Here is a 110,640-nt window from a genome sequence, read left to right as displayed (position 1 = left end):
ACTCTATTAAGTACGCCCAAATAATATTTGGTCAAAATTTCAAAGAACTATGTTTTAATGCCAGAACTTAACAACCCTGCTATTGAGAGGGGAGATTTTGGAACTAAAAAGCCCCCTCTCAGCAGGAGAGGGGGTTGGGGGTGAGGTTGGTGCATAAGTCGTAGCAAAGTGTGCATAGCTAACAGTAAAGTGTGCATGAGCCGTATCAACTTGTGCATAGCTAACAGTAAAGTGTGCATGAGCCGTATCAACTTGTGCATAGCTAACAGTAAAGTGTGCATGAGCTGTATTAACTTGTGCATAGCTAAAAGTAAAGTGTGCATGAGCAGTAGCAAAGTGTGCATAGCTAACAATAAAATTTGCACGAGCAGTAGCAAAGTGTGCATGAGCAGTAGCAAAGTGTGCATAGATAGGAGCAAACAAAAATCCCCAAAGCTGAAATATTATTCAACTTTGGGGATTTTTGCCCTTGGTGGTGTTTTTACTGGGTCGCCAAGACCGCCAAACCTTGCGTCAGCAACTCGGCAACTAAAAATCTTCAAGATGATGAGTTGCTGACGCTCGACTCGTTGGTCTTGGCGACCCCAAGAAAAACTCCAACGATGGTGGAAATGACAAAAGTGAAATCAGCAAGACCCTTAATTTACAGAGCTTTAGATTCTTTATAACAGATTTTTAATGTAGGCGAAATACTCTTATACTTGGGAATATCCATTGGTTGGTTAATGAAAAAGCCGTCTGAATTTTGATTCAAACGGCTTGATTGATGAGGAGATTCTTCGTGAAATCTATTTTTCACTATTGAGTTTTTGCTGAATTTTTTTCACGAAATCTAAAGTAACGCCTGTGATTTTAGCAATCTTCTCAAGTGAAAAATCGCTTTCATGCAGTAAGTTAGTGACAAATTTAGTTTGCTCTAATTCCTTAGCAATCATAAAAGCAATATCTCTTTCTTCATCTATATATTTTGTGATACTGTCCATGATAATTTCTTTTAGTTTTTGTTCTAAATTACGCAATTGTGACAAGACAAGTATTACTTCGGATTAGTATAGTAATACCTAAAATATTTTTCATCAAACTCGGAATGACAGCCTCAATATTTTCCTTGAATATTTTATCGTATTGATTGGCTTGCTTTTTTGACTTCATTTGGTAGAAACGGATAAGTGTAGGTTAAAAATAGCAAGTTTTTGTAAAGTTTCAAATAAAAGCTAAAGTCAGTTTGATAAAAATGTGGTTTTGAATATTAGTACTAATAAAAAAACTGCCACAAAATCCCAATCAATGGAATCTTATGACAGTTTTTTATCTCAAAGCTCATCACTCAAAGCTGACAGCTAAAAGCTATTTTGCAGAGAATTTATAAACAGTAGTGGTTTGGTAAGTTTCGTTTGGTTTTAACACTGTGCTTGGAAACGCAGGCTTGTTTGGCGAGTCAGGGTAATGCTGAGTTTCTAAACATAAGCCCGAACGGTGTTTGTAAATAATCCCGTTTTTTCCTTTGATTGTTCCATTCAAGAAATTACCTGTATAGAATTGAATCGCTGGCTCAGTGGTAAATACTTCTAATACTCTTCCGCTTTTAGGTTCATACACCGTTGCCGCTGGCTTTAATGTTTTTGACGAATCTGTTAAAACCCAACAATGGTCATAACCGCCCCCAGCTTTGATTTGCGTATCAGTAGTATCGTTAATACCAGCACTGATTTTCTTCGATTTCAAAAAGTCGAAAACATTACCCGTTACAGGTTTTAATTCTCCTGTTGGAATCAAAGTTTTGTCAACTGGCAAGAATTTATCAGCATTTAGTGTTACTTCATGGTCAAGAATATCACTATCTAAATTACCATTCAAATTGAAGTAAGTATGGTTGGTTAGGTTGATAATCGTTGTTTTGTCGGTAGTAGCTTTGTAGTCAATTTTCAAAGCATTATTTTTTTGTAAAGTATAAACTACTTCAACAGATAAATTGCCGGGATAACCTTCTTCGCCATCTTTTGCGGTATAAGTCAATTTCAAAGCTGGCTCTTCGCCTTCAATTGGCGTAGCTGTCCAGAGTACTTTATCAAAACCTTTCAAGCCACCATGCAAAGCATTTACGCCATTGTTTTGAGCAAGAGTATATTCTTTACCTTCGAGTGTGAATTTTCCGTTAGCAATTCTGTTGCCATATCTACCGATTAATGCACCAAAATATGGAACGCCTTTGTTGTAACCAGCTACTGAATCACAGCCAAGAATTACATCTTCATATACTCCTTTATTGTTTGGAGCAGTCCAAGAAACAACTGTACCACCAAAATTTGAAATTTTCACTTCCATGCCAGCGGCATTTTTCAAAGTATAAAGTTCGGTCTCTTGTCCGTCGGTAGTTTTTCCAAAGCTTACTTTTTCAATCATGTTTTTTTCACTTTCTTTTTTAGAGGTATCGCAAGACATCATCGTTACACAAGCCAACAAGAACAAAGTTGCTGCTTTTTTTACCTGTTTTTTCATTGTTAAATATTGTTTTTGGGTTGATTTTAATTTACACGAATTCAAATCATTAGATTATGCTGAAAAATCATTCTGTTGGCAAAATAGAAAGAATCATTGAAATACATCATGCTTATTGTTTCATAATGTATTCAAAAAGCGTCATAAATGGTTGAAGATTAATGACGCTTTTGAAAAATGCTGAATTAGGAGTGAGGACAATATTTTTACTCCGTATTAGTATTCCGAAGCGTTTAATTATTATTGGAATGTATTTTGACTGTCCAAAATGTTTAATGACCGAATATTATTCTGTAAAAGACCTCACCCCCAACCCCCTCTCCTGTTGAGAGGGGGCTTTTTAGTTCCCAAAGCTCCCCTCTCAGCAGGAGAGGGGTCGGGGGTGAGGTCATTCAACATAGAATATTTGGCTGTTACTTTCCTTTTGAATAGCCACACTTGAAACGGCAAAGCAAGAGTTGCCGCTACATTATAATTAATATTGTGCTTTTTTATACTTTATCATACCGATAAAACAGGTAATGATAAACCTATGTATAATACTAACTCCTCATTCAAAACTCAGCCCTCCAAACTCTTACAGTCCCGCAGATTTTTTGTGGTCAGCCAAGAATTTTGCTAAACCGCTATCAGTTAATGGGTGATTCAACAGAGCCAAAATAGCTGAAAGTGGAGCAGTAATCACATCAGAACCAATTTCAGCACATTTCAAGATATGGATTGGATTACGCACCGATGCCGCTAAAATTTCAGTTTCAAAACCGTAATTATCAAAAATCAAACGGATTTGTTCGATTAATTTAAGTCCATCCATAGAAATATCATCTAAACGACCTACGAACGGAGAAACATAAGTAGCTCCAGCTTTGGCAGCCAATAAAGCTTGTCCTGCTGAGAAAATTAGCGTACAGTTAGTTTTAATACCAATGCTTGAAAAATACTTAATCGCTTTGATACCGTCTTTAATCATCGGAATTTTTACTACGATATTCGGGTGAAGTGCCGCTAAAGCAAGACCTTCTGCAACCATTCCTTCGTAGTCGGTAGCAATTACTTCGGCAGAAATATCACCATCAACAATTTCACAGATGGCTTTGTAATGGTTGATTACGTTTTCTTGTCCGCTAATATTTTCTTTTGCCATTAAAGATGGATTGGTAGTTACGCCATCTAAAACGCCTAAATCGTGTGCTTCTTTGATTTCTGCAAGGTTTGCAGTATCGATAAAAAATTTCATTTGTTTATTTATTGTTAAAGGTTGAAAATTAGTTTTGAGCAATAAGCTTTAAGCTTTGAGCTATGAGCCTTGAGCTATGAGTTTTAATACTTGAGCCTTTTTAGCTCAAAGCTCACGGCTCAAAGCTCAAAGCTGACTGCTCACAGCTAAAAAAAGATTCAAGCCCCTTAAAAAGAGGCCTAAATACAAAATCCAATTTTAAATTATCTTCTATAAAACATTGAGTTCCAACGCAATTCATTTTTGAATTGGTATAAATCTGTCTTTTCATTAATCAATAAGTACTCGATACCTGCAATTTCAGCGAAGTCTGCATAATACTCTTGGCTAAGTGCTTGAGAGTAAACGGTATGGTGAGCACCACCTGCTAAAATCCATAGTTGTGCGGCTGTTTTCAAGTCAGGCTTAGTTTTCCACAATACACGAGCAACTGGCAATTTTGGTAATTCAGCCGCAGGTTCGATAGCTTCTACTTCGTTTACGATTAAACGGAAACGTCCGCCCATATCAACCATTGAAGCATTTAACGCTGGCCCAGCAGGAGAGTTGAATACCAAACGAACAGGGTCGGCTTTGCCACCAATGCCTAATGGATGGATTTCGCAAGTTGGTTTTCCTGAAGCAATCGTCGGACAAATTTCCAACATGTGCGAACCCAATACTTGGTTGTTGTTTGGCGAGAAGTGATAAGTATAATCTTCCATAAATGAAGTTCCACCTGCCAAGCCTGCTGCCATTACTTTTGAAGTACGTACCAAAACAGAAGTTTTCCAGTCGCCTTCGCCACCGTAACCGTAGCCATCAGCCATTAAACGTTGCGTAGCAATGCCCGGTAACTGAACCATTCCGTGTAAATCTTCAAAAGTATTCGTATAACCTTTGAAATTTCCTTGCGTCAAGAAAGAACGCAAACCAGCTTCAATTCGGGCGATTTCTATTAAGCTACTTCTTTGGCTACCGTTTACTTTTAATGAATCCATTAAAGTATATTGAGCTTCGTATTCTTCAATCAAAGCATTGATAGCTGAATCGCTTACTGAATTAATAATACCTACTAAATCACCAACTGGATGCGTATTTACTGAGTAACCAAATTTGATTTCAGCTTCTACTTTATCGCCTTCTGTAACGGCAACAAAACGCATATTATCGCCAAAGCGAGCAAATTTTGCTCCTTGTAAATCGTTCCAAGCAGAAGCAACTCTTGTCCAAACGTTGATTCTTTCGTGAACTTCTTCGTCTTGCCAGTGACCAACCACAACTTTACGAGCGATACCCATTCTTGCACCAATGAAACCGAATTCACGGTCGCCATGTGCAGATTGGTTCAAGTTCATAAAGTCCATATCAATATCAGCGTAAGGAATTTCAGCGTTGAATTGCGTATGTAAATGACAAAGTGGTTTACGTAAGATTTTCAAGCCATTAATCCACATTTTAGAGGGTGAGAAAGTGTGCATCCAACAAATTAAACCAATACATTTTGCATCAGAATTTGCTTGAATTGCTAAATTGTAGATTTCCTCTGGCGTTTTTAAAACGGGTTTAAACACAACAGTTACAGGAATTTTTGAAGACTTGTTTAATGCGTCTGCAATAATTTTAGAATGCTCATCTACTTGTTTAAGCGTTTCTTCGCCATAAAGATGTTGGCTACCTGTAATAAACCAAACTTCGTTTTGTTTTAAGTCAATCATTTTAATAATTATAATTTGGTGAACACCAGAATGTTATATGATAAAGATTTATTTTAATTCCAATACTGCCACAGAGAAAGCAGGTAATTTCACTTTTAATTGATTTCCTGAGATTGTTGCTCCAGAAAATGCTTTTGGCTGAATCTTGTTTGGATTATCGAAAGTATTGTGGTCTCTTAATTTTTCAGCAGTTAAAATTCTTCCAGAAACTGACACATATTTAGCACCTTTCAAATCAATCGTGATTTCTTGAGGATTTTTAGGGTCAACGTTTGTTAAAGAAATGTGAGTTAAACCTTTAGCATCTTTTGAAGCCGAAACAGAAACAGCAGGTAATTTTTCTCCTTCAAACACAAAGTCATTACTTTTTACTTTGATTGGCAGTAAAGTAGCATCTTGGTGAACATTGTACATTTCCATTACGTGATAAGTAGGAGTGAGCAACATTTTTTCTTCTTTAGTAAGAATTACCGCTTGTAAAACATTCACTACTTGTGCCAAATTCGCCATTCTAACACGGTCAGCATGATTGTTGAAAATGTTTAAAGTAGCTCCTGCAATCATGGCATCTCTCATGGTATTTTGTTGAAACAAGAAACCCGGATTTGTTCCATTTTCTACATTATACCAACCGCCCCATTCGTCAACTACCAAAGCAACTTTCTTTTTCGGGTCGTACTTATCCATTACTTCCGAATGTTTTGTTACCAATTCATCCATCAACAAAGCCTGTTGCATCGTTTTGAAATACTCTTTATCGGTATATTCCGTAGCAGAAGTTTTTTGACCTTCGCCCCAGCTTAATACTGAATAATGGTGAATAGCAACCCCTTCAAGCATTTGATGAGGAATGTTTTTCATCAAAGTTTCAGTCCATTTATAATCGGCATCACTTGCACCAGAGGCAACTCTGAAAAGTCCTTTTTTATCTGCACCAGCCATGAAAGTAGCATACTGACGGTAAATGTTAGCATAATAATCAGCTGTCATGTTTCCACCACAACCCCAAGCTTCGTTACCAACACCCCAGATAGCCACATTCCAAGGTTTTTCACGACCATTTTGCTCACGTAATTTTGACATTGGACTTGTTCCAGCAGCCAAGTTGATATACTGAGTCCAGTCTTTCAGTTCTTGTACAGTTCCACTACCTACGTTACCCGAAATATAAGGTTCAGTACCTAATAGCTCGCACATATTTAAGAAATCGTGTGTACCAAAAGAATTATCTTCAGTAACACCACCCCACCAAGTATTAACCATTGCAGGGCGTTGAGCTTTTGGACCGATACCGTCTTTCCAGTGATAAGTATCAGCAAAACAACCACCCGGCCAACGTAGATTAGGGATTTTTAATTTTTTAAGAGCGTCAACAATGTCTAATCTAACACCATCTTTATTAGGGATTTTAGTGTTGTTTTCACCCACATAAAAACCACCGTAGATACAAGTACCCAAGTGTTCGGCGAAATGTCCGTAAATGTGTTTGTTAATCGTTACTTTACCAGAATCGGCTTGCAATGTCACTAAATTCTGAGCATTTCCTAAGTAAGAAAGCCCTACAAATGCCATTGCGAATAGTTGTTTTTTCATCGTTTTTTTGAGGATTTAATTGGAATAACATTTAATTGTGAATGAGTGAGTTAGTGAATGGTGAGTTGTGAATGTAAGCATAGTTGTATTCCACATTCATCACTCAAAACTCCTCACTCATTAACATCCTTGACCGTAGTAGGCACTTTTGCCATGCTTACGCTCGTAGTGTTTTTCGATAAGGGTATCTTTCAAACGGTTTACTCTTGGATTTAATGTACAGGTCAAATAAGCCATTTGAGCCACAGCTTCTAAAACACCTGCATTATAGACGGCTTTTTCGGCATTTTTTCCCCAAGTAAAGGGAGCGTGATTTCCCAGAAGAACCATTTCTACTTCTTTGTATGAGAGACCTTTTTTCTCGAAATGGTTCATGATTTGAAAACCAGTTTCGTATTCATAATCGCCTTTAATCATTTCATCACTCATTGGCGGAGCACAAGGTACATCAACAGTCAAGTGGTCGGCATGAGTAGTTCCTAAAATAGGAATATCCATTTGTGCCTGAGCAAAGGAAGTAGCATAAGTAGAATGTGTATGAACGATAGAACCGATTTCAGTCCAATGTTTATACAATACTGCATGCGTTTTGGTATCAGAAGAAGGGCGGAAATTTCCTTCAACTACTTTTGCATCAAAATCGCAAATCACGATTTGGTCAGCCTGTAAAGATTCGTAAGGCACACCGCTTGGTTTAATAGCAAAAACACCTTTTTCTCTATCAACCACACTTACATTTCCGAAAGTAAAAACAACCAAACCCAATTTAGGAAGTTGCATATTCGCCTCAAAACAGGCTTGTTTAATATCTTGATACATGATTTTAAATATGAATTATGATGTATGAATTATGATGTATGAGATACGAATTATGATATGTAATATAAGAATGACAAAAAATTCTAATTAAGTATTTTAATTTTCAAACGATGTTTCATCAATCATATATCATAACTCATACATCATAATTCATAACTCCCTTCAACAAACGCTCCCAAAGCCACATATTTTTCATAAAGCTTAGCATACAAAGCAACGTTTTCAGCAATTGGAAAGTACGTTTTATCAAAACCGTTACCCATTGCTGCCACAGCCGTATTAACATCTGGATAAATGCCAGCCGCCACAGCCGCATACATGGCAGCACCCAAAGCAGGAGCTTGTTCTGAAGTAGCAATTTTTACAGGCATATCTAAAACATCAGCCAATGTTTGCATCACAAAATCTGATTTTTTAGCCACACCACCCATACCTACAATTTGCTTAATATCAACGCCTTCATTTTTGAAACGATCAACAATCGCTTTTGAACCAAAACAGATGGCTTCAACCATGGCACGGAAAATAGCAGGAGCATCAGAACCCATTCCTAAGCCCATAATAGCACCTTTCAAAGCTTGGTTAGCATCTGGAGTTCTTCTACCATTTACCCAGTCGAGGGCAACTACATTTTTCTCTGAAATAGGAATAGCCGCCGCTGCTTTTGAAAGACTTACAATGATAGAATCTTCAATTTGTTGTTTGATTTCTGGAGCAATATCAGCATTTTGTACTGACCACATTGTTAGGTTTTTAAACCAAGCCAACAAGTCTCCAAAAGCCGATTGACCAGCTTCTAAACCTAACATACCCGGAATAATTGAACCATCAACCTGTCCACAAATACCACGAACGAGTTTATCACCAATTTCATCAAAAGGAGCAACCATCATGTCGCAAGTAGAAGTCCCCATTACTTTTACCAAAGTAGCCGATTCAATTTCTACTCCCACAGCACCAGCGTGAGCATCGAAAGTACCTACCGAAATAATAGTTTCAGTACTTAAACCCAATTTTTCGGCCCAAGCTTCACATAAATTACCCATTGCTACATCAGCAGTGTAAGTATCTTCAAATAATCTTGAACGTAATGCAGCCAAACGGCTATCGAATTTTCCTAAATATTCTTCCGAAGGTAAACCTCCCCACGACTCATGCCACATTGCTTTATGACCAGCCGCACATCTACTTCTTTTTACTGAGCTTACATCATCGCTTCCCACTAATACCGACGGAATCCAGTCGCAATGCTCTAACCAAGAATAGGCAGCATTGGCAATACTTTCATCTTCACGAGTGATATGTAAAATTTTTGCCCAAAACCATTCTGATGAATAAATTCCCCCTTCAAATTGTGTATAATCAACGCCACCCCAAGTACGAGAAACTTGGTTGATTTCTGCTGCTTCGTTTACTGAAGTATGGTCTTTCCAAAGTACAAACATCGCATTTGGATTTTCCTCAAAACCAGCGGTTAAAGCCAATGGAGTACCCGTTTTATCAACTGCTACTGGCGTAGAACCCGTTGTATCAACAGTGATACCTTTCACCAATTCTGGGTTTACCTCTGGTGCTTTTGCCAAACAATCTTTAATAGTACTTTCTAAACCTTCAAGGTAATCTAAAGGATGTTGACGAAATTGGTTTTTAGCAGGTACGCAATATTTTCCTGCTTTCCATCTTGGATAATAAAAAACTGATTGGCTGATTTCTTTGCCGTTTGTCGTATCAATAAGTACTGAGCGAACAGAATCTGTTCCATAATCAACACCGATGACGTATTGGTTTTTCATGGTTTAAATAAATTTTTGTGTCGAAATGACACAATTGTTTGTAATATTTTAAAATGCGTTGAAAATCAAGTCTAAAATAAATTGTAAGGATTTTTTATTGGTTATTTCATTACCATTTAAAATCGGAAATGAAATTGTGGAAATCGTTGAAATTGTTTTTATACTTTTCTGCATCAAGTTGATATAAAACCGCTTTTTTAGTAGCAGAATGTTCGTTTTTTTCGCCTGTATCAATCAAGAGTCCAGTAGAAATAATTTTTCTGCTAAAATTCCTGCGGTCTAATCGCATATCATAAATAGCCTCATAGAGTCTTTGCAGTTGTGGAATCGTGAATTTTTCGGGTAATAATTCAAATCCAAGAGGGTGTAAAGCAGCTTTATATCTTAATTGAGATAATGCCAAGTTTACCATTTTGTTGTGGTCGAAGATTAAATCTGGTTTTTCTTTGAAATTGAACCAATAGCCATTCATCGAACGTGATAGTTCAGAATCATGTGCATGGATGTTAATCAAGGCAAAAAAACACACAGAAACAGTTCGCTCTACCGGATCACGAGTAATTTCCCCGAAAGCCTGCAACTGTTCCATATATACATTTTCAAGACCAGTCAATTCATTTAAAACACGTTTTGCACCTTCCTCCAAATCTTCTGACTCATTTAAAAATCCACCCATCAACGACCACTTGCCTTTTTCAGGTTCAAAGTTTCGCTTAATCAGTAGTAATTTTAATTCGTCACCATCAAAGCCAAAAATTATACAATCAATGGCTAATAAGATTCGAGTTTCATGTGTGTATTTTTGAAGCATCTTTCGTGTATTAAATAGATTGTGTAAATTTAACACGATTTATTTAATACAACAAAATCTTTTAAAAAGAAAATTTGATAATTTGAAGAAATATATCAATGAAATGGAGGATTTTGGAAGAATTGAGCAAGTAAGGTAGAAAAAGATTTAAAATTGGACTAAAGAGGGTATAAAAAACAAATGCAAATAAAGAATCAGGCTACACATTTTCAAGAATGTATAGCCTAATTCTTTATTAAAAATGTTAGACTTGAGTGAAATTCTTTTTCTCAGCTGCCACTTTATCCGAGTTAGGTATGATAATAAAGTGTTTACCACAGCTTGGACATTTATAGTATTTGAAATCTGGGAAATATGAAAGGAAAAGTTTTACCTGAAAAGGTCTTTTAACTCTGTCACAATGAAGGTTTCCACAGCTTGGACACTTATTAACATCGGTTTTTCTTAGAAAGTAAAACGCCAGATAATAGATTTGCAAAGCAATAATTAATATTAAAGCTGAGTAAAAGGGATGATAAATTAAAAAATCCATATTTTCTTGTGTGTGTTAATGGTTTTAAGCAAATTCTATATACGTAATATAAAAGAATATAACTCAAAATTTACCTTATAAATGGCTAAAGTTTATATGATAATCAAACATTTATTTAGATAAATCTTTTAATACAAGATTGTAATAAAAATAAAATATTGAGTTGTTTAAAGAATTAGTATTATAATATTCTAATGCTAATTTCTATATTTTTTTTAAATCTACAAGGTAATTTTAAGGAAATTTTAATATTGTGGCATTAATAAAGTACAAAATTTATTAGTTGGTACAAATTGCACTTTTTTAACTTTTTAAACTTTTAGTTTATCTTGGTTTTATCTAATTTAATTTCTGTTACTTTTTTTCAAAAAAAAGAAATTAAGGGATAAAAGAATTATTTTTTGTAAAAAAATAAGAATATTAAAGCTGTTAATGAACATAAGATAATTCATTACTCAATTTTTTAGGGTTAAACTTATCCTAAAAAATATTGGAAATGTTCTTTTTTAATTTCATTTGCTCCGTAAACTTCTGAAAGCGTTTGGGCTACAAAATCTACTATTTTTTCGAGGTCTTTTTTATCGTTTACTGTTAGTTCTGTTGAGAAGTTTACGTTCCCTTCTGAAGGCTTTTTCCAACCTAACTCAACTAATTTTAAAAGTTGAGATTCACTAAGTTTTTTGGCAGCAGGCAAGTACTCATTAGAAACGGCTTCACAAAAAACTTCATTTGCCCCTTTAGAACTGGCAGCTTGTAGATAGTAACTGTCTGCAAAATCGAGAGTGAAATAGTTTGATTCGCCACCTTCTTTTAAAATTTTTTGAAAGGCTGTTTGAATAAGAGATTTGTTCATTGTTTTATGATTAATTTAGACAAAGTTAGAACAAATACATAACATGGCTAAAGCTTTTAAGTGAAACATCTGTAAACTTTAGATGAAGATTTTTACTAAAAAATCATTTTCACCAATAAGTAAGTACAGTAGTAAAAGTATCTTGTGTTAAATTTTGAAAAAGGATTTCTAAAACTATAAAACCAATAATGTATGAAAAGAATAAATACCATTGATTTTGTGAGAGGTTTAGTAATGATTATCATGGCTTTAGACCATATCAGAGATTTTATACATGTAAGCTCGCTTACGGTGAATCCAACTGATCTTTCAAATACCACACCTGCACTGTTTTCTACTCGCTGGATTACACATTTTTGTGCCCCAACTTTTGTGTTTTTATCTGGAAGTTCGGCTTACCTTTCTTTCAGTAAACAGCAAAATCTTGTCGAAAGTCGTAAGTTTTTATTAACTCGTGGACTTTGGCTGATTTTTTTAGAATTTACTGTTGTCAATTTGGGCATTTGGTATGACATTCATTTTGGCATTCTATTGTCACAAGTCATCGCTGTGATTGGATTTAGTTTTATTATTCTTTCATTTTTATTAAGATTTTCAAGCAAAACAATTGGAATTATCGGCTTAGTATTAGTTTTTAGCCATGATTTAGCCTTGCAATTCCCCTCTGCTATCACTAATCCAGTATTGAAATTTATAGCATCATTGTTTTTTGCACCAAACGGCTTTCCGATCACTCCTAAATTTATTTTTATTGTAGGTTATCCAATTATTCCTTGGTTGGGAATGATGCTGTTGGGTTTTGCTTTTGGACAATCTTTTGAAAATGAGAGCGAAACAAGAAAGAAGATATTTTTACGGGCTGGAATGATTTCTTTAGCTTTATTTATTGTACTGCGTTTGGTAAATCTTTATGGCGATGCCGTACCTTGGTCAGTGCAGTCAAAGTTTACTTTTACGATTTTATCTTTTTTGAATATTACAAAATATCCACCTTCGTTGCTTTATACTTTGCTTACTTTAGGAGTAATGTTTTTGGTTATGAGGATTGTGGAAGGAGCTAAAAATAAACTGATAGAATGGGTTTCTATTTTTGGTAAAGTGCCTTTGTTTTATTATTTGATACACTGGTATTTAGTTCATTCGATAATGATTGTAGTACTCTTGATGCAAGGTTTTCAATGGAGTGACTTGAATTTTCAAGACTTTAATTTTGGTCGTCCGAAAGGAGTATCAGGAGTAGAGTTGCCAATGGTTTTTTTGATTTGGTTAATCGTAATACTGCTGATGTTTCCTTTATGCCGTTGGTACGCAAATTACAAAAGCTTGCATAAAGAAAAACAATGGTTAAGGTACTTATAATTTCAAGTTTCGATATTCAAAAAAACCTCTCCAAGTACTTGGAGAGGTTTTTTTGAATGTTTTTATTTTAAAAGTGCTACTGCTTTTTCAACTTGATCAGTAAAATTATTTAGGACAGTCGCTACGGTTTCAATACCCGTTTCTGCATCTTTCCATTTTCTTTGTTCGATAGATTCTCTGACTGATGGAATTGTTTTTACGCCATAACCAGTAAAAAATCCTGGAGCATAAATTTGGTGTTTGTACCACGGACGGTTCGGAAGTCCTTCTTGTTTTGTCAAATAGCGTTCAACGGTATAAAGTAATTCGTTTAATTTCGCTAATTGAGTCGCATTGAGTTTTTCGCTATTTTTTACTACTTGTGCATACAAATTAGCACTTTTTTCTAAACGAGTTAGTGCATTTTCCAAAGGAGCAAAGTTAATATAAGGTACTTCGTCCAATACTTTTACAGTATATGGTTCTTTAGGGTCGCTGGCGGCTTCGTAGCGTCCTTCTTTGATGAGACGATTATTCTCTTCAGTTTTACTTCTGGTATTTTCTAATAATTTCTTTACTTCATCACCATAGTTTTGTAATGTATTTGAAAAACTTTGGAATTCAAAAGGTAGTACTTCTGCATTGGCAAGACGCAAAACACTACGTCCCATTGTTTTTGCCAAAGCTACTCCATAAGCAAAATCAGGGTCTTTGAATTTTGTATAATGGTCGAAAGAATCGTAAATAGAGTGATATTCGCCACCTTCGTCTTCACCGCCAAAACCTACATTCATAGCCGAAACCCCTAAATGCTGTAAAAATGGAGAGAAATCTGAACCAGAACCTAATGCTTCAATCCGTAAATCAGCACGGTTTAATGCTTCTTTTTTGCCTTCTGGCGAACCATTTACTAAAATATTTGAACGTAAACGCTCTGAAACACTGATACCTTTTTGTGGGTCGATTACGTCACGACTTACTTGGTTGAAGAATTTTTCTAAAGTATGCGAGCCACCTGCGTATAAAAATCCACGACCATTGCCGTCTGAGTTAAGGTAAACTACCGCTTTTTTACTCAATTCATCACGATTGGTTTCAACCCATTCCGTTGAACCCAACAAGCCCGGTTCTTCTCCATCCCAAGCACAGAAAACCAACGTTCTTTTTGGTTTCCAACCAGTTTTGGCTAATTCGCCAATAGCACGAGCTTCTTCCATTACAGCAACCATACCACTTAGTGGGTCGGCTGCACCAAATACCCAAGCATCGTGGTGGTTTCCTCGTAGAATCCACTGGTCAGGAAATTCTGAGCCTTTCATTACGGCAATTACATTATAAAGTGGCTCTACTTTAAAATCAAACGCTAATTTTAAATGTACTTTGGCAGCACCCGGCCCGATGTGATAGGTAATCGGTAAAAGTCCACGCCAAGCTTCTGGGGCAATTCTACCTTCTAATGCCTTTAATAAAGGGAGAGCATCACCATAAGAAATTGGTAAAACTGGAATTTTCATAATCGTTGTTGCTTCACGATAATCCAATCTTTTGGCATTTTTTGTGTCGCCGTAACCAGGTGTAAGTGGGTCACCCGGAGCAACAGGAATATCTAAAACCGAACCACGCTGTACGCCAGTTTCATTTCTGAATGGGCCTTTTGGATAGACATCGCCTTGTCCGTATCCGTCATCTTTTGGGTCTGAGTAAATCAAACAGCCGATTGCTCCTTTTTCTGCGGCTAATTTTGGTTTTAGTCCACGCCAAGAACCGCCATAACGAGCAATGACGATTTTACCTTTAACACTTATGCCCAATTTTTCTAATACTTCATAGTCGTCGGGTCTGCCGTAGTTGACGTAAACTAATTCAGCTGTAACGTCGCCATCTGCTGAAAAACAGTTGTAAGTAGGCAAATGCTCTTTCAATTGGATAGAAGTAGCATCCTCTTTTAAGGCTGGTTCTACCAAAGAAGCCTTGAAAGTAGTTGGACTAACTAATGATAATTCTCTCAATTTGGGCGTTGGGAAAAGGGCATAAGAAGTATCAATACGAGCCTCATAACCCCAAGAACGGAACAAATCTCTCATATACACCGCATTGTCACGGTCGTGAGGCGAGCCAACATAATGCGGTTTTGAACTCATAAACTTCATCCAAGTACGCAAGTTTTGCGGGTTGAGTTTACTGTCAAATTGAGCTTCTAAATCTTTTTCTTTAGCAGTACTTTTATCATTGAAACCCAAAATATTTTGAGCCGACGATAAGTTTACATTCAATAAATAAAGAATGGTAAGGATGGAAATGGTTTTTTTCATGAGTAATATTTGTTGAAGAAAATTGAATAGCAGTATCATTGAATACTTGCGACTGAATTAGTAAATATATTTATTTTTAGTCAAGGTTGGAGTTTATAGATAGAAAAAAGATATAATTTCTCAATGGAGTTGTTTTAATATACAAAATCCCCAAAATAAATTTTGAGGATTTTGTACATTAACAATGCTATTTATTTTTTGTGTCTTCTGATTCATCCTTCTTTTTGAGTCTTTTGGCATCTTTCAGACTCTTATTCAACATCCATTCTATTTGCCCATTCACGCTCCGAAATTCATCGGCAGCCCATTTTTCAATTGCCTTCATCATGTCGGCATCAATACGTAGGGCAAAGGATTTTTTTTCAGCCATAATCTATTGATTTAAAGTACCAGTATTAATCACTGGCTTGGTTTCGCTATCACCACAGAGTACAACCATCAAGTTGCTTACCATTGTTGCTTTTTTATCTTCATCAAAGGTAATAATGTTTTTTGAGTCTAATAAATTTAAGGCACTTTCTACCATGCCAACAGCTCCTTCAACAATTTTATGGCGAGCTGCCACAACGGCAGAAGCCTGCTGTCTTCTAAGCATCGAATGAGCAATTTCAGGGGCGTAAGCCAAATAGCCAATTCTTGACTCAATTACTTTGATTCCTGCAATTTCCAAGCGTTCGCTTACTTCATTTTCAAGGGCAGTATTAATATCATCGAAATTTGTACTGAGCGTAACAGTTGCTTTTTCATCTTCAAAATGGTCGTAAGGAAATGAGCCAGCCAGTTTACGAACCGCAGAGTCTGTCTGAATTCTGATAAAACTTTCATAATTATCTACTTCAAACAGAGGCTTAAAGGTATCTTCTACTTTCCAAACCAGAATGACACTTATCAGAATTGGATTTCCCATTTTATCGTTTACTTTGATTTTCTCACTTTCAAAGTTGCGTGCTTTCATTGAAAGTGTGATTCTACTAAAAAATGGATTGACCCAAAACAGTCCGTTTTGTTTGATAGTACCTTTATAGTCACCAAAAAGTAAAAGTACTTTAGCCGAATTTGGACTAATAATGATAAAGCCTTTTAGGATCAAAGAAGAAAGTATGATTGCTAAAATTGCATCAAAAGGATGTCCTTCAACAATGCCAAAAATCAAAAAAGCTAAACTAAGTAACAAGGCAACAATGGCAAAATATCCATTGAATGGGACGAGGTTTTTTTCGGTTTTCATAGATTGAATATTGATATTAAAATGATATTACAATAGTAGTATATTGGTTTTAATTAATCATTCTTTTGAAGGGATAATTTTGATGAATTTTGGATGAGTGGTCGGAATTAATGATTAGGATAAAACTTATAAAAAAACACTCGAAATACTATATTTCGAGTGTTACAGGCATTTTGATAAAACTTAATAGTGAAATTACTTTATATCAATGCGATTAAGCAGTAAGAAAGAAGTGAAGTCCTGCTTTGTATCTATTAAATCGGTCTTGCAATCCATTTGTACCACCGTTGATAACTTTGGTTATTTTTATAAAAGCATCCTTATTAGTACCAAGGTCAATAGATTTTTTTAAATCAATTTTATCAGCCAAAGTATTGATTTTATGTTTATCCCAAAACCAGCCAGCGGATAAAGCAGCATTTTCAAGCTGCTGTAATGAGCATTTATCTACAATTTTGCCACCCAAAATACTTGGATTGTTAATAAAGTCAATCTTTAAATCATTACTTAAATGTGTATAATTTATTCTACCTGTAATTTGAATTAAACCTCTTCCTTTATATTTCCTTCCATCGCCTTTTTGCGTATTTCCTAAGTCTTTCCGATTTTCATAGGCGTCTCCTGTTGCGATTTCCTCTGTGTAGAATAGACCGCCACTTTCGTGTCCTACTTGTGAAAGAAAACAAAGTTGTTGAGCAGGTGTAGTGATATTAAACCTGTCAAGTGTTTTCTGAATGTGTGGAAGAAACTTTGTGGCATGTACCAATTTTGAGCAAGTAGCTTCTTTTAACTGACCGACTGTTAGTGCCATTTTATGAATTGATTAAAAGTTAATATTTTCAACAATTACTTTTTACTTTCCTTCTCACCAGTAGCAACCGCACTTCTAAGTTTCATTACTTTATTCAATAAATCAAACCAGAAAGGAGCTCCCATCGAAATCGCTAAGGCTGATATTAGCCAGCCCAGTAAACTTGCTAAGGTGAAATTTTTACAAAAACCACCTTTCCAACCAATTGCTAAGATCTCTTGACTGCTTTGAATATCGTTCATTACTAATTCGCTTGCTTGTTTTGTAAGCGAATCACTGAGAGTTTGAAGAGCTACATATCTTGTTTCAGCTACTTCTTTAAGGCTATCTTTTGAAACTGCCGAAATTGAAGTCAGAGAATCTATATTCTTTTTATTGGTTTCAAGTTCTACTTTAAGATTTGGATGATTTTTAACAAAAGCATCTGCACGATTGACGATTTGCTGTCTTAGCTCTGGATTTTCTTGTAAGTTTTTGGCAATCTTCAAAGTATCTACATTGAATGCAACCGAAATACCTATACCAATTCCAAAGAGTATTAATTGAGTATAACGCTTGTACCAACCCGTCGAACGCATCATCATTTGTTCAAACCATTGTTCCAAAAATTCTTTAAATTTATCTACGTCGGCTTCTGCCTCGTTCCACAAGGATTGAATTTGTTTCAAGGTTTCGTTTTGAATCACAATTCCTCCCCACGACGTTTTCCCTTCTTCTAAACTTTGGTGAATTTTTGCCTTTAATTCTTCTTTTGTTTTCATGGCGAAGTCGTCTCCTCGCAAAAGGTCTATCACAACTTTTGAAAAAGAAACTTTATCCATGTAGGAGGGAAGTTTACTGAGTAACAGCGTATCAGCCCCTAAGTATTTGATTAAGGGGTGTTGGTAAAACTGTTCACACATAGATGTAGAACCATTATCATCAAGCATTCTTTGAATGGCTTTTTTGAGGACATAGCCCCTAAGACCAATATTGGTAGCGATAATTTCTTGTAGCAAAGAGCCAAGTAAGCTATATAATAAGTATATAAATACCAAGCCAATGACAATGTCGAAAGCGGAGTTATTGAGCATTTTATGAGCGTTTAAGTGGTGGTATTGTTATTAGCAAGTAGGCTGTTGGTCTATCCAAGCGGGGTCGCTAAGGTTTTTCAAAATCGAATATCTATCGCCTGATGCTGTTACTAATGCTCCTTTTTTATCGACTTTCGTTACAAGGTCTTTTTTGAAATAATTATCATCGCTTTTTGGAGAACAGATATACTCTGCAACGGCTTCCCCTAATACTTTCATCAGTGGAAATTTAGTGACATCCGCCATGTCAATTTTGCTAAGTTCTTCATCATCAAGCTCGTGTAGCCAATCTGCTTCAAGATTCGGAATATGAGCAATTGATTTGTCGGGTAATTTTGAAATTGCCTTTGCGTCTAATGAAAGTTGGAATCTTCTGAAATCAAGCTCAGGAAGTAAATTACTTCTCAAAAAGTTTACTTGCATTTCACTGGCATCTTTACTTGATTCATCCATGACATAATTTAACCAGAAAAGAGCATCTAAGCCTTTTGGGTCATGGGTTTCATCTGGCTTAATAAAGCGGAATAAACTTGCTGTTCCTAAGCTGAAGACTGTTGTTTGGTTAGGTACATATTTCCCTTTGCCATCATAGAAAAACGCCTCCATAGTTGCTGCCAACACTGGATTGTTGTAAACGGTTGTACCGCCATCCACAAAGCGTTCAAAAGAGCAAAAGTAAGTTGGTGCAGACATTGTCGCCTCTAATACACCCCGAATGAGTACATCTTGATAAGTACCTTTAACTTCTGAGTCTTTAGTAAAACAAGTAAAAAAGGTTTCTTCACCAGCCGAAAGGTCTTTTGAAGTGAGTAATATATCAATGTTGGAGGAGGTAGTAACTTGTTTGAGCGTATTATCTCCAAAGACTGATTTTACTACATTTCTATAATTCTTTTTATCAAAAGCAGGCGGATTATAGAAGCGATTGGCAAACAAGCCTTTCTTTGTAAAGACTCTTTTTACCATTTTTTCATAAATGTCTTCGATGTCTTTAGCACTCTTTTTAAAAGCAATCAAACTGGCAATAATTGCTCCTGTTGATGTACCAGCTACCATGTCGGCCCATTCATACACTGGACTGCCAGCTACTTCTTCTAATTTTTTGAGTAATTGAACCGTGAATATTCCTCTCATACCTCCTCCATCAAAACTTAGGATAATTTTGTTTTCAGGTTTAATACCTAAGTTTTTCCGAGCAATCTCTCTTGCAGTCATTGTATTAATGTTTAAAATTGAAACTTATTTTCACTAATTAAAAAGGTTGATTCGGGCAATACTTTTCCACCAAGATTATTTTAGAGAATAATCTTGTTATGCAGAAATTTGAATTGATTTTCAGTAAGTTATATTTTTTGTTGTGGAAGTAAACATAGATAAATAATGACTTTTGGTCAAATATTTCTTAGAAAAATACGTTAAAAATTTATTAAACGGTAAATGCCTTATTTTGGACAAGTACAAATGCTACTTTTAGAATAAATGCTTATTCTAAATACCAAAAGCAAGAAAAATGACAAGAAATTGGATTTTTTTATCTTTAAATTTGTTACTTAACCAATATGTTGCTTAATTTTATACGTTGAATTTTTGAATTTCCATCAGTACTAACAAAAAGACACAATGACACAAGTGATAAAAAAAATCGCACATTTGTTATTTGGTTCATTAGAATACGGTTTTCCAGTGTTTGGAGAACAGTCTCGTAAAATCTTATCAGACGAAAATCTTTCTAAGCAATTATTATTTGCTATCGACATGGACAAGCATGGGAAAGTACCACCAACGATTCAAATCAAAGAAAAGTCATATAAATTAGTGCGACTTGGAGAAACCCAATCTATTATTCAATGACCACCATTACCTTTGGCTTTGCTTTAATCATTATTCTAATCATTTTGCCGGGCGGAGTATTCCGTAGAGCCTATTTTTCTTCCGAATTTTCAAACTATCACCTGCGTGCCAGCAATTTCTCGGAAATTGTTTTTACTGTTGGCGTTGGAATTTTCTTCCAAGCTTTAGGTATTTTGTTTGTAAATTACTTAGTTCCCTATTACTACGTTGATTTTATGCTGATTGGTAAATTATTGACCAATCCAGACCATGCTACCATCGCAGCTATTGGTAATTATATCCCTCAGATTTTTTTTTATAGTGTTTTTCTTTGTTTTGGCTGTTTTGCCACAGGCAGAGGACTGATGTATGTAGTAATTACTCAACGACTTGATGAAAAAATCCCTTTGTTGCGTTTTGATAACAAATGGAATTATATCTTTTCTGGAAAACCTTTTGCCAAGAAAAAAGAAGACGAAGTATATAAATACGTAAACATTTGCGTAAGTATCGACGATACTTTTGTGGTGTATTCGGGCTTCTTAACTGATTATTGGATTGGACAAGATGGACAATTGGAGATTGTAGAACTAAAAAAAGTAAAAAGAAAAATTATTGACAAAAGTTACGAACCAAATGACAATGAAATCAATCATACCGAATATGATTTTGTGGTGAGTAAACTACTGATTCCATACAAACAAATTCAAAATTTGTCTATTACTTATTACGATTTGGAAGAACTTTAATACTTGTGGATTTCGGATTTCAGATGTCGGCTTTATCAAAAACTTTTTTTACCAATTTCCGAAATCCGAAATCCCAAATTGCTTTAAAAATTCGTCCACAATTAACTTCTACTTCATAATTCAAATCTCATATCTACTAATATCCTCTTTCCAAATTAGCTATATTTACCAAAGTTTCGCCTTTTTCAAATCTTTCAAGGTTTTCGATAAAAAACTTAATTTTATCCAAATTCTCTTCTGCCCAGCCTCCAGAAGTATGTTGTGTCAATAATACATTGGGCATGTGCCAAAGTACATGATTTTCGGGGATTGGTTCTTTGGCAGTAACGTCTAAAACTGCTCCGTAAATTTTATTTTGTTGTAACATTTCAATCAAAGCCTCTTCATCAACTGCCGAACCTCTACCAACGTTGACAAACAAAGCGGAGGATTTTAACATTCCTAAACGAGTCTTATTCAACAAACCAACCGTTTCTGGCGTTTCTGGCAAAGTAGCCACCAAGATGTCGGTTGTAGGTAAGTAATTGTCTAAATTGACTACCGTTTTAGAATCCAAAACCGTAGTTTCACAATTGAAGCCCGACAAAAAAGTCTTTACTTTTTGTCCGATTGCTCCAGCTCCCAAAACTAATACTTTGGCGTTTGAAAGTAAATGTAAACTCGAACGCAAAGGAGTACCAATCCATTTTGATTCAGTTTGTAGTTGGCTCAAATAGGCAACTCCACGAAACATGGCTAAAATCCCTGCTACTGCTGTTTCAGCTACCGAAGTACCAAAAAAGCCTTTAAGATTGGTAATCTGAAAAGTATGATTTCCTAATTGTTGGTAAGGGTCGAGACCAGCCGAATGTAATTGTAACCACTGAAGTTTGGTGGTTTTCTTTGCCCAAGCTAAAGGCACATTTCCAAAACAAATGTCTGCTTCGAGAAATTGCTCTTCACGGTTTTCAGGAGAAATCTCTTCGCCAATACTTAATGTGTATTTTGCCGCAAGTTGTTCTTTGATGATGGCAACTTCCGCTACTTCAAATTTGGTATGAATGTATATTTTCATGGTAAAATGGATGGTATTCTGTCAGTGTTAAAAAATATTATCTGTTACTATGGCAAAGCAAACAATCAATGCTGTCATTCTGTCATAAAAAAAGCTTTAAAAAGCTACTGGCATTAAGATTGTTAAAAGAAAGGAAACAATTGACAGTTTATACTAAAAGTAAAACTTCAATAACAAAATTAGGCAAACATTTCTGTAAGCCTCATTACTGTTAAATTAAAAATCTTATTCATATACTTAATTAAAATTAACAATGGGAAAAATTATCGGTATTGACTTAGGAACAACCAACTCTTGCGTAGCTGTAATGGAAGGTAACGAGCCAGTCGTAATCGCTAACTCAGAAGGTCGTCGTACTACACCTTCAATCGTTGCCTTCTTAGATAATGGTAACGGTGAACGTAAAGTCGGAGACGCTGCCAAACGCCAGGCTATCACGAATCCAAAAAACACTATTTCATCTATCAAACGTTTTATGGGTAAACGTTTCTCAGAAGTTGGTAGTGAATTAAAAACGATTGCATACACCGTAGAACAAGGTTCAAACGATACTCCACGTGTACGCATCGGTGACCGTTTGTACACACCTCAAGAAATTTCGGCTCAGATTCTTACTAAAATGAAGCAAACTGCCGAAGATTATTTAGGGCAAACTGTTTCAGAAGCAGTAATTACTGTTCCAGCATATTTTAATGATGCAGAACGTCAGGCTACTAAAGAAGCTGGACAAATTGCAGGTTTAGACGTAAAACGTATCATCAACGAGCCAACAGCAGCAGCTTTAGCTTACGGTCTTGATAAAGGCGGTAAAGATATGAAAATCGCTGTATTCGACTTAGGTGGTGGTACTTTCGATATTTCAGTATTAGAATTAGGTGATGGCGTATTTGAAGTAAAATCTACTGACGGTGATACTCACTTAGGTGGTGACGACTTCGACCAAGTAATCATCGAATGGTTGGCAGACGAATTCAAAAAAGATGAAGGTGTTGACTTACGTAAAGATGCTATGGCTCTTCAACGTTTGAAAGAAGCGGCTGAAAAAGCAAAAATCGAATTGTCTTCGGGTGCTTCTACTGAAATCAACTTGCCTTATATCTTCCCTGTGGATGGTATGCCTAAGCACTTGGTTCGTACTTTGTCACGTGCAAAATTCGAGCAATTAGCTGATTCATTAATCCAAAGAATGCTTGAACCTTGTAAGCGTGCAATGAAAAATTCAGGCTTTACCAACTCAGACATCAACGAAGTTATCTTGGTAGGTGGTTCAACTCGTATTCCTAAAGTAGTTGAAGAAGTAGAGAAATTCTTCGGAAGAAAACCTTCTAAAGGTGTAAACCCTGACGAAGCTGTGGCAATCGGTGCGGCTGTTCAAGGAGGTGTATTAACAGGTGAAGTAAAAGACGTATTATTGTTAGACGTTATTCCTTTATCGTTAGGTATCGAAACAATGGGTGGTGTTTTCACTAAATTAATCGAAGCTAACACTACAATTCCTACGAAAAAATCTGAAACATTCTCGACTGCTTCAGACAACCAACCTTCGGTAGAATTGAACGTATTACAAGGTGAGCGTCCGTTAGCAAGTCAGAACCGTTCATTAGGACGTTTCCACTTAGACGGTATTCCACCAGCACCACGTGGCGTTCCACAAGTAGAAGTAACTTTCGATATTGATGCCAACGGTATCCTTCACGTATCTGCAAAAGATAAAGGAACAGGAAAAGAAAGCAATATCCGTATCGAAGCTTCAAGTGGTTTGACTGATGCAGAAATCGAAAAAATGCGTCAAGAAGCGAAAGCACATGAGGCAGAAGATAAAGCAGAACGTGAAAAAATCGAAAAAATCAACCAAGCTGATTCATTGATTTTCCAAACAGAAAAACAATTGAAAGAGTACGGCGAGAAACTTTCGGCAGGTAACAAATCAGCCATTGAAGGAGCTTTAGCAGAATTGCGTACTGCACACGGTTCACGTGATGTAGCGTCAATTGATTCAGCTCTTGAAAAATTAAACAACGCATGGGCAGCAGCTTCGCAAGAAATGTATGCACAAAGCGGCCCTCAGGCAGGACAACCAACTGGCGATGCTGGTCAAACAGCTGACGCTGGTTCTTCTTCACAAGCAGAAGATGTTCCTTTTGAGGAAGTGAAGTAAAAATAGCTTTGAGCCTTGAGCGATGAGCCATCAGTCTCCGACTGATTTTTAGATATAAAGTGTTATAAAATCTCCTTTTAGGAATTCTTTCAAATTTTTGAAAGGAGATTTTGTAGCACTTTTTTTGTTAAAAATCAAAACTGAATACTTTCTTAAATTTAGTTCATTTGATATGAGTAATTCAAATTTAAAAATAAATAACTATGGCAATAAGTCCGAATTCTATTCTACATTTTACTAAACGCAGGGCTTCTCTTGAAAAGATTCTTGAAGGTTTTTTTACAACACATTATTGTAAAGAGGTTTTTGAACTTAATGAAGCTAAATATAAACTTGGTATTCCAATGATTTCATTTTGCGATATTCCAATAAGTAACATTACATCACATACTGATAAATATGGAAATTATGGAATAGGTCTTAAAAAAGAATGGGCAGAATTAAATAGAATAAACCCTGTACTTTATATGGAAAAGGAGTCTTCTATTGCAAAGCTTATTGAGCCTTTGATAAGAGAAGTTATCGTAAACGATAAATACGGGAGTTTTAGAACTTCTCTAATAGAAGAAAGAAATGGAGATATAGTCACTATAAAACCAATAAATGATAAAGATAGAGAGTTGAAAATAAATGCAGTAATAGGGCAGTTATCTTTTATAAAAAATTATAAAGGTGTATTAAAGAGAAAAGGAAAACCTGATATTCTTGATTATAAATTCTATGACGAAAGGGAATGGCGTTATGTACCAGTGGCTTCTGAAATCAGTGATGGTCATAAATATTATGACTCTATAATGTCTGAAGCTGAATATGATATTTGGAGAGGGGAGCGTTTGTCAAAAAAGAAAAATATAGAAGGCACAGAATTAAGATTCGAATCAAAAGATATTGATTATATTTTTGTAAAAAAGGAATCCGAGATTCCAACAATCATCAAAGCTATTAGAAAATCTAAAAATATTTATAAAAATAATGAAGAATTAGATTTACTTATTAGCAAAGTTTTATCTCTTGAACGGATTAAGAATGACTTTTAAGTAATCAAAACTCAATCAAGTATTAAACAAACGTCCAAGACACAGTCTTGAACGAGTTTCTGAGGAAAAGTAAAATAGCTCAGCGGAAAAATATTTATGGATTGTGGAAAATGCAAAGCCTTCTGAGGAAAAGTAAAATAGCTCTGCGGAAAAATATTTATGGATTGTGTAAAATGTAAAGACTTCTGAGGAGAATGTTTCGACTAATTTACTGTAAATCACCAATCTCTCATTTTACCTTTTCCATAAGGTAGAATAGGAGATTTTTATTTCGATTTATTGAAATATTGTTAGTTTTGAATATGGAAAAGAAATCTACAAAACAAGAAGGTAATCAGTACGATAAAATCGTAAAGGAGAATATTGAGAGCATCATACCTGCTTTGATGAATAGTGTCTTGGGTTTTAAGGTTAGTAAAGCAGAAGTGATAAAAGAAAAGCTTCAACAAACAAAAGAAAAAGAAGCGGATGCTTTAAGGATAATAACTGACCCTAATGGTCGGAAGTTTATACTACATCTTGAATTTCAAGTAGATGATTATTCAAAAATGATTTACAGAATGATTGATTATTGGGGTTTACTCAAATATAAATATCATTTACCTGTTCGACAGTATGTGATTTTTATTGGAAGTGGCAAACCCAAAATGCAATCTATTTTGGCAGAAGATGGGAATTATTTTCAGTTTCAAATGATTAATATTACTGAATTTGACTATAAACGCTTTTTAGTTTCTAATAATCCAGAAGAAATAATTTTAGCTGTTTTAAGTAATTTTGGTGAAGAAAAACCTGAAAATGCTTTAAACGAAATAATTCATAGACTTGAAGAAACTACTTCAGAACAAAGAACTTTTCAAAAGTATTTAAGACAATTGCGAGTATTATCTAAACTTCGTAAATTAGATTTAAAATTTGACGACATGATACAGAACATTGCCAAATATATTGATGCAGAAAACGATTATCTCGTTATCAATACCAAAAAGGAAATAGTTGAGAATCTTTTACGTGAAAGTGGTCTGTCCGTTGACAAAATTGCAAAAATGGCAAAAGTCACCTTAGACTTCGTAAAAAGTATTCAAGAAAAACTCAATTCCGAAAAGTAATTTTTTGCCCATAAAATACAATCTCTCATTTTATCATTTCAATATGGTAAGATGGGAGATTTTTTATTGCCAATTTTTCTCTATTTTTGAATGAAGCAAATAAAAGCTAAATCACACAAACTAAATACCTCTGTTTAACGAACATGAAAAGTGAATACTTAAATCGTCCTAATCAGGTAAATACTACTAAGGAACAAGAAATTATATTGGAAAGGGTTGATAGAAAATATGCAGTGGAAGAATTCCTAAACCTGATTGGCTACGAACGAGGTTTTTTGTTTACTGTTCGTGAATTATTATTTCGTCCAGATAAACTGATTCATCATTATCTCAACACGGATAGAAATGCTTGTACCAAACCCGTAACTTTTTTGATTCTCTGTTCAGTAATTTATAGCTTGATTACGAGCTACTTAGAAGTAGATTTACTTAGCGAAGAACAGCTAAAAAAACAATATGGTACTTCAAGCGTAAATGACGTGATGCTGTGGGTTCAGAATAATTATGGATATGCCAATATTCTGATGTTAGTATTCATTGCCTTTTGGACGAAGAGATTTTTCAGAAAGTATTCTTATAATATTTACGAAATCGGCGTTTTGTTGTGTTTTATCATGGGTGAAGGTATGTTATGGTTTTCCATACATCCAATCGTTACGAAATTTGTTAGCAATACTGTTTTTGATTCAGTCTTTTATTTGTCTATAGTATTTTATGTCGCTTGGGCTATCGGGCAGTTTTTTGAGAAAGGTTTCAAAAGTTTCTTAAAGGCACTATTTGCATATTTATTGGGTTTTGGTTCGTTTGATATAGTATTAATTTTAGTGGCTGTCGCTATGGATTTGATTGCAAAAAAAATGTAGCGTTTTACAATTTTTAAATGTGATGAGTGTAAAATAGCGGGAAAATATCCTGAGTAAGAGTGTTGAAAAGATGAATTAAACCGATGATTTCAAACAAAATAGAATTACCTACGACCTAAAAAGTATAACTTTGCCTAATAACAAGATTAAGTAAATGAAAGCAAAATATGTAAACCCTTTTACGGACTTTGGTTTTAAGAAAATCTTTGGAGAAGAAGCCAGTAAGCCTCTTTTGATAGATTTTCTGGGGAATCTATTGCCAGAAGCCAACATCGTGGACTTGACTTTCAAGGACAAAGATAAACTGGGGCATAAGGAAGCCGATAGAAAAGTGATTTACGATATTTATTGCGAAAACAGTGCTGGTGAAAAAATCATTGTAGAGCTTCAAAAGGCTAAACAGAATTATTTTAAGGATAGAACCGTTTATTATGCCACTTTTCCCATTCAAGAGCAAGCAGAAAAAGGTGAATGGAATTATCAACTGAAATACGTTTATTGCATTGGTATTCTTGATTTTAAGTTTGATGACCATATCAAGTCTGGGCAAGGAGAAGTAATTCACACCGTGCAACTCAAAGACCAACACAACCAAGTATTTTATGAAAAGTTGAAGTTTGTTTATTTAGAAATGCCTCATTTCAAAAAAACGGAACAGGAATTAATAAGCCGATTAGATAAGTGGTTATTTTTCATTCGACATCTTGAAGACTTTGAAACCATCCCTGAAATATTCAAAGACGAAGTATTTGTCCAAGCCTTTGAAAAAGCTGAAATAGCCAAATACACCGAGCAGGAAAGATTAGATTATGAACAAAGTTTGAAAATTTATAGAGATTTGAAAGGAGTAATTGATTCAGCTTTCGATGAAGGGAAGCAGGAAGGATTATTAGAAGGAACACAAAAAGGGAAATTAGAAGAAAAGTTAGAAATTGCCAGAAAAATGAAAAGCAAAGGCTTGTCCTCTTCCGATATTGCTGACTTGACGGGGCTTTCTGAGAATGAAATAGATACACTTTAAAATACTTAATTTTATATAATGCCATGAAAGCAAAATATGTAAACCCTTTTACGGACTTTGGTTTTAAGAAAATCTTTGGAGAAGAAGCCAGTAAGCCTCTTTTGATAGATTTTCTGGGGAATCTATTGCCAGAAGCTAACATCGTGGACTTGACTTTCAAGGACAAGGATAAACTTGGGCATAATGAAGGCGATAGAAAGGTGATTTATGATATTTATTGCGAAAACAGTGCTGGTGAAAAAATCATTGTAGAGCTTCAAAAGGCTAAACAGAATTATTTTAAGGATAGAACCGTTTATTATGCCACTTTTCCCATTCAAGAGCAAGCAGAAAAAGGTGAATGGAATTATCAACTGAAATACGTTTATTGCATTGGTATTCTTGATTTTAAGTTTGATGACCATATCAAGTCTGGGCAAGGAGAAGTAATTCACACCGTGCAACTCAAAGACCAACACAACCAAGTATTTTATGAAAAGTTGAAGTTTGTTTATTTAGAAATGCCTCATTTCAAAAAAACGGAACAGGAATTAATAAGCCGATTAGATAAGTGGTTATTTTTCATTCGACATCTTGAAGACTTTGAAACCATCCCTGAAATATTCAAAGACGAAGTATTTGTCCAAGCCTTTGAAAAAGCTGAAATAGCCAAATACACCGAGCAGGAAAGATTAGATTATGAACAAAGTTTGAAAATTTATAGAGATTTGAAAGGAGTAATTGATACAGCCTTCGATGAAGGGAAGCAGGAGGGGAGATTGGAAGGAAAACAAGAAGGGTTACTGGAAGTAGCCAGAAAAATGAAAAGCAAAGGCTTGTCTTCTTCCGATATTGCTGACCTGACGGGACTTTCTGAGAATGAAATAGACAAGCTTTGAATTATTTAAAAATAAAAATCGCCCATTTTACAGTTTTAAGCTGATAAAATGGGCAATTTTATAAATAGTAAATGATAACCGTTTGTAAAGATTTTAAACCTCATAAATTGGTTTATCTCTAAACTTTAATCTTTCACCACTTCTTTTGCTGAAAATGGTTTTGATTTCTGCCAAAATCGAAATAGCAATTTCTTCTGGTGTGTTTGCACCAATATCTAAACCAACGGGAGAGGCAATGCGTGCAGCGTCTTTTTCAGAAACTGATTCACCTTCTTCTGCCATAGCTTTAAACATTTTATCACTTCTTTTTTTGGGGCCTAACATTCCGATATAAGGAATTTCTGTACTTAATAAATGACGCAGATTTGTGAAATCTGTATTATAATCATGTGCCATTAATATCGCCACCGTGTAAGGGTCGATAGCAATATTTTTCGCATTTTCTTTTTCGATGACTGCATCAGCCCAAGTGAAAAGTTGTTTTTGTACTTTTAGTGGATTACAAATTACAGATACTTTCCAGCCAATTTCTTTGGCTAATTTCACCATTGGATAAATATCATAATTGCCACCATACACTAATAAATGAGTCGCAGGAATAAGTACTTCTATAAATAATTGGATTGTACCGTCTTCTAAAGAATAACTTTTGATACTTGATTTTGTAGAAATTAAACCGTCTTGAATGTCTGAAAGAAGCTCTTCGCTGATTTCTTTCAGAGGAAAAATACTTTCAAATTGATTGGCAGATTCAAAATGGAAAGTATCACCGAGTTGAATAGCGTCGGTTTCCATTCTTAATTTGGTTACTGTTACTAATACTTCTGGTTTTCTACTTTCAACGCACTGTTGCAGAGCAAGTACTTGATTATTGGGGTTTTCTACGTCCAAAGGGGTAAGTAAAACATCAATAATACCATTGCAACCCAAGCCTACGCCAATTTGATAAGGGTCGTCTTCGGAAGTATCATAAGTAACTACACTTGCTTTGTTTTGAGCAATGGCAAATCTGGCACGTTTCAGTGCATCACCTTCCAGACAACCGCCACTAATTCCGCCGACCCATTCGCCCGAATCTGAAATTAACATTCTTGCCCCAGCTCTTCTGTATGATGAACCTTCTACTCTTACTACGGTGGCTAAGGCTACTTTATGTTGACTAAAATCTATTTGATGATAAGCGTCAATGATGTTTTTGATTTCTTTCATTTTTTTAGCTGAGAGATTTTAGCTGTGAGCTGTGAGCCTTGAGCTATAAGCCTTAAAGACTTCTTTGAAATTTATAGCTAAAAGCTAAAAACTCATGGCTCATAGCTCGTTGCTCATAGCTTTAGACTCTCTACAATTTCTTTTACATAATGAATGGTAAAATCTATATCACTTTGTGTAGTGTATTTTCCTACACTAAAACGAATAGAAGCCTGTGCGAGTTCATCGCTCAAACCAATGGATTTTAGTACATGAGAAGGCTCAATAGAAGCAGAAGTACAAGCAGAGCCACTCGAAACGGCAATTTCTTTGAAGGAATCTAAAAGCCTTTCGCCATCAAGTCCTTCAAATGAAATATTACTTACATTTGGAAGACGTTTTTCAATATGCCCATTGATACTTGTGCCAGCGACATGTTGAAGAATGCCTTGTTCTAATTGATTCCGTAAATTTTCAGTTTGTTTGGCTACTTTTTTTAGTTCAAATTGTGCGATTTCACAGGCTTTTCCCAAACCAACAATCAACGGAACGTTGAGTGTGCCTGAGCGAAAACCTCTTTGATGCCTGCCGCCGTCCATTTGTGCTACCAGATTTTTAGCATCAGATTTTGCATTCACATATAAAACACCAATGCCTTTTGGCCCATACAATTTATGTCCAGACATACTGAGTAAATCAATATTTTCCTCACGAACATCAACCGATACTTTTCCGACAGCCTGAGTAGCGTCTGTATGAAATAAAACATTATGTTTTTTAGCCAAAGCTCCAATTTTGGCAATGTCTTGAATCGTCCCGATTTCATTGTTGGCATACATGATTGAAATCAAAAAAGTATTAGGGCGAATGGCTTTTTCTACTGCTTCGGGCGAAATCATTCCTGAAGAATCGGGTTGAAGTAAAGTAATTTCTGCCCCTAATTTTTCAAGATGTAAGCACACATCCAAAATGGCTTTATGTTCGGTTGGAAGTGTAATGATATGATTCTTTTCGGGCGAAAAATGCTCAAAAAGTCCTTTCAGAGCCAAATTATTGGATTCAGTTGCTCCGCTGGTAAAAACAATTTCTTTAGGATTGGCATGAATCAATTCAGCCACTTGTTCACGAGCGATGTCGATAGCTTCCTGAGCTTTCCAACCAAATAAATGTGAACGTGAAGCAGGATTCCCAAAATGCTCGCTGAAATAAGGAAGCATGGCTTTCAAAACTCTTTCATCAAGCGGACAGGTAGCGTTATAGTCAAGATAAATGGGATATTTCATCATAAAAAAAGGTAAGCAAATGCTTACCTCAAAAGTACAAAATCTTAAGGAATTAATTGCCAAACAAACCGCCAAGCATTCCTCCCAAACCTTCGCTTGAACCAGATTGTCCACCAAGGAATTTTCCAGCGATATTTTTTACATCATTCATATCAACGTTTCCGTCAGCAAACGCACCTGTAATATCGCCAATGTTGAAAGACTTATCATTTGGGTCGTTGGTTTTGCTAACCAAAGCACCCAATACATTGGGTAATACTTGTGAAACAATACCTGCTGCTGCAGATTTGTCTAAACCAAATTTTTCCATCAAGCTTCCAATAGCTTGTTGAGCAATGTTTGCTACCATCGGATTAGCCATTAAACCAGCTACACCGCCACCAGCTTGTCCGTTCAACAATCCTGTGATGCCTGATAAGCCACCGTTTTGAAAACCATTTGTGATAGCACTCATAATTGTTTGCATCGCTTCTTGGTTTTGTGCATTGGGAATAGCAGGGTTTTTTACGATGGCTTCTTGCGAGTGGTCTTGAATAAGACCCATTAATTGTTCTAACATGGTTTAAGTAATTTTATAAGTATTTTCGTTTTAAGTTACAATTATAGATAGATTTTTCTAATTTCAACCATTAATAGTTGAGAATTAATGAATACAAAATTTAGACAAAGATGAGCAATTCAAAGTCACAAAAAAACAGTAAAACATATCTTAAAGAGCAAATAGAACTACTTGTGGCAGATTTGAGGTATCCGAGTGAATCAGATGAAAAGATTGAGTTTTTTGAAATACTCGATACTGTTGCTGAAATTTCTACCGAAAACTTTAAAACTTTTATAGGAAAAAGCGAAGAAACAGCCATTCAAACGATGGACTTGGAGCTTTTCTTTGAGCCTTTAACACGTTCAGAAGATTGGTTTACAGACGAAGAAGCACAATGGGCAGAAGATGCACTCAAACTAAAAACAGTGCTAAAGAAAAAATTACAAGACCTTCAAGTATTCAGAGTGGGGGAGACCGAAATCGAAGTATTTGTAATCGGTAAAACCGAAGCAGGCGAATGGATAGGAATTAAAACTTTATTGATTGAGACATAAAAAAAGAGCGATTCAATGAATCGCTCTAATCTTTCTATTTTACTTTCGCTACTACTGCTTTGAACGCCTCTGGGTGGTTCATTGCTAAGTCAGCTAATACTTTTCTGTTTAACTCGATACCTTGTTTGTTTAATTTACCCATTAAAGCTGAGTAAGATAAACCTTCTTGACGTGCAGCAGCATTGATACGCTGAATCCATAAAGCACGGAAATCTCTTTTCTTAACCTTACGGTCACGGTAAGCATATTGAAGACCTTTTTCAATTTTGTTCTTCGCTACCGTCCAAACGTTTTTACCTCTTCCGTAAAAACCTTTAGCTAATTTAAGCACTTTTTTACGTCTTGCTCTCGACGCTACGTGATTGACGCTACGTGGCATAATCTTGGTTGTTTTTTGAAAAATGGCGGTTAATGCTTAACACTTCTTGAGCCAATTTTTCTGGTTGAACAATAACTAAATAATTTTTTGTTTTTGGGAATACAATCTCAAAAAGCAAGAATTACATTACTAACATTAACGTTACTCTGTCCATGTCAGATGAACTTACTAAAGTATCGTGAACTAAGTTACGTTTACGTTTAGTAGATTTTTTTGTAAGAATGTGGCTATGGAAAGCGTGTTTACGCTTGATTTTGCCTGTTCCTGTAACCTTGAAGCGTTTTTTAGCTCCAGATTTGGTTTTAATTTTTGGCATTTTATTAAACGTTTTAAATGAAAAATATAAATTTTGTAAAATAGTCTGCAAAGATACAAAAAAATATAATAGACAAAGCTAAAACTGAAAACAAAATCATTTAAAGTAATCATTCAGAGGATATTTTGATCAAAAGCTTTGATAATTTTTAACAGCATTCATAGCCTTGAATAATTATCATTTTGTAATTTTGATTGATGAATAAGTACCTACTCTTTTTAGTCTATTTTGTTGGCTTACCATTTTTGGTAAGTTCTTGCATTTCTGAATCCAAAAAAGGAATCACTATTCCGCCTGTTCCAGAAGTAACCGAGAAGGCTCGCCGTGAAGCAGCCATTGCTTTTTTAACAGATGCGATTGAATCTTCGCCAAGTAGTTCAGAGAATTATTACAAACGTTCGCTTTTGTATTTAGAAAACGATAAAGTAAGCGAAGCCCTCGACGACATCAATACGGCCATTGGTATAAAGCCCAACGTTGGCTCGTATTTTCAAGCAAAAGCATTGATTCTGAGAGCAAACAAACAACCACGAGAAGCCTTAGAAGCGGCCTCAAAAGCGGAAGTATTGAATGCTGAATCGCCAGAACTTTATACTTTGTTGGGCGATTTGTATCAGCAAATCAATCAATACTCTAAAGCAAAAATCTATTTAGCAAAAGCTTTACAGATTTCCCCTAATAATGGTGAAACCTATTTTGTGCAAGGAGAAATTGCTGCAAAAATGGCGGATACAGCCACCGCTTTGGGTTATTATCAGCAAACTTTAGTGCTGAAACCCAGTTTTTTACCTGTTTACTTAAAATTAGCACAAGTACACACCAATCTCCGTGAATATGATTTAGCACTGGCGTATGCCAGTAGAGGTTTGAGGTTTCACCCTCGAAATGCTGAATTGTATTTACAGAAAGGAAAAACATATCAAAAGGCTTGGAAAACCGACAGTGCTTTGATTAGCTACACCAAAGCAATCAGATTAGATACCGCTTTGGTAGAAGCCAGTTTTAATGCCGGAATCATTTATTTCAAAGTTCGTAATTATCGCTATGCTTTACCTTTTTTTGAACGTACTTATCGCAACAATACTAAATATCCTGATGCAAAATTTTTCTATGCACAATGTTTAGAATATACAGGCAATTATGCCAAAGCAGAAGTATATTATCAGGAGCTTTTTAATGAAAATAGCCAAGATTATCGTGCTTTGAATGGTGTGTATAGAACCCAGCACAAGCAAAAATACGGAGAATATTCGCCCAATTTGGACATGAAATATGATACTTCATCCTATCCGAAATACGATATTCCTAAACGAAAATTAGATACTACCACTTTGAAACCATTACAGCCCAAAGTGAATTTGAATAATTAAAAAGCGTAGAATTTTTCATTAACTTGTATTTTGATGTTGAATCAGATACATTTGCCAACGTTTTAAGACAATCATCTTTCATATCAATAAAATAAGCGTTTGAGACAGCGTATTGACAAGAAATGTTATTTGTAGAACATTTTCTTCCAATTCTAAGGCTCAAAACAAACACAAACCCCATGATTAAAATTAAATTACCCGACGGTAATGTCAGAGAGTATGCTCAGGGAACAACTGGGATGGACATTGCCCTCAGCATTTCAGAAGGATTAGCAAGAAATGTTTTAGCAGCCAAAGTAAATGGGAAAGTAGTAGATGCTTCTTTACCCATCAATGAAGATTGCGACTTCCAATTATTAACTTGGAATGATGCAGATGGAAAATCTACGTTTTGGCATTCATCAGCTCACTTATTGGCAGAGGCTATCGAGGCTTTGCATCCAGGTACTAAATTTGGTATCGGGCCAGCTATCGAAACGGGTTTCTATTATGATATTGACATGGGCGACAAGGCACTTAGTGCCGATGAGTTTAAGAAAATCGAAGATAAAATGTTGGAATTGGCTCGTCAGAAAAACCAATATCAACGCTCTGAGGTTTCTAAAGCTGATGCTATTAAATATTTTACAGAAAAAGGAGACGAATACAAACTCGAATTGTTGGAAGGTTTGGAAGACGGTTCAATTACTTTCTATCAGCAAGGTAACTTTACAGATTTGTGCCGTGGACCACACATTCCGAATACTGGTTTTATCAAAGCGGTAAAATTGATGTCGGTAGCGGGTGCGTATTGGAGAGGTGATACTTCTCGTAAGCAAATGACTCGTGTGTATGCCGTTACTTTTCCGAAACAAAAAGAATTAGAAGAGTACTTAACTTTATTAGAAGAAGCGAAACGCCGTGACCACCGTAAATTGGGGAAAGAATTAGAACTTTTCGCTTTCTCAGAAAAAGTGGGAATGGGCTTACCACTGTGGTTACCCAAAGGTACAATGTTGCGTGAACGCTTAGAGAATTTCTTGCGTAGAGCTCAGGTACGTGCAGGTTATTCGCCCGTAATTACGCCACACATTGCTTCTAAGGAATTATATATTACTTCTGGTCACTATGCGAAATATGGTGCAGATTCTTTCCAACCCATTCGTACTCCGGACGAAGGTGAAGAGTTTTTCTTGAAACCAATGAACTGTCCTCACCACTGCGAAATTTACAAGACAAAACCTCGTAGTTACAGAGATTTGCCTTTACGTTTGGCTGAATTTGGAACAGTGTATCGTTATGAACAGTCAGGGGAATTACATGGTTTGACTCGTGTACGTGGATTTACTCAAGATGACGCTCATATTTTCTGTCGTCCCGACCAAGTAGAAGACGAGTTTATGAAAGTAATTGATTTGGTGTTGTACGTATTCAAAGCTTTAGGTTTTGATAATTATTCAGCACAAATTTCATTACGTGACCCTGAAAATAAAGAAAAGTACATCGGTAAAGACGAAGATTGGGACAAAGCCGAGGCTGCCATCATCAAATCTGCGGCTGCAAAAGGTTTACCAACGGTAGTAGAATTAGGCGAAGCTGCATTCTACGGTCCGAAATTAGACTTTATGGTGAAAGATGCTTTAGGACGTAAATGGCAATTAGGAACAATCCAAGTGGATTATCAATTACCACAACGTTTTGAATTAGAATACACAGGTTCAGACAACCAAAAACACCGCCCTGTGATGATTCACAGAGCTCCATTTGGTTCATTAGAACGTTTTGTAGCTATTTTAATTGAAAATACTGCTGGAAATTTCCCACTTTGGTTGTCGCCAGAACAATTGGCTGTTTTACCAATTTCTGAAAAGTATGAAGATTATGCGAATGAAATTTTCTTACGTTTACAGGAAAACGATTTGCGTGGATATATCGACCATCGTGATGAAAAAATTGGTAGAAAAATCCGTGATGCAGAAGTAAATAAATTACCATTCATGCTTATTGTTGGAGAAAAAGAATCAGAACAAGGCATGGTTTCAGTTCGTAAGAAAGGAGAAGGTGATTTAGGAATGATGCCAATCGACCAATTTATTAGCCTTATGCAAGGAGAAATTAATAAGAATATTGTAAGATTTAAGGAATAATAAGTAAAATTAAAACTTGCATTTATTTATTTTTTACATTAGTTTTCGGAAGATTCGTAATTAAAGCGTTAATTTGTAACCTTTTATACGAATTTTCCGTTAATTTAGCGTTAGCAGTTCAAATTTGAGTTCTCAAACCTGCTATTGTATCATTTTAAAACAAATCATTTAGATAATATGGCGTTACGCCCGAATAACAATTTTAAAACTAATCGCAGAGAAGAAGAGCCTTACAGAATTAATGGTCTCATCAAAGGAGTACAAAATGTACGCTTGGTAGGTGAAAACGTTGAACAAGGCATTATGGACATAAAACAGGCGTTGGCAATTGCTGTGCAACAAGGTCTGGATTTAGTCGAAATTTCTCCAAAAGCTGACCCACCAGTTTGCCGTGTCACCGACTACGCTAAGTTCAAGTACGAACAAAAGAAAAAGCAAAAAGAAATCAAAGCAAATGCTGCTAAAACTGTTCTGAAAGAAATCCGTTTTTCTCCAAACACCGATGACCATGATTTTGCTTTCAAACTTAAACACGCTATCAATTTCTTGAAAGAAGGTGCTAAAGTAAAAGCTTACGTTCACTTTGTTGGTCGTTCAATTGTGTTCAAAGAAAGAGGCGAAATCTTATTATTAAATTTCGCTAAAGGCTTAGAAGAAGTTGGCAAAGCTGATGAATTACCTCGCTTAGAAGGTAAAAGAATGTCAATTATGTTTTCTCCAAAAGAAAAGAAAAAATAATTTTGACAAATAGGCGTTGAGTCATAGTTGTGAGTAATGAGTTTTGAATACAATACTCAAACACACATTAATTTGTTTATTTTGCATAAATAGATTAATTCCCTTACTTAATTGTGTCACTTTGCTTACTAATTGTGAAATTCCGATTTTTCAAATATCTAATTCCCTTTATTTTCCTATTAGTAGGAGTAAAGGGAATTTTGTGTTCTAACACCGCCATCACTGTACAAAATAATTCAGTGATTAAAGTTAAAATCCCCAGTAGAAGTACTCATTCTGAATTACCCGACACGCTTGAAAATGCTATTTCCTTTCAAGCGAATACTGAAGAATCTAATGACGAAGATGAAAGTAATTCATTTTCATCATGGATTTCAAAGTCTTCTAATGAAATCCTGATTAGTCATTTCGATAATGTACGCTCCATTTTCTTTAAAACCAATAAGCTTGATGTATTCATTTTTAGCAGAATATATTTAGATATTCGGGTTTTACTTATCTGATTTTTATCTTATTTTGTCTTTGTAAAGTATAATTTTTTCTATTGGTATTTCAATTCGTTTTGGATTGTGATAATTTCTTAGGAAAAATTAAGCTATCACTGAACGCTATTCTGAAAATATTTTAGAATAGCAGTAGCTACGTGTAAGCACTTTCAGCTTTTATCTCTCAATTATATTTTTTCATTTTAAACATCATACCCAATGATTCGTTTAGGTATTTTTCTGTTGTGTGTTCTGAGTTTTCAAGCATACTCTCAGGATACTTTAAAAGTCACATTGCCTGAAGCAGAGCGTCTTTTTTTACAAAATAACGCTTCCTTACTTGCTCAAAAATACAATATCGAAGCAGCCAAAGCACAAATTATTCAGGCTAAATTGTGGGATAATCCTACTTTTTCAGGCGAACAGCAGCTTTATAACCAGCAAACCAAAGTACCACTTCCACTTGGAAGTTTAGGACAAAGAGCTGTACAAATTCAACAACTTTTTTTATTGGCAGGAAAAAGAAATAAAAGAATTGCTCTCGAAAAAATCAATGTTGAAGCCAGCGAGTACAATTATTATGATTTACTCAGAACAATTGCTGTTGATTTAAGAACTAATTTTTATGACATCTACTTCATTATCAAATCACTATCAATGTATGACGAAGAGATTCAGACTTTTCAAGAATTATCAAAAGCATACGAGGAACAATACCAAAAAGGGAATATTCCTTTGAAAGAAGTAATTCGCTTAAAGGCATTTTTATTTTCACTCAAAAAAGAACGAAATGAACTTAGCCAGCAAATTATTGAAAAACAAGCGATTTTAAAGACGATTCTCAATTCAAAAGAAAATACGTTTATTAATCCAAAAGTTGACGAAAAACAATTGGATAGTTTGAAAATCACTAATTTGAAATTAGAAGAACTTACTGCAACGGCACTTGAAAATCGCTTTGATTTAAAAATGCAAGATGCAGCGGTAAGATACGAACAAGCGAATTTGTCTTTACAGAAATCTTTAGCAACGCCAGATATTCAACTGGGTTATTCTTATGATAGAAACGGAAGCTACATTCCTAATTATCATGCCTTGACACTTCAAATGGATTTACCTTTTTTCAATAAAAATCAAGGAAATATTAAAAGCTCACAAGCAAGAATAGAAGCGGCTAAAAAGAATTTTGAACAAAGTCAAGTTAGCTTACAAAGTGATGTAGTCAGAGCTTTTACGAAAGTGCAAGAAAACGACAGATTATCGAAAAGTATAGACAATAAGTTTATCGGGAGCTTTGATACACTGATTGATGGGGCTGTAACGAGTTACCAAAAAAGAAATATTTCTCTTATCGAATTTGTCGATTTTGTTGAATCTTACAAAAATACCATTGTAGAACTCAACTCACTCAAAAGTAATCGGATTAAATCAATTGAAGAGCTTAACTATGCGGTTGGTAAAAAAGTATTATAAAATCATCACTACTAATTGTATCACACAATTTCAATACATATCAATGAAAAAGAATCAAATTGTTGCGGGCATTATTTTAATCTCTGCTTGTTTGGCTTGTCAATCTCATAAAGAAGAAGCCAAAGTAAATAATAACGACGAGTTTGTACTATCAGACCAACTTCGTAAAGAATTAGTACTTGTTCCTGCTACTGTTGAAAATATTGCAAGTGAATTAGAATTAACAGGAAAAATAGCCCCTTTTGAAGAAAAGCAGGTAAAAGTATCACCATTAGTAGATGGAGTGATAGAAAAGATTTCCGTTACTTTAGGTGACTTTGTTAAAAAAGGACAAACAATGGCGATTGTTCATAGCTCGGAAGTAGCCGACGTTGAAAATCAAATTGTAGGAGCTAAATCAGACTATTTGACAGCACAGAAAAATTTACAAGTACAACAAGACTTGTTTAAATCGGGTTTGTCGTCTGAAAAAGAAGTAATCATTGCAAAAAATGAATTATTAAAAGCAGAAGGTGAACTCAGAAGAGCCAATGAAATAGCAGGCATTTATGGTGTGAAAAACTCATTTTATACTGTGAAAGCTCCGATTGATGGCTATATCGTAGATGTAAATAGAAATATTTCTGAAAAAATGGCTTATAGAGAAGGAGACGTAGGCCCATTTTTCTCCGTTGCAGACCTTTCTACGGTACAAATTATTGCCAATGTGTATGAATCAGACATTGCCAAAGTAAAAAAAGGCTATGATGTTTCGATTCGTTTGGTGGCGTATCCAGATAGAGTATATCAAGGAAAAATTGATAAAATTAATAACGTACTCGACCCACAAACTCGAACGATGCAAGTACGTATCAATTTAGCTAATCCTGAGCGAATTTTAAAGCCAGAAATGTTTGCCAAAGTAACCGTAAGTTACTCTAATAATCAGAAAATCGTTTCGATTCCTTCTGAATCAATCATTTTTGACAAAGACAGAAATTATGTGATTGTTTATAAAAGTTCAAAAGAAGTAGAAGCTCGTAGAGTACAAGTAGCCAAAGTATTGGACAATAAAGCCTATATTTTTGGTGGCTTGGCAGAGGGAGAAAAAGTAGTAGTGAAAAATCAGTTGATGATTTATAATGCTTTAAACAACTAAGAAACAATACCATGAAGACGCTTTTGGCTTTATCGCTTAAATTTAAGTTTGCTGTGTTTTTTTTCACTGCAGTAATTGTGGTTGGAGGTATTGTTAGTTTTATCAATACGCCAATCGACGCATTCCCCGATGTTACGAATACCCAAGTAACAATCATTACGCAATGGCCCGGAAGAAGTGCAGAAGAAATTGAAAAGTTTGTAACTGCACCTTTGGAAATTGCCATGAATGGAGTACAGAAAAAAACAACTGTACGTTCAACAACACTTTTTGGATTATCGGTTGTGGTAGTGATGTTTGATGATGGAGTTGACAATAATTTTGCTCGGATTCAGATTAATAATGCTTTGCAAGGATTGAGCCTGCCCGATGATGTAGAACCAGAGATTCAGCCACCCTATGGCCCAACTGGTGAAATTTTTAGATATACTTTAGATTCCAAATCTTTAAGTGCCAGAAAATTAAAGGAAATTCAAGATTGGGTCGTTGATAGAAATTTACGTTCTGTTCCGGGTGTGGCTGATATTGTAAGTTTTGGTGGCGAAGTAAAAACTTATGAAATTAGTGTTAATCCTAACTTACTTCAAGCGTATAATATTACTCCGTTAGACGTTTTTCAGGCGGTACAAAAAAGTAATATCAATGTAGGCGGTGATGTGATTACCAAAAATAACCAAGCTTATGTAGTTCGTGGTATCGGTTTGCTGGCGAAAATTTCTGACATCGAAAATATTTTGGTCGAAAATATCAATGGAGTACCTGTTTATGTGAAAACGGTTGCCATCGTGAGTGAATCAGCCTTGCCAAAATTAGGACAAGTAGGACGTGATAAAAACAATGATGCCGTTGAGGGAATTGTAGTAATGCGTAAAGGAGAAGACCCTTCTGCCGTGATAAAAAGTTTGAATGAAAAGGTAGAAGAACTAAATACTAAAATTTTACCTGTTGATGTCAATATCAAAACTTTTTATAACCGTCAGACGCTTTTGGATTTTTGTATCGAAACGGTTTCTCATAATTTGGTTGAAGGAATTGTATTAGTAACCCTAATGGTTTTAATTTTTTTGGCAGATTGGCGAGCATCGTTGATTGTAGCCATGATTATTCCATTGGCTTTGCTGTTTGCTTTTACTTGTTTGAAATTAATGGGCATGAGTGTGAATTTACTTTCACTCGGTGCGGTTGATTTTGGAATTATCATTGATGGAACGGTGGTTGTCGTCGAAGGATTAATTGTGGTACTCTCGCACAAAGCTCATGAAGTTGGGATGGAACGTTTTAATAAATTGGCAAAATTGTCATTAATTAAACGTTCGGGTACTGCGATGGGTAAAGCTATTTTTACTTCTAAAGTAATTATTTTGGTGGCTCTTTTACCCATTTTTGCTTTTCAAAAAGTAGAAGGGAAAATGTTTACTCCTTTGGCTTGGACGTTAGGAGCAGCACTTTTGGGAGCTTTAATTTTTACGTTGACCCTCGTGCCAGTGATGGTAAGTATTTTGATGAATAAAAACGTCAAAGAAAAATCTAATTTCTTTGTAGATGCTATTCTGAAATATTCAATGAAAATTTTTAATGCTTGTTTTGCTAATAAAAGTAGAACTTTTTGGGGAGCAGGTATTTTTACAGTAGTAGGTTTGTGGACATTGACGATTCACGGGACGGAATTTTTGCCTCAACTCAACGAAGGTTCAATTTACGTGCGAGCAACTATGCCTCGAAGTATCAGTTTAAATGAATCGGTTCGCTATGCCAATGATATGCGTAAGGTTTTTGAAAGCTTTCCAGAAGTAAGACAAGTAATGTCTCAGGCAGGACGACCTAACGACGGAACTGACCCAACAGGTTTTTATAATGTGGAATTTCACGTTGATATTTATCCGCAAAAAGAATGGAAAAGTGGCTTGACGAAAGCTCAATTGATAGAGCAAATGCAGAAGAAATTAGAAGTATTCCAAGGACTAAGTTTGGGCTTTTCACAACCCATTATGGATAATGTGGAAGAAGCTGTTTCTGGTGTAAAAGGCTCTATTGCCGTGAAAATTTATGGACAAGATTTTGAGTTTTTAGAAAAAGAAGCCGAAAAAGTAAATGATGTGTTGAAAAAAGTTGAAGGTATCGAAGATTTAGGCATAATTAAAAATTTAGGTCAGCCTGAGTTACGTATCGAACTTGACCAGCAAAAAATGGACTTATATGGTGTTCAGGCGGCAGATGCCGAGGCGGTAGTGGCAATGGCAATCGGCGGACAAACGGCAAGTCAATTGTACGAAGGCGAAAGAAAATTTGATATTCGAATTCGCTTTCAGTCAGAGTATAGAAAATCTGAAGCCGAAATAGGTGAATTGATGGTGCCAACGATGAACGGAATTAAAATTCCTATCAAAGAGATTGCTGTAATCCGTACTTTGACTGGCCCAAGTTTAATTTTCAGAGAAGATACCAAACGTTTTATTGCGGTGAAATTTTCAGTTCGTGGTCGAGATATGGGAAGTACCATCAAAGAAGCTCAGGCAGAAGTAGAAAAAGTAGTTGGAGCATTACCAAAAGGTTATGACATGAAATGGAAAGGAGATTTTGAAAACCAACAAAGAGCTTCAAAACGTTTGGCACAAGTAGTGCCAATTTCGATGTTGGCAATTTTCTTTATTTTGTATTTGATGTTTGGGAGTTTGAAAGACGCAGGATTAGTATTTACCAATGTGCCGTTTGCCATTATTGGTGGTTCTTTGGCTTTGTTGGTGACGGGAACGAACTTTAGTATTTCGGCAGGTATTGGTTTTATTGCCCTGTTCGGCATTTGTATTCAGAATGGCGTAATTATGATAGAAGTATTCAAAGATAATCTTCATCGAAAATTATCGCTACATGAATCAATTTTGCAAGGAGTACAATCAAGAGTACGACCTGTAATGATGACCGCCATGATGGGGATTTTCGGGATGTTACCAGCCGCTACCTCTTCTGGAATTGGTTCTGAGTCTCAGAAACCATTAGCAATTGTGGTGATAGGAGGCTTAGTCGGAGCTACGATTTTGACTTTATTCATATTCCCTCTTTTCTACGAAAGGGTTTATAGAAACCGATAAAACCTAAATCAGTAAAACATTAAGGATTTATCTTAGTTACATTATTATCTTTTTTTTATTTTTTGCATTTGTTGGCAAATATTTTTGAAAAAAAATAATAATGTAACTATTTTTGTTTTAAATGATTAACCACTAAAAATTATAACCACGAATGAAAAAACTTTACTATTTTGTACTCTTCTTGCTCGTCCTGAAAGCATTAGAAGTGTTGGCCAACTAAACGCTGGCGAATCTGTAAAATACTCCCAAAGGAAGCTTTTTCTGAAAAGTATCTTGTAGGTACAATTCTCCAAATTCATGGTTTTGAGTTTGGGTGAACGAGCATTTTACTAAATTCTCGACAATCAATGAAGAGAAACCCATCGAGTACATATTCAAAATTAAGAAGTAATTTTCTTTATCCAGAATCTGAGCTACGGTTTTCAATAATTCATTGATTTGTTCTTCCAAAATCCATTTTTCACCATCGGGCCCTCTTCCGTAAGCAGGAGGGTCCAAGATGATTCCTTGATACACATTTCCACGTTTGGCTTCACGTTTTACAAACTTCAAGGCATCTTCAACTACCCAACGAATATTTTCTAAATTACTCGCTTCCATGTTTTCTCTCGACCAAGAAATTACTTGTTTGATAGAATCAACGTGAGTAATATCAGCCCCTGCCTGTTTTGCCGCAATAGAAGCACCACCTGTGTAAGCAAATAAATTGAGTACTTTTGGCGTTTTTACAGGCATTTTTTTTACTTTTTCAACGATAAATTCCCAGTTTGAAGCCTGTTCTGGAAAAATTCCAACGTGTTTGAAGGAAGAAAGTGCCAGTTTGAAACTCAAATCCAAAGCAGCAGTTTTATAAGGCATAAACCAACGTTCTTCCATGCCTTTTTTCAAAATCCATTCACCTTTTTCTTGCGAGCCTTTATCTTTTTTAAAAGTAGCGTTGGCGGTTCTTTCCCACTCATTTTCTGGTAACGATTTGTCCCAAGCGGCCTGTGGTTCTGGACGACGAAGAATATATTTCCCGAATTTTTCTAATTTTTCAAAACCTCCCGAATCAATTAATTGGTACTCTTTCCAAAATTGGGGTGTTTCCAGTTTAATGCTTTCTTGTTGCATATTTTGTTGTATATAAGTAAAAAGACCTAAGTCTTGAGCTGAGTCTTGTCAGGAATGAAGCCTCAAAATCGACCTTTAGTTTCTTGAAAATTATAAAATAAAAAAGCGGTATCGTCGGATACCGCTGCAATTTACTCAAAAGCCTTTATTTGAACTAAAATGAAACCTTATTCAAATAAAATACATTTCGTTTTCCACCTTCTGTTTCATTATTAATTCGCTGATAACCAGAGGCAATAAAGTAATTTCCGTACCAAAAATCTATTGCATCAGAAGTAGTTTCTTTTATTTTGTCACCTTCAATAGCCGTGGTAATTTTACTACTTTGTGTATCTTCTAATACTTTATCTCCTTTGATGATTTTTGTAAAAATTTGTCCTTTGTTGCTATAAGAAAGTGTAATTTCATCACCTTTGATAGAAGCTTTTACTTTTTCTGAAAGTTTGGCTTCTCGCACATTTTTCATTTCTATGCTGTTGTCCCAAAGTAAATTTCCTTTTTCATCAAATGCCGCTACAATGGCGTGGGTATAAATCCAGCCATCGAAGGTTTGTTGGTTGTTATTATAATATCTATTTCCCCAACCCCACGGACTATAATAGGAACTAAAGGGCGAGTACAAGCCATAGTTTCCATATCCCCAGCGATAAGGATTATAAAACGTACTGTATGGATTGAAACTTCCCATACCAAAGCCTGTGTTGTATAATCCGTAATTATTGTTATTGTAGCGATAATCAGCATAAAAAGCCTCGGCAACCATGATGTACTTATCGTCTTGCTTGATGATGTCGTGAACCAGCAAACGGTAGTCTAAGCGTAAGTCTTCACCTTTTTCTTTTTTCTCCTGAATTTTTCTTTCTTGTTTTTCTTTTTGGCGTTCGCTCATGAAGTTGAAGAAATTTTTGAAATCCGTAAAGCTATGGAATTTCAAATCTGTTACTTCATTATCAAGCAATTTACTGAAATAAATACCTTGTGAAGTTGGCCCACGAGACGACCCAATGGTGTTTTTATGCCCATAAGTACCAAACATAACCTGCGTAGAATCAGACACGATGTTTAGTTTTCCATTCATCATGGCAAATTCACTTTCTGGATTCATTACTACTTGAGCAATCTGCTTCCCGCTTTCGTCAAAAGATTTTACAACTAATTGGTAATTTTTACCTCTTGTGCCAACGGCATAAGTAACATTGATAAGCGAAGCGGTTGAATCTAACTCTAAAGATTGAATTTCTGCTTGACTCTTTAAAGCACTTGGCAGTACTTTGATTTTTCTTTCTAAAAGATTGCTGTACAAAATTACTGGCTGACTGTTTACCATTCCTGCAATAAATACAGAAGCATTTAATGCTTGAAAATCAGAGACTTCCATTCTGTCAACCGACATAATTTGGAATTTCTCAATAAATCCCGGCCCGATGTTTACTTTAATTACTTCATAGACATTACTTCTATAACGGCTAAAAAGCAAGTATAAATTTTTGCCATCGTAGCTATGCTTTACATAGTCTAAATTACCATCAATTGTACCATTAATAGACCAAACTTGCTCTAAATTAGTATCAAATCTATTGAGCGTAAAATTGGTTTTACTGAGTTGAGTAAGTACCAAAACACCTTGTTCGCCCAAAGGAATCGAGAAAAGTTCAGAATTATTAGAAGGCAAAGGAAGTTCAATTCGCTTTACGGTTTGAGCCTGCGTAAATGAAACCACCAAAAGCAATCCTACAAAAAGTGCAACACGTTTAACCAAAGTATTCATGAGTTTAATTGATTTTTGAGCTTGTTTTATTCATGGGCAAGTCCGAGAATGATGTCAAATTCTTCAGCTTTGATAGCAGTTACGGAAAGTCTCGATTGTTTAATTAATGATAAATCCTGCAAACGCTCATCTGCTTTCATTTGCTTTAAGGTGACAGTTTTGGGTAACTTTTCAACTGGGACTAAATCAACAACCACCCATTTGGTATCATCAGTAGTTGGGTCTTGATAAGCCTCTTTTACCACTTTTGCAATTCCGACAACTTCCATTCCTTCATTTGAATGATAAAATAACACCAAATCGCCTACTTTCATGGCTTTTAGGTTATTTCTTGCCTGATAATTTCGTACACCATCCCAAACGCCTGTACCTTGCTTAACGAAATCGTCCCAAGAATATTTGAAAGGTTCTGACTTAACGAGCCAATAATTCATGTTTTTGTTTGATTTTGAGCCTGACATTAAAAGAAGAAAGATTATTCTTTGTTGTGAATAATCTTTCAAATCAAAAATAAAAAATCCGAAAGCAAAAGCTTTCGGAAAGTATTATCAAGGAAATTTCGGGAATTTACTGAAATCAGGTTTACGTTTTTCCAAGAAAGCATTTTTACCTTCTTTTGCTTCATCTGAAAGATAATACAAAAGTGTAGCATTACCAGCCAATTCTTGAATACCAGCTTGTCCGTCTAATTCAGCATTGAACGAAGATTTCAACATTCTTAATGCCAAAGGACTTTTTTCTAAAATCTTTTTGCACCAAGCTACGGTTGTTTCTTCTAATTGTTCCAATGGCACTACTTTGTTTACCAAGCCCATATCCAAAGCTTCTTGGGCATTGTATTGGTCACACAAGAACCAAATTTCACGAGCTTTCTTCTGACCAACTACTCTGGCAAGGTACGAAGCACCAAAACCACCGTCGAATGAACCTACATTAGGACCAGTTTGTCCGAAACGAGCATTTTCAGCCGCAATAGATAAATCACAAACCACGTGAAGCACGTGTCCGCCACCAATAGCCCAACCTGCTACCATCGCCACAACTGGCTTAGGAATTGAACGAATTTGTTTTTGTAAATCCAATACGTTTAATCTTGGTACAGTATCTTCGCCAACATAACCGCCATGCCCACGTACAGATTGGTCGCCACCCGAACAGAAAGCTTTTCCACCTTCACCTGTTAAAATAACCACGCCGATTTCTTCGGTATCACGACATATATTCATCGCATCAATCATCTCTTTTACCGTAAGGGGAGTAAAAGCATTATGCACTTGAGGGCGATTGATTGAGATTTTGGCAATTCCTTCGTGGAAAGTAAATAAAATCTCTTTGTACTCTTTAAGGGTTTCCCACTTCATATTTGTTAATATTATGGATGATTTTGCAATTTTTTCTGAAAATAAGCTCAAATTTAATCACTCCTGCACAAAGCACCAATTATTGTTTGTAAGCATCTTCATTATATTGAACATCCCAAGTATGGTCTGCCAATAACAAACATTTGGCTAAGTAACGTGCATATTTGAAAGAACGACCCCATTCGTGCGGAGCAACCAACGAAAGTAAATCTGTACCATCTTCTTTCTCGTACATATAATAGGTTTCGTTGATGATTGGTTCAAAGCCAATGGCGGCTTCGTAGATTCGCTCAGAAATTTCTTTACGCTGTGACAAAAGTTTTGCCTGACGAGCCAAGGTTTCCATTTGTTCGTACAACTGATTCATTTGTCTATCAGTTTGCTGACGCATAGCCAGTACCGAACGCCCTTTGGCTTTGCCCAAATCTTCGGGTCTGATTACTGCACCGCCGGCCGTATGGGCGTAGGGAAGTAGCCCCGGATTTTCGGCTACTTTATCTTTATTGATAGGATTTAAAAATTTATCTTCTGATTCTGCCATGGCTCTCAATTGCTAATAATGATGAATTGTAATCATTAATCTATAAAACGACTAATTATTCTATAATACTTACAAATTTACAGAATAAAGATTTTATTTTTATTTTAAAATAAAAATCAAGATAAAGTATCTATAAATATTTATTCATGTAGAATTTTTATCTTTTAATTTACTTTAAATAATTTCCTGAAAGACATTTTTTCTACCTGATATTTTACATCTATTTCAACTATAAAAACCCGAACAATGTTTCCTTAAATCAAACAGAAACGCAACCTCGCTTAAAGCTTTGCCGTACTGTTAATAATTAAACGCTTCAAATTTATATAAAAAACAATACATCATGGAAAGAAAGGAATTTTTATCGTTGGTAGGAATCAGTGTGGGTGCTGTAATTTTACAGCAATGTTTGAGTGGTTGCAAAAGTGATGGTGGCGACCCTTCGCCAAATTCTGGAGGAAATAATGGCAACAGTAACGGTAATAGTGGCGGTGGCTCTAACACAACCACTGGGCTAACAGGAAATGCCTCGCTGGCAAGTGGTAAAATTGATTTTACTTTAGATTTGACAAGTACTACTTATAAAGATTTAAAAACTGAAGGAAAAGCTTTGATAGTGGGCGATGTAATTGTGGCAAAAACCAAAGATGGAGCTTACATTGCAGTAGCCAAAAAATGCACCCATCAAGGAACAACGGTAGATTTTGAATCAAACAATAATAGATTTAATTGCTCAAATCATGGTTCAAATTTTGATTTGAACGGACAAGTAATCAACGGCCCAGCAACCAGTCCACTAACCCAATACAATGCAGCTTTTGATGCTACTAAAAATACTTTGAAAGTTTCTTAGTAAATTCTATACAAGCGAAACAAACACTTCTCAAAAATGCTATCTTTGGCGTTTCGAGAAGTGTTTTTTTTGATAGATGATGATAATTAGCGACTTTAAAAATTTACCAATTGCCACAAACGAGTACGAACAAAAAGTAATTCAGTTTTGTGAAAGTTGGATGAATGGACAAGAATATTTTACTTTAAAAACTTCTGGTTCTACAGGCGAACCCAAACCTATCCAACTCACCCGAAAGCAAATGGAAGCCAGTGCTTTGCTGACGGGCAAAACTTTTGGTTTACAAGCAGGCGACAGGGCTTTGGTTTGTTTGAATGTGGAGTACATTGCTGGCACAATGATGTTAGTGCGTGGAATGGTGTTAGGCTTAGAACTGCTGATTGTGGAAGCTACCAGTAATCCGCTGATTGATTTGCCCAATCTGCCATTTGATTTTGCGGCTTTTGTGCCTTTGCAATTGCAAACGATATTGTCGGCTGACGATAATTTTTTACATGTTCTCAATCAAATGAAAGCCATTATTGTGGGTGGTGCTGCCGTTGGCGTTCAACTTGCTGAAATGATTCAAAGATTAAAAGTACCAGTTTTTAGTACTTATGGCATGACGGAAACCGTTTCACACATTGCTATTCGAGCATTGAACGGAAACATTACCGATAATTTTCAAGTGTTAGAGGGCGTTAGGATAGGAGTGGACGAAAGAAATTGTTTGAATATTGTGGCGGCTGCGAGCAATTTTGAATTGATTCAAACCAATGATATTGTTGAAATTGTCGATAATCAAACATTTAGGCTGGTTGGTCGTTTTGATAATATTATTAATTCTGGCGGTATTAAAATACAATTAGAAAAAGTTGAAAATGCTTTTGAGCCGCTTTTGAAATCATTAAATATTACTCGTTTTTTTGCTTTCGGAATTCCTGACGATAGACTTGGACAGAAGTTAATTTTAGTCTTAGAAACAGATTATTTATCCGAAGAACAAAAAAGTACCCTTTTATCCTCAGTAAAAACGACACTTAGTACTTATCAAATTCCCAAAGCTATTTTTACCATTTCTACTTTTTCAGAAACAGCTACCAGTAAGATTGATAAAAAAGCCACTATAAAAAGATTAAATTTGTAAGAAAAATGAAATAATCAATTTCGATTATGAGAAATTAGAACCATGAAAGTAGAAAAATTAAACCAGTTAGAACTCAAATTCGAGACGGCAGATATTTTGCCTCCTCCTTTTTCACATCAAATTCTTTTGACTTTAGATTTTAAAGAAAAATTTATAGATACCAAATTTGAAATTGCTTATACTTATCGTGATGAATTGACTGATGAAGAAATTTTGGAAGAAGGCTTCACAGGCAACGAAGACTTAGCTTGGGCTGGCGAACTTTCAAAAGCTTGGGAAGCTCCGATTTTGAATTTAATCAGTAAAAGTCCTGAAAGATTCAACACGAAAGCTTTAGAAGAAGAGCAAAATTTCTTGGAAATAAATATCAATAAATCGTTTAAAGGGAACCCACAAAATCAGGAAGCTTGGGAGTATCTTTTGCAAGAACTTACGCAAGCCGTTTATGAAACTTACGGAAAAGAAGCTCCTTTTAAAATGATTTTCAAGAAAATCGACAAAGCTAAAAGTACTTCGACTTTTGAATTGAATTTACACTATACCGATAGAAGGGTAGAAGCGTATTCGATTCTCGAATCTGGAAAAAGCCAGAAAAAAGTATCATGGGAAGAAGCCAGCGATTTATTGCAAAATGTATTTATCGGTGATTTTATTACGGACAAAGCCATGAAAAATGAACCTAAAACCGTTGGTAAATTTCTTTCTGTGGGCGATGGCTTTTGGTATGAATTTACAAAAAGCCTAAAAAATCCAAATGGCAATAGAGCTTATATCGTGAATCTATACGAAATGTTTGAATCGTATCTCTGAAAGAAGTAATCTGGTAGCATTAAATTAATTGTAGTGCTTTAGGCAATAGGCTGTAAGTCGTAAGCAAAAATACTTTTATCTAAAATAAATAAGCATTTTGCCTATTGCCTATAACTTAGAGCCTAAAGTAAAATTTTAAAACTAATTTTGCACGATTACTTGAGTAATAAACACAATTTAAGGAATATTTTTATTTTGTGTAAATAGCTGATTATTAGGTATATGAAATGCTAATCACCAATCTTTTTTTACTAATCACTATTTAAGTTATATGAAAAAAACAATCGTTTTTTTATACTTTTTATTAAGTATTCCTCAGATTTTTGCTCAAGAAAATTCGGTTAGTTTATCACAAAATCCAGCGAGTCTAAAATGGTCGCAAATCAAAACGCCCCATTTTAGGCTAATTTTTCCCAGAGAAATTAAAGCAACGGCTGAAAGAACAGCCAATGTATTAGAAACTGTTTATCAGCCAATTAGTAAAACCTTGGGGCGTGAACCACGCCCAATTTCAATACTTCTTCAAAACCAAACCACGGTTTCAAATGGCTTTGTGACACTCTATCCCCGTCGCTCAGAGTTTTATACCACACCACCGCAAGACTATACTTTGCTCGGCACAAATAATTGGTTGGATTTGTTGGCAGTACACGAGTTTCGTCATATTGTTCAAAATGATAAAGCTCTTACTGGTACAACCAAATTGATGTACCAACTCTTTGGAGCAAATGGTTTGGGTTTGGTTACTTCTTTGGCAGTACCCAACTGGTTTTGGGAAGGCGATGCCGTTGGAACTGAGTCTGTGCTTACACCTTCTGGAAGAGGTAGAATTCCGAGTTTTGATATGGCTTTACGAACCCAATTATTGAACAAAGGGGCTTTTCATTATGACAAAGCCGTTACGGGTTCTTTCAAAAATTTTGTACCCAATCATTATGTCAGTGGCTATTTGATGACTACTTATTTGAAAAATACTTATGGAGCAGAAGCTTGGGATAAAATACTCGCAGGAACATACAAAATGCCTTTTTATCCATTTTCTTTTTCAAATAATATCAAAAAAGTTACAGGTTTAAAAACGGAGCAATTATATCAAAAAGCCTTTGAAGATGCTCGTCAGTCTTGGCAAACACAAGCAGCGACTATTGTAGAAACACCCGTTACTGCTTTAGCGACCAAAGCAAATCCTTACTTCACAAACTACGAATATCCACAAGTACTTGCCGATGGTTCGGTACTTGCTTTAAAATCTGGACTTTCTGATATTCAGCAATTTGTATTGCTAAATCCAAAAAAAAACAGTGAAGAAAAAATAAAAACAATTGGTTTTTTAAATGATGCCCTGATGTTGTCGGCTTCGGGAAGTAAAGTGGTTTGGGCAGAATTTAATTATGATTTACGTTGGGAACGAAGAGATTATTCCGTCATAAAACTATTGGATGTCAACAACGGAACTACTCGTACTCTTACACAACAAAGTAAATTTTCTGCTCCTGCTATTTCAAAAGATGAAACCAAAATTGTTGCGATAGAAACCAGTCCCGACAATCACTACGCTTTGGCAATCATTGATGTTGAAAATCCACAAGAAGTCACGAAAATCCTTAATCCCGAAAATGCTTTTTACCTACACCCGTGGTGGACAGATGCAAAGGAAATCGTAGCCGTAAAATTATTGAATGGGAAAAAGAGTATCATACTGATAAATCCTTCAACACAAGCCGAAAAAGTATTGTTAGAGGTAGGAAGCGAAAATATTGCTCATCCGATAATGGCAGGAAAATACCTTTTGTTTAATTCAGGAGTGACTGGCATAGATAATATTTATGCTTTTGATACTGATGCGAAAAAGCGTTTTCAGGTAACAAACCGAAAATATGGAGCATTCAATCCTTCGGTTTCTGCAGATGGTACAAAGATTTTTTTCAATGATTTTACTGAAAATGGGCATAGAGTAGTGGAGATGCCTTTTGATGAGCAAAGATTTTTGCCATTTGATGAAAAACTAAATAAACCTGTTCAATTTTTTGGACAAATGTTATTGCAAGAAGCAGGTGAAAATTTATTGGCAAACGTTCCCTCAAAAACTTACGAAACAAAAAACTTTAGCAAGGCTAATATTTTCAATATTTACAGTTGGGGAGGTGTTTTTACTTCAAATAGCAATAATTTGAAGTTGGGTATTTCTTCCAAAGATTTACTAAGTACAACGGCTATCACAACGGGCTATAACTTTAATGCCAGTGAAAGAACTGGACAGTTTTTTACGGATATTTCTTACCAAGGTTGGTATCCAAAATTGAATTTGAATTATACCAACGGACAGCGAAAAACCGACATTTACATAGATAAAAGTAATACTCAGGCTTTAGACAGTCTTCGTTCGGATCATTGGCATCAACAGCAATTAACAGTAGGAGCGAGTTTACCTTTGAATCTTACGCATTCGAGGTATTATGAGTCCTTAGAAGTGGGTTTGAATACTGCTTTCACACAAGTATCGGGCTATGATTTGCCCGAACGCTATGCGAGTGAAAGTTTTAATGGGAACATTAGTTCAATCATTTATACTTTAGATTACGTTCGTCAAATGAAAAGAGCCGTACAAGATATTGCTCCAATTTGGGGACAAAGTATTAGCATTTATTTGAGAAGTATGCCTTTTTGGGGCAATTTACAAGGAGGACTTACGGCGATACAAGGAAGCTTGAATTTTCCCGGTTTTATCAAACACCACAGTATTCGTCTAAGAGCAGGAATTCAAAATCAATCAGGTTTTAAAACAAGTACGGGTGCACCGAATAAGAATCTTTATATTTTCGGAAGTCCGATGTTTTTTACAAGAGGTTATTCTTACCGAGCTTTTGAAAACCTAAGTGCCACTTCGGTTGAGTACCGTTTTCCATTATTAAATCCCGACTGGTCGATTGGGCGACTGGCTTATATTAAAAGATTGAAGGTAAATCTCTTTGCAGATTACGCTCATGGCGAAACTAATTATAGTTGGATTGAAACTAAAAATGGCAAAACGTATAGTTATAAGGTGGCTGATTCGGCAAATTTTACTTCAGTCGGTTTCGACTTCACGGCACAGTTTCATTTTATGCGTTTTTCACAACAATTTGAGGCGGGTTGTAGAGGAATTTATACCGTTGAAAAAGGTCAGTTTTTCTTTCAGCCATTGGTGATAGATATTGGTTTTTGAAAGGAAAAAATGCTGAAATCGGAAATATAAGTGTAATTGTTTTGATGATGGAGGAAATATTATTGAGTTTTAAGGAAAATATGTTATGTTTGAAATGTGATAAGTAGAACTTTAATTTGATAAAAAATGAGTTTCATCCCTCAGCGAGTTTACTGGTTAATTCAATTCTTTTGGTGGTTATTCACTACATTAATTTTAAAACAACCAACTACCAAATTTTTCAACGACCCTTATAATAAGGCCTCTTATTTGCTGATTAATTTCTTAATCGGGATAATGCTTTCACATATTTATACCAAAATTTATCAAGCAAAAGACAGAAATAAGGGGGATGTACTAATTTTCCCGATAGTGGCTTCAATCATCATGGGGGCTTGTTTCTTTTTTGTAGATTATTATTATGATTTTCAAGGATATAGACATTTTGTAGAAGAAACAAAACTTGTTCCTTTAGACTACTATCAGTTTTTCTTCGAGTCGGTACGTTATGCTGGCGTTTGGTTTTTGTTTTATCACCTAATTATGAGTAACCGTGTGGCCCATCATAAAGAATTGATGTTGGCACAGGCAGAAATGTCCTTAAAAACGGCGGAACTTGAAAACCTAAAAAATCAATTAAATCCTCATTTTTTGTTCAATGCCATCAACAGTATAAAGGCATTGACGATTTTCGACCCAGAATTAGCTCGTAAAGCATTGACGGAATTATCGCAGTTACTCAGAACTTCGCTGAGTATGGGCAATCAACAATTAGTACCTTTGGATATGGAATTATCATTGGTGCGTGATTATCTTTTCTTAGAAAAAATACGCTACGAAAAACGCTTGGTGTACTCTTTTCATATTCAAAATGAAACTTTATCCCTAAGTATTCCGCCAATGTCTGTTCAATTATTGGTTGAGAATGCCATCAAGCATGGCATCGGGAAAAATAAACTTGGCGGTAAAGTAAGAATCATTTCAGAATTAAAAGGAGAAATTTTTACCATTAAAGTGGTGAACACAGGGAAATTATCACAGAAAGTATCACCTGTGGGAGTTGGTATGAAAAATTTAGAAAGACGCCTACAAATCAATTTTCAAGAAAGAGCCACCTTTACTTTGGTGGAAGAAAATGATACAGTTGTGGCGTCAATCATTATTAAAATCAATTAGTTTTTACTTATTGTAAAAGAGCATAAATACTCAAGTAAGTAATAATTCCTGCGAAATAGCCAATTAAAGCCAATAAACTAAACTTTTTGAAGAACCACATAAAGTCGATTTTTTCCATACCCATAACGGCAACACCGGGTGCAGAACCGATAATCAGAATACTTCCTCCTGTACCCGCACAATAAGCTAAAAACTCCCATAATTTTGAATCCATCGGGAAATGTGCCAAATCGTACATACCCATTGATGCCGCAACCAGTGGAACATTGTCGATTATCGCCGAAAACAAACCAATAACTATCACGATTATATCTTGATTAGCGATGCTTTTATTCATCCATTCTGCTAAACTTGATAGAAAATGTGTGGATTCTAAAGCTGCAATAGACAATAAAATCCCTAAGAAAAAAAGGATACTCGAAGTATCTATTTTGCTAAGAGCATGAGCCACTGAGTAAGGTTTACGGTATTCTTCGTCTCTACCATGATGTATTATTTCAGAAACAACCCACACAACACCCAAACCCAACAATACGCCCATATAAGGAGGAAGATGAGTGATAGTTTTAAAAATTGGAACAAAAAGCAACATAGCAAATCCAACAATTAGCATCATTGAGGAGTCCTTTTTAGATAAAGAGTCATCTTTATAAGTGGCAATTGATGTACTTGGTGATTGTACTTCGCCTTTGAGTCGAAAAGTGAGAAAAAGTAATGGGACAATCAAAGATATTAAGCTTGGTAGAATCAAGCTTTTGATAATTGCCAAAGCTGATACTTGTCCGCCAATCCAAAGCATGGTTGTGGTTACGTCTCCAATCGGCGACCAAGCTCCACCCGAATTGGCTGCTATAATAATAATACCCGCAAAAAACATCCTTGTTTCTTTGTCTTTGATGAGTTTTCGTACAACCGAAACCATTACAATGGCTGTCGTCAGGTTATCGAGTGCCGCTGAAAGGAAAAAAGTAATGATACTGATAGTCCATAAAAGCTGTACTTTATTTTTACTTGTAATTTTATCAGTAATAATTTTAAAACCTTGATGAGCATCAATCAATTCAACGATAGTCATTGCTCCGAGTAAAAAAAATAAAATTTCGGAAATACTGGCTAAATGATGAGCAAGTTCGCTGCTTACTAAATCTTTATTTTGGGTATTCAGAATATAAATTACCCAACACAAAACACCCGTAATAAGGGCTGTGGCAGTTTTGTTGAGATGAATAGTGTGTTCAACAGCAATAAGTATGTAGCCAACGATAAATACAAAAACTAATAAAGCTTCCATGAAGTAGTTTTAAGTTGATGGTGAATGATAAGATTTTTGAGTCTATTGCTTGGAGAAAGTTCAAAGAATCACCGCCAGTATTACCAACGGTGATTGTGCTTTACAGTTCAAATTAAAAAACCACAATTCAACAAAATGTTGTTTTGAGATTAATTTTCCAACAAGTTTTAGGAATGCACAAAGCTAAAGATGCGACCTTAGTATAAGCTTAATCTAATATTAGAATTTGCTTAGAAAATTATTGATGTGGGATTTTTATGATAAATTCTGTACCTTTTAAATACTTACTCTTTACATCTATAATGGCTTTATGAAGTTCAGCAATTCTCTTGGTAATGGATAAACCAATCCCGAATCCGTCTTTGTCAATTGAATTGGAAGCACGGAAAAATGGATTGAAAATATAAGCTATTTCATTTTCTGGAATACCAATTCCTTTGTCTTTAATCTTGACAATACAATAAATTTTATCAAAACTCAGTAGAATGTTCGCCTGATGGTCGGATGAATATTTGCAGGCATTTTCGATCAGATTACTAAAGAGGTTTTCTAAAAGTAAAAGATTGCCGTTGATTAAAGTAAGATTATCGTCGTCTGGAATTTTTTCAAAATCAAATACTATGCGATAATGAGGATAATTTCCTTGAATGGCTTTTTGGACATTCAATAAAATATCTTCCATCCGTAAAATTTCAAAATGGAATTTGTCTTTATCCTCAATCGTGCGGGCTAATTGTAATAAACTATTTGAAAGCTGAATAAGTCGTTCAGTATCGTTTAGGGTATTCTTTAGCGTTTTTTTATACTCTTCAATCGTTTGATTTTCCTCTAAACCAACTTGTATTTCAGTTTTTAAAGCTGCAAGAGGAGTACGGAGTTCATGCGAAGCTTGCGAAACAAATTGTTTTTGTTGTTGAAATGCCATCTCAAGGCGATTCAACATTCGGTTGAAATTTACTGCCAATTCTGCAATTTCATCTTTTTTGTTTCCCTCGTCCAATCGTTTTTTTAGATTATTGGCGGTAATTCTACTAATCTCATTATTAATAGATTGAATAGGTCTCAGGGCTTGTCCTGCAAAAAAAATACTGAGGATAATGGTAATAATAATGCCAGATAAAAAACCAATACCCAAAGTATTTACTAAGTTTTTTTCCTGTGAATAGCCTACCAAATCATTTGCAGAAGCAACTACTACAAAACGGTCGTACTTTCCTGTAAAGAGTATGCCCAGAATTTCCCTGTTTTCATCTTTCAAGGTTACTTTTTCTTCTTTTTTGATATTCTCCAAAAAAGTTGGGTCGATATAGTCGGGCGTTTTATCTATGTTTGAATACAACAACTCATTTTTGAAATTATAGACATAAACTTCTTCATTGGGGAGTCTCGACGAAGAATTCATGTCCAACAATTTCAAAAGTTTTGGTGTAAATTCTTGTACATCAACCAAAAGGCGGGCAGTAGTGTTAGCTCTTCCTTGAATTCTATCAAAAAAGTTTTTACTTCTTTGGTTCTCTGCTCTCAAATACACAATGCCAGAGAAAAACAGTAAAATGATAGCCACAACGCAAGTAAACTGAAGCGATATTTTATGCCGAATTTGCATTTTAATTGGTTTTTAACACATAGCCCAAGCCCGTTTTGGTATGAATAAGCTTTGGTTCAAAAGATTTATCTATTTTTTTGCGTAAGTAATTGATATAAACTTCTACGATGTTGGTACTTGTATCAAAATTCAAATCCCAAACGTTTTCTACAATGTCTATTTTTGATAATACTCGTCCTTTGTTTCGTAGCATATACTCAAGCAATTCAAATTCTCTTGCGGTGAGTTCTATACTTTGCCCATCTCTACTGACGGTCTTGGTTCGTAAATCCATCGTTAGATTGGCTTCAGTCAATATTTCAGAAACTGACTGCTGGCTTGGATTTGCTCTTCGCAAAAGGGCTTGTATCCTGGCTAATAGTTCCCGAAACTCAAAAGGTTTTACTAAATAATCATCCGCACCGTAGTCAAATCCCTTTACTTTATCGTCAATTTCGCCCATAGCTGTAAGCATCAAAATAGGCGTGTTGATTTGCTGCTGCCGAATAATTTTACAGATGTCAAAACCATTCATGATGGGCAAATTGAGGTCTAATAAAATAATATCATAAGTATTTGTTGTTGCCAAACGAGAACCAATATAACCATCATAAGCCGGCTCAACGGTAAAATTCTTTTTCTCTAAGCCATTTCTGAGGCTGTCAGATACTCTTTTGTCGTCTTCAATCAACAAAATATTCATTTTATTTTCCATGAATTATTTTTAGTGAATTAAGTATTCGTGCAAGATGAGCTTTAACTATTTTGCTTCAAGCAAGAGGAAAAATAACTATTGAATTTTCTGCTCAGTGCTTATTGTCTCAAGCATAAAGCGGGTAAAATTAACGCAATTTTGCCCAATTACTTAAAAATAAGTATTTTATCTCAGAGAATACTTCAGAAACCCTGACTAAAGATATTCTCTGAGAAAGGTGTAGATATTGCTAATGGTTCTTGTATTGGTTCAGATAATTCCGAGCATTTTTATAGCGTAATTTTTATGGTTTACAGGTGCAATTTCTAAAGTATCAGAAGGTTTTGGGCGTATCGACAGTACGGGGATTTTGGCAAAATGTAAAATTCTTTCAACAAAAGGGCCAAGGTAATAATCCTGTACTTTATGGTCGAGTGTAGCGGTAAGGACAAGTAAGTCTGCTTGAAAATCCTGAGCTTTCTCAAGGATTTTATTCGGCATATCTTGGCTAAAGTAAAAGTAACTTTGGGCTTTCAAGTTGTCTTCTTTTAATTTTTGATTCAACAAAGCCGTTTCTTGATTTAATAATTCAAAGCTTTCTTTGTGAGTATTATCTACCATTCCTACCACGATGAGTTCAGCTTTATTTTCACGCAAAATAGTTTTTGCTAAATCGTATTGTTCTAAAGCTCCCTTCACAGGTCTGATTGGATAAAGAATAGTACTGAATTTTTCAAATTTTTGCTCTGGCGGAACAGTCAGAACTGGGCAATTGGCATTTTTGATAACACTCAAGGTATTTGAGCCAATTCGGAAATGATTGTTTGTCGATGAAGTGCTATAAGTACTCAGAACGATAATATCTGCATAAAAATCAATGGATGCTCGTAAAATTTCAGATGAAACCAACCCTGTTCGGATAAAAGCCCTACAATCTACGAAGTATTGATGGGTGATTTTATCAGCTAATTTTCGGATATTTTTTAGATGTTCGTCCAGTAGTTTTTCTAAATTACTATCATAAATTATATCATGGTCTGGATTCGGAAGAATGCTATAAGTATTCACAACATGAAACAGAATGATTTGTGCATGTTGCCTTTGAGCCATAAAAATGGCAGTGTTCAGTGCATTTAACGAAGCTTCGCTAAAGTCTATCGGAACAAGGATTTTTTGAACGCATATTGTTTCCATAAGTATCGAATTTTAGAGTAAATACTTTGATTACTACCTGTATGGATTATACTGGTTACGGAAACAAATTTCGTGTAGTAAACTTAAGCTCGCCTTAATCTCATATTAGAATTGTATTAGAAAACAGAAGTATTGAAAATAAAAAAGCAGTTGTATCATTAGATACAACTGCTCGTAAAATCTATCAGTAATTGAGAAAACTAAAGATTAGTTAAGTTTTCCTCTTAAAGCACGTGGAATATCAATTGTTGCTACTGGTGCTGAAGGATTATTTAAAATCACAACATCTGTAGCTTTCAATTTAGCAACTTTTAAAGTTTGACCTAAGTCCAAACCTGTAATATCAGCTTCGATAAAGTCAGGAATGTTATCAGCTAAACCTTTCAAAGATACTTTACGTAATTTTTGAACCATTTTACCCCCCTTACGAACGCCTGGTGCATCACCAATAACTTTCACAGGAACATCAATTTTGATTTCTTTACCTTCAACGATTTCTAAAAAGTCAACGTGAAGAATCATTTCTGATACTGGGTGGAATTGTGAATCTTGAACGATAGCGTGGTGGATTTCACCTTCGATATTTAAGATTACTTCTGATACTTCTGGAGTATATAATAATTCACGGAAAAGAATCATTGGTACAGCAAAGTGAATTTGTTTTTCACCACCGTACAATACACATGGAGCTAAAGCTTCTGCACGAAGATCTTTTGCTGATTTTGTTCCAAGGGTTTCTCTGTTATACCCTACGATTTCAATCTTTCTCATTTTTGAGTGATTTGTGTTGAAAGCCTGTCAGTTTCAAGGTAAAACCTTAATTCCTATCTTCAATCAACCGTTTAAATTAATTTTTTATGAATAATGAACTGATAGATTCATGGTCACGAATTCTGCCAATTGCTTTGGCGAATAATTCGGCTACTGATAATACTTTGATTTTATCACAAGGTTGTTTCAACGGAATCGTGTCTGTTACAACCAATTCAGTAAGTACTGAATTATTGATATTATCATAAGCTTTTCCAGAAAGTACTGGGTGAGTAACGATAGCTCTTACTGATTTTGCCCCTTTATCCATAATTAACTGAGCGGCTTTGCACATTGTACCACCTGTATCAATTAAGTCATCGACTAATACTACGTCAGCTCCTGTAACGTCACCAATTAATTGCATGGTAGCTACTTCGTTGGCACGTTTACGTTGCTTATCGCAAATTACCATTTCAGCATTGAAGAACTTGGCAACATTACGAGTACGAACCACACCACCAACGTCAGGAGAAGCAAAAAGTAAGTTATTTAATCCTAAAGATTTTAGATAAGGAACAAAAATGGCAGTTCCTTCTAAGTGATCTACTGGGAAGTCAAAGAAACCTTGAATTTGACCTGCGTGTAAGTCCAAAGTCATTAATCTATCAGCACCAGCAGCAGTCAATAAATTGGCTACTAATTTAGCACCGATACCTACTCTTGGTTTGTCTTTTCTATCTTGACGAGAATATCCAAAATAAGGAATCACCACTGTAACATAGTGAGCAGAAGCACGACGAGCTCCATCAATCATCAACAAAAGCTCCAACATATTATCTGCTGGTGGGAAAGTTGATTGAATGATAAATACATCACAACCTCTGATTGATTCATTAAAACTTGGTGACATCTCTCCGTCTGAGAAACGTTGAACAGAAGAAAGCCCTAAGTCTTTACCGTAAAAACGAGCAATTTCTTTTGCTAAATATTCGGAAGATGACCCAGTGAAAATCTTAACTTGATTGATAGCAGCCATTTTTTTGGAGAGATTTTTAAGCCTCTCTTAATTCAATATTATCTTTGAAATACTTTTTCTGAAATTGACCGCAAAAGTACGAAAATCATTTTGTAATAATGCAGACAAAAAGCGATTTTTAGCGTATTTATATGATTTGCCCTATTAAGTACTAATTTCTATTGGTATATTGCATTTTTTGCCGACAACAATGTATTTTTCATCAAAGAAACAATGGTCATTGGCCCAACGCCTTTAGGCACAGGAGTAATATATGAACATTTAGGAGCTACTTCGTCAAACTTCACGTCACCTTTCAAGGCAAAACCAGATTTTTTAATAGTATCTACTACTCTTGTTAAACCAACGTCGATTACCACAGCCCCTTCTTTTACGTATTCAGCAGTGATAAATTCAGGACGACCCAAGGCGGCAATTAAAATATCAGCAGTAGCACAAACGGCTGGTAAATCTTTTGTTTTCGAGTGTGTAAGCGTTACGGTACAGTTTCCGATTTTAGTATTACGTTGCATTAAAATAGACATTGGCAAGCCCACAATTTGGCTACGACCCACTACTACACAATGTTTTCCAGAAGTTTCGATATTGTAATAGGCTAATAAATCTAAGACACCTTGTGGAGTAGCAGAAATATAAGCTGGAAGACCTTTCGCCATTCTACCAATATTGATAGGGTGGAAGCCGTCAACGTCTTTTTTTGGAGCAATTGCTTCCATTACTTTATCAGGGTTGATATGGTCGGGGAGGGGTAATTGAACGATAAGTCCATCCATATCATCATTATCATTCACTTTTTGTACTTCAGCCAATAATTCAGCTTCAGTGATACTTGGGTCAAAGCGAAGAAGTGTAGAATTGAATCCTAATTCTTGACAAGATTTTACTTTGTTAGCAACATACGTTTCGGAAGCTCCATTGTTTCCGACCAAAATAGCTACTAAATGAGGCGTTTTCCCACCTGATGCTTTGATTTCAGCTACTTCCTGTGCGATTTCTTTTTTGATTTCGTCAGCAACTGCTTTCCCGTCTATGATTTGCATGGTTTTGTATTTTGTATTTTAAAGGCACAAAATTACGGCTTGTTTTGGGTTAAGCAAAAGAAATTAATGGGTCGGCTTATCATTCACTAAAATATCCCATAATTTAGCCAGACCAACGCTTCCAATTTCTTCAACAAAAATCATATTCTTGCGGGTTGATACTGCTGGTTTTTTAGGGTCGATAATATAAATCGGCACAAAACCTGCCACATAATTAACCAAACCTGCCGCAGGATATACTTGTAATGAAGTACCCACTACAACAAAAATATCAGCTTCCTCTGTTAGCTTTACGGCGGTTTCAATCAGTGGAACATCTTCATGAAACCAAACAATGTGTGGGCGAAGCTGTGAGCCTTTTTCACATTTGTCGCCTAAATTGATAGCTTTTGTACCAATTTCATAGACCAAACTACTATCAACTGTTGAGCGAGCTTTGGTTAATTCACCATGTAAATGCAATACTTTTTTTGAACCTGCTCTTTCGTGAAGATTATCAACGTTCTGAGTAATGATTTGTACATCAAAGTATTTTTCTAAACGAGCCAAAATTTTATGCCCTTCATTTGGTTCAACTTGGTCTAATTTAGCTCTACGTTCGTTATAAAACCGTAAAACCAAAGCAGGGTTTTTCCTGAAACCTTCGGGAGTAGCCACATCTTCGATGGCATGATTTTCCCAAAGTCCGTCTGAAGCTCTAAAAGTAGGAATGCCACTTTCTGCTGAAATACCAGCACCTGTTAATACGACTAATTTCTTTTTTGAGGCTTTCATAATTTATGTTAGAGATAATAATTTAAGGTATAGATTGTGTAAAAAACTATGAATTCTCGGTGTTATTTATTTCATTTTGTATCTCAATTACAAAATCTATACTAACACTATAATCTTCTGCAATTTCATCCAACGTTAGTTTTCCTCGTTTCAAAGCTTTCTGAATGCTTTCACGTTTGACTAATAAAATTTTCTTATTTTCATTCTTAATAGCTAACGCATTAGCAGAAATAGCCATTTCATACATAAGTTTTTGCTCAGGAGTAAATGCTCTTAAATCAATCTCATTAATAGCTTTGTGTAGCCACTCTTCTGTCCAAAATGATGGAAATTGAGAAGTTTCAGTGATTGTATGTACATTTTTCATGGTATAAATCAACTTGTCTAAATTGGTTTGAATATTGCTTAGTTGCTTGTTGAATTTTGCTAATTCTAATGTTACAAACGTTAATTGATCATCAATAATTTCATTGTTTTTATTTCTCAAAACAGCGATGTTATGATAGTCTTCAATTTCAGGGAAAATATTCTGCGACAATATACCAATACAGTAAATTTTTTGCAAATTATCAAAGCGATAAGCCCCTTTTTTTACCAAAGTATTGAAGCGATGTAAAGCATAAAATTTCATTCGTTGAATAAACTCCGGGTACTCACTTAATTGCATTTCAACAATAAAATGATTTCCACTTTCATCAATACAAGCAATGTCATAAATCCCGCTTCTACTATCAATAGTAATTGCGGATATTTCATTTTTAATAAATGAAACCTTTTTAATTGGACTTGGTGAACAAATTAATGCCTCTAATGCCTTTTTTAGAAAAGTGGTATCAGCTTCATTGCCAAAGGTGACTTTGAAACCATAATCTGATAAAATAGAGATAAATCTTCCGTTATCATTAAGAATAAACATCGTTCTGAATTTGAAAAATGAGTGTAAGTGATTGACTACAAGATAAATAGTATATTTTTAAAATCAAAAAAGGTCGTCAATTAAAATCGACAACCTTTCTTTAACTCTACTGAATTACAAATGATTTTAAATGAATTAAGTTTTTCCAATAATGATAATTCATAACTCAAAATTCATATTTACTTCTTCTTCCCTCTTGCAGAAGGAGCAGGAGCTTCTTCACCAAGTTTGATACAATCTTCCAAAGTCAAATCTTCTGGTTTAATATCTTTTGGAATTTTGATATTTCGTTTACCAATCTGAATATATGGCCCATACATTCCGTTGACTACTTTGATAGCATCATTTTCAGGAAACTCCTTCAAGTACTTATTGGCTTCGCTATCACGCTTTTTCAAAATGATTTCGATTGCTCTTTCACTTGTGATGGTGTCAATATTTTCTCCTCTTCCCAAAGAGTAAAACTTACCATTGTGTTTCACATAAGGCCCAAATCTTCCTTTGCCAGTCGTAATTGGTTCTCCTTCAAAACTACCAATAGCACTTCCTACATCTGCCTGGCGTTTTTCTAACAATAATTCAATGGCACGTTCTTCGGTAATTGTGAAAGGGTCTTCGTTAGGTGGAAGACTCGTATATTTATCATCGTGACGAATATATGGCCCCATTTTCCCAGCACCAATTACCATTGGTTTATCTTCAAAGAAACCCACTTCTCTCGGAAGTTTGGGTAATTCCATCAAAGCTAAAGCCTCCTCAAGTGTAATACTGCTGACTAATTGGTCTTTCTTTAAGTTGTAATAAATAGGCTTTTCGTCATCTTTACTTTTGGCTTCGCCCAATTGTACATAAGGGCCAAATTTACCTAATCGTACCGAAACTGGTTTGCCAGTTTTTGGGTCAATACCCAAATCACGAGACGAACCTACCGTATTTCTGTCAACGCCTTTACTATCTTCAATTGTTTGGTGAAAACCTTGATAGAAATTATCAATCATTTTCGACCATTCTACTTTTCCTTTGGCAATTTCATCAAATTCATCTTCCATATCGGCTGTGAATTTGAAATCGACTACTTCTTTGAAATTTTCAACTAAGAAGTCATTAACAACCATTCCAACTGAGGTCGGGAAAAGCTTGGCTTTTTCTGTTCCATAAGTTTCTTTTCCTGTTTTTTCAGTAATTTGGTTATCCTTCAACACAATTTCTTTGAAAGAACGCTCTTTGCCTTCACGGTCTTCTTTCACTACGTATTCACGCTTGATAATTGTTGAAATCGTAGGAGCGTAAGTAGAAGGACGACCTACGCCTTTGTCTTCTAAAGCCTTTACCAAACTCGCTTCTGTGTAACGGGCTGGGGGACGAGAAAAACGTTCAGTAGCTTTTAAAGTATCTAAATTGAGAATCTGACCGATTTTCAAAGGAGGCAACATTTTTGAATTGTCCTCATCTTCTTCATCGTCTTTACTTTCTAAATATACTTTCAAGAAACCGTCGAATTTGATTACTTCGCCTTGTGCAATTAATTCTTCAGAAGTTTTAGAAATACCAACCGTTGCGGTTGTTCTTTCTAATTGTGCATCAGCCATTTGCGAGGCGATAGCACGTTTCCAAATTAATTCATACAAACGTCTTTCTTTAGCATCTCCCGAAAGCGTACTTACCGCAAAGTCAGTTGGACGAATGGCTTCGTGAGCTTCTTGTGCAGATTCGTCTTTGGTTTTGTACTGACGAGTTTGTACATAATCAACCCCATAGGCATTGGTGATGGCTTCTTTTGCTTTGGCAATTGCTTCATCAGAAAGACTGGTTGAGTCGGTTCTCATATAAGAAATCTTACCAGCCTCATACAATTTCTGTGCATACATCATCGTAGAAGCTACCGAATATCCTAATTTTCGTGAAGCCTCTTGTTGTAAAGTAGAAGTGGTAAAAGGAGCAGTTGGCGATTTCTTGGCAGGTTTGGTTTCTAAGTTTTTAATTTTAAATTCTGCACCGATACATTTTTCTAAGAAAGCTCTGGCAGCCGTTTCTGTTTCAAAGTTTTTGGGTAATTCTGCTTGTAAAACTTTTCCGCCTGCTAAGGGGAATAATGCAACAATTTTGAAAGATGATTTTGCTTCAAAACCTTCGATTTCTCTTTCTCTCTCTACTACAATTCTTACCGCCACCGATTGCACTCTACCCGCCGACAAGCCTTTTTTTACTTTCGACCACAGAACTGGCGAAAGTTCAAAGCCAATCAATCTATCCAATACTCTACGAGCTTGTTGTGCATTTACCAAATCCACATCAATCGTTCTTGGGTTTTGAATAGCGTTTTGAATCGCCTTTTTCGTGATTTCACGAAAAACGATTCTTTTGGTACTGTCAGAAAGTCCGAGGGCTTCTTTTAAATGCCATGAGATAGATTCACCCTCACGGTCATCATCCGTTGCCAGCCATACTTCGTCTGCGGCTTTAACGGCTGATTTTAGTTCGTTTACTACTTTTATCTTTTCTGGTGAGATAATATAAGTAGGTTTGAAACCATTTTTAACGTCGATGGCGTCGTTTTCTTTTGGTAAATCTCGGACGTGACCAAAGGAAGATTTTACTGTAAAATCTTTCCCTAAATATCCCTCAATGGTCTTTGCCTTTGCTGGAGACTCTACTATTACTAAGTTTTTCGACATTAATTATTTTGATTGGTGGAGTAAATAATCGAAATTATTTACGAAATACGTATTTTTTAGGGGCTAAAATCTTTAAATTCTAATACCTTTTTGCGATATAAAATGCTTGATAAAAGACCGCTACCTTTTATATTTTGCCAAATATATAAACTTCATTTCAAAATGTAGTTCATTTTTTTGATAACAGTCATAAAATTGCGGAATTCCATTATTTATTTAAAATGAAAATCAATACTGCGACTACATTAAATAATCTGATTTCATCAATAAAGTTTAGAGATTTTTCCTCTTTTACATAAACAACAAAAAAAGCCTGAGTTGTTGCTCAGGCTTTTTAAAATATAATATGGAATTACTTCACCAACTTGATGTGAGATGGAGCAAATTTTGTCAAATTGATACCATCTACTGCTTTTACATACTCTTCGATAGTTGGAGTTCTACCAAGTACCGTAGAAAGTACTACTACTGGCGTTGACGAAAGTAAAGATTCACCTTTCTTAGTGTCTGTATCTTCCACCACACGTCCTTGGAACAAACGAGTAGATGTTGCCATTACAGTATCGCCTTTGGAAGCCTTTTCTTGGTTACCCATACAAAGGTTACAGCCCGGACGCTCTAAGTACAACATTTTTTCGTAAGAAGTACGTGCTGCTGCTTTAGGAGCATTGTCGTCGAACTCGAAACCAGAGTATTTTTGTAATACTTCCCAGTCGCCTTCTGCTTTCAATTCGTCAACGATATTGTAAGTTGGTGGAGCAACCACAAGTGGAGCTTTGAATTCAACTTTACCATTTTGAGCTTCGATGTTTTTCAACATTTGAGCCAAAATTTTCATATCGCCTTTGTGAACCATACAAGAACCAATAAAACCAAGGTCAACTTTTTTGTCGCCACCGTAGTAAGATAATGGTCTGATAGTATCGTGTGTATATCTTTTTGAAACGTCAGCGTTGTTTACGTCTGGGTCGGCAATCATTGGTTCAGCAATTACATCCAAGTCAACTACCACCTCAGCGTAATATTTCGCATTAGCATCTGGTTTCAAGGCTGGTTTTTCACCAGATTGGATTTCTTCAATACGCTTATTAGCCTTGTCAATCAAACCTTGAAGCACTTGGTTTTTATTGTCCATGCCTTTGTCAATCATGATTTGGATTCTGCTTTTCGCAATTTCCAATGATTCAATCAAAGTAGCATCTTCTGAAATACAGATTGAAGCTTTCGCTTTCATCTCGGCAGTCCAGTCGGTAAAGGTAAAGGCTTGGTCAGCAGTCAATGTTCCAATGTGTACTTCAATTACTCTACCTTGGAACACGTTTTCTCCACCATATTGTTGAAGCATTTGTGCTTGCGTAGCGTGAACTACGTCACGGAAGTCCATATATTCTTTCATGCTACCTTTGAAAGTAACTTTTACAGAATCAGGAATTGGCATTGAAGCCTCACCCGTAGCCAAAGCCAAGGCAACAGTACCAGAGTCAGCACCGAAAGCAACACCTTTCGACATACGAGTATGAGAGTCACCACCGATGATAATTGCCCAGTCGTCAACCGTAATATCATTCAATACTTTATGAATTACGTCGGTCATTGAGTGATACACACCTTTAGGGTCACGAGCGGTAATCAAACCAAACTCGTTCATGAATTTCATCAATTTTGGAATGTTCGCTTGTGCTTTTTTATCCCAAACTGAAGCTGTGTGACAACCAGATTGATAAGCTCCGTCAACCGTAGTAGAAATAGTTGTAGCAGCCATTGACTCTAACTCTTGGGCTGTCATCAAACCAGTAGTATCTTGTGAACCTACGATATTTACTAATACACGAACATCAGAACCAGCATGTAACACTTTGCCCGGTGTAGCACCTACTGCGTTTCTGTTGAAGATTTTTTCAACCGCTGTAAGTCCTTGACCTTCATGAGAAACTTCTTTTGAAGGAGCAAATACTGGAGCAATGGCAATACCTAATAATTTAGAAGCAAACGTTTGGATTTTCTTACCAAATACGATAGCATAAGAACCACCAGCTTTGATAAATTCCATTTTTTGTGGCGTGAAAGATTTAGAAATATCAATCAACTCTTGGTCGCCATTGTATAATTTTTTTGTTTTTGTATTGATTGTCAATACAGTGCCTGTCGCTACTGAATATACTTGCTCAAGGATTGGTTCGTTGTTTTCATCACGTACAACTTTACCGTCTGCATCTACTTTCTTAACCCAGTTTTTAAGGTCAATACCGATACCACCCGTTACATCAACTGTTGTAAGGAAAATTGGTGAAATACCATTTGTTCCACCTACAATTGGAGCGAAGTTTACGAATGGAACGTAAGGACTTGCTTGTTTACCTGTCCAAAGAGCCACGTTGTTTACGCCTGACATTCTTGAAGAACCAACACCCATTGTTCCTTTTTCAGCAATCAACATCACAGATTTATCTGGGTGTTGTGCTTTCAAAGCTTCGATTTCAGCTTGAGCAGCAGGAGAAATCATACACTTTCCGTGCAATTCACGGTCTGAACGAGAGTGAGCTTGGTTACCCGGAGAAAGTAAATCTGTTGAAATATCACCTTCACCTGCGATAAAAGTAACTACTTTGATTTCTTCAGGTACATCTGGAAGTTTTGTGAAAAACTCAGCTTTGGCATAACTTTCAATAATTTCTTTTGCCGTTGCATTTCCGCTTTCAAAAGCATCTTTCAGACGTTTCAAATCTGCGTCGTACAAATAAACTTGTGTTTTCAATACATCACCAGCTTGTTTTGCAATGGCAGCATCATCGCCCAAAGCCAAATCTAATAATACTTCGATTGATGGCCCACCTTTCATGTGTGACAACAATTCAAAAGCAAAATCAGCAGTAATTTCTTTTACAACAGACTGACCAAGTATAATCTCTTTTAAAAACTTAGCCTTTGCACCAGCCGCTGGAGTAGTTCCTGGCAAAGTATTGTAGATGAAAAACTGAAGTGAATCAGCACGGTTCTCGTTGTCCAAATCTTTGATTTGTTCAATGATTTCGCTTACCAATTCAGCACTATCAATGGGCTTAGGATGAAGTCCTTGTGTTTTTCTTTCCTCGATTTCTTTAAGGTAATCGTTATAAAAGTTCATATTGAATTATTTACAGTTATTATAGTATTTCTCCTTGAGTAATTAATGCTTTAACAGACTTTATGTAAGCTTTAAATTTGCTTTTTTCTGTGAAGATTTGTCTTACAAATTTATAAAAAGCAAGTTCGATTTAAAAATTTTTTAATGAATAGGCTTTTTTGACATATATTTTCTTTGTTTTGTATTATTTTTATATGTTTTATTCGATAATTGAAACAATTAGCATAAGTTTTATCCTAAATTCAAATTGACAAAAAAAATACTGCCTTAAAGTTACAATTTTTGCTCTTGCGAGAATGACCAGAGCCTGCAAAGAACTTAAAATAATTGAAAATTGTTGTTAAAACATATACATAGCAACAGAAAATAGTAATTAGATTGTTTAAGATTAAAGTATTCATATCATTTTCGTTCATGATTCATGGATAAAGTTTCTGAAAATCGATTTGTAAATTTGTATTTTTCTTGTAAACTCATCAACTTGTACTTATCAACTACTTATTCTTTAAATCTTAAAATTTCAAGTACTCTTAAAAAAAACAGATTATGGCTTTTGACATTGAAATGATTAAAGCAGTTTACGAACGTATGCCAGCCCGTGTGGAGGCAGCCCGTAAACTTGTTGGCAGACCGCTCACTCTTACAGAAAAAATCCTTTATTCTCATTTGTGGGAAGGTACTCCTACACAAACTTTTGAAAGAGGAAAGTCTTATGTTGACTTTGCACCAGACCGTGTAGCCATGCAAGATGCTACGGCACAAATGGCCTTGTTGCAATTCATGCAGGCGGGTCGTCCGAAAGTGGCAGTGCCTTCTACCGTTCACTGCGACCACTTAATTGAAGCGAAAGTTTCTTCTTCGACAGACTTAGCCGTGGCAGTTGATAAAAACAAAGAAGTATATGATTTCCTTTCTTCTGTTTCTGATAAATATGGTTTAGGTTTCTGGAAGCCAGGGGCAGGGATTATTCACCAAGTAGTATTAGAAAATTACGCTTTCCCAGGCGGTATGATGATTGGTACTGACTCGCATACGGTAAATGCAGGTGGTTTGGGTATGATTGCCATTGGTGTTGGTGGAGCTGATGCTTGCGACGTAATGGCAGGTTTGGCTTGGGAATTGAAATTCCCTAAACTCATCGGGGTAAAATTAACTGGTAAATTAAACGGCTGGACTTCTGCTAAAGACGTAATCTTGAAAGTAGCAGGGATTCTTACGGTAAAAGGCGGTACTGGTTGTATTGTAGAGTACTTCGGAGAAGGCGTTACTTCTATGTCGTGTACAGGTAAAGGTACAATTGCCAATATGGGTGCTGAAATTGGTGCAACCACTTCTACCTTCGGTTACGATGAATCAATGGCTCGTTACTTGTCTTCAACTGGTCGTGCTGAAGTAGCTGCTTTGGCTGATACTATTAAAGAACATTTGACTGCCGACCCAGAAGTGTATGCCGACCCAGCTACCTATTTCGACCAAGTAATTGAAATTGATTTAGATACTTTAGAACCTCATTTGAACGGCCCTTTCACACCAGATTTAGCAACGCCTATTTCTCAAATGAAAGCATTAGCGGAGAAAAACGGCTGGCCAACAAAAGTAGAAGTAGGCTTGATTGGTTCTTGTACGAACTCATCTTATGAAGATATTTCTCGTGCTGCTTCTTTGGCTAAACAAGTAGCAGCCAAAGGTTTGAAAACAAAAGCAGAATATACCATTACGCCTGGTTCTGAACAAGTACGTTACACTATCGAACGTGATGGATTTATTGATACTTTCAATTCTATTGGTGGTAAAGTATTCTCTAATGCTTGCGGCCCATGTATTGGTCAGTGGGCTCGTCCGGGTGCTGAGAAAGGGGAGAAGAACACCATCGTTCACTCTTTCAACCGTAACTTCGCTAAACGTGCGGATGGAAATCCAAATACTTATGCTTTCGTAGGTTCTCCTGAAATAGTAACTGCTTTGGCGATTGCAGGTGATTTAACTTTCAATCCTTTAACTGATTATTTGACAAACGAAGCGGGTGAACAAGTAAAATTAGACGCTCCGACTGGTGATGAATTACCAACAAAAGGATTTGCTGTTGAGGATGCAGGTTATCAAGCTCCTGCTGAAGATGGTTCTTCGGTAGAAGTAAAAGTTTCTCCAACTTCTGACCGTCTTCAATTGTTAGACCCATTCACTCCTTGGGAAGGTACAGACTTAAAAGGCTTGAAATTATTAATTAAAGCCAAAGGTAAATGTACAACCGACCATATTTCGATGGCTGGTCCTTGGTTGAAATACCGTGGTCACTTAGACAATATTTCTAACAACATGTTGATTGGTGCGTTGAATTACTTCAACGAGAAAACCGATAAAGTTAAAAACCAATTAACAGGTGAATATGGCCCAGTTCCTGCTACGCAACGTGCTTATAAAGCGGCAGGCATCGGAACAATCGTAGTGGGTGATTCAAACTATGGTGAAGGTTCATCACGTGAACACGCAGCCATGGAGCCTCGTCACTTGGGAGTTCGTGTGGTATTGGTGAAATCTTTTGCTCGTATTCACGAAACTAACTTGAAGAAACAAGGAATGTTAGCGATTACTTTTGCCAATGAAGCAGATTATGATTTAATCCAAGAAGACGATATTATCGACATCATTGGTTTGACAACTTTCACTCCGGGCGTTCAATTACAAGTAGTATTGAACCACACTGACGGCTCAAGTGATACCATTGCAGTAAATCACTCTTACAACGACCAACAAATTGAATGGTTTAAAGCAGGTGGTGCATTGAATATTATTCGTGCTAATGTAGGGAAGTAATTCTCAGTAAATTATATCAAAAACTCCTTCATCAATTTGTTTAATGAGGGAGTTTTTTTTTATGATTGAGTATTTTTAACTCAAAAAACTACCTCAGTTGTATGATTATTTTTTGAAATTAAAATCAAATCCTATAAGTTTGAATATCAGTTTAATAGACTTAATGCCTATACCGTTATGAAAGTTTATAGAGACAGTTTAATCGAAAATTCAGATACAATAAACATTGCTTTTTGGAATATAAATAAAAAGGAGCTAAGTGATTTATTAGTTGAATTTACCCATGAAAACAATGTAGATATACTATGCCTTGCAGAAGTACATGAAAATACGGTTTCGGAATTTATAAAGAAAATCAATAGCTTTGATGCTAACGATTACAAGCAAATTACAGCTTCCAAAGATAAAGTGATTGTGATTTCAAGGTATCCAGAAGACAATTTTATTGATAAAAGCAATTTGTATTCTTCAAAAAGATTTACGGCTCATTACTTTCAAATACCTCTATTAATAGAGTTTAATCTAATAACACTTCACTTTCATTCTAAACAAAATTGGTCTGATATAAGTCAAGCAATGGAGTGTGCTACTTTAGCACAAGCGATTCGTGAGATTGAAAAGAATACCCAAAGTTCAAATACAATTGTTATTGGTGATTTTAATATGAACCCATTTGAAATTGGAATGCTTTCAACTAATGGATTTCATGCAATTCCTGATTTAGCTTTAGCCAATCAGTCTAAAAGTAGAAAAGTGGACGATGTTCATTATCCTTTTTTCTATAATCCAATGTGGAATTTTTTTGGTGATTTTCAAGAGCCTTCAGGTACTTTTTATTATCGCTCATCTCAAAGTATTAGTTACGAATGGCATATATTTGACCAAGTAATTTTCAGACCCTCAGTTGCGGAATATTTGGATGATAATTATATGGAAATCATCACTAAAGTTTTTACAGAATCTTTGTTAAGTCCTTTAAAAAGACCAGACAGTAAATTGTATTCTGATCATTTACCAATTATCTTTAAATTAAACACTCGAAAAAAATGGCAGCTACAACAATAAATATTTGGGATGGATTGACCATTCCAGAACATACAAAAACTAAATCAGCATTTGATTTATTGAAAGAACAAAATTCTCTTGAAGAACAGACAGAACAGGAGCTAAAGATGAAAGTCGAATCTCAAGAAGTATTACTGGAAGAAGATAACCAAATACTTGGTAATGGCAGACTTTATATTTTGTATGTACTTGCTCCAAATTTAGGAGGATTGAGACGTAAAATTATAACAGTGGTTGAAGGAAAGTATAATGGTAAATTTCCAGTAGATATCATTTGTCACATAGATGAACAAAAAGAAATTGCTGTTGATGAGGATAGTTTTCTATCTAAAGTACAAGAAATTTTAAGTAGAAAGTCGGTAAAAGATACGATTATAAATCTTTATGTGAGTAGCATCGAAAACAAGAGAAATAAATAAAAAATAGCCTTTCAATTAATTATGAGATATGAATTATGAGTTATTTCTTTCATGGTATAATTAATTCATTTCTCATAATTAGGGTTCTATTAAAAGCTGTTTTTTACTCCGAAAGCATCTCTAAAAACCTTTCTTCATTAATTATCTGTATCGTACTTCCTTCTCTTACTAATTTTTCTGCTCTTTTTACTTTAGAGGATTTGTAGCCTTTGTTGGAATCTTGTTGACCAACAATAAGATAATCTGTATGAGGACTGATAAAATTGGTGGTATAACCGCCCAAACGTTTTATCAAAGCTTCTGATTCTTTTCTTACAAAATGGTCTAAAGTACCTGTAAATACTACTTCTTTTTTTCTGAATAAGTTAGTTTCACTTTCATTTATCGTTCCTGTGAATACTTTTTTTATGGCTCGTCCACTGGCAAAGGCTTGTTTTTTGGCTTGTCTTCTCGACTGGAGTAATTTCACCTCCTCAACGCTTGTTACTGAAAGTTCTTCTAAGATTTTAAGCACCAAATGTGCACAGGCTTCTGCATCGGCTAAGGCATTATGATGCTCAAAAGTATAATTATCAAGTTTGGCATTCACTAAAGTACTCAATCCATAACCTCTTTCGCCTTGCCAAGCTACTCTCGATAACGCTATCGAACATACTTCTCTTAATGGAGGTATTTGTAATTGATAATGCGTACAAACACTTCTCAGAACAGAAAAATCAAAACTTGCACTATGAGCCACCACGGTTTGATGGGCTAAAATAGGTTGTAGTTCATCCCAAATCTCACTAAAAGTAGGTTTATCAACCAAATCCGACAAAGCAATATTATGTACTCTATTTTGATAATAACCCATCTCGAAGGGAGTAGGCTTTATCAACCATTCTTTTCTTTCTACGATAATTCCATTTTCCACCTTCACAAGTCCCAAAGCACAAGCACTCATGGGAGAATTATTAGCAGTTTCAAAATCTATGGCAACAAAATTCATTCTTTCAATTTTAAGGTTAGCTTGTAGGATTGACGATTATCAGAAAATAGCGAGACCCTCTAAGCTTATACTGAGGTAAAATAATATATTCTTTGCATTTTTCCAATTTTTGGTAAGTATTCACTCAAAGCCAATTGTTGATGATATTTAAAAATAAAGGATAAGCATTATTCCCTATTGATTTTCAATTAAGTATTGAAGCCATTAAACATATTGATTTACATCAAATTGAGAAATATAAGTAATCTTGATATAAATCAATATAAGTTTTAAAAAGCCTCATAGAGGCGAAAACTTTGTAGTTAAAATATTAAGAATAAAATCCATCTCATCTTTATCCGAGCAAAATGTTTTCAAGATTAGATAATAAAAATGACAATTTGGCGATAAAAGAAAATATATTAGCCTACTAAAAAGGGATTGATGATAGTTTTGTTTCATCAATCCCTTTGTCATTATATAGGTTTGAATTCTCACAAGACATAACTAAAAACCACATCCGAATACACCAAGATTGGTTCTTTGCCTACTGCGGCTACTTTGATGGCGTATTCTGTACCTGATTGTAGGTTTTCAAATATGATTTTTTTGCGACTGATGATATGCGTTTCCCAAATGCTTGTTTCTGTAATAGGAGCAGTCGTAATCTGATAAATATAGCTTTTGGCCCTGTTTATTCTATCTATATTGGCGATTAAAGTACCTTTCACTGGGCCGTTGACTACTGTCAAATTGCTGGGTTTGGCTAAAATGCCGACGGGTTTTCCTTTCTTTTTAATCTCAAAACCAGAACTTTTGGCAATTACTTCATTGTCCAAACAATTCATATTCACATACAAACCCAATAATTCCAATTGTTTTTCTAAAACACTTCTACAATCTTTTTTATGAAGGGTTGCTTGTTTACGTCCAGTCTTGGAAGCTACCAAAGCATCTACAAAAGCCATTCTGCTTTGATTAATTTCCTCTAAACTGGGTTGAGGATTAGGGAAATGAGGGTTTTCCGATAAACTCCGAATAATTGCCGAAGTCTTGACATTTAATTCATTTTCTCTGTATCGTTTAAAACTTCTGAGGATAGTGATTTTAGGCACATCATTGAGTGTTTTAAATGTTGAACATTGATGGTATAAAGTAGATAATTAAGGCATTGATTTAGAATGACTTAATCTTAAAATTTTCATTTAAAGATAAGTTTTTTTTAAATATTCAGCTCAAATTATTCTTCAAAAAATAGATTAATTTTATCTCAGAATAGCTTTATCTATCAGCAATTTCTATTTTTTTCTTGTTCACAAAAAAATAAAATAGTGTAACAATGCAATGGCTTATTGTAACACGTAAACACTTTAATGTAGTATAACAATGACTCATTGTAACACGTAAAAACTTTAATGTAGTATAACAATGACCCATTGTAAGACGTAAAAATTATAAAGTAGTGTTACAATGACCCATTGTAACACGTAAAAACTTTAATGTAGTATAACAATGACTTATTGTAACACGTAAAAATTATAAAGTAATGTAACAATGACCCATTGTTACACGTAAAAATTGTAATGCAGTGTTACAATGGCTTGTTGTAACATTTAAAAACTTTCCTTTATTGCTACAAAAGATTGAGATAAAATAGCTTAGATGTAAAATGTATTCTTTTACTGTCTAAAGAGATTTTGTTTACAAAATGAATACTTTACGAGAGATTTACGAAGATAGGATTCAGAACTAAATAAAATTTAATTCAAAAAAAGTTTGTTATTTATTTTATAAATGAAATAATATTCATTTATATTTGTGCCATCAAATTAACCAGTATGAGAATTAAAGACGAAAGTAAAGAGAGTATAATATTTGAAACAGCATTATTGATGATTTCAAAAACAGGATTGTCAGGATTGAAAATGAGTCAACTTGCCAAAGAAGCTAATATCGCTACTGGCACAGTATATATTTATTTCAAAGACAAAGACGAGTTGATAAGAAAACTCTATTTATACTTGTTGAAGAAAACCACGCTTGATTATTCAAAAGGATTAGATGAAAATGTACCTTTGAAATTAAAAATCAAAATATTGACTTTTAATTACTTAGCTGAAAGTATTTTGCATCCAGAGTATGGAGCTTTTTTTGAACAATACTTTCGTTCTCCCTTTTTTGTTGAGAATGAAATGATTAAAAATGAAGAAAATACTGTGTTAGGGCCTATTTATGAATTAGTGATTGAAGGACAAAAACAAGCGATTATCAAGAATATCAATCCAGAATTATTAGTTTCGCTTGTCTGCGGAATGCTGAATGAAGTAGCAAAAGAAAGTATCTATACCCAATCTGGAATAGAAAAAATAGATTGGGAAAGCATTTTTACCGTTATTTGGGATGGTATCAAAAGCTAAACTGTTTTTCTGAATCGTAAAAATATCATTTATGTTATCAATAAATGATATTTTTTTAAATTTAAAATGAATAAAAATTCACTAATAATAAGCAAAAAAATGAAAACAGTATTAATAACAGGAACATCATCAGGGATTGGCAAAGCCGCAGTAAAGTATTTTTCAGAACAAGGTTGGCAAGTAGCAGCCACTATGCGTACACCACAAAAAGAACATGAATTAGGCTTACTGCCCAATGTAAAACTCTATCCTTTGGATGTTACAGACGATGAAAGTATTCAATCAGCCATTCAAGCAAGTATCAAAGACTTTGGAGGAATTGATGTAGTGGTGAATAATGCTGGCTACGGTGCAGTTGGCATTTTTGAAAAAGCCACAAAAGAACAAATTCAAAAGCAATTTGAAACCAATGTTTTTGGCGTAATGAATGTTACCAGACAAATTCTTCCTTATTTCAGAGAAAAAAATGCAGGGACAATTATTAATGTAACCTCAATGGGCGGACGCATTACTTTTCCCATTTATAGTGTCTATCATGGTACGAAATGGGCTGTGGAAGGCTGGGCAGAAGCTTTGCAATTTGAATTAAGACCATTCAATATAAAGATTAAAAACGTAGAACCGGGTGCTATTAAGACTGATTTTTATGAGCGTTCAATGGATTTATTTAAGAAAGAGGGTTTGAATACATACAACGAGTATGAACAAATCGTTTATCAAAATAGTCAAAAAGCTGGGGAGACAGCACCTTTACCCATCGTAGTAGCAAAGACAATTTTCAAAGCTGCTACTGATAACAGCAATAAATTACGTTATCCTTCTTCTCCGCAATCGGCGATGCTTTTATTTTTAAGATGGCTTTTACCTTTGAAAACATTCATGGCAATTGTTAGGTCTGTAGTGGAGAAGGGATTTAAAAAGTAATTGAATTTTTTGTCATACTGAACGAAGTAAGAGCAGTTAAGTAAATACTAAATGTTAGCAAAGAAGGATAAATGAGTTTTGTGAAGACTGAGAAAGATAAAAAAGTGGTCAATTAATAGAACTGACCACTTTTTTATTTGCATGAAAATAGAGATTTATATTATTCTTCCTCCGCCGCAAAAGCCCCATTTTGGCTGATGCTTGTTCCGAAGAAAAGAGCATTTAAAAATAATTTGTTTGTACCAAACCAAGTACCTCTGAAATTTGGATTATCAGAAAATAAAACTACCCTTCCGTTGCCTTCATAAGCGATATTGATGGCGGAAGAATTGGCAATTCTTTTTAATGATTCTGGATGAACATAACCACAAATTCTTGGATTGGCAGTATAAACCAATACCGAATTGGCAGCACCAATACTTCTTTCTAAAATCGTATTGTTGTTGCGATAAATTGGCATTTTTTTGCTGGTAAAACCAAAACCTATTGGGTGACTAAGGTCTAATTCTGCTTCGAAAATTGCTCCGCCAGTTTGTTTTGCTCCCTCCAAGTTTTGTATGTCTTCAAAATTGATACGTGCTTTGGTTCTACTGGTATCTTGTTTGATTTCTCTGAGCTTCTCCTTCACAATTCCTTGCTTAATAGCCCATTCCGAAGCCGTTTTTTGCGTAATTAATGTCCCTCCATTGGCTACCCAAGTTTTAATTTTATCAACCGAAGCTTTGTCTAAACTTGCATAATTTCCACCTGCCAATACGATAGTATTATAACGATTGAGGTTGAGTCTTGGAAAATTATATACTTCTACTTTCGTGATTGGCATTCCTACTTTTGTATCTAATAAATGCCAAATTTCACCAACTTCTGAGGATACCACACCGCCACCTGTTAGAATCATTGCTTGAGGTTTTTTGACGGTTTGAAAAGCATTACTTCCCAAATCAATGCCCGAAGTACTAAAACCAGTATTGATACTTTCGACAATAACGCCCGTATTCTGACTAATTTTAATAAGTGTTTGGTACAAAGCCTCGGCATCTTGTGCTTGTTTTTGCACTGGAATCAAGAGCGTTCCGTAGCTGTATGTTTTTCCGCCAATGCTAAAAGATTTAAAAGCGGTTTTAACAATCAATTGATTTTCTAAAAGTTGATAGAGTGCTTTTGGAGCATAAAAATCTGTCCATTCTATCAAATAAGCATAATTACTTTTGGTCGGCAAAGTCGGATTCAATACCAAATCTTTAGCGGTGATTTTATCGCCTTTGGTTATTTCTCGTTTCAGTTCTGTGTGCGGTAAATTATAAGCCAAAGCCAAATTCCAAGCCGAAGCATCATAAAAAAGGCTATCTGCAAAAGTAGTAGGGCGGTCGAAAATAGAACGAATCATCAAGTACTGTGGCTGTGCCGTAGGAATCACAATGGCTTTTCCTTTCTTGAATACTTGTCCGTTTTCGGAAATATCACTCTGAATATGATAAAAATCTATATGATGTTGGAGCAACATATCCCAGAAAGCACGGTTTCTACTTTGGTCGCTGGCATCGCCAATCAAATACTCTTTTGTGAGGGAGTTTTTCCCTTGTGCAATGGTTTCCGAATAAAAATTACGTTGATGTTTCAGTAAATTTTCTTTTTCAGCCAAAGAAGCACGAATGGTTGCCAATACATTTACAAATTGATTGCGAATGGTAAAGCCAAAAGTTAAATCTCCATGCTGAGATTCCTGTACGTGTCCACGAGAACTGGCTTGTTCAAAAAGCAAACCTAATCCGCCTTGCATATCTGGATAACTTGAACCATAACCGGGGTACAAATTATCAAAAGACTCTTTGGTATAATACAGCGAGCCGATTTCGTTCATGGCTTTTTCAAAATGTTTAGCAAAGCTTGTATTCAAGGTTTTATAAACATACTTGGGTACTAATGGATTTTCAGCATTTTCTTTCGTAGGTTCAAAGAAATGCGTGGCATTTGTTCCCATTTCGTGGAAATCCGTCACCACATTAGGCAACCATTGATGATAAAATGCCAAACGATTTCTACTTTCTACGTGTACCGCCAAGTACCAGTCACGATTCAAATCAAACCAATAATGATTGGTTCTTCCACCTGGAAAAACTTCATTATGTTCACGGTCGTTAGGGTCGGCAACCATCGGATTTCCTTTGTGCATATTTGCCCAATGCGTATGTCTGTCTCTACCATCTGGATTGATAACAGGTTCCATCAGAATCACAGCATCGTTCAACCAAGCCAAAGCCTCTGGGTCTTCGCTGGCAGTAAGATAATAAGCCGAAAGGAGAGAAGCCTCGCCACCCGAAGGTTCGTTACCATGCACATTATAACCCAACCAAACGATTAAAGGTGTTTTTGAAAGGTCGGGCATGGGTTTAGAAGGGTCGGTAAGTGCCAAATGGTTTTGTCTGATTTCTTCTAAGCGAGTAATATTTTTAGGATTAGAGAAAGCAACGATAATTTGTTCACGGTGTTCGTAAGTTTCGCCGATGCGTTGCACCGTCACACGGTCTGAAAGACGGTCTAATTCTTTCATGTACTCCACAATTTTATCCCAACGAGTATGATGCGAGCCGATAGGATAACCTAAAAATTGTTCGGGAGAAGGAATGGCAGGATTGAGTTTTTTGGCAGGAAGAAAATAATCGTTTTGAGCAAAAGAAAAGTGGAAAATGCCTAAAAATAGGCACAATAAAATGTTTTTCATGGAATTTAGTTTTGTTGTTATGAATTTGATAAGTAAAGATAAACTTTTTGGCGAATAACACACAAAACAGAGAGAGGAGAAATAAGGAGAATATTGGCTTGAAATGCTAATGGGTAAAGTGAAGTTACCCATTACGATAATGATTTCCGAAAATACAATTACTTATTTTCAGTAAGTTTTTGTTTAATATTTATTACAAAATCAATACTGACACTGGCAAAATCAGCAATTTCATTAATAGTATGAGTACTTTTGGTAAGTAACTTTTCAATCATCTTTTTTTTAGCGTTGATGACAAGATAATCATTCTCGGCATCAATATATTTATCCATGTTCTGAATCATATCTTTTTTATCAATATTTACTTTTCCATAAAACAAATACTTCCACCCACCCAATCAAAATCTTTATTGAAGCGTACTCCAATCATTTCACCTCTTGAAAGTCTGGCTAAGTTGGTTAATAGCATTGGTCTTGCTTCGTCTTTTTGCCAGATATACAACATTCTGATTTCCGCTTTTACTTGCGTTCCATCAGTTGTTTGTATTACTGGTTGGTATTGTACTTTTTTCTGTAAAATATAATTTTCTGGGTCAGGAATCGACGTTAAATCGCTTTTATCAATATTAATTTTTACGCCTGTTCCTGCAAATGAAAACAAAGGTTTAAGTACATAATCCGATAAATTTTCCGGAAAATTGCCTTGATAATCACTTAAAAACTGACAAGCTGGAATATAAGGATTTTTCAAAAAAGGCATCGTGTATTTACTGATTCTGAAAAACCAATTGGGGTGACCAATCCACTCTACTTCTACATCGTCTGTTAAATTGAAATCAGTTTTTAAATCAGGAAAATTAGTTAAATCGTCAAATATCAGACGATTATAAATGCGATGGATAGGCGTTTTTACACCTTCGTTCATATAAAAAAGCTTTTTGCCTTCTTTGATAATTTGGGTAAGACAAACCGCTTTTACGCCAATCAAGTTTTCGGTTACTTCAAAATCAACTTTGGTTTTTTGTTTTTCTGGATATATTTCTAACAGAATTACATTTTCAGTTTTTTCATCGCCCACAATTAGTTTACGAAATGCTTCAATGTAAGATTTTCTATCAAAATCATTAAACATAAAATCGTAATTGTCAGGAATAGCGTAATGTTTTTGAAAGGTTTCTGAAAGTAAATATTGAAAACCAAAAAGCGAAGGAAAGCCTTGTAATTCAATTAATTGAGGTACGAATTCTCCTTCTTCATCTTGACAAACAGCAAAATCTATCGCCAAAAAAGAAGTATGTTCATTTTCATTCGGCACGTTTTGATGTGCTGGAATTGCTTTTTCAGTTTTTGCTTTGAAATCATCTTGTGCAATAACATCAATGATACTCTCGCAAGTAAGTATCAGTTTCTCTTTGAATGCTTTTGGTACAAAAATAGGCGTTTCAGCGACTCTAAATTCTATTGAACCCTGAGTCGCTCTGTTTAAATCTGCCAAAAATACCTGATACTTTTCTTGAGAAAAAGATTGGTTAAAGGAGGTTCTAAGGTCTTTTTGCATAAAAAGAGTGGGTTTATTCAATCAATTTTTAATGTAAAACAAAATAAATAAGATGGTGCAAGCTATTGGTTTCAGCTTTCGGATGTCGGATTTCGGTCTTACTAATCAATTTTTTTTAGAAGTATTTTACCATATTTCCGAAATCAGAAATCACAAATCCGCAATAGAAAGTGCTTGTTGACTGATGGTAGAATAGGCTTTTTCAAGAAATGTTGGAATGATGATAGATTCCGTCAACATAATTTTGTCGGGGTCATCAAGCTTTGTAATCATATCGTTATACTTCTCAATTCCATGTGTTTTAATTACAGCTTTCCGTTTTTCTTCCGACAGCAATAATTTCAACATCCCTTGTGCATCTGCTTCTGGATGAAATTGCGTACCAAATACTTCTTTTGAAAAACGAATTGCCATAATGGCACGCTCTAAATTTACGTGTGGACGTTCTTTTTCCATGCGTAAAATCTGTACGCCTAATTCTTTGATAATTTTTAAATTAGGACTTACTAATTGATAATCACGAGAATCAACGACAAAAAATGGGTCTGGCAAACCTTCAAATAAGAGTTCTTTGTTAGTCGTGTCAATTGGATGGACTGGAAAAACGCCAAATGAAGTACTTCTTCGTTTGGTTACTTTCCCGATTTCTAAATGACGAGCCACTAATTGAAAGGAATGACAAATCAAAAACAAGAATTTAGGCGTGCTTTCTCCACTTGTTACTTCCGCTGATTTATTATGTTCAAAAATAGAATCAATCAAAGCAAAATAGGGTTTTTCCCAAGCTTCATCTGAGGGAAGTGGACTTCCCGGCCCGCCCGAAGAAATATAAATATCGTGTTCCAAACTTGGAATTTCTGTATTGGCACGAACATTATAAACCTGTGTAATTACCTCAATTTGTTGCTTATCTTGAAATTCTTTAATCAAATTAATGATACAACGCATGCCTTCGCCAGCTACGTTGTCGTACATATCTAATACTGCTATTTTTAGAGGCTTTACAGCCGAAATATTTTGCATTTTACAATTGTTGATGTGAAATGGTAATAAAAAAATAATGATTAATTCATCATAAAATTGCTGCAATTTACTAAAAATAGCCTTAAAATCAATTTGTTATGATTAGAGAGAGCTTTTGCCGTGAAACTTAAATGCCAAATTTTGTTTCTTGTACGATAAAATCAACTACGCTTTTTAAGTCATTTGTTTTTTCAAAAACAGCCAATTGTCTGTCGGCACCAGTACCATTTTTTAAGATTTCATTGATGTAAGCTACTTCATTTCGGCTTCCCAATTCGTCTAAAACATCATCTACAAAATCCAATAATTCACCACATAAATCGCTGTAAGGTACTTCTTCTTGTTTCCCAAAATCAATTAGTTTTCCAGAAATTCCATACCTTGCTGCACGCCATTTATTTTCGTTGATAAGTACTTTTCTGTATGGTCTGAAATTGAGATTTTGCTTCATCAGTTTATGAATCTTCGCTACCAAAGCTTGCATCAATGCCGCTAAACAGATAGTTTCATCAACACGCATCGGAATATCACAAATTCTAAATTCGATAGTGTCGTAATAAGGATGCAAACGAATATCCCACCAGATTTTTTTACCGCTGTCGATACATTTGGTTTTTACCAACAAAGCGATGTACTCGTCGTACTCGTTGGCAGAAGCAAAAAATTCTGGAATACCAGTTCTTGGAAATTTGTCGAATACTTTTGAGCGATAAGATTTAAAACCCGTATTTCTTCCGCACCAAAAAGGCGAATTGGTAGAAAGTGCATAAATATGAGGCAAAAAGTAACGAACAGCATTCAAGATTTGGATGCCTTCATTTCTGCTTTGAATTCCCACGTGAACGTGCAAGCCAAAAATCAAATTCCCACGGGCTACATCACGCATTTCTTCAATCAAAGAATCATAATGTGGACTTGGGGTAATCAGTTGGTCTTGCCAATCTGAAAATGGATGTGTGCCTGCTGCCGCTACTTGTAAATTATTTTGGTCGGCAAGCTCAATAATATGTCTTCTGAGTTCCGTTACTTCTGCTCTTGCTTCTTGAATATTATGGCAAATGTTTGTGCCAACTTCTACAACAGCTTGGTGCATTTCCGCTTTTACTCTTTCTTGTAAAGTAATGCGTCCGCCGTCCACAATTTTACTCATGTGCGAACGAAGTTCACGAGTAATTGGGTCGATAGTTTGAAATTCTTCTTCGATTCCGAGTGTAAATAAAGGCATAATTTAGAGGGGTTTATGAGCGATTAGTAGTAATGAATGCAAGTGATAATGCAGAATTATGAATTATAAATTATGAGTTATGTTTTTTATTTTCAATAACTTATAATATATTTTGATCAAAAATAATTTTGCACGATTACTTAATTTACAATACGTTTATTTTTTGCAAACAATTGGTAATTAGAAACATATATTTCTAATCACCAATCATTATCGACTAATCACTGTTTATTTTTTACTTTCATAAATCGCCGTTCTTGGGCTTCCCGCAATCGACGAGGTAAGGAATGTTCCCCAAGTAAGGTTGTCTTTACCGGGTTTATGTTTTTTTGCTCGGTCGATGGCTACTTTGGCTGCGGTTTCTACTACCCATTCAAAGTTTTCTTGACCGACCGAATTAATATCTGCATCAGGAGCAGGATTACAGAAATCAATCGCATAAGGAATACCATCTTTTACCGCAAATTCAACGGTATTAAAATCGTAGCCCAAAGCTTTGTTCAAGCGAAGTACATAATCTTTTACAGTTGCCAATAATTTTTTAGCCGCTGGCCCTGTTGGCATTTCTGCATGATAGCGTAAATGATGCGGATTTCGTGGCTCGTAAGGCATAATTCTTACTTCTTTACCACCAATGCAATAGCAACGGAAGTAATCAGTAAAAGTAATTTCTTCTTGCAAAAGCATTACTAATTGGTCGGTTTCGTCATAAGCAGAAAACAATTCATCTGGATTTCTCACTTTATAAACACTCTTCCAGCCGCCGCCTGCGTGTGGTTTCATATAAGCAGGAAAACCGATATAATCGAAAATATCGCCCCAAGGTAATGGGAATTTTAAATTACGAAATGAAGTTTCCGAAGTATCAGTCGGGCGTTCTTTTGAAGGCAACAAGGCAGTTTTGGGTACTGGCACGCCAACACTCAAGGCTAAAGCATTATTGAAGAATTTTTCATCAGCCGACCACCAAAAAGGATTATTGATTACCGCTGTACCAGCCATAGCCGTATTCTTGAGCATCGCTCTATAAAAAGGCACATCTTGCGAAATTCTGTCGATAATAACATCATAACCACTCGATTCGCCTTGTATTACTTTCTCTACAATCATGCGTTCTGCGGTGATACCAGCAGGAGCAATTTGATTTACTCTTTCTACAAATGCTTCTGGAAATGAAGATTCCATTCCGTGTAGGATACCAATTTTTTTCATGTCTGACCTATTCGTTTAGATTAATTGATGATATGTACTAAGTAATGAATACAATTTAATAAATATTTGGTTGTTGGTTGATTGAAGTACTAATCACCAATCAGTTTTTACTAATTATTACTTATGTTTAAATTCTGTTCAAATATTCTGGAAACATTTCTCGCCAAATATCCCAGTCGTGTGTGCCATGCCAACGCACATCTAACCAATGATTGATTTTCTTTTCTGCTAAAATTTTTGATAGTCTTTCAGTTTCTGGCTTGCAGAAATCTGCATTACAAGTACCCAAAGCAATATTCATTTGCCATAAATGAGGGTCGTTGGCATTGGGTAAATAATCGGGTGGATTGTTGAAATAAACTCTGTCGTCGTAATATCCACTCATAAATGTCCGAATATCAAAAGCCGAACCCATCGTAAATAAATGTGATACTTTATCAGGATGTCTAAAGGCAAAGTTAGCAGCATGAAATCCTCCAAAACTACAACCCGCTACGGCTACTTTTGTTGTGTTGCATTCTCGCATAATGGCAGGAATCAACTCATCATTTAAGTATTGGTCGTAATAAATATGATTCTGGATTCGCTCAGAAGGCGGAAGGTGCGAAGCATACCAAGAATGTTGGTCGATACTATCGGGACAATAAATTTTTACTTTGCCTCCTTCTATGTGACCACGAGCAGATTCTATCAATCGGTAATCTTTGGCTTCATAATAACGCCTCATTGTGGTCGGAAAAACGACTACTGGATAGCCCCAATTCCCAAAAATCAACATTTCATTATCTGCTCCGAGATGATGAGAGTAATACTTGATATAACGTTCTTGCATAGCTTGAGAGTGTTTTGAAATATTACAACGCCTATAAATTACTGAAAAAAACAATGAATAAAATACGAACTATCAACCCTCTCTATGCCTAAACTCGTTGCTGATTACTAAATTATATATCTAAAATAGAAACTGTTTTTAACTTTCAAAACAAAAGTTTAGAATTAATTCTCTGTGAAATATTTCACATTTTGTTTACTTTCGGGAATAATCCTAAAATTGATAATTTGCCAATGCCCATCACTCACCCCGAACATTCTGCCGAAATCATTCAAATTGAGTACAATTTCCATTCTCATTATTTACAGAGAACTGTTCAGCTTACTTTGATATATCCAAAAAAAAATAATTCTCCTCTCAATCTAATTATTTTTAATGATGGGCAAGATTTTGGAGCATTAGCCATGAAATCTACTATTCAGCGATTGTTGAGTAATCACCAAATTCAACCCTTGCTTTGTGTAGGAATTCATGCTAATCATGAAAGACTACAAGAATATGGTACGGCTTCGCAAGTAGATTATAAGAAAAGAGGAGCAAAAGCTCAACAACATACCGACTTCGTTTTGCGTGAATTATTACCTTATTTAGAAAAAGTGTTTATTCTCAAACAAGAAAATAGAGTAATGGCAGGTTTTTCTTTAGGTGGGCTTTCGGCAATGGATATTGTGTGGAATCATCCCGGTACTTTCTCGAAAGTAGGCGTATTTTCTGGGGCTTTGTGGTGGCGTCAGAAGTCGGAAGAAGAAGGTTATACCGACGAAAATGATAGAATTATTCACAATATCGTAAAAGCGGGCAAACATCAGCCCAATCAACAATTTTGGTTTCAGGCTGGCACAAACGACGAGACTTCGGATAGAAACAATAATGGAATCATTGATGCCATTGACGATACTTTAGACCTCATTAAGCTATTAGAAAAACACGGATACCAATTCCACAAAGACATCGTGTATCGAGAAGTAGAAGGAGGGGAACATAACCCAAAAACATGGAGTTTGGTAATGCCAGAATTTCTAATTTGGGCAATTGGAAGGTGATTTTTGCTTTCGGACTTCGGCTATCAGCAGTTTTTATCTAAAGCTGATGACCGAAATCCGAAATCCGACTTCCTCAAATCCCAAATGCTCTCACAAATCCTCAAGATTATAATTCGTAATTACTCTCTTGATTCTTGCAATGTATTGGTCTTTGGGCAGTGTTGAATAGCCCAAATCCAAAAGCTTTTCTACGAACTTCTCAATTGCCAAACTTTTGTCCATTCCTTGATTAATGTTTTCCTGAAAAGCCTTCACAGCTGGTGAATAATCGTTTCTCCATTTCCCCGTTTTGTGCATGAGTAACTCTTCCATAAAAAAGTCAAAACATTCTTCTCTTGAGTTAAACTTTTTGTACCAATTGCCCACTTCACCGGGATAGGCTTGTTTGGTATATTGGTAAGCCTGTGCATGATCTTTGGACCAATCTTTCAAACCAAAAAAATTGTTGGCATTATTTGCCAATTCACTCTTGCCATAACCGCTTTCTAACGCCGCCATCGCTATTACCACACTGGTAGGAAGATTATTTTTCTTACAACGTTCTACTATGTAGGGAGTTATTTGGCTAATGAATATCTGAGCGTCCGAAACTTTGGCCTTAGCGGTGGCTTTTACTTTTGCTTTAGGCGTTATTAGTTTCGCAACTACCATTATTACGCCTTTTATTTTCTTACTTTGTTTATTATCGTCTTTTTGTCCGACAAAAACGAGTTTTCTTTCGCCCACAGAGGGGAATTTGAGCTTAATATTTGCCTTATTATTGACCACTTTAGCCGTTCCCAGTACATTTCCTTCTGAAAGAATCATCACTTGATTGATTTTCTCAAAAGTTTCAAACCGAAATTGTGCTGTATCATTTAAGGCTACAACATCTTTAAAATCTACGCTAAAATCATTGTTTTCATAAGAATACTTTACTACCGAATTTCGGCTACAACTTGCTAATAGGAATACAAAAGCGACAATTAGGCAGTAAAAAGGATTAAATCTTTTAAGCATTTCGAAAGGATTGTTTAGTGTTTGGATGTAAGTTAAGTATCAATTTATTCTTAATAAAACACATTTCAAACGTTATGAGGGTTTTTATATTTTATACTGTCTTTAAAACAAATTAAGACTTTTTAAGATTGTCTTATCGTATTGCTAAAGGCTTTTTCTTTTATCTTGCGTAATATAAACTCAATGAATTAACCTCATACTCTTTTAAATTACCATAATGAACAAATCAATTAAGAACCTCTTTACATTTTTTTGCTTTTTTATTTTCTCTTCTTCTTTATCTTGGGCGACAAGTATCAAAGGCACTGTAAAAAACACCAAAAACGAAGTACTTTCTTTTGCTTCTATTATCATCAAAGAGTCGGGTAAGGGAACAATGGCAAATGAAGATGGCAAATACGAGCTTTCTTTAGAAGCTGGCACTTATACTTTGGTCTTTCAGTACTTGGGTCATAAAACATTAGAGAAAAAAGTACAAGTAGGAGCGGAGTCGATTACGTTTGATGCCATCTTGGAAGAACAATCTATCAATTTAAAAGAAGTAGAATTCACTGCTAAGAATGAAGACCCTGCTTATTCTATCATGAGGAAAGCCATTTCTATGGCAAGATTCAAAATTTTAGAAATTAATGAGTTTTCGGCTCGCACTTATGTAAAAGGTACTGGACAAGTGAGCGAAGTGTCGGGTTTAATGAAGGCTTTGGCTGGAAAAAAAATAGAAAAAGAATCAGGATTGAAAATTGGACAAGTATATGTTTTAGAATCAATCAATGATGTGGTCTTTAAACAACCTTCATCGGTAAAAGAGAAAGTAATTTCTACCAGAAACAACTTACCCAAACAATTACAGAGCCAAGGAGCAAACTTTATTCCTTTTTCAAGAACTAATTTTTATCAACCAAAACCTTTTGGCGATATGGTTTCTCCACTTTCGCCAGTAGCATTGGCGTATTATAAATTCAAATATGAGGGTTTCTTTACTGAAAACGGACAAACGGTTAATAAAATCAGGGTTACGCCAAAATCAAGAGGGGAAAATGTGTTTGAAGGTATCATTAACATCATCGAAGATTCTTGGTATATCCATAGTATAGACCTTCGATTTGGTGATGATAATACTTCTAATGTCGTAAAGATGATTTATGCACCCAATAAAGAAATCTGGTTGCCTGTAAGTTATACTTTCCGTTCAGATTTTGATGCTTTTGGTTTCAAAGGTTTCTTTAATTATGTTACAAACGTCAGAAATTACTCCGTTGCTCTTAATGAGAAGTATCATCAAAGACCTGTGGTAATTGATGAGAAAATTGATAAAGCCGAAGCTAAGGATTTGAAAGGACAAAAGATAAATACAAAATCGGCATTGGCTCAAAAGCAAATAACTCGTAAGCAATTGAGCAAGTTTTTGAAAGAAGCAGAAAAAGAAGATAAAAAAGAGCGTAAACAAAAAGGGGAAGATGTTGATTTAGTGCGTTCTTATAGCATAGAAATAGATAGTTTGCACGATAAAAAGAATACTGAGTTCTGGAATCAGGAAAGACAAGTGCCACTAACGACCTTAGAAATCAAGGGTTATGCACAAGCCGACAGCATTGCTAAAACCAATGAAGAAAACTATAAAAAAGATTCCATCAAGAATTTGCCAGTTTTCAAATTTGGACATCTTTTGATGGGGCATACATACAATTATGGCAAAAGAGATAAGCTTTTTAGCTTCTATCCACGTTCGTTTACCTATTCTTCTCCACTCAATCAAATTTATTTGAATACCGTTGATGGCTACGGTACGCAGGCTTCTTTCAAATATGAAACCCGTGAGAAATTAGTAAAAAGAACTTCTCTTTTTGCGGATGTAAAATATGCTTTTGGTAGAAAGGCTTTTAACTGGGACTTGGGATATTACCATTTAAAAAATCAACAATCTTTCGAGGTAAAAATGGGAAGATTAACACATCAATTTAATGATGAAAACCCTATTTCTGATTTTGTAAATACACTTTATACTACGCTCGGTGAGATAAATTACTTAAAAATCTATCAAAAAGACTTCGTTAAGTTTGAATACAGAAATCGTTTTTCTGAAAAAATTACCGCAAGATTGAATGTTGAGTATGCCGAAAGAATACAATTAGAAAACGCTCCTAATTTCAAGTCATGGATTGATGTAAAAGACAAAACTTTTAGTTCAAATCAACCTAAAAATCTTGAATTAGCCAATACAAGTTTTGATAAACATCAAACATTCTTGGCAGAGGGGGAAATCATTTGGCGACCTTTTGCTAAAAAGCGTAAATTCAATGATAGAGAATATACTGTTAATCAAGGAAACCCTTCTTTAAAACTAAAATCTACGAATGGATTATTGTCTGAAAGTAGTTTTTCTCGTTTGCAAGGCTCTTACGAACAGTTTTTTGATTTAGAAAGACTGGGCAATTTACACGTTTTGGCTAACTATGGAGGTTTCTTGCAAAAACCTGATTACTTTATTGATTACAAACATTTTAATGGAAACCTCACCATTCTTCGTTCTTTCAGATTTGATGCTTTCCGCAACTTAGATTATTATTGGCACAGTACCACCAGCAATTACGTAGAAGTTTTTGCCCAACACGATTTCAACAAATTGTTATTAACGCAAATCACGCCATTGAGAATTTATGGCTTAAAGGAATCTGTCTTTGCCAATTATCTAAAAATACCTAACCAACAGTTTAATTATGTAGAAGTTGGCTATGGACTTGCGGGCATTGGTAAACTTTTTGGACTGGAAGTAGTCGGCAACTTTGTCAATGGTAAATACGACGCTACCGTTTTGAGGATTAAGTTTAATAGATAGTTATAAGCCTTGAGCTTTGAGCAGTGAGTTTAGAGTTTTTAGCTATGAGCCATGAGTTATGAGCGATGAGTCTTGAGCTAATATTTTAAATATTGATTCAAGATTCATTGCTCATTTTTCTAAATTTTAATCTTAGAATTCAATAAGCAAATATCTCAACTCAAAGCTCTTTGCTCACAACTCAAGGCTTAACTCTCAAGGCTCATAGCTCATAACTTAAAGCTATTTACTTTCCTGCTGAGATTAAATTAGCAAATAAGCGGTACGCACCCGAAACTCCTGCGGGTAATTGTCTGAAAAAGGCATATCCAGTAAAGATATAGTTGCCTTTTCCGTGCTTTGCATAAAGTAAACCACCATTTGCTGGGGCTTCGTTAGGGTCATTAGACGAAAGAATAGCCTCATACTTAGCGTCCCAATCATTTGAGAAGTACAAACCTCTTTCTTGTATCCATCCTTCAAAATCTTTGGCAGTAATTTTATTAGGTGTGTTCAATAAAATACTTTCTGGTTTCAAGAAACGAACTTCTGCCTCCTCAACAGTGACTCTATCTCTTGATAATTTGAAAGGATATGGCCCAATTCCTGTTTCTAATTTCTGTAAATTACTATTTACCTGATACTGAACTACCATATTACCACCATTTTCTACATATTCTATCAGCTTTTTCTGGTAATAGGTCAGGCGTTCTTCTGTATTATATGCACGAACACCCACTACGATAGCATCAAATTTAGATAAGTCTTCATTAAGTTCTTTTTCTGTAAGAACGGTAACCGAATAGCCAATCTGACGCAAAGCCATTGGTACATCATCGCCTGCTCCTACAATATAACCGATGTTTTTACCTTTCGTTTTGATGTCTAATTTTACCACTTTAGCCTCTGCTGTTGGGAAAAGTGTCTGTGGCGGAATGTGGTCGTAAGCTACGGTTAAAATTCCTCTGTCATAAGTTCCGTTAGCAGTCTTTACAATCGCCTTAACAGTACCTTCTGGCGTTGCAGAAGAAGGTGTTACTTTAAAAACTACCTTTAGTTCTTGGTATTTATTATCTAATTTAAAATCAATACTACTTGGGTTCGACTTCCAGCCTGTTGGTAATGCCAAACTTACTGTTCCTGATGTCTTACTTTTGCCTGATTTTAAAGTAACTTCTACTTCTTTGGCTTGGTCGTTGGCAAATACATACACTTTGTCTGAAATGTTTGCGGTTACTTCTGGTCTAATCTCAAAAGTACGATACAATTCTCCACGAGTTTCATCTGTATATTTATAAATTACAGGAGAGGTAAAAGTAAAAGGATAATTATCAATCAAGAAAGTAAACTCTGCTTGTAAATCTGCTGGTTTCTCAGGAATACCAATCAATGTTTGTTCATCAACTCGGTACATTCCTTTACCCATTTTCTTTTCTGCTAACCAAAAAGGCTGTGTGAGGGCTTGATTTTTAGGAATTTCTACTGAAAAGTTGATTCTCTGTAATTCATTATTGCCTAATGCTACTTTAAAAGTACTGTCTTTGCCCAAACCGACCAATTTGATTTTCTCTAAACTAATATTGAAATCTGAACGCTTAACAGCCGTAGCCAAAATGTTAATTTTCTCACCTGCGGAGGCTGAATATTCATTAGGATTTGCCTCAAAGTACAAACCCGAACAAGCTATGATTAAGTTTTCTAATTCTTTTTTCTTCTGAACTTTCCAATATTCATCTTCAAGTTTATCAACACTTTGATAAGCTTTGATTAATGAAGGCACAATAGTAGATGGGTTTTCTGGATTATAGTTTTTAATCGCTTCATTAATCCAATTTTCTACTTCTTTGCCTCCTTTTAGTCTGTTCCATGTAAGGTCTATGCCATCAAATACATCTTTGGCTGCCAAATCTCCTGCTTTGTGTACAAAATACTCAGGTCTTAATCCACGAGTACGAGGCACACCAAAACCTTGTGACTTATGTTGTGAACGACTTTCCGCTGCTATCTCAGAATATGCCTTTCCGAGTAAAGGATTGTAGCCGCCTATCTCAACTTGTATAAATGTGCCTTCCGTAGGTTTCTGTGATACCGCCCCAAAGTTGAAAGTATTCCAAACAACTCTTTTGGCTTGCCACGGTTTTACATATTTTAGTTGCTCAGGAAACTTGCTTGGGTCGCCCGAAAGCTTAAAGGCTTCTTCAGCTAAGGCTGCCGAGGCAGAATGGTTGCCGTGTCCTGCACGAGCGTCTGGTGGGAAACGACAAATAATCACATCTGGACGAAGATTTCTGATTCTCCAAACAACATCTGCCAAAACAGCTTCTTTTCCCCAGATTTGTAAAGTTTCATCTGTGTTTTTAGAAAAACCAAAGTCATTAGCACGGGTAAAAAACTGCTCTGCACCGTCGATATTTCTGGCGGCAAGTAATTCTTGGGTACGAATTACGCCTAATAAGTCTCCTAATTCCGAACCAATAAGGTTTTGTCCGCCATCACCTCTGGTAATAGACAAATAAGCCGTTCTTACTTTGCGTTCTTTTGCCAACCACGAAAGCATAACCGTATTTTCGTCGTCGGGATGTGCCGCTATGTACATAGCAGTACCTACTACGTTAAGTTTTTTGAGGTTTAGCAATACTTCACCAGCAGGCATTGGTTTAATTACTTGTGCTTGGGTGCTGAACAAGGAAAAAACTGTAAAAATAAATAGACAAAAAGATTTGCTTGAATGCTTATACATCGTTTAAAAATTATGGTACAAAGTGAAATTACTCGAAAGTTTTTGATTCTTTTAGAATAGGAAAGTAACAAGTTTTAATAAATTGATAAAATAATTTCGCTGAATAGCTTCAATTGAGCTAATTATGATGATTTTTGGCTATTTTAGTTTGGCATCAAATCTCCCATCTTTTATAATGATTGAATCGCTTTCTGAAAGAGCCAAACTTGATAAATCAACAACTCTAAACAATGTACCATTAAACTCCCCTGACATTGTACGTTTTACGCTGTCTAATGTAGTGATACGAACATTAAAATCAGGACGAGTTTTGTGCGGAAGATATTGTTTGGGTTGTTGCCCCTGTCCTTCAAAAGTGTAAAAAGCCGATACTTTATCTTTATTCACAGAACGATACGTTTTAGCCGTTAATAATTCGTCAACAGCAATGTCAATACTTTCTGAAGTATTCCATGAGCCGTTTTTATAAAGTACCTTATCGGCATTAATCAAGAAGTTTTTATTAGGGAAATAATATACTTGTAGGTTTTCTCTGCAACCGCCTGCAAAAGGAAAACAAACTTGTCCGTAATTTATCCATACTTTTTCGTTCAATAAAAAACCAAAAGTATGTTCACCAGTCTGTGTTTTGTTGGGTAATACCAAGCTTATGTCGCTATCGTCTTTTGTACAAGCCACATTGAGTACTATCAATAAGATAAATAATAAATAGTTTTTGAGGTTAATGTTCATAGTTTTGTGGAAATGTTTTTGATCTATTAATGATTTTTTAGGTAATCGTTAAAGAGTTATTTTGCAACTATATTGCTGTTAATGAGTGTGTTAAAGGTAAATTAGTTTTGTTGAGCTAATAAAATTTACCGCAAAATAAGAAATAGTATTTTCTCTTTTATCTTTAGTTAAAATTATCTATATTTGATTATACAATTTAAACATCATCTTATCACCCAAAACCTAATTTCATTTACTCTTTGGAGTAAGCAACACAAGTCGTATTTATTTCCTATAACCCAAGATTGACCTGTTTGTCTTCTGCAAGGCATTGGTCTAAAAAACACTTACAATTAATTGCCCTAAAACAATTAATCGTAAAGCAATGGTCGCTATGTCTAATACAATAATATTCATTGTTCAAACAAGTAGCTATACTTACTACACAACAATCAATTATTGTAAATCAACGAGTAATTTTTGTTAAACAATAGACAAATCTGATTCATCATTGAACAGTCTGTTGTTAAAAAGAATGTATTTGCCTGTATCAAGGTTCAATTATGCTTCAACATTGATAAAATTATGTCAATCATTAGCCTATTAATATCACGCATTGACCAAATTGACTGTATCTATCAGCAATTATGTTTTAACAATCACTAAGTCGTGTCAATCAATGAGCAATTAATGTCTAACATTGAATAAATAGTTTCTATCAATGAGTAATTATGCTACAACATTGAGCAATTCGTTAAAAGCATTGAGCAAATATTTTTATGATTTGATAAATTATCAATGAAAAATGAATAATTAAGTTGAAACATCGAGAGCCTTGTTTAAAACATTGAGTGAGTAGTTTACCTTTTTTGATACCTACATTTTATTTTTCCCCAACTACCAAACAACATGAATGCAATTCAAGAATCTAAGCTTAATATGTACCGTAGCGTACAATTGTTATGCAAAAGCAACAACAGCATTGTTGCAGACAATGTGGCATTTTCACAAGGTTTAAGCCAATTAGATGCCCTCATTACCAATATCACCAATTACCTTTCTTTAGAAATTAAGCACACGGCTGGGATTACAGAAGACAAGACTAAAGCCAAAGACAATTTGTCTGCATTAGCCGCAGATATTGCTGGATTAGTATTTGCCTATGCAGATACCATTCAGAACAAGGTGTTAAAAGATGAAGTCAAGTATTCTTACAGCGAACTAAAGCGTTTAAGGGAAGACGTTATTGTACCTACTGTTAGTAATATTTATAAGGCAGCTTTCGACAATCTTAGTGTATTAACAGACTTTGGTGTAAATGCACAACTTTTGGCACAATTAGAAGAAGCAATGGAAACTTATAATGCTGTTTTGCCCAAAGGAAAAACCACAAAGTCTGAAAAATCAAGCTTTTCTGCCAACATTTCAAACTCCATTAATGAAATAGATGATTTATTGAAAAATCGTTTGGATAAATTAGTTATCGTATTCAATAAAACGAATCCAGATTTTGTAAAAGCTTACAAAAAAGTAAGACAAATAGATGCTCCTAATACTGTTACGACCCAATTAAAAGGAAAAGTTATCAGTAGCTCAGACGGAAAGCTTATTCAAGGAGCAGAAATTAGTATTTCGGGAGAAACAACGATGAGTACGCAAAGTGATAAAGATGGACTTTTTGGTATAAAACCCCTAAAGACAGGAATTTATCAAATCAATGTTCAAGCCGCTGGCTATCAGACAAGTACAATCGTTGGATTTCAGGTAAAAATGGGTAAAATCAATAGGGTAGAAGTGCAGTTAAAAGAATAATAGATAAAATTGGTAGATGTTTATTATTAGTGATTACCTAAAAAGAAGCTAATAATCAATTATTCTTTAATGAAAGCTTGAGTCAGAATCCCCTTTTCAACAAAGAGGGGATTTTTAGTTTCTACATCTCATTTCTTGCAATAAACGAGACAAGTGGAAGGTCATACAAGGGGTAAATTAGTGTATAAATACTTGTTGTTTAATTTTCTAAAACTATAAAATCTTGTGAAAGGAAATAGAGATTGAAAGCATAAGCTTGTTGATTTAAAACAAGCCTACGGAGTTTTGACAACATTCAAAAATTATCAAAACCAAAAACCATTTTGTTTGTTACAAAAATGTAGTATTTTAGATTTATGAACGTAAAAGCCATTTCAACCAAAGGAGCATTAAAAATATATGCTGTTTCATCTGAAACAAGCTTAGAATTACCTTTAATAGAAGGAGGAATTAGTGCTGGATTTCCTTCGCCTGCCGCAGATTTTTTAGATACAGCGATAGATTTAAACAAATACCTTATCAAAAATCCTTCAACAACCTTCATTGCGTTTACGGATGGTGTATCAATGATGGATTCGGGTATAGGGCATAAAGATTTGCTAATCATAGATAAGTCTCTTGAACCAACAGATGGAAAAATAGCGGTATGTATTTTAGATGGGGAATTTGTATTGAAGCGTTTGAAAGTAAATAAAGACGGTATATGGCTAATGCCAGCCAATAAAAACTATCAACCAACCAAAATTACCGAATATAATGATTTTGAGATTTGGGGAATCGTTACTTTTTCTATACAAAAACATTAAAGAGATTATGCAAAAGCTAAATTGATTAAGTCTTAATTCAATGATTAGGTATATTGTGATGATTTAATCTTTGATGACGACTAATTTCATTCATAATTCATCATTCACAATTCATCACTCCTAAAAAGGATGTTTGCATTAGTAGATTGTAATAACTTTTATGCTTCTTGTGAGCGAGTTTTTCAGCCAAAGTTGAGAAAACAACCTATTGTTGTACTGTCGAATAATGATGGTTGTGTGATTTCGAGAAGTAATGAAGCAAAAGAAAAAGGTGTACCTATGGGAGCAGTAGCTTATCAGTACGAAGCCTTTTTTAAAAAAGAAAATATCCATGTAGTATCGTCCAATTATCCATTATATGGCGACATGAGTAATCGTGTGATGACTTTGTTAGCCGAGTTTTCACCCGATATTGAAGTTTATAGCATCGACGAAGCCTTTTTAAAGTTTGAAGGCTTTGAAGCGTATTTCAATTTACAAGAATACGGTAACAAGATACGATACCGTGTTACCAAAGGCACAGGAATTCCTATCAGCGTAGGAATAGCCCCAACCAAAGTACTCGCTAAAGTAGCGAATAGGATTGCCAAAAAATTTCCAGACAAAACAGGCAATGTTTATCTGATTGATAACGAAGAAAAGAGGATTAAGGCTTTGAAATGGCTTGCCATAGAAGACGTTTGGGGCATTGGTTATCGACTAAGCAAAACATTGAAGAAAGAAGGTATCAATACTGCGTATGATTTTACTCAACGCAATGAAGCATGGGTACAAAAGCTCATGGGAATAGTAGGTTTACGTTTATACAAAGAGTTATTAGGCATCAATTGTCTTGATTTAGAAGTAGTAGAAGACAAAAAGAATATTGCCACTACCAGAAGTTTTGATAAAAACTACACGGATTATGAATACATAAAAGAAAGAGTCATCACATTTGCCATTAGTTGTGCCGAAAAGCTACGAAAGCAACAATCATGTTGTAATGCACTCATGGTTTTTCTAAAAACCAATCGCCATAGAAAAGAATTAGAGCAGTATAGCAATAGTTATGTGATGCAATTGCCCTATCCGACCAATTCAAACATAGAAATTGCTCAATTTGCGACAAAAGCCTTAGAAAAAATCTTTAAAAAAGGTTTAGCATACAAGAAAGCAGGCGTAATAGTGATGGATTTTAGTCCATCAGCCACACAGCAGATGAACTTATTCGCCAATAGCAATCCCAAACATCAGAAATTGATGGAAGTAATCGACAAAATCAATCAAAAAACAGGGACAAACAAAATCAAATTAGCCACCCAAGACTTATCAAGAACATGGAAGATGAAACAAAAACAACTTTCCAAACGCTATACTACTGAAATAGATGATGCAATAATTGTTAGGGTGGAGGAAAAGGAATAAAAAAAGCTCTCGAAAGAGAATTCGAAAGCTTTTTTAGAAAAAGAAGATAGTACAAATTACACAATCTGTGACGCTAACCAGTCACCTACTTCTGAAGTAGAGTATGCTTTGCCACCATCTGCAATATCAACCGTAACGATGCCTTCTGCTAATGATTTATTAACGATGTCTTTGATTTCATTTGCTTCGTCCATCAATTTGAAAGCATATTCAAACATCATTGCTGCTGAAAGTACAGTTCCAAGAGGGTTAGCAATGTTTTTACCAGCCGCTTGTGGGTAACTTCCGTGGATTGGTTCGAATACAGAAGTATGTAAACCAATAGAAGCTGATGGCATTAAGCCCATAGAACCAGAGATTACAGAAGCTTCGTCCGTTAAGATGTCACCAAACATATTTTCTGTCACCATTACGTCGAAACCTTCTGGCCATTGGATGATACGCATAGCCGCAGCGTCAACGAATAAGTATTCAGTAGCTACTTCTGGATATTCTTTTTCGATTCCTTGTGCTACTTCTCTCCAAAGTCTTGAAGTTTCTAATACGTTTGCTTTGTCAACGATACAAAGTTTCTTACGACGCTTCATTGCGTACTCATAAGCCAAACGAACGATTCTTTCAACTTCTGGTTTCGTATATTCGCATACGTCCCAAGCTTTATCACGAGTTTCGTTTCTGCCTTTATCGCCGAAATAGATACCGCCAGTTAGTTCACGAATACAAACAAAGTCTGCATTTTCGATTAATTCTCTTCTTAATGGTGATTTATGTAACAAAGAAGGGAATACTAAAGTAGGACGGATATTGGCATACAATCCTAATTTCTTACGCATTGCCAACAAACCTTGCTCAGGACGAACTTTTGCAGAAGGGTCGTTATCAAAACGTGGATGACCGATTGCTCCGAACAATACGGCATCTGCTTGCATACAGATTTCGTGCGTTTCGTCTGGATAAGGATTTCCTGTTTCATCAATCGCTACTGCTCCCGTAAGTGCATGAGTAAGATTGATTTCGTGGTTATATTTTTTACCAATAGCATTGACAACTTTTAACGCTTGGTCGATTACTTCTGGGCCAATTCCGTCACCAGATAATACTGCGATGTTTAATTTCATTTATTTTTTTATTTAGACTTTTTTAGACTTTAGACACAAGATTCAAGACTTGAGGACTTTAAGACTAAAGGATTATTAGATTTTAAGATAGATTCAAGATACAAGAAGTAAGATTCAAGACTTGAGAATTCTGGACTTTAGGATTCAAGATAAAAGAATCAAGACTTAAGAATTTTAACATTTAATACTTTAGTTTTTTGTAAATTGGATAACACAGTGTGTAATCACTAAATCACAATTCACTAACTCACTCAATAGCAACTCACTAATTCTAAATCAAATTCAGCATTTTTTGAGTTGCTTTAATGGCTGATACTGTTTGGTCTGAATCTAAGCCTCTGGTTTTGAATTCTTTTCCGATATGTTCCCAAGTAATGATGGTTTCACAAAGGGCATCTGTATTTCCTCCGGGTGGAATCCTTACAGCGTAGTCACGAAGCATTGGTAGATTTACTTCTTTTTTAAGGTAAATCTTTTTCAAAGCATTCATAAAAGCATCGTACTGACCATCGCCTTGTGCGTTTTCTTCAAAAATTTGCTCTTCGATTTTTACTCTTACCGTAGCTGAAGGGCGAAGATTTTTAGAGTGCGTCAATACATAATTGATTACTTCTACTTTTTCTTCAACCGTATTACTATCAATTACATCTGAGATAATATAAGGCAAATCTTCTTGAGTAACTACTTCCTTGCGGTCGCCAAGTTCAATGATGCGTTGCGTTACTTTCTTGAGGTCTTCTTGTGATAATTTAATGCCTAATTTTTGAAGATTCTTCTCTATATTGGCTTTTCCTGAAGTTTTCCCCAAAGCGTATTTACGTTCTCTACCGAAGCGTTCTGGCATCAGGTCGTTGAAGTACAAATTGTTTTTGTTATCTCCGTCGGCATGAATACCCGCTGTTTGTGTGAAAACGTTTTCACCTACTACGGGTTTATTTACAGGAATTCTAAATCCAGAAAAAGTTTCAACCAATTTACTCACCGAATAAAGCGAGCCTTCCACCACAGAAGTCTCTACTTCAGGCATAAAGTCTTTTAAAACCGCAATAGTACTTGCCAAAGGAGCATTTCCTGCTCTTTCGCCCATACCATTTACCGTTAAATGAAGTCCTTGTACACCTGCTCTAACGGCTTCCATCACGTTGGCAATACTTAAATCATAGTCGTTATGAGCATGAAAATCAAAGTGTTGATTCGGATAACGATTTACAATTTGATAAATGTAATCATAGCTTTCGTGCGGTGTAAGTACGCCCAAAGTATCAGGTAATAATACTCTTTTGATGGGCTGAGTACTTAGAAAATCTAAAAATTGGAAAACATATTCGGGAGAATTACGCATACCATTACTCCAATCTTCTAAATAAACATTGCACTGAATGTCTTTAGAACGAGCTAAAGTAATTACTTTTGAAATTTCCGAAAAGTGTTGTTCTGGGGTTTTCTTGAGTTGGTGCGTGAGGTGATTCATCGAACCTTTTGTTAGAAGATTCATCACTTTTGCCCCTGCTTCAATCATCCAATTCACCGAAGTTTCGCCATCAACAAAGGTCAATACTTCGATTTTATCAATCAATCCGTTATCGCTTGCCCAAGAGGTAATTTTTTTTACCGCTTGAAATTCACCGTCGGATACTCTTGCAGAAGCTACTTCCAAACGATCAACTTTTACTTCTTTTAATAATAATTGAGCGATTGCTAATTTCTCAGTAGCCGAAAAAGACACTCCACTGGTTTGTTCACCATCACGGAGTGTCGTATCCATTATTTCTATGTGTCGCATATATTTGCTGTAAGCGGCAAGCTATGAGCTATGAGCTGTGAGCTATAAGCTTTGAGCTATGAGTTGTGAGCCTTTAGCTTTGAGTTTTAAACTACAATATTTTCACTTGAAGTTTATACTCAACGCACATAACTCAGAACTCAAAACTCACAGCTTATAGCTCACAGCTCATAGCTCACAGCTTAAAGCTCTTAATAAATACTTTTATTGGCAAAACCAGCTATTTCTTCCTTCATTGCTTGAAGATAGTCTATATCATCAAAGCCATTGATAAGATTATTTTTCTTATAGCCGTTGATTGCAAAACTTTCTTGTTCGCCCGTAGCAAGAATCGTAATAGTTTGTGCTGGTAAATCTACTACTAATTCAGTGGCAGGGTCTGCTTCGATGGCAGTAAAGATTTTGTCCAAAAATGCTGGACTTACTTGTACTGGAAGAATACCCACATTAATAGCATTTCCTTTGAAAATATCAGCGAAGAAGCTTGATACTACACAACGGAAGCCATAATCGTAAATCGCCCAAGCAGCGTGTTCACGGCTTGAACCACTACCGAAGTTATGTCCACCTACAAGGATTTTACCTGAATAAGTTGGGTTATTCAATACAAAATCTTGTTTCGGTGAACCGTCAGTATTATAACGCCAGTCACGGAATAAGTTATCGCCAAAGCCTTCACGTTTAGTAGCTTTTAAGAAACGTGCAGGGATAATTTGGTCTGTATCAACGTTCTCAATTGGCATTGGTACAGCAGAAGAACGAAGTATGTTAAATTTATCGTAAGCCATATTTTTGTTTTGATTATCTTAATTTTTTGTACTTAGCAATTTGTTACACAGAGTTTATCAGAGATTAAAAAGAGATTCACAGAGTTAAATGTTATCTAATAAATCTTCGGATGCCATCTTTTAATATTGTGACATTGAAATTGATTAATAAGCCGACTTTCTTTTCTGCAAATTTCATGTATGTCAATACTTGAGCTTCATGAACGGGGTGTAAAGCTTCAACACTTTTCAACTCCACAACAACTTTGTTTTCAACTAAAAAATCCATTCGATAACCATATTCAAGTATGATTTCTTTATAGTTAACTGGAACAGTTTTTTGTCGTTCAAAATATAAACCTGTTTTTGATAGTTCATAAGCTAAACATTCTTCATAGGCTGATTCTAATAAACCAGGACCTAAATGTTTATGAATCTCTATACAACATCCAATTATTTTTCCAGTAATATCATTTACCATCATAAGCTTCGAATATTATTATTAGGTATAAACTCTGTGGCTCTCTTTTTGACTCAGTGAAACTCTGTGTCATCTAAATCAGCTCTGTTACAATAACTCTCTTGGATCTGTAACAACCCCAGTAACCGCAGCCGCCGCCGCTACTAATGGACTTGCCAATAATGTACGAGAGCCTGGGCCTTGACGACCTTCAAAGTTTCTGTTTGAAGTACTTACTGCATATTTACCTGCTGGAATCTTATCGTCATTCATTGCTAAACAAGCCGAACAGCCCGGTTGACGTAATTGGAAGCCTGCTTCTGTAAGAATATCATAAATACCTTCTTCACGGATTTGTGCTTCAACAATGTGTGAACCTGGAACAATCCAAGCAGTGATATGGTCAGCTTTCTTGCGTCCTTTTACGATTGAAGCAAAGGCACGGAAATCTTCGATACGTCCGTTTGTACAACTTCCGATGAAAACATAATCTACTTTCTTGCCAAGCATACTTTCTTGCTCGCCAAAACCCATGTAGTTTAATGATTTATCATAAGTAGCTTTACCGCCTTCTACTGATTCAGCCGTTGGAATATTTTTAGAGATACCAATACCCATACCTGGGTTTGTACCATAAGTAATCATTGGCTCAATATCAGCAGCATCAAAAGTATATTCTTTATCGAATACAGCATCTGCGTCAGTTTTCAATGTTTTCCAATAAGCTAATGCTTTATCCCAAGCTTCGCCTTTTGGACTTTGTTCACGACCTTCAAGATAATCGAAAGTAGTTTGGTCTGGAGCAATCATACCTCCACGAGCACCCATTTCGATACTCATGTTACAAACTGTCATACGACCTTCCATTGACATATTTTCAAATACATCACCTGCATATTCTACAAAATAACCAGTTGCACCAGCAGTAGTTAATTTAGAGATGATATATAAAGTAACGTCTTTTGGCGTAACACCTTTGCCAAGTGGGCCATTTACGTTTACACGCATTTTCTTTGGCTTAGGCTGCATAATACACTGAGATGAAAGTACCATTTCAACCTCAGAAGTACCAATACCGAAAGCAATTGCACCAAAAGCACCATGCGTAGAAGTATGTGAGTCACCACAAACGATTGTCATACCCGGAAGAGTGATCCCATTTTCTGGTCCAACTACGTGTACAATACCATTTTTAGGATTATTCAAACCCCAGTGAGAAATACCATATTTCGCAGTATTTGTTTCTAAGGCTTTCAACTGATTAGCAGAAAGTGGGTCAGCTACTGGAAGATGTTGATTGATTGTAGGAGTATTATGGTCTGCCGTAGCAAAAGTACGATTCGAGAACATCACCCCGATACCTCTTGTTTCTAAGCCTAAGAAAGCAACTGGACTGGTAACTTCATGAATAAAATGACGGTCAATGAAGAATACATCAGGGCCGTCTTCGATTTTACGAACAACGTGGGCATCCCATACTTTGTCGAATAATGTTGTTGGTTGCATATTGTTTTTAATAATTAAGATTCTATGGTACAAATTTGAGAAGAAATATAGATAAAGTATTAACGAATTAAGTTCAAAAAATAACGTTTTTAGTTCAGTATAGATTAGTGGTCGTAAAAAAGCATCTGTTTTTGATACGAAAAACAAAATTAATTATAATTAAACATTATTTAATTGACAAAAAGATATTTTTAGTCCAATTTTTTCTTGAAATAGTTTTTTAATACGAAACTTAAAAATGTATATTTGTACAATTAGCTATGAATTATTAAACACAAACTTTCAATCAAAATCCTTTTTTACCACTATGAACAACATCGTTTACTTAGTACCAGCCTTTGGCATTGTAGGATTGCTCTATACCGCTTGGCGATTTAGCTGGGTTTCCAACCAACCAGCAGGAAATGCCGAGATGCAAAAGCTCTCAGGTTATATTGCTGATGGAGCTATTGCTTTCTTAAAAGCCGAATGGAAGGTATTAGCTTATTTTGCCATTCCTACTGCACTTTTATTGTTCTGGTTAGGCTCTGATACTGGCACACCTGAACATCCTATTCATTCTTCTCCTCTTATTGCTATTTCCTTTTTAATCGGTGCATTGTTGTCTGCGACTGCTGGTTATATCGGTATGCGTATTGCTACTAAAGCAAACGTGCGTACTGCTGAGGCTGCTCGTACTTCGCTTTCTAAAGCACTTGATGTTTCTTTTACTGGTGGTTCAGTAATGGGCATGGGCGTTGCTGGCTTGGCAATTTTGGGGCTTGGCGGTTTGTTCATTGCCTTTTATAATATTTTTGCTCAAGGTCAGGCACTTACTTCTGATGAAATGAAAACTGCTATTGAAGTATTGGCAGGTTTTTCTTTGGGTGCTGAATCTATCGCTCTTTTTGCCAGAGTAGGAGGGGGGATTTATACAAAAGCTGCCGATGTGGGTGCTGACTTAGTAGGTAAAGTAGAAGCAGGAATTCCAGAAGATGACGTGCGTAACCCTGCCACTATTGCCGACAACGTGGGTGATAACGTAGGTGACGTAGCTGGGATGGGTGCTGACTTATTTGGTTCTTATGTAGCCACTATTTTAGCAACAATGGTACTCGGACAAGAAATTGAAGTAACAGATAACTACGAAGGCTTTTCGCCTGTGTTGTTACCTATGTTGATAGCAGGCGTAGGTTTATTAGCTTCATTGGTTTCTACTTTCTTTGTGAAAATCAAAAGTGAAACTTCTTCGGTACAGAATGCCTTGAACTTGGGTAACTGGATTTCCATCATCATTACTTTTATTACTTCGTATTTCTTAGTAAAAAATATTTTACCAGAAACACTTAATCTTCGTGGTTTTGAATTTACTTCTAATGGTGTATTCTTGGCTATCGTTGTCGGATTAGTAGTGGGTGCTTTGATGTCGATGATTACTGAATATTATACCGCTATGGGTAAAAGACCAGTGCTTTCTATCATCGAAAAATCTGGTACTGGACACGCTACTAATATCATTGGTGGTTTGGCTGTTGGGATGGAATCTACCGTATTACCTATTTTGGTTTTAGCAGGTGGTATTATTCTTTCTTATAAGTTCGCTGGTTTGTATGGGGTATCTATTGCAGCCGCAGGGATGATGGCTACAACGGCTATGCAATTGGCGATTGATGCTTTTGGTCCTATTGCTGATAATGCTGGTGGTATTGCTGAAATGTCTCAACTTCCTCCAGAAGTACGTGAGCGTACAGATAATTTAGATGCCGTAGGTAACACTACCGCAGCCACAGGTAAAGGTTTTGCTATTGCTTCGGCTGCTCTTACTTCTTTAGCTTTGTTTGCGGCATTTGTAGGTATTGCAGGCATTAAAGCCATTGATATTTATAAAGCTGATGTTTTAGCAGGTTTATTTATCGGTGGTATGATTCCATTTATCTTTAGTGCCTTGTGTATTTCGGCGGTAGGAAAAGCAGCGATGGAAATGGTAAATGAAGTACGTCGTCAGTTCCGTGAAATTCCGGGTATTATGGAATATAAAGCAGAACCCGAATATGAAAAATGCGTAGCTATTTCTACCGAGGCTTCTATCAAACAAATGATTTTACCGGGTGCTATTGCTTTGATTACCCCTGTAATCATTGGCTTTACTATGGGGCCTGAGGTGTTAGGTGGTTTATTGGCAGGTGTTACTGTTTCGGGTGTATTGATGGGTATTTTCCAATCTAACGCTGGTGGTGCTTGGGACAATGCTAAAAAGTCTTTTGAAAAAGGTGTTTTAATTGATGGCGTAATGTATTATAAAAAATCAGAACCACATAAGGCTTCTGTAACAGGTGATACTGTGGGTGACCCTTTCAAAGATACTTCTGGCCCATCTATGAATATTTTGATTAAGCTGATGTCGATTGTGTCTTTAGTAATTGCTCCATATATCGCTGTGCATACGACTGATGTTGGTTCAACTTTAGAAAAACAGGTTGTTCCAATCGTAAAAACGATTAAAAATATTCCTGTGGGAGCTAAAGTTACTGCGGTGACTAAGCTTGTGAAATAGGATGTGTTTATTGGTTTTGAGTAATAGCTTATAAACAGTATAAAGACCTCACCCCCCAACCCCCTCTCCTGTTGAGAGGGGGCTTTTTGTTTTCGAGGATTAATAAATGAGTTTGGAGTCTTTTAAGAAAAAGAAATAACCTAAAAAACAACACATTAAGTATCTGACAGTCAATTATTAAATCCAAGAAACTGCTCCCCTTCTCAGAAGGAGAAGGGTGGCCCGCACAGGGGCTGGGGGATGAGGTTAATTAGCCTATATTTGCCGTGCGATAGCCTATATATGCTTTGCGATTACTCTGTCACATCCTAAAAAAGCTTGACAGTATTAGGGTTTAAAAACTGAATTGACTGTCAATCTTTTTTTATTGTATTACTAAGATTACGATGAGTCTGTTCACCGAACTGTGTCAGTCTAAATTTAGGGAGTGTTATTGCTCTTAGAACTAACATCTATAAAAAATAGTACTCGTTCGTGGATTTCAAAGGGAAAAATTCAACCAGATTTTAATTGATTTAGAATGGTCTAAAGAAAATTTAGAAGACCTTTTAAATAAGAGACCTAAATATTTGATGAAAGGTGTTTTCACTAATTCAAGTACCAAAATTAATGAAGTTTTCCCAAATGCTAAGAAGGGTAATTCTTATACAGGTTAAACCCATTTAAATATTATAGAGTAGTTCGATTAGATATTGGTCATTCCAACCTGCTAACTTTCTTTGTCAGTTATTTTATTGAGTAATTGCAAAGATAATTTACGAATAATGGCTAAATTTTCGGAAGCGTTTCCAGCTTGAGTTCTTTGCAAATCTTCTCGAAAAGTAACGTCTAATTGCCAATGCAAGCTATTTTCTATACTCCAATGATTGCGAATATATTGGTTAAAATCCTTAGGTTCAGGTTTTAAATCACTCAAATAATAACGGGTTTCAAAACTAATTTTATCCTTAATTTCCCTTGTCGATTCTATGATAGTAATGCTTTTAAGATGTTGCCAAGGGGCTAAATCATCGTAGAGTGTTAGGTCATTTTCAACATAACATGTTCGAGTTTCGATGCGTCCACTACCAAAGTCAATGTGTTCATTTTTAGGAAGTTGAGGTTTTATTTGGGCTAATCTTTCACTGACTTGCTGATAAATATGTTTGTTGTTATTCTTCAAGGCTAATATATAATGCCCTTGTTTTGAGGTAATTATATCTGCGTTTTTGACATTGCAAGCAATGGCATCAATGGTTACGAGACTATCTTTTAAATCAAGACTATTAAGCAAGTTTGGAACTGCCGTCTTTTCACGGTTCGCCGTTGCGATTGGATCTTGAATCTACTTTTTGTTGTCCTAAGATTAGTTTATGGTCAGAAAACCAAGTACTTAATAAACAAAGTCCTGATTTTTTATTCCCAAATTTAGCTGTTGCTCTAAGAACTTTTCCATCAATATTGATTTGTGTATATTTCTCATTGAGAGTTGATAATTTTTTTTTGACCAACGATAAAGGCTATCAGCAAAAGCATCTTTATCTAAAAATTTTAATACTCTATTAAAAGTATCAAGCGAAGGTATACCATTAGGTAATTCCAAAAATGTTCTGGGAAAAGACTCTTTTGAGTTCCATACAAGGCAATACCTTCAAAATCGTCTGCACCGCATACGAAGGCACAGACTGATATGACTAAAATGTCTAATAAATTATGTCTCTTAAGGCGATTTATACGAAAATCGGGAACGTCTTGAAAGAATGTTTGCCAGTTCATCCGACAAAGTTCTTAATTTTATAAATAACTCGCATTTTTAAATGCGTTCAACCTGATTCTGATAGTGGATTTGATTATATGATAAAAAGAACATCTATGAGACCGGCACCCTCCCTTTAGTTGTGTAAGTTTTGTTGGGGCTTTGATTTTTTAAAAAATCAAAGCCCCAACAAAAAACTTTAAATAACTTAGGAACAATAATTGTCATTTTTATGGATAAG

At 35.4% G+C, this 110,640-nt stretch carries 89 protein-coding genes and 1 pseudogene; 33 read left to right on the top strand and 57 right to left on the bottom strand.

The genetic code is table 11. The annotated features are described in order from the left end of the window. Positions 1-54: 54 nt before the first annotated feature. The 10 genes from VB248_RS20555 to VB248_RS20510 all read right to left on the bottom strand — a co-directional run bounded on the left by VB248_RS20555 (position 55) and on the right by VB248_RS20510 (position 11,834). A complete protein-coding gene (locus VB248_RS20555) occupies positions 55-423 on the bottom strand; it encodes a hypothetical protein (RefSeq protein WP_323298713.1) in 369 nt (122 codons plus the stop codon). Between the two features lie 365 nt (positions 424-788). Continuing rightward, positions 789-983: a hypothetical protein gene (locus VB248_RS20550; protein WP_323298712.1), complete on the bottom strand. Its 195-nt coding sequence runs from the start codon at positions 981-983 to the stop codon at positions 789-791. Between the two features lie 364 nt (positions 984-1,347). Further along, on the bottom strand, positions 1,348-2,499 hold the full coding sequence (locus tag VB248_RS20545; RefSeq protein WP_323298711.1) for an aldose epimerase family protein: 1,152 nt from the start codon (positions 2,497-2,499) through the stop codon (positions 1,348-1,350). A gap of 577 nt (positions 2,500-3,076) precedes the next feature. Then, positions 3,077-3,736, bottom strand: coding sequence for a fructose-6-phosphate aldolase (gene fsa / locus VB248_RS20540; protein ID WP_323298710.1), 660 nt, complete (start codon positions 3,734-3,736; stop codon positions 3,077-3,079). A 203-nt stretch (positions 3,737-3,939) separates the two neighbouring features. Beyond that, complete coding sequence (araA, locus tag VB248_RS20535) at positions 3,940-5,433, bottom strand: L-arabinose isomerase (RefSeq protein ID WP_323298709.1); 1,494 nt, start codon at positions 5,431-5,433, stop codon at positions 3,940-3,942. A 48-nt stretch (positions 5,434-5,481) separates the two neighbouring features. Next, on the bottom strand, positions 5,482-7,026 hold the full coding sequence (locus VB248_RS20530; RefSeq protein ID WP_323298708.1) for an alpha-N-arabinofuranosidase: 1,545 nt from the start codon (positions 7,024-7,026) through the stop codon (positions 5,482-5,484). Between the two features lie 120 nt (positions 7,027-7,146). Beyond that, positions 7,147-7,845: an L-ribulose-5-phosphate 4-epimerase gene (locus VB248_RS20525; protein ID WP_323298707.1), complete on the bottom strand. Its 699-nt coding sequence runs from the start codon at positions 7,843-7,845 to the stop codon at positions 7,147-7,149. A 143-nt stretch (positions 7,846-7,988) separates the two neighbouring features. Next, on the bottom strand, positions 7,989-9,638 hold the full coding sequence (locus VB248_RS20520; RefSeq protein WP_323298706.1) for a ribulokinase: 1,650 nt from the start codon (positions 9,636-9,638) through the stop codon (positions 7,989-7,991). Between the two features lie 109 nt (positions 9,639-9,747). After that, positions 9,748-10,449 (bottom strand): NUDIX hydrolase, encoded by a 702-nt coding sequence (locus tag VB248_RS20515; protein WP_323298705.1) that lies wholly within the window; start codon positions 10,447-10,449, stop codon positions 9,748-9,750. Between the two features lie 1,007 nt (positions 10,450-11,456). Continuing rightward, positions 11,457-11,834, bottom strand: coding sequence for a TY-Chap domain-containing protein (locus VB248_RS20510; RefSeq protein WP_323298704.1), 378 nt, complete (start codon positions 11,832-11,834; stop codon positions 11,457-11,459). Between the two features lie 192 nt (positions 11,835-12,026). Between VB248_RS20510 and VB248_RS20505 the strand changes: the two genes are divergently transcribed. Beyond that, the gene (locus tag VB248_RS20505) at positions 12,027-13,193 is read left to right on the top strand and encodes a DUF1624 domain-containing protein (protein ID WP_323298703.1); all 1,167 of its coding nucleotides are present in this window, start codon (positions 12,027-12,029) and stop codon (positions 13,191-13,193) included. Between the two features lie 62 nt (positions 13,194-13,255). Here VB248_RS20505 and VB248_RS20500 read toward each other — a convergent pair whose 3' ends face one another. The 6 genes from VB248_RS20500 to VB248_RS20475 all read right to left on the bottom strand — a co-directional run bounded on the left by VB248_RS20500 (position 13,256) and on the right by VB248_RS20475 (position 19,811). Next, entirely contained in the window at positions 13,256-15,484 is a 2,229-nt protein-coding gene (locus VB248_RS20500) for a M28 family metallopeptidase (protein ID WP_323298702.1), read from the bottom strand. A 187-nt stretch (positions 15,485-15,671) separates the two neighbouring features. Next, positions 15,672-15,854 carry an Arc family DNA binding domain-containing protein gene (locus tag VB248_RS20495; RefSeq protein ID WP_323298701.1) on the bottom strand — a complete coding sequence of 61 codons (183 nt, stop codon included), beginning with the start codon at positions 15,852-15,854 and terminating at the stop codon, positions 15,672-15,674. 3 nt (positions 15,855-15,857) lie between these two features. Then, a complete protein-coding gene (locus tag VB248_RS20490) occupies positions 15,858-16,712 on the bottom strand; it encodes an SPFH domain-containing protein (protein WP_323298700.1) in 855 nt (284 codons plus the stop codon). 214 nt (positions 16,713-16,926) lie between these two features. Then, positions 16,927-17,523, bottom strand: a complete 597-nt coding sequence (locus tag VB248_RS20485; RefSeq protein ID WP_323298699.1) for a glycoside hydrolase family 19 protein — start codon at positions 17,521-17,523, stop codon at positions 16,927-16,929. A 35-nt stretch (positions 17,524-17,558) separates the two neighbouring features. Further along, positions 17,559-18,596 (bottom strand): hypothetical protein, encoded by a 1,038-nt coding sequence (locus tag VB248_RS20480; RefSeq protein WP_323298698.1) that lies wholly within the window; start codon positions 18,594-18,596, stop codon positions 17,559-17,561. A gap of 30 nt (positions 18,597-18,626) precedes the next feature. Beyond that, the gene (locus VB248_RS20475) at positions 18,627-19,811 is read right to left on the bottom strand and encodes a patatin-like phospholipase family protein (protein ID WP_323298697.1); all 1,185 of its coding nucleotides are present in this window, start codon (positions 19,809-19,811) and stop codon (positions 18,627-18,629) included. Between the two features lie 405 nt (positions 19,812-20,216). Between VB248_RS20475 and VB248_RS20470 the strand changes: the two genes are divergently transcribed. Both VB248_RS20470 and VB248_RS20465 read left to right on the top strand, forming a co-directional pair. Then, on the top strand, positions 20,217-20,447 hold the full coding sequence (locus VB248_RS20470; protein ID WP_323298696.1) for a hypothetical protein: 231 nt from the start codon (positions 20,217-20,219) through the stop codon (positions 20,445-20,447). Then, positions 20,444-21,175 (top strand): hypothetical protein, encoded by a 732-nt coding sequence (locus VB248_RS20465; RefSeq protein WP_323298695.1) that lies wholly within the window; start codon positions 20,444-20,446, stop codon positions 21,173-21,175. The genes VB248_RS20470 and VB248_RS20465 overlap by 4 nt, the downstream gene beginning before the upstream one ends. 136 nt (positions 21,176-21,311) lie before the next feature. Here the strand turns inward: VB248_RS20465 and VB248_RS20460 are convergent, their stop codons facing one another. Further along, on the bottom strand, positions 21,312-22,229 hold the full coding sequence (locus tag VB248_RS20460) for a D-2-hydroxyacid dehydrogenase (protein ID WP_323298694.1): 918 nt from the start codon (positions 22,227-22,229) through the stop codon (positions 21,312-21,314). Between the two features lie 253 nt (positions 22,230-22,482). Here VB248_RS20460 and dnaK point away from each other — a divergent pair, with 253 nt between their 5' ends. The 6 genes from dnaK to VB248_RS20430 all read left to right on the top strand — a co-directional run bounded on the left by dnaK (position 22,483) and on the right by VB248_RS20430 (position 29,295). Next, entirely contained in the window at positions 22,483-24,387 is a 1,905-nt protein-coding gene (dnaK, locus tag VB248_RS20455; RefSeq protein ID WP_323298693.1) for a molecular chaperone DnaK, read from the top strand. A 203-nt stretch (positions 24,388-24,590) separates the two neighbouring features. Next, entirely contained in the window at positions 24,591-25,424 is an 834-nt protein-coding gene (locus VB248_RS20450) for an abortive infection system antitoxin AbiGi family protein (protein WP_323298692.1), read from the top strand. 302 nt (positions 25,425-25,726) lie between these two features. After that, a complete protein-coding gene (locus tag VB248_RS20445) occupies positions 25,727-26,533 on the top strand; it encodes an RpnC/YadD family protein (protein WP_323298691.1) in 807 nt (268 codons plus the stop codon). A 143-nt stretch (positions 26,534-26,676) separates the two neighbouring features. After that, positions 26,677-27,396 carry a DUF3667 domain-containing protein gene (locus VB248_RS20440; protein ID WP_323298690.1) on the top strand — a complete coding sequence of 240 codons (720 nt, stop codon included), beginning with the start codon at positions 26,677-26,679 and terminating at the stop codon, positions 27,394-27,396. 154 nt (positions 27,397-27,550) lie between these two features. Further along, the gene (locus VB248_RS20435) at positions 27,551-28,417 is read left to right on the top strand and encodes an Rpn family recombination-promoting nuclease/putative transposase (protein WP_323298689.1); all 867 of its coding nucleotides are present in this window, start codon (positions 27,551-27,553) and stop codon (positions 28,415-28,417) included. Between the two features lie 23 nt (positions 28,418-28,440). Beyond that, a complete protein-coding gene (locus tag VB248_RS20430) occupies positions 28,441-29,295 on the top strand; it encodes an Rpn family recombination-promoting nuclease/putative transposase (RefSeq protein WP_323298688.1) in 855 nt (284 codons plus the stop codon). A 93-nt stretch (positions 29,296-29,388) separates the two neighbouring features. On the opposite strand, the gene VB248_RS20425 is transcribed toward VB248_RS20430, so the two are convergent. The 3 genes from VB248_RS20425 to VB248_RS20415 form a co-directional block, all read right to left on the bottom strand. Then, positions 29,389-30,504 carry an XdhC family protein gene (locus VB248_RS20425; RefSeq protein WP_323298687.1) on the bottom strand — a complete coding sequence of 372 codons (1,116 nt, stop codon included), beginning with the start codon at positions 30,502-30,504 and terminating at the stop codon, positions 29,389-29,391. 113 nt (positions 30,505-30,617) lie between these two features. Next, positions 30,618-31,769, bottom strand: a complete 1,152-nt coding sequence (locus tag VB248_RS20420) for a cysteine desulfurase family protein (RefSeq protein ID WP_323298686.1) — start codon at positions 31,767-31,769, stop codon at positions 30,618-30,620. 49 nt (positions 31,770-31,818) lie between these two features. After that, positions 31,819-32,325, bottom strand: coding sequence for a DUF937 domain-containing protein (locus tag VB248_RS20415; protein ID WP_323298685.1), 507 nt, complete (start codon positions 32,323-32,325; stop codon positions 31,819-31,821). Between the two features lie 110 nt (positions 32,326-32,435). Here VB248_RS20415 and VB248_RS20410 point away from each other — a divergent pair, with 110 nt between their 5' ends. Further along, a complete protein-coding gene (locus tag VB248_RS20410) occupies positions 32,436-32,861 on the top strand; it encodes a nuclease A inhibitor family protein (RefSeq protein WP_323298684.1) in 426 nt (141 codons plus the stop codon). 34 nt (positions 32,862-32,895) lie between these two features. Here the strand turns inward: VB248_RS20410 and rplT are convergent, their stop codons facing one another. Further along, positions 32,896-33,240 (bottom strand): 50S ribosomal protein L20, encoded by a 345-nt coding sequence (rplT, locus tag VB248_RS20405; protein ID WP_184136617.1) that lies wholly within the window; start codon positions 33,238-33,240, stop codon positions 32,896-32,898. A gap of 121 nt (positions 33,241-33,361) precedes the next feature. Next, positions 33,362-33,556 carry a 50S ribosomal protein L35 gene (gene rpmI, locus VB248_RS20400; RefSeq protein ID WP_323298683.1) on the bottom strand — a complete coding sequence of 65 codons (195 nt, stop codon included), beginning with the start codon at positions 33,554-33,556 and terminating at the stop codon, positions 33,362-33,364. 197 nt (positions 33,557-33,753) lie between these two features. Here rpmI and VB248_RS20395 point away from each other — a divergent pair, with 197 nt between their 5' ends. The 7 genes from VB248_RS20395 (at position 33,754) to VB248_RS20365 (ending at position 43,975) form a co-directional block, all read left to right on the top strand. Continuing rightward, on the top strand, positions 33,754-34,926 hold the full coding sequence (locus VB248_RS20395; RefSeq protein WP_323298682.1) for a tetratricopeptide repeat protein: 1,173 nt from the start codon (positions 33,754-33,756) through the stop codon (positions 34,924-34,926). Between the two features lie 179 nt (positions 34,927-35,105). Beyond that, a complete protein-coding gene (gene thrS, locus VB248_RS20390) occupies positions 35,106-37,052 on the top strand; it encodes a threonine--tRNA ligase (protein ID WP_323298681.1) in 1,947 nt (648 codons plus the stop codon). Positions 37,053-37,229: 177 nt separating this feature from the next. Next, the gene (gene infC, locus VB248_RS20385) at positions 37,230-37,790 is read left to right on the top strand and encodes a translation initiation factor IF-3 (protein WP_323298680.1); all 561 of its coding nucleotides are present in this window, start codon (positions 37,230-37,232) and stop codon (positions 37,788-37,790) included. A 239-nt stretch (positions 37,791-38,029) separates the two neighbouring features. Then, positions 38,030-38,293, top strand: a complete 264-nt coding sequence (locus VB248_RS20380) for a hypothetical protein (RefSeq protein ID WP_323298679.1) — start codon at positions 38,030-38,032, stop codon at positions 38,291-38,293. 201 nt (positions 38,294-38,494) lie between these two features. Then, the gene (locus VB248_RS20375; protein ID WP_323298678.1) at positions 38,495-39,748 is read left to right on the top strand and encodes a TolC family protein; all 1,254 of its coding nucleotides are present in this window, start codon (positions 38,495-38,497) and stop codon (positions 39,746-39,748) included. A gap of 43 nt (positions 39,749-39,791) precedes the next feature. Further along, entirely contained in the window at positions 39,792-40,886 is a 1,095-nt protein-coding gene (locus VB248_RS20370) for an efflux RND transporter periplasmic adaptor subunit (RefSeq protein WP_323298677.1), read from the top strand. 11 nt (positions 40,887-40,897) lie between these two features. After that, entirely contained in the window at positions 40,898-43,975 is a 3,078-nt protein-coding gene (locus VB248_RS20365; RefSeq protein ID WP_323298676.1) for an efflux RND transporter permease subunit, read from the top strand. 216 nt (positions 43,976-44,191) lie between these two features. On the opposite strand, the gene VB248_RS20360 is transcribed toward VB248_RS20365, so the two are convergent. From VB248_RS20360 to VB248_RS20340, 5 genes are all read right to left on the bottom strand, one after another. Continuing rightward, positions 44,192-45,088 (bottom strand): class I SAM-dependent methyltransferase, encoded by an 897-nt coding sequence (locus VB248_RS20360; protein ID WP_323298675.1) that lies wholly within the window; start codon positions 45,086-45,088, stop codon positions 44,192-44,194. Between the two features lie 154 nt (positions 45,089-45,242). Continuing rightward, the gene (locus VB248_RS20355; protein ID WP_323298674.1) at positions 45,243-46,856 is read right to left on the bottom strand and encodes a hypothetical protein; all 1,614 of its coding nucleotides are present in this window, start codon (positions 46,854-46,856) and stop codon (positions 45,243-45,245) included. Positions 46,857-46,882: 26 nt separating this feature from the next. After that, positions 46,883-47,290 (bottom strand): EVE domain-containing protein, encoded by a 408-nt coding sequence (locus VB248_RS20350; RefSeq protein ID WP_323298673.1) that lies wholly within the window; start codon positions 47,288-47,290, stop codon positions 46,883-46,885. Positions 47,291-47,404: 114 nt separating this feature from the next. After that, positions 47,405-48,217, bottom strand: coding sequence for a 1,4-dihydroxy-2-naphthoyl-CoA synthase (menB, locus tag VB248_RS20345; protein WP_323298672.1), 813 nt, complete (start codon positions 48,215-48,217; stop codon positions 47,405-47,407). 79 nt (positions 48,218-48,296) lie between these two features. After that, positions 48,297-48,758 carry a DUF2452 domain-containing protein gene (locus tag VB248_RS20340; RefSeq protein ID WP_323298671.1) on the bottom strand — a complete coding sequence of 154 codons (462 nt, stop codon included), beginning with the start codon at positions 48,756-48,758 and terminating at the stop codon, positions 48,297-48,299. A 343-nt stretch (positions 48,759-49,101) separates the two neighbouring features. On the opposite strand from VB248_RS20340, the gene VB248_RS20335 reads away from it, so the two are divergent. From VB248_RS20335 to VB248_RS20315, 5 genes are all read left to right on the top strand, one after another. Next, entirely contained in the window at positions 49,102-49,611 is a 510-nt protein-coding gene (locus VB248_RS20335; protein WP_323298670.1) for a QcrA and Rieske domain-containing protein, read from the top strand. A gap of 76 nt (positions 49,612-49,687) precedes the next feature. Next, positions 49,688-50,737, top strand: a complete 1,050-nt coding sequence (locus tag VB248_RS20330) for an AMP-binding protein (protein WP_323298669.1) — start codon at positions 49,688-49,690, stop codon at positions 50,735-50,737. Positions 50,738-50,779: 42 nt separating this feature from the next. Beyond that, positions 50,780-51,547, top strand: a complete 768-nt coding sequence (locus tag VB248_RS20325) for a hypothetical protein (RefSeq protein WP_323298668.1) — start codon at positions 50,780-50,782, stop codon at positions 51,545-51,547. A 271-nt stretch (positions 51,548-51,818) separates the two neighbouring features. Then, positions 51,819-54,752, top strand: coding sequence for a hypothetical protein (locus VB248_RS20320; protein WP_323298667.1), 2,934 nt, complete (start codon positions 51,819-51,821; stop codon positions 54,750-54,752). A 126-nt stretch (positions 54,753-54,878) separates the two neighbouring features. Next, positions 54,879-55,907 carry a sensor histidine kinase gene (locus VB248_RS20315; protein WP_323298666.1) on the top strand — a complete coding sequence of 343 codons (1,029 nt, stop codon included), beginning with the start codon at positions 54,879-54,881 and terminating at the stop codon, positions 55,905-55,907. Between the two features lie 7 nt (positions 55,908-55,914). Here the strand turns inward: VB248_RS20315 and nhaD are convergent, their stop codons facing one another. The 11 genes from nhaD to VB248_RS20260 all read right to left on the bottom strand — a co-directional run bounded on the left by nhaD (position 55,915) and on the right by VB248_RS20260 (position 70,989). After that, positions 55,915-57,198: a sodium:proton antiporter NhaD gene (nhaD, locus tag VB248_RS20310; protein ID WP_323298665.1), complete on the bottom strand. Its 1,284-nt coding sequence runs from the start codon at positions 57,196-57,198 to the stop codon at positions 55,915-55,917. 238 nt (positions 57,199-57,436) lie between these two features. Next, positions 57,437-58,804 carry a sensor histidine kinase gene (locus VB248_RS20305; protein ID WP_323298664.1) on the bottom strand — a complete coding sequence of 456 codons (1,368 nt, stop codon included), beginning with the start codon at positions 58,802-58,804 and terminating at the stop codon, positions 57,437-57,439. 1 nt (position 58,805) lies between these two features. Next, entirely contained in the window at positions 58,806-59,498 is a 693-nt protein-coding gene (locus VB248_RS20300; protein ID WP_323298663.1) for a response regulator transcription factor, read from the bottom strand. Between the two features lie 249 nt (positions 59,499-59,747). Then, complete coding sequence (locus VB248_RS20295) at positions 59,748-60,671, bottom strand: universal stress protein (protein ID WP_323298662.1); 924 nt, start codon at positions 60,669-60,671, stop codon at positions 59,748-59,750. A gap of 207 nt (positions 60,672-60,878) precedes the next feature. Further along, positions 60,879-61,442 carry a 50S ribosomal protein L25/general stress protein Ctc gene (locus VB248_RS20290; protein ID WP_323298661.1) on the bottom strand — a complete coding sequence of 188 codons (564 nt, stop codon included), beginning with the start codon at positions 61,440-61,442 and terminating at the stop codon, positions 60,879-60,881. Positions 61,443-61,518: 76 nt separating this feature from the next. Next, the gene (locus VB248_RS20285) at positions 61,519-62,460 is read right to left on the bottom strand and encodes a ribose-phosphate pyrophosphokinase (RefSeq protein WP_323298660.1); all 942 of its coding nucleotides are present in this window, start codon (positions 62,458-62,460) and stop codon (positions 61,519-61,521) included. Between the two features lie 158 nt (positions 62,461-62,618). Continuing rightward, positions 62,619-63,500 (bottom strand): bifunctional 5,10-methylenetetrahydrofolate dehydrogenase/5,10-methenyltetrahydrofolate cyclohydrolase, encoded by an 882-nt coding sequence (locus tag VB248_RS20280; protein WP_323298659.1) that lies wholly within the window; start codon positions 63,498-63,500, stop codon positions 62,619-62,621. Between the two features lie 63 nt (positions 63,501-63,563). Next, a complete protein-coding gene (locus VB248_RS20275) occupies positions 63,564-64,274 on the bottom strand; it encodes an SIR2 family NAD-dependent protein deacylase (RefSeq protein ID WP_323298658.1) in 711 nt (236 codons plus the stop codon). Positions 64,275-64,320: 46 nt separating this feature from the next. Next, positions 64,321-65,190, bottom strand: coding sequence for an Rpn family recombination-promoting nuclease/putative transposase (locus VB248_RS20270; RefSeq protein ID WP_323298657.1), 870 nt, complete (start codon positions 65,188-65,190; stop codon positions 64,321-64,323). Between the two features lie 179 nt (positions 65,191-65,369). Then, a complete protein-coding gene (gene topA / locus VB248_RS20265) occupies positions 65,370-67,865 on the bottom strand; it encodes a type I DNA topoisomerase (RefSeq protein WP_323298656.1) in 2,496 nt (831 codons plus the stop codon). Between the two features lie 352 nt (positions 67,866-68,217). Next, complete coding sequence (locus tag VB248_RS20260) at positions 68,218-70,989, bottom strand: bifunctional aconitate hydratase 2/2-methylisocitrate dehydratase (RefSeq protein ID WP_323298655.1); 2,772 nt, start codon at positions 70,987-70,989, stop codon at positions 68,218-68,220. A gap of 546 nt (positions 70,990-71,535) precedes the next feature. Between VB248_RS20260 and VB248_RS20255 the strand changes: the two genes are divergently transcribed. From VB248_RS20255 to VB248_RS20245, 3 genes are all read left to right on the top strand, one after another. Continuing rightward, the gene (locus tag VB248_RS20255; protein WP_323298654.1) at positions 71,536-73,803 is read left to right on the top strand and encodes an aconitate hydratase; all 2,268 of its coding nucleotides are present in this window, start codon (positions 71,536-71,538) and stop codon (positions 73,801-73,803) included. A gap of 177 nt (positions 73,804-73,980) precedes the next feature. Beyond that, positions 73,981-74,868, top strand: a complete 888-nt coding sequence (locus VB248_RS20250) for an endonuclease/exonuclease/phosphatase family protein (protein WP_323298653.1) — start codon at positions 73,981-73,983, stop codon at positions 74,866-74,868. Next, positions 74,850-75,287 (top strand): hypothetical protein, encoded by a 438-nt coding sequence (locus VB248_RS20245; protein ID WP_323298652.1) that lies wholly within the window; start codon positions 74,850-74,852, stop codon positions 75,285-75,287. The genes VB248_RS20250 and VB248_RS20245 overlap by 19 nt, the downstream gene beginning before the upstream one ends. Before the next feature lie 103 nt (positions 75,288-75,390). Here VB248_RS20245 and VB248_RS20240 read toward each other — a convergent pair whose 3' ends face one another. Together VB248_RS20240 and VB248_RS20235 are read right to left on the bottom strand one after the other, a co-directional pair. Continuing rightward, positions 75,391-76,275 carry an exonuclease domain-containing protein gene (locus VB248_RS20240; protein WP_323298651.1) on the bottom strand — a complete coding sequence of 295 codons (885 nt, stop codon included), beginning with the start codon at positions 76,273-76,275 and terminating at the stop codon, positions 75,391-75,393. 473 nt (positions 76,276-76,748) lie between these two features. Then, on the bottom strand, positions 76,749-77,369 hold the full coding sequence (locus VB248_RS20235) for a fibronectin type III domain-containing protein (protein WP_323298650.1): 621 nt from the start codon (positions 77,367-77,369) through the stop codon (positions 76,749-76,751). A gap of 723 nt (positions 77,370-78,092) precedes the next feature. On the opposite strand from VB248_RS20235, the gene VB248_RS20230 reads away from it, so the two are divergent. Continuing rightward, positions 78,093-78,671, top strand: coding sequence for a TetR/AcrR family transcriptional regulator (locus VB248_RS20230; RefSeq protein ID WP_323298649.1), 579 nt, complete (start codon positions 78,093-78,095; stop codon positions 78,669-78,671). A gap of 99 nt (positions 78,672-78,770) precedes the next feature. Next, positions 78,771-79,595, top strand: a complete 825-nt coding sequence (locus tag VB248_RS20225) for an SDR family oxidoreductase (RefSeq protein WP_323298648.1) — start codon at positions 78,771-78,773, stop codon at positions 79,593-79,595. Positions 79,596-79,755: 160 nt separating this feature from the next. Here the strand turns inward: VB248_RS20225 and VB248_RS20220 are convergent, their stop codons facing one another. The 7 genes from VB248_RS20220 to VB248_RS20190 all read right to left on the bottom strand — a co-directional run bounded on the left by VB248_RS20220 (position 79,756) and on the right by VB248_RS20190 (position 88,167). After that, the gene (locus VB248_RS20220; RefSeq protein ID WP_323298647.1) at positions 79,756-82,317 is read right to left on the bottom strand and encodes a M14 family zinc carboxypeptidase; all 2,562 of its coding nucleotides are present in this window, start codon (positions 82,315-82,317) and stop codon (positions 79,756-79,758) included. A 158-nt stretch (positions 82,318-82,475) separates the two neighbouring features. After that, positions 82,476-82,649, bottom strand: coding sequence for a hypothetical protein (locus VB248_RS20215; protein ID WP_323298646.1), 174 nt, complete (start codon positions 82,647-82,649; stop codon positions 82,476-82,478). 29 nt (positions 82,650-82,678) lie between these two features. After that, positions 82,679-83,875 carry a hypothetical protein gene (locus VB248_RS20210; protein ID WP_323298645.1) on the bottom strand — a complete coding sequence of 399 codons (1,197 nt, stop codon included), beginning with the start codon at positions 83,873-83,875 and terminating at the stop codon, positions 82,679-82,681. 150 nt (positions 83,876-84,025) lie between these two features. Then, a complete protein-coding gene (locus VB248_RS20205) occupies positions 84,026-84,898 on the bottom strand; it encodes a type 1 glutamine amidotransferase (protein ID WP_323298644.1) in 873 nt (290 codons plus the stop codon). A gap of 127 nt (positions 84,899-85,025) precedes the next feature. Further along, positions 85,026-86,123 (bottom strand): carboxylate-amine ligase, encoded by a 1,098-nt coding sequence (locus VB248_RS20200; RefSeq protein ID WP_323298643.1) that lies wholly within the window; start codon positions 86,121-86,123, stop codon positions 85,026-85,028. Between the two features lie 228 nt (positions 86,124-86,351). Next, positions 86,352-87,335, bottom strand: a complete 984-nt coding sequence (locus VB248_RS20195; RefSeq protein WP_323298642.1) for an ATP-grasp domain-containing protein — start codon at positions 87,333-87,335, stop codon at positions 86,352-86,354. Between the two features lie 127 nt (positions 87,336-87,462). Then, positions 87,463-88,167, bottom strand: coding sequence for an esterase family protein (locus VB248_RS20190; RefSeq protein ID WP_323298641.1), 705 nt, complete (start codon positions 88,165-88,167; stop codon positions 87,463-87,465). A gap of 233 nt (positions 88,168-88,400) precedes the next feature. On the opposite strand from VB248_RS20190, the gene VB248_RS20185 reads away from it, so the two are divergent. Beyond that, positions 88,401-89,210 carry an alpha/beta hydrolase gene (locus VB248_RS20185; protein ID WP_323298640.1) on the top strand — a complete coding sequence of 270 codons (810 nt, stop codon included), beginning with the start codon at positions 88,401-88,403 and terminating at the stop codon, positions 89,208-89,210. A 90-nt stretch (positions 89,211-89,300) separates the two neighbouring features. On the opposite strand, the gene VB248_RS20180 is transcribed toward VB248_RS20185, so the two are convergent. Further along, positions 89,301-90,209 (bottom strand): glucosaminidase domain-containing protein, encoded by a 909-nt coding sequence (locus tag VB248_RS20180; protein ID WP_323298639.1) that lies wholly within the window; start codon positions 90,207-90,209, stop codon positions 89,301-89,303. Between the two features lie 217 nt (positions 90,210-90,426). Here VB248_RS20180 and VB248_RS20175 point away from each other — a divergent pair, with 217 nt between their 5' ends. Then, on the top strand, positions 90,427-93,045 hold the full coding sequence (locus VB248_RS20175) for a DUF5686 and carboxypeptidase regulatory-like domain-containing protein (RefSeq protein ID WP_323298638.1): 2,619 nt from the start codon (positions 90,427-90,429) through the stop codon (positions 93,043-93,045). A 226-nt stretch (positions 93,046-93,271) separates the two neighbouring features. On the opposite strand, the gene VB248_RS20170 is transcribed toward VB248_RS20175, so the two are convergent. Together VB248_RS20170 and VB248_RS20165 are read right to left on the bottom strand one after the other, a co-directional pair. Then, positions 93,272-95,764, bottom strand: coding sequence for a PIG-L family deacetylase (locus VB248_RS20170; RefSeq protein WP_323298637.1), 2,493 nt, complete (start codon positions 95,762-95,764; stop codon positions 93,272-93,274). 138 nt (positions 95,765-95,902) lie between these two features. Further along, the gene (locus VB248_RS20165) at positions 95,903-96,496 is read right to left on the bottom strand and encodes a hypothetical protein (protein ID WP_323298636.1); all 594 of its coding nucleotides are present in this window, start codon (positions 96,494-96,496) and stop codon (positions 95,903-95,905) included. Between the two features lie 888 nt (positions 96,497-97,384). Here VB248_RS20165 and VB248_RS20160 point away from each other — a divergent pair. The 3 genes from VB248_RS20160 to VB248_RS20150 all read left to right on the top strand — a co-directional run bounded on the left by VB248_RS20160 (position 97,385) and on the right by VB248_RS20150 (position 100,497). Next, on the top strand, positions 97,385-98,287 hold the full coding sequence (locus tag VB248_RS20160) for a carboxypeptidase-like regulatory domain-containing protein (protein WP_323298635.1): 903 nt from the start codon (positions 97,385-97,387) through the stop codon (positions 98,285-98,287). A gap of 356 nt (positions 98,288-98,643) precedes the next feature. Further along, positions 98,644-99,093 (top strand): LexA family protein, encoded by a 450-nt coding sequence (locus VB248_RS20155; protein ID WP_323298634.1) that lies wholly within the window; start codon positions 98,644-98,646, stop codon positions 99,091-99,093. Positions 99,094-99,222: 129 nt separating this feature from the next. Beyond that, the gene (locus VB248_RS20150; RefSeq protein WP_323298633.1) at positions 99,223-100,497 is read left to right on the top strand and encodes a Y-family DNA polymerase; all 1,275 of its coding nucleotides are present in this window, start codon (positions 99,223-99,225) and stop codon (positions 100,495-100,497) included. 56 nt (positions 100,498-100,553) lie between these two features. On the opposite strand, the gene leuB is transcribed toward VB248_RS20150, so the two are convergent. The 5 genes from leuB to leuC form a co-directional block, all read right to left on the bottom strand. Continuing rightward, complete coding sequence (gene leuB, locus VB248_RS20145; protein ID WP_323298632.1) at positions 100,554-101,615, bottom strand: 3-isopropylmalate dehydrogenase; 1,062 nt, start codon at positions 101,613-101,615, stop codon at positions 100,554-100,556. Positions 101,616-101,886: 271 nt separating this feature from the next. Next, positions 101,887-103,380, bottom strand: a complete 1,494-nt coding sequence (locus VB248_RS20140; RefSeq protein WP_323298631.1) for an alpha-isopropylmalate synthase regulatory domain-containing protein — start codon at positions 103,378-103,380, stop codon at positions 101,887-101,889. Between the two features lie 209 nt (positions 103,381-103,589). Continuing rightward, positions 103,590-104,186, bottom strand: a complete 597-nt coding sequence (gene leuD, locus VB248_RS20135; protein ID WP_323298630.1) for a 3-isopropylmalate dehydratase small subunit — start codon at positions 104,184-104,186, stop codon at positions 103,590-103,592. Positions 104,187-104,277: 91 nt separating this feature from the next. Then, a complete protein-coding gene (locus VB248_RS20130) occupies positions 104,278-104,649 on the bottom strand; it encodes a GxxExxY protein (RefSeq protein WP_323298629.1) in 372 nt (123 codons plus the stop codon). Positions 104,650-104,733: 84 nt separating this feature from the next. Beyond that, complete coding sequence (gene leuC, locus VB248_RS20125; RefSeq protein ID WP_323298628.1) at positions 104,734-106,131, bottom strand: 3-isopropylmalate dehydratase large subunit; 1,398 nt, start codon at positions 106,129-106,131, stop codon at positions 104,734-104,736. A gap of 307 nt (positions 106,132-106,438) precedes the next feature. Here leuC and VB248_RS20120 point away from each other — a divergent pair, with 307 nt between their 5' ends. After that, positions 106,439-108,664, top strand: a complete 2,226-nt coding sequence (locus VB248_RS20120; RefSeq protein ID WP_323298627.1) for a sodium-translocating pyrophosphatase — start codon at positions 106,439-106,441, stop codon at positions 108,662-108,664. 709 nt (positions 108,665-109,373) lie between these two features. Here VB248_RS20120 and VB248_RS20115 read toward each other — a convergent pair. After that, positions 109,374-109,976: an ISAs1 family transposase gene (locus tag VB248_RS20115; protein ID WP_323298714.1), complete on the bottom strand. Its 603-nt coding sequence runs from the start codon at positions 109,974-109,976 to the stop codon at positions 109,374-109,376. Between the two features lie 60 nt (positions 109,977-110,036). Then, positions 110,037-110,419: pseudogene (locus VB248_RS20110) on the bottom strand (transposase family protein). Positions 110,420-110,640 lie beyond the last annotated feature (221 nt).

It is taken from the genome of Arcicella rigui, from assembly GCF_034929435.1.
Classification (GTDB): domain Bacteria; phylum Bacteroidota; class Bacteroidia; order Cytophagales; family Spirosomataceae; genus Arcicella; species Arcicella rigui.
Note: the sequence above shows the minus strand (reverse complement) of the source record. Positions and strands in the feature narration are given on the sequence as shown.

Coding starts and splice junctions, on each gene's coding strand:
- VB248_RS20120 (WP_323298627.1), top strand. CDS start 106,439: ATGAACAACATCGTTTACTTAGTACCAGCCTTTGGCATTGTAGGATTG.
- VB248_RS20365 (WP_323298676.1), top strand. CDS start 40,898: ATGAAGACGCTTTTGGCTTTATCGCTTAAATTTAAGTTTGCTGTGTTT.
- rplT (WP_184136617.1), bottom strand. CDS start 33,240: ATGCCACGTAGCGTCAATCACGTAGCGTCGAGAGCAAGACGTAAAAAA.
- VB248_RS20325 (WP_323298668.1), top strand. CDS start 50,780: ATGAAAGTAGAAAAATTAAACCAGTTAGAACTCAAATTCGAGACGGCA.
- VB248_RS20130 (WP_323298629.1), bottom strand. CDS start 104,649: ATGATGGTAAATGATATTACTGGAAAAATAATTGGATGTTGTATAGAG.
- rpmI (WP_323298683.1), bottom strand. CDS start 33,556: ATGCCAAAAATTAAAACCAAATCTGGAGCTAAAAAACGCTTCAAGGTT.
- VB248_RS20210 (WP_323298645.1), bottom strand. CDS start 83,875: ATGCAAAAAGACCTTAGAACCTCCTTTAACCAATCTTTTTCTCAAGAA.
- VB248_RS20230 (WP_323298649.1), top strand. CDS start 78,093: ATGAGAATTAAAGACGAAAGTAAAGAGAGTATAATATTTGAAACAGCA.
- VB248_RS20505 (WP_323298703.1), top strand. CDS start 12,027: ATGAAAAGAATAAATACCATTGATTTTGTGAGAGGTTTAGTAATGATT.
- VB248_RS20420 (WP_323298686.1), bottom strand. CDS start 31,769: ATGATGAAATATCCCATTTATCTTGACTATAACGCTACCTGTCCGCTT.
- VB248_RS20215 (WP_323298646.1), bottom strand. CDS start 82,649: ATGGATAAATATATTGATGCCGAGAATGATTATCTTGTCATCAACGCT.
- VB248_RS20500 (WP_323298702.1), bottom strand. CDS start 15,484: ATGAAAAAAACCATTTCCATCCTTACCATTCTTTATTTATTGAATGTA.
- leuB (WP_323298632.1), bottom strand. CDS start 101,615: ATGAAATTAAACATCGCAGTATTATCTGGTGACGGAATTGGCCCAGAA.
- VB248_RS20490 (WP_323298700.1), bottom strand. CDS start 16,712: ATGAAAACCGAAAAAAACCTCGTCCCATTCAATGGATATTTTGCCATT.
- VB248_RS20305 (WP_323298664.1), bottom strand. CDS start 58,804: ATGCAAATTCGGCATAAAATATCGCTTCAGTTTACTTGCGTTGTGGCT.
- VB248_RS20435 (WP_323298689.1), top strand. CDS start 27,551: ATGAAAGCAAAATATGTAAACCCTTTTACGGACTTTGGTTTTAAGAAA.
- VB248_RS20290 (WP_323298661.1), bottom strand. CDS start 61,442: ATGAGAAAGATTGAAATCGTAGGGTATAACAGAGAAACCCTTGGAACA.
- VB248_RS20460 (WP_323298694.1), bottom strand. CDS start 22,229: ATGAAAATATACATTCATACCAAATTTGAAGTAGCGGAAGTTGCCATC.
- VB248_RS20205 (WP_323298644.1), bottom strand. CDS start 84,898: ATGCAAAATATTTCGGCTGTAAAGCCTCTAAAAATAGCAGTATTAGAT.
- VB248_RS20320 (WP_323298667.1), top strand. CDS start 51,819: ATGAAAAAAACAATCGTTTTTTTATACTTTTTATTAAGTATTCCTCAG.
- VB248_RS20445 (WP_323298691.1), top strand. CDS start 25,727: ATGGAAAAGAAATCTACAAAACAAGAAGGTAATCAGTACGATAAAATC.
- VB248_RS20170 (WP_323298637.1), bottom strand. CDS start 95,764: ATGTATAAGCATTCAAGCAAATCTTTTTGTCTATTTATTTTTACAGTT.
- araA (WP_323298709.1), bottom strand. CDS start 5,433: ATGATTGACTTAAAACAAAACGAAGTTTGGTTTATTACAGGTAGCCAA.
- VB248_RS20465 (WP_323298695.1), top strand. CDS start 20,444: ATGACCACCATTACCTTTGGCTTTGCTTTAATCATTATTCTAATCATT.
- VB248_RS20495 (WP_323298701.1), bottom strand. CDS start 15,854: ATGGCTGAAAAAAAATCCTTTGCCCTACGTATTGATGCCGACATGATG.
- VB248_RS20240 (WP_323298651.1), bottom strand. CDS start 76,275: ATGAATTTTGTTGCCATAGATTTTGAAACTGCTAATAATTCTCCCATG.
- leuD (WP_323298630.1), bottom strand. CDS start 104,186: ATGGCTTACGATAAATTTAACATACTTCGTTCTTCTGCTGTACCAATG.
- VB248_RS20155 (WP_323298634.1), top strand. CDS start 98,644: ATGAACGTAAAAGCCATTTCAACCAAAGGAGCATTAAAAATATATGCT.
- nhaD (WP_323298665.1), bottom strand. CDS start 57,198: ATGGAAGCTTTATTAGTTTTTGTATTTATCGTTGGCTACATACTTATT.
- VB248_RS20300 (WP_323298663.1), bottom strand. CDS start 59,498: ATGGAAAATAAAATGAATATTTTGTTGATTGAAGACGACAAAAGAGTA.
- VB248_RS20425 (WP_323298687.1), bottom strand. CDS start 30,504: ATGAAAGAAATCAAAAACATCATTGACGCTTATCATCAAATAGATTTT.
- VB248_RS20185 (WP_323298640.1), top strand. CDS start 88,401: ATGCCCATCACTCACCCCGAACATTCTGCCGAAATCATTCAAATTGAG.
- leuC (WP_323298628.1), bottom strand. CDS start 106,131: ATGCAACCAACAACATTATTCGACAAAGTATGGGATGCCCACGTTGTT.
- VB248_RS20520 (WP_323298706.1), bottom strand. CDS start 9,638: ATGAAAAACCAATACGTCATCGGTGTTGATTATGGAACAGATTCTGTT.
- VB248_RS20280 (WP_323298659.1), bottom strand. CDS start 63,500: ATGCAAATCATAGACGGGAAAGCAGTTGCTGACGAAATCAAAAAAGAA.
- VB248_RS20165 (WP_323298636.1), bottom strand. CDS start 96,496: ATGAACATTAACCTCAAAAACTATTTATTATTTATCTTATTGATAGTA.
- VB248_RS20275 (WP_323298658.1), bottom strand. CDS start 64,274: ATGAAAGCCTCAAAAAAGAAATTAGTCGTATTAACAGGTGCTGGTATT.
- VB248_RS20375 (WP_323298678.1), top strand. CDS start 38,495: ATGATTCGTTTAGGTATTTTTCTGTTGTGTGTTCTGAGTTTTCAAGCA.
- VB248_RS20190 (WP_323298641.1), bottom strand. CDS start 88,167: ATGCAAGAACGTTATATCAAGTATTACTCTCATCATCTCGGAGCAGAT.
- topA (WP_323298656.1), bottom strand. CDS start 67,865: ATGTCGAAAAACTTAGTAATAGTAGAGTCTCCAGCAAAGGCAAAGACC.
- VB248_RS20440 (WP_323298690.1), top strand. CDS start 26,677: ATGAAAAGTGAATACTTAAATCGTCCTAATCAGGTAAATACTACTAAG.
- infC (WP_323298680.1), top strand. CDS start 37,230: ATGGCGTTACGCCCGAATAACAATTTTAAAACTAATCGCAGAGAAGAA.
- VB248_RS20340 (WP_323298671.1), bottom strand. CDS start 48,758: ATGGCAGAATCAGAAGATAAATTTTTAAATCCTATCAATAAAGATAAA.
- VB248_RS20160 (WP_323298635.1), top strand. CDS start 97,385: ATGAATGCAATTCAAGAATCTAAGCTTAATATGTACCGTAGCGTACAA.
- menB (WP_323298672.1), bottom strand. CDS start 48,217: ATGAAGTGGGAAACCCTTAAAGAGTACAAAGAGATTTTATTTACTTTC.
- VB248_RS20395 (WP_323298682.1), top strand. CDS start 33,754: ATGAATAAGTACCTACTCTTTTTAGTCTATTTTGTTGGCTTACCATTT.
- VB248_RS20430 (WP_323298688.1), top strand. CDS start 28,441: ATGAAAGCAAAATATGTAAACCCTTTTACGGACTTTGGTTTTAAGAAA.
- VB248_RS20175 (WP_323298638.1), top strand. CDS start 90,427: ATGAACAAATCAATTAAGAACCTCTTTACATTTTTTTGCTTTTTTATT.
- VB248_RS20450 (WP_323298692.1), top strand. CDS start 24,591: ATGGCAATAAGTCCGAATTCTATTCTACATTTTACTAAACGCAGGGCT.
- VB248_RS20355 (WP_323298674.1), bottom strand. CDS start 46,856: ATGAATACTTTGGTTAAACGTGTTGCACTTTTTGTAGGATTGCTTTTG.
- VB248_RS20515 (WP_323298705.1), bottom strand. CDS start 10,449: ATGCTTCAAAAATACACACATGAAACTCGAATCTTATTAGCCATTGAT.
- VB248_RS20220 (WP_323298647.1), bottom strand. CDS start 82,317: ATGAAAAACATTTTATTGTGCCTATTTTTAGGCATTTTCCACTTTTCT.
- VB248_RS20245 (WP_323298652.1), top strand. CDS start 74,850: ATGGCAGCTACAACAATAAATATTTGGGATGGATTGACCATTCCAGAA.
- VB248_RS20370 (WP_323298677.1), top strand. CDS start 39,792: ATGAAAAAGAATCAAATTGTTGCGGGCATTATTTTAATCTCTGCTTGT.
- VB248_RS20260 (WP_323298655.1), bottom strand. CDS start 70,989: ATGAACTTTTATAACGATTACCTTAAAGAAATCGAGGAAAGAAAAACA.
- VB248_RS20150 (WP_323298633.1), top strand. CDS start 99,223: ATGTTTGCATTAGTAGATTGTAATAACTTTTATGCTTCTTGTGAGCGA.
- thrS (WP_323298681.1), top strand. CDS start 35,106: ATGATTAAAATTAAATTACCCGACGGTAATGTCAGAGAGTATGCTCAG.
- VB248_RS20480 (WP_323298698.1), bottom strand. CDS start 18,596: ATGCTCAATAACTCCGCTTTCGACATTGTCATTGGCTTGGTATTTATA.
- VB248_RS20415 (WP_323298685.1), bottom strand. CDS start 32,325: ATGTTAGAACAATTAATGGGTCTTATTCAAGACCACTCGCAAGAAGCC.
- VB248_RS20315 (WP_323298666.1), top strand. CDS start 54,879: ATGAGTTTCATCCCTCAGCGAGTTTACTGGTTAATTCAATTCTTTTGG.
- VB248_RS20545 (WP_323298711.1), bottom strand. CDS start 2,499: ATGAAAAAACAGGTAAAAAAAGCAGCAACTTTGTTCTTGTTGGCTTGT.
- dnaK (WP_323298693.1), top strand. CDS start 22,483: ATGGGAAAAATTATCGGTATTGACTTAGGAACAACCAACTCTTGCGTA.
- VB248_RS20225 (WP_323298648.1), top strand. CDS start 78,771: ATGAAAACAGTATTAATAACAGGAACATCATCAGGGATTGGCAAAGCC.
- VB248_RS20525 (WP_323298707.1), bottom strand. CDS start 7,845: ATGTATCAAGATATTAAACAAGCCTGTTTTGAGGCGAATATGCAACTT.
- VB248_RS20410 (WP_323298684.1), top strand. CDS start 32,436: ATGAGCAATTCAAAGTCACAAAAAAACAGTAAAACATATCTTAAAGAG.
- VB248_RS20250 (WP_323298653.1), top strand. CDS start 73,981: ATGAAAGTTTATAGAGACAGTTTAATCGAAAATTCAGATACAATAAAC.
- VB248_RS20530 (WP_323298708.1), bottom strand. CDS start 7,026: ATGAAAAAACAACTATTCGCAATGGCATTTGTAGGGCTTTCTTACTTA.
- VB248_RS20270 (WP_323298657.1), bottom strand. CDS start 65,190: ATGTTTATTCTTAATGATAACGGAAGATTTATCTCTATTTTATCAGAT.
- VB248_RS20330 (WP_323298669.1), top strand. CDS start 49,688: ATGATGATAATTAGCGACTTTAAAAATTTACCAATTGCCACAAACGAG.
- VB248_RS20475 (WP_323298697.1), bottom strand. CDS start 19,811: ATGACTGCAAGAGAGATTGCTCGGAAAAACTTAGGTATTAAACCTGAA.
- VB248_RS20180 (WP_323298639.1), bottom strand. CDS start 90,209: ATGCTTAAAAGATTTAATCCTTTTTACTGCCTAATTGTCGCTTTTGTA.
- VB248_RS20510 (WP_323298704.1), bottom strand. CDS start 11,834: ATGAACAAATCTCTTATTCAAACAGCCTTTCAAAAAATTTTAAAAGAA.
- fsa (WP_323298710.1), bottom strand. CDS start 3,736: ATGAAATTTTTTATCGATACTGCAAACCTTGCAGAAATCAAAGAAGCA.
- VB248_RS20255 (WP_323298654.1), top strand. CDS start 71,536: ATGGCTTTTGACATTGAAATGATTAAAGCAGTTTACGAACGTATGCCA.
- VB248_RS20140 (WP_323298631.1), bottom strand. CDS start 103,380: ATGGATACGACACTCCGTGATGGTGAACAAACCAGTGGAGTGTCTTTT.
- VB248_RS20335 (WP_323298670.1), top strand. CDS start 49,102: ATGGAAAGAAAGGAATTTTTATCGTTGGTAGGAATCAGTGTGGGTGCT.
- VB248_RS20550 (WP_323298712.1), bottom strand. CDS start 983: ATGGACAGTATCACAAAATATATAGATGAAGAAAGAGATATTGCTTTT.
- VB248_RS20285 (WP_323298660.1), bottom strand. CDS start 62,460: ATGGCTGCTATCAATCAAGTTAAGATTTTCACTGGGTCATCTTCCGAA.
- VB248_RS20350 (WP_323298673.1), bottom strand. CDS start 47,290: ATGAATTATTGGCTCGTTAAGTCAGAACCTTTCAAATATTCTTGGGAC.
- VB248_RS20200 (WP_323298643.1), bottom strand. CDS start 86,123: ATGCCTTTATTTACACTCGGAATCGAAGAAGAATTTCAAACTATCGAC.
- VB248_RS20360 (WP_323298675.1), bottom strand. CDS start 45,088: ATGCAACAAGAAAGCATTAAACTGGAAACACCCCAATTTTGGAAAGAG.
- VB248_RS20295 (WP_323298662.1), bottom strand. CDS start 60,671: ATGGAAACAATATGCGTTCAAAAAATCCTTGTTCCGATAGACTTTAGC.
- VB248_RS20195 (WP_323298642.1), bottom strand. CDS start 87,335: ATGAAAAAAATTGGTATCCTACACGGAATGGAATCTTCATTTCCAGAA.
- VB248_RS20470 (WP_323298696.1), top strand. CDS start 20,217: ATGACACAAGTGATAAAAAAAATCGCACATTTGTTATTTGGTTCATTA.
- VB248_RS20485 (WP_323298699.1), bottom strand. CDS start 17,523: ATGGCACTAACAGTCGGTCAGTTAAAAGAAGCTACTTGCTCAAAATTG.